The organism is Comamonas thiooxydans, assembly GCF_002157685.2.
GTDB classification, from domain to species: Bacteria; Pseudomonadota; Gammaproteobacteria; order Burkholderiales; family Burkholderiaceae_C; genus Comamonas; species Comamonas testosteroni_H.
Genome location: NZ_AP026738.1, coordinates 4269217 through 4383301, shown reverse-complemented (window position 1 = coordinate 4383301; position 114085 = coordinate 4269217). Strand labels below are relative to the sequence as shown.

General features: G+C 61.8%; 100 protein-coding genes, 1 pseudogene and 1 riboswitch (1 of these 102 cut by a window edge). Of the genes and pseudogenes, 51 read left to right on the top strand and 50 right to left on the bottom strand.

What is annotated here, in order from left to right:
• Positions 1–78: 78 nt before the first annotated feature.
• Complete coding sequence (locus tag CTR2_RS20315; protein WP_254913237.1) at positions 79–474, bottom strand: hypothetical protein; 396 nt, start codon at positions 472–474, stop codon at positions 79–81.
• 83 nt (positions 475–557) lie between these two features.
• Here CTR2_RS20315 and CTR2_RS20310 point away from each other — a divergent pair, with 83 nt between their 5' ends.
• Positions 558–1229, top strand: a complete 672-nt coding sequence (locus CTR2_RS20310) for an ABC transporter ATP-binding protein (RefSeq protein WP_087081491.1) — start codon at positions 558–560, stop codon at positions 1227–1229.
• Here CTR2_RS20310 and CTR2_RS20305 read toward each other — a convergent pair.
• From CTR2_RS20305 to CTR2_RS20290, 4 genes are read right to left on the bottom strand one after another with little or no spacing between them, the layout of a single operon-like run.
• The gene (locus tag CTR2_RS20305; RefSeq protein ID WP_087081494.1) at positions 1216–2031 is read right to left on the bottom strand and encodes a LytR/AlgR family response regulator transcription factor; all 816 of its coding nucleotides are present in this window, start codon (positions 2029–2031) and stop codon (positions 1216–1218) included. The genes CTR2_RS20310 and CTR2_RS20305 overlap by 14 nt on opposite strands.
• Positions 2028–3089, bottom strand: a complete 1062-nt coding sequence (locus CTR2_RS20300) for a sensor histidine kinase (protein WP_087081496.1) — start codon at positions 3087–3089, stop codon at positions 2028–2030. The genes CTR2_RS20305 and CTR2_RS20300 overlap by 4 nt, the downstream gene beginning before the upstream one ends.
• A 24-nt stretch (positions 3090–3113) precedes the next feature.
• Positions 3114–3398 carry a 2TM domain-containing protein gene (locus tag CTR2_RS20295; RefSeq protein WP_087081498.1) on the bottom strand — a complete coding sequence of 95 codons (285 nt, stop codon included), beginning with the start codon at positions 3396–3398 and terminating at the stop codon, positions 3114–3116.
• Positions 3399–3434: 36 nt separating this feature from the next.
• Entirely contained in the window at positions 3435–3839 is a 405-nt protein-coding gene (locus tag CTR2_RS20290; protein ID WP_087084494.1) for a DUF2306 domain-containing protein, read from the bottom strand.
• 281 nt (positions 3840–4120) lie between these two features.
• Here CTR2_RS20290 and CTR2_RS20285 point away from each other — a divergent pair, with 281 nt between their 5' ends.
• Positions 4121–6310 (top strand): TonB-dependent receptor, encoded by a 2190-nt coding sequence (locus CTR2_RS20285; RefSeq protein ID WP_140400991.1) that lies wholly within the window; start codon positions 4121–4123, stop codon positions 6308–6310.
• The gene (locus CTR2_RS20280) at positions 6310–7569 is read left to right on the top strand and encodes a PepSY-associated TM helix domain-containing protein (RefSeq protein WP_087081500.1); all 1260 of its coding nucleotides are present in this window, start codon (positions 6310–6312) and stop codon (positions 7567–7569) included. Before CTR2_RS20285 ends, CTR2_RS20280 begins: the two co-directional genes overlap by 1 nt.
• Positions 7570–7641: 72 nt before the next feature.
• Here CTR2_RS20280 and CTR2_RS20275 read toward each other — a convergent pair whose 3' ends face one another.
• Positions 7642–7920 carry a PsiF family protein gene (locus tag CTR2_RS20275; protein WP_003052901.1) on the bottom strand — a complete coding sequence of 93 codons (279 nt, stop codon included), beginning with the start codon at positions 7918–7920 and terminating at the stop codon, positions 7642–7644.
• Between the two features lie 212 nt (positions 7921–8132).
• On the opposite strand from CTR2_RS20275, the gene CTR2_RS20270 reads away from it, so the two are divergent.
• A complete protein-coding gene (locus CTR2_RS20270; RefSeq protein ID WP_087081502.1) occupies positions 8133–8957 on the top strand; it encodes an undecaprenyl-diphosphate phosphatase in 825 nt (274 codons plus the stop codon).
• A gap of 136 nt (positions 8958–9093) precedes the next feature.
• Here CTR2_RS20270 and CTR2_RS20265 read toward each other — a convergent pair whose 3' ends face one another.
• Positions 9094–9969 carry an alpha/beta hydrolase gene (locus CTR2_RS20265; protein ID WP_087081504.1) on the bottom strand — a complete coding sequence of 292 codons (876 nt, stop codon included), beginning with the start codon at positions 9967–9969 and terminating at the stop codon, positions 9094–9096.
• A 56-nt stretch (positions 9970–10025) separates the two neighbouring features.
• Positions 10026–11009, bottom strand: a complete 984-nt coding sequence (locus CTR2_RS20260) for a proteasome-type protease (RefSeq protein ID WP_087081506.1) — start codon at positions 11007–11009, stop codon at positions 10026–10028.
• A 273-nt stretch (positions 11010–11282) separates the two neighbouring features.
• On the opposite strand from CTR2_RS20260, the gene CTR2_RS20255 reads away from it, so the two are divergent.
• On the top strand, positions 11283–13208 hold the full coding sequence (locus tag CTR2_RS20255; RefSeq protein ID WP_087081508.1) for a methyl-accepting chemotaxis protein: 1926 nt from the start codon (positions 11283–11285) through the stop codon (positions 13206–13208).
• Between the two features lie 62 nt (positions 13209–13270).
• Here CTR2_RS20255 and mutS read toward each other — a convergent pair whose 3' ends face one another.
• The 3 genes from mutS to CTR2_RS20240 all read right to left on the bottom strand — a co-directional run bounded on the left by mutS (position 13271) and on the right by CTR2_RS20240 (position 18221).
• Positions 13271–15889 (bottom strand): DNA mismatch repair protein MutS, encoded by a 2619-nt coding sequence (gene mutS / locus CTR2_RS20250; RefSeq protein WP_217896249.1) that lies wholly within the window; start codon positions 15887–15889, stop codon positions 13271–13273.
• Positions 15890–16043: 154 nt separating this feature from the next.
• Complete coding sequence (locus tag CTR2_RS20245) at positions 16044–17117, bottom strand: sterol desaturase family protein (RefSeq protein WP_087081512.1); 1074 nt, start codon at positions 17115–17117, stop codon at positions 16044–16046.
• A gap of 183 nt (positions 17118–17300) precedes the next feature.
• Positions 17301–18221, bottom strand: a complete 921-nt coding sequence (locus CTR2_RS20240) for an inositol monophosphatase family protein (RefSeq protein ID WP_087081514.1) — start codon at positions 18219–18221, stop codon at positions 17301–17303.
• A gap of 257 nt (positions 18222–18478) precedes the next feature.
• Between CTR2_RS20240 and CTR2_RS20235 the strand changes: the two genes are divergently transcribed.
• From CTR2_RS20235 to CTR2_RS20225, 3 genes are all read left to right on the top strand, one after another.
• Positions 18479–19279: an RNA methyltransferase gene (locus tag CTR2_RS20235; RefSeq protein WP_087081516.1), complete on the top strand. Its 801-nt coding sequence runs from the start codon at positions 18479–18481 to the stop codon at positions 19277–19279.
• Between the two features lie 36 nt (positions 19280–19315).
• Entirely contained in the window at positions 19316–20152 is an 837-nt protein-coding gene (cysE, locus tag CTR2_RS20230) for a serine O-acetyltransferase (RefSeq protein ID WP_087081518.1), read from the top strand.
• A gap of 167 nt (positions 20153–20319) precedes the next feature.
• Positions 20320–20979 carry a nitroreductase gene (locus CTR2_RS20225; RefSeq protein WP_087084496.1) on the top strand — a complete coding sequence of 220 codons (660 nt, stop codon included), beginning with the start codon at positions 20320–20322 and terminating at the stop codon, positions 20977–20979.
• Between the two features lie 137 nt (positions 20980–21116).
• Here the strand turns inward: CTR2_RS20225 and CTR2_RS20220 are convergent, their stop codons facing one another.
• Positions 21117–22337, bottom strand: coding sequence for an ABC transporter substrate-binding protein (locus CTR2_RS20220; protein WP_176391608.1), 1221 nt, complete (start codon positions 22335–22337; stop codon positions 21117–21119).
• Positions 22338–22521: 184 nt separating this feature from the next.
• Here CTR2_RS20220 and CTR2_RS20215 point away from each other — a divergent pair, with 184 nt between their 5' ends.
• Both CTR2_RS20215 and thiC read left to right on the top strand, forming a co-directional pair.
• Positions 22522–23181, top strand: a complete 660-nt coding sequence (locus CTR2_RS20215; RefSeq protein ID WP_087081522.1) for a nitroreductase — start codon at positions 22522–22524, stop codon at positions 23179–23181.
• Positions 23182–23262: 81 nt separating this feature from the next.
• Positions 23263–23380: riboswitch (TPP riboswitch) on the top strand.
• A 258-nt stretch (positions 23381–23638) separates the two neighbouring features.
• Positions 23639–25582: a phosphomethylpyrimidine synthase ThiC gene (thiC, locus tag CTR2_RS20210; protein ID WP_087081524.1), complete on the top strand. Its 1944-nt coding sequence runs from the start codon at positions 23639–23641 to the stop codon at positions 25580–25582.
• Positions 25583–25705: 123 nt separating this feature from the next.
• On the opposite strand, the gene CTR2_RS20205 is transcribed toward thiC, so the two are convergent.
• The 4 genes from CTR2_RS20205 to yjgA all read right to left on the bottom strand — a co-directional run bounded on the left by CTR2_RS20205 (position 25706) and on the right by yjgA (position 31944).
• Complete coding sequence (locus CTR2_RS20205; protein ID WP_254913238.1) at positions 25706–28570, bottom strand: ImpA family metalloprotease; 2865 nt, start codon at positions 28568–28570, stop codon at positions 25706–25708.
• Positions 28571–29085: 515 nt separating this feature from the next.
• Positions 29086–30294, bottom strand: a complete 1209-nt coding sequence (locus CTR2_RS20200; RefSeq protein WP_087081528.1) for an ABC transporter substrate-binding protein — start codon at positions 30292–30294, stop codon at positions 29086–29088.
• A 362-nt stretch (positions 30295–30656) separates the two neighbouring features.
• Positions 30657–31268 carry a molybdopterin adenylyltransferase gene (mog, locus tag CTR2_RS20195; protein WP_087081530.1) on the bottom strand — a complete coding sequence of 204 codons (612 nt, stop codon included), beginning with the start codon at positions 31266–31268 and terminating at the stop codon, positions 30657–30659.
• A complete protein-coding gene (gene yjgA / locus CTR2_RS20190; RefSeq protein ID WP_087081532.1) occupies positions 31261–31944 on the bottom strand; it encodes a ribosome biogenesis factor YjgA in 684 nt (227 codons plus the stop codon). Before yjgA ends, mog begins: the two co-directional genes overlap by 8 nt.
• Before the next feature lie 65 nt (positions 31945–32009).
• Here yjgA and pmbA point away from each other — a divergent pair, with 65 nt between their 5' ends.
• Positions 32010–33431, top strand: a complete 1422-nt coding sequence (pmbA, locus tag CTR2_RS20185) for a metalloprotease PmbA (RefSeq protein WP_087081534.1) — start codon at positions 32010–32012, stop codon at positions 33429–33431.
• A 60-nt stretch (positions 33432–33491) separates the two neighbouring features.
• Here pmbA and CTR2_RS20180 read toward each other — a convergent pair whose 3' ends face one another.
• Positions 33492–33845, bottom strand: a complete 354-nt coding sequence (locus CTR2_RS20180; protein ID WP_003069365.1) for a hypothetical protein — start codon at positions 33843–33845, stop codon at positions 33492–33494.
• 94 nt (positions 33846–33939) lie between these two features.
• On the opposite strand from CTR2_RS20180, the gene CTR2_RS20175 reads away from it, so the two are divergent.
• From CTR2_RS20175 to CTR2_RS20165, 3 genes are all read left to right on the top strand, one after another.
• Positions 33940–34494, top strand: a complete 555-nt coding sequence (locus CTR2_RS20175; protein WP_087081537.1) for a hypothetical protein — start codon at positions 33940–33942, stop codon at positions 34492–34494.
• A gap of 142 nt (positions 34495–34636) precedes the next feature.
• Positions 34637–35521, top strand: coding sequence for an EamA family transporter (locus CTR2_RS20170; RefSeq protein ID WP_445082610.1), 885 nt, complete (start codon positions 34637–34639; stop codon positions 35519–35521).
• A gap of 259 nt (positions 35522–35780) precedes the next feature.
• Positions 35781–38387 (top strand): sensor domain-containing protein, encoded by a 2607-nt coding sequence (locus tag CTR2_RS20165; RefSeq protein WP_087084497.1) that lies wholly within the window; start codon positions 35781–35783, stop codon positions 38385–38387.
• Between the two features lie 170 nt (positions 38388–38557).
• On the opposite strand, the gene hpaI is transcribed toward CTR2_RS20165, so the two are convergent.
• The 4 genes from hpaI to CTR2_RS20145 all read right to left on the bottom strand — a co-directional run bounded on the left by hpaI (position 38558) and on the right by CTR2_RS20145 (position 43599).
• Positions 38558–39361, bottom strand: a complete 804-nt coding sequence (gene hpaI / locus CTR2_RS20160; protein WP_087081540.1) for a 4-hydroxy-2-oxoheptanedioate aldolase — start codon at positions 39359–39361, stop codon at positions 38558–38560.
• Between the two features lie 133 nt (positions 39362–39494).
• Positions 39495–40976 (bottom strand): NAD-dependent succinate-semialdehyde dehydrogenase, encoded by a 1482-nt coding sequence (locus CTR2_RS20155; RefSeq protein WP_087081542.1) that lies wholly within the window; start codon positions 40974–40976, stop codon positions 39495–39497.
• A 62-nt stretch (positions 40977–41038) separates the two neighbouring features.
• Positions 41039–42568: a UxaA family hydrolase gene (locus CTR2_RS20150; protein WP_087081544.1), complete on the bottom strand. Its 1530-nt coding sequence runs from the start codon at positions 42566–42568 to the stop codon at positions 41039–41041.
• Positions 42569–42615: 47 nt separating this feature from the next.
• Entirely contained in the window at positions 42616–43599 is a 984-nt protein-coding gene (locus CTR2_RS20145) for a Bug family tripartite tricarboxylate transporter substrate binding protein (RefSeq protein WP_087081545.1), read from the bottom strand.
• A gap of 111 nt (positions 43600–43710) precedes the next feature.
• Here CTR2_RS20145 and CTR2_RS20140 point away from each other — a divergent pair, with 111 nt between their 5' ends.
• Complete coding sequence (locus CTR2_RS20140) at positions 43711–44646, top strand: LysR substrate-binding domain-containing protein (protein WP_087081547.1); 936 nt, start codon at positions 43711–43713, stop codon at positions 44644–44646.
• 139 nt (positions 44647–44785) lie between these two features.
• Positions 44786–45253 (top strand): DUF1801 domain-containing protein, encoded by a 468-nt coding sequence (locus CTR2_RS20135; protein WP_087081549.1) that lies wholly within the window; start codon positions 44786–44788, stop codon positions 45251–45253.
• Between the two features lie 117 nt (positions 45254–45370).
• Here CTR2_RS20135 and CTR2_RS20130 read toward each other — a convergent pair whose 3' ends face one another.
• Positions 45371–46459 carry a tartrate dehydrogenase gene (locus CTR2_RS20130; RefSeq protein ID WP_087081551.1) on the bottom strand — a complete coding sequence of 363 codons (1089 nt, stop codon included), beginning with the start codon at positions 46457–46459 and terminating at the stop codon, positions 45371–45373.
• A gap of 96 nt (positions 46460–46555) precedes the next feature.
• Between CTR2_RS20130 and CTR2_RS20125 the strand changes: the two genes are divergently transcribed.
• A complete protein-coding gene (locus CTR2_RS20125) occupies positions 46556–47491 on the top strand; it encodes a LysR substrate-binding domain-containing protein (protein WP_087081553.1) in 936 nt (311 codons plus the stop codon).
• Positions 47492–47598: 107 nt separating this feature from the next.
• On the opposite strand, the gene CTR2_RS20120 is transcribed toward CTR2_RS20125, so the two are convergent.
• Both CTR2_RS20120 and rpsU read right to left on the bottom strand, forming a co-directional pair.
• On the bottom strand, positions 47599–48045 hold the full coding sequence (locus CTR2_RS20120) for a GatB/YqeY domain-containing protein (protein ID WP_003079000.1): 447 nt from the start codon (positions 48043–48045) through the stop codon (positions 47599–47601).
• A gap of 183 nt (positions 48046–48228) precedes the next feature.
• Positions 48229–48441 carry a 30S ribosomal protein S21 gene (rpsU, locus tag CTR2_RS20115; RefSeq protein WP_003052999.1) on the bottom strand — a complete coding sequence of 71 codons (213 nt, stop codon included), beginning with the start codon at positions 48439–48441 and terminating at the stop codon, positions 48229–48231.
• A gap of 506 nt (positions 48442–48947) precedes the next feature.
• Here rpsU and CTR2_RS20110 point away from each other — a divergent pair.
• On the top strand, positions 48948–49997 hold the full coding sequence (locus CTR2_RS20110; RefSeq protein WP_254913239.1) for a BMP family protein: 1050 nt from the start codon (positions 48948–48950) through the stop codon (positions 49995–49997).
• Between the two features lie 91 nt (positions 49998–50088).
• Here CTR2_RS20110 and CTR2_RS20105 read toward each other — a convergent pair whose 3' ends face one another.
• Positions 50089–51363, bottom strand: a complete 1275-nt coding sequence (locus CTR2_RS20105) for a BaiN/RdsA family NAD(P)/FAD-dependent oxidoreductase (RefSeq protein WP_087081556.1) — start codon at positions 51361–51363, stop codon at positions 50089–50091.
• A gap of 193 nt (positions 51364–51556) precedes the next feature.
• Between CTR2_RS20105 and CTR2_RS20100 the strand changes: the two genes are divergently transcribed.
• Entirely contained in the window at positions 51557–52036 is a 480-nt protein-coding gene (locus CTR2_RS20100; RefSeq protein WP_034369017.1) for an acyl-CoA thioesterase, read from the top strand.
• 57 nt (positions 52037–52093) lie between these two features.
• Here the strand turns inward: CTR2_RS20100 and cobA are convergent, their stop codons facing one another.
• Genes cobA through CTR2_RS20085 form a run of 3 tightly spaced genes read right to left on the bottom strand, consistent with a single transcriptional unit; the run spans position 52094 to position 54914 of the window.
• Positions 52094–52894, bottom strand: a complete 801-nt coding sequence (gene cobA / locus CTR2_RS20095; RefSeq protein WP_087081558.1) for a uroporphyrinogen-III C-methyltransferase — start codon at positions 52892–52894, stop codon at positions 52094–52096.
• Between the two features lie 9 nt (positions 52895–52903).
• Positions 52904–53908, bottom strand: a complete 1005-nt coding sequence (ybiB, locus tag CTR2_RS20090) for a DNA-binding protein YbiB (protein ID WP_087081560.1) — start codon at positions 53906–53908, stop codon at positions 52904–52906.
• Between the two features lie 58 nt (positions 53909–53966).
• Complete coding sequence (locus CTR2_RS20085) at positions 53967–54914, bottom strand: LysR substrate-binding domain-containing protein (RefSeq protein WP_087081562.1); 948 nt, start codon at positions 54912–54914, stop codon at positions 53967–53969.
• A gap of 131 nt (positions 54915–55045) precedes the next feature.
• Here CTR2_RS20085 and CTR2_RS20080 point away from each other — a divergent pair, with 131 nt between their 5' ends.
• The 7 genes from CTR2_RS20080 (at position 55046) to tsaD (ending at position 61610) form a co-directional block, all read left to right on the top strand.
• On the top strand, positions 55046–56095 hold the full coding sequence (locus CTR2_RS20080) for a zinc-dependent alcohol dehydrogenase (protein WP_254913240.1): 1050 nt from the start codon (positions 55046–55048) through the stop codon (positions 56093–56095).
• Positions 56092–56811, top strand: coding sequence for a hypothetical protein (locus CTR2_RS20075; RefSeq protein WP_087081566.1), 720 nt, complete (start codon positions 56092–56094; stop codon positions 56809–56811). The genes CTR2_RS20080 and CTR2_RS20075 overlap by 4 nt, the downstream gene beginning before the upstream one ends.
• 38 nt (positions 56812–56849) lie before the next feature.
• Positions 56850–57818: a Bug family tripartite tricarboxylate transporter substrate binding protein gene (locus CTR2_RS20070; RefSeq protein ID WP_087081568.1), complete on the top strand. Its 969-nt coding sequence runs from the start codon at positions 56850–56852 to the stop codon at positions 57816–57818.
• Between the two features lie 133 nt (positions 57819–57951).
• The gene (locus CTR2_RS20065; protein ID WP_087081570.1) at positions 57952–58998 is read left to right on the top strand and encodes a porin; all 1047 of its coding nucleotides are present in this window, start codon (positions 57952–57954) and stop codon (positions 58996–58998) included.
• Between the two features lie 165 nt (positions 58999–59163).
• Positions 59164–59874 (top strand): DUF937 domain-containing protein, encoded by a 711-nt coding sequence (locus CTR2_RS20060; RefSeq protein WP_087081572.1) that lies wholly within the window; start codon positions 59164–59166, stop codon positions 59872–59874.
• Between the two features lie 153 nt (positions 59875–60027).
• Entirely contained in the window at positions 60028–60483 is a 456-nt protein-coding gene (locus CTR2_RS20055) for a CBS domain-containing protein (protein ID WP_003079039.1), read from the top strand.
• Positions 60484–60569: 86 nt separating this feature from the next.
• A complete protein-coding gene (tsaD, locus tag CTR2_RS20050; RefSeq protein WP_034352676.1) occupies positions 60570–61610 on the top strand; it encodes a tRNA (adenosine(37)-N6)-threonylcarbamoyltransferase complex transferase subunit TsaD in 1041 nt (346 codons plus the stop codon).
• A 55-nt stretch (positions 61611–61665) separates the two neighbouring features.
• Here tsaD and wrbA read toward each other — a convergent pair whose 3' ends face one another.
• A complete protein-coding gene (wrbA, locus tag CTR2_RS20045) occupies positions 61666–62268 on the bottom strand; it encodes an NAD(P)H:quinone oxidoreductase (protein ID WP_087081574.1) in 603 nt (200 codons plus the stop codon).
• A 277-nt stretch (positions 62269–62545) separates the two neighbouring features.
• Positions 62546–62929, bottom strand: coding sequence for an Hsp20/alpha crystallin family protein (locus CTR2_RS20040; RefSeq protein WP_087081576.1), 384 nt, complete (start codon positions 62927–62929; stop codon positions 62546–62548).
• A 91-nt stretch (positions 62930–63020) separates the two neighbouring features.
• Between CTR2_RS20040 and CTR2_RS20035 the strand changes: the two genes are divergently transcribed.
• On the top strand, positions 63021–64313 hold the full coding sequence (locus tag CTR2_RS20035; RefSeq protein WP_087081578.1) for a branched-chain amino acid ABC transporter substrate-binding protein: 1293 nt from the start codon (positions 63021–63023) through the stop codon (positions 64311–64313).
• A 69-nt stretch (positions 64314–64382) separates the two neighbouring features.
• Here CTR2_RS20035 and mltB read toward each other — a convergent pair whose 3' ends face one another.
• Genes mltB through CTR2_RS20015 form a run of 4 tightly spaced genes read right to left on the bottom strand, consistent with a single transcriptional unit; the run spans position 64383 to position 69643 of the window.
• Complete coding sequence (gene mltB / locus CTR2_RS20030; protein ID WP_087081580.1) at positions 64383–65525, bottom strand: lytic murein transglycosylase B; 1143 nt, start codon at positions 65523–65525, stop codon at positions 64383–64385.
• Positions 65522–67630, bottom strand: a complete 2109-nt coding sequence (locus tag CTR2_RS20025) for a transglutaminase TgpA family protein (protein ID WP_087081582.1) — start codon at positions 67628–67630, stop codon at positions 65522–65524. The genes mltB and CTR2_RS20025 overlap by 4 nt, the downstream gene beginning before the upstream one ends.
• Positions 67627–68688: a DUF58 domain-containing protein gene (locus tag CTR2_RS20020; protein ID WP_087081584.1), complete on the bottom strand. Its 1062-nt coding sequence runs from the start codon at positions 68686–68688 to the stop codon at positions 67627–67629. The genes CTR2_RS20025 and CTR2_RS20020 overlap by 4 nt, the downstream gene beginning before the upstream one ends.
• Before the next feature lie 34 nt (positions 68689–68722).
• The gene (locus CTR2_RS20015) at positions 68723–69643 is read right to left on the bottom strand and encodes an AAA family ATPase (protein ID WP_087081586.1); all 921 of its coding nucleotides are present in this window, start codon (positions 69641–69643) and stop codon (positions 68723–68725) included.
• Between the two features lie 36 nt (positions 69644–69679).
• Here CTR2_RS20015 and CTR2_RS20010 point away from each other — a divergent pair, with 36 nt between their 5' ends.
• The 11 genes from CTR2_RS20010 to cydX all read left to right on the top strand — a co-directional run bounded on the left by CTR2_RS20010 (position 69680) and on the right by cydX (position 82917).
• The gene (locus CTR2_RS20010) at positions 69680–70639 is read left to right on the top strand and encodes a histone deacetylase family protein (RefSeq protein WP_043004825.1); all 960 of its coding nucleotides are present in this window, start codon (positions 69680–69682) and stop codon (positions 70637–70639) included.
• Between the two features lie 21 nt (positions 70640–70660).
• Complete coding sequence (locus CTR2_RS20005) at positions 70661–71437, top strand: enoyl-CoA hydratase (RefSeq protein ID WP_087081588.1); 777 nt, start codon at positions 70661–70663, stop codon at positions 71435–71437.
• A gap of 401 nt (positions 71438–71838) precedes the next feature.
• On the top strand, positions 71839–72588 hold the full coding sequence (locus CTR2_RS20000; protein WP_012839288.1) for an electron transfer flavoprotein subunit beta/FixA family protein: 750 nt from the start codon (positions 71839–71841) through the stop codon (positions 72586–72588).
• A gap of 160 nt (positions 72589–72748) precedes the next feature.
• Positions 72749–73681 carry an electron transfer flavoprotein subunit alpha/FixB family protein gene (locus tag CTR2_RS19995; protein ID WP_310221436.1) on the top strand — a complete coding sequence of 311 codons (933 nt, stop codon included), beginning with the start codon at positions 72749–72751 and terminating at the stop codon, positions 73679–73681.
• 140 nt (positions 73682–73821) lie between these two features.
• The gene (locus CTR2_RS19990; protein WP_087081591.1) at positions 73822–74952 is read left to right on the top strand and encodes an ABC transporter substrate-binding protein; all 1131 of its coding nucleotides are present in this window, start codon (positions 73822–73824) and stop codon (positions 74950–74952) included.
• A gap of 282 nt (positions 74953–75234) precedes the next feature.
• On the top strand, positions 75235–76191 hold the full coding sequence (locus CTR2_RS19985) for an NAD(P)H-dependent flavin oxidoreductase (RefSeq protein WP_087081593.1): 957 nt from the start codon (positions 75235–75237) through the stop codon (positions 76189–76191).
• 240 nt (positions 76192–76431) lie between these two features.
• Positions 76432–78162, top strand: coding sequence for a thiol reductant ABC exporter subunit CydD (cydD, locus tag CTR2_RS19980; protein WP_176391609.1), 1731 nt, complete (start codon positions 76432–76434; stop codon positions 78160–78162).
• The gene (locus tag CTR2_RS19975) at positions 78159–79883 is read left to right on the top strand and encodes an amino acid ABC transporter ATP-binding/permease protein (protein WP_087081595.1); all 1725 of its coding nucleotides are present in this window, start codon (positions 78159–78161) and stop codon (positions 79881–79883) included. The genes cydD and CTR2_RS19975 overlap by 4 nt, the downstream gene beginning before the upstream one ends.
• Before the next feature lie 31 nt (positions 79884–79914).
• Positions 79915–81504: a cytochrome ubiquinol oxidase subunit I gene (locus CTR2_RS19970; RefSeq protein WP_087081597.1), complete on the top strand. Its 1590-nt coding sequence runs from the start codon at positions 79915–79917 to the stop codon at positions 81502–81504.
• A 13-nt stretch (positions 81505–81517) separates the two neighbouring features.
• Positions 81518–82672 carry a cytochrome d ubiquinol oxidase subunit II gene (gene cydB / locus CTR2_RS19965; RefSeq protein ID WP_087081599.1) on the top strand — a complete coding sequence of 385 codons (1155 nt, stop codon included), beginning with the start codon at positions 81518–81520 and terminating at the stop codon, positions 82670–82672.
• 104 nt (positions 82673–82776) lie between these two features.
• Positions 82777–82917 carry a cytochrome bd-I oxidase subunit CydX gene (gene cydX / locus CTR2_RS19960; RefSeq protein ID WP_003053063.1) on the top strand — a complete coding sequence of 47 codons (141 nt, stop codon included), beginning with the start codon at positions 82777–82779 and terminating at the stop codon, positions 82915–82917.
• Between the two features lie 73 nt (positions 82918–82990).
• Here cydX and eda read toward each other — a convergent pair whose 3' ends face one another.
• The 6 genes from eda to CTR2_RS19930 form a co-directional block, all read right to left on the bottom strand.
• A complete protein-coding gene (gene eda, locus CTR2_RS19955; RefSeq protein WP_087081601.1) occupies positions 82991–83638 on the bottom strand; it encodes a bifunctional 4-hydroxy-2-oxoglutarate aldolase/2-dehydro-3-deoxy-phosphogluconate aldolase in 648 nt (215 codons plus the stop codon).
• A complete protein-coding gene (gene edd / locus CTR2_RS19950) occupies positions 83623–85470 on the bottom strand; it encodes a phosphogluconate dehydratase (RefSeq protein WP_087081603.1) in 1848 nt (615 codons plus the stop codon). The genes eda and edd overlap by 16 nt, the downstream gene beginning before the upstream one ends.
• A gap of 99 nt (positions 85471–85569) precedes the next feature.
• Positions 85570–86577, bottom strand: a complete 1008-nt coding sequence (locus CTR2_RS19945) for a TRAP transporter substrate-binding protein (protein WP_087081605.1) — start codon at positions 86575–86577, stop codon at positions 85570–85572.
• Positions 86578–86698: 121 nt separating this feature from the next.
• A complete protein-coding gene (locus CTR2_RS19940) occupies positions 86699–87979 on the bottom strand; it encodes a TRAP transporter large permease (protein WP_087081607.1) in 1281 nt (426 codons plus the stop codon).
• Between the two features lie 6 nt (positions 87980–87985).
• Positions 87986–88492: a TRAP transporter small permease gene (locus CTR2_RS19935; protein WP_087081609.1), complete on the bottom strand. Its 507-nt coding sequence runs from the start codon at positions 88490–88492 to the stop codon at positions 87986–87988.
• Positions 88493–88511: 19 nt separating this feature from the next.
• Complete coding sequence (locus tag CTR2_RS19930) at positions 88512–89048, bottom strand: gluconokinase (RefSeq protein WP_003065728.1); 537 nt, start codon at positions 89046–89048, stop codon at positions 88512–88514.
• A 182-nt stretch (positions 89049–89230) separates the two neighbouring features.
• Between CTR2_RS19930 and gntR the strand changes: the two genes are divergently transcribed.
• Positions 89231–90304 (top strand): HTH-type transcriptional regulator GntR, encoded by a 1074-nt coding sequence (gene gntR, locus CTR2_RS19925; RefSeq protein ID WP_087081611.1) that lies wholly within the window; start codon positions 89231–89233, stop codon positions 90302–90304.
• A gap of 10 nt (positions 90305–90314) precedes the next feature.
• Here gntR and CTR2_RS19920 read toward each other — a convergent pair whose 3' ends face one another.
• Positions 90315–90899 (bottom strand): GbsR/MarR family transcriptional regulator, encoded by a 585-nt coding sequence (locus CTR2_RS19920; protein WP_087081613.1) that lies wholly within the window; start codon positions 90897–90899, stop codon positions 90315–90317.
• Between the two features lie 254 nt (positions 90900–91153).
• Here CTR2_RS19920 and CTR2_RS19915 point away from each other — a divergent pair, with 254 nt between their 5' ends.
• Positions 91154–92326, top strand: a complete 1173-nt coding sequence (locus CTR2_RS19915; RefSeq protein ID WP_087084499.1) for an acyltransferase family protein — start codon at positions 91154–91156, stop codon at positions 92324–92326.
• 61 nt (positions 92327–92387) lie between these two features.
• Here the strand turns inward: CTR2_RS19915 and rnk are convergent, their stop codons facing one another.
• On the bottom strand, positions 92388–92795 hold the full coding sequence (gene rnk / locus CTR2_RS19910; RefSeq protein ID WP_003074792.1) for a nucleoside diphosphate kinase regulator: 408 nt from the start codon (positions 92793–92795) through the stop codon (positions 92388–92390).
• 428 nt (positions 92796–93223) lie between these two features.
• Between rnk and CTR2_RS19905 the strand changes: the two are divergent.
• Positions 93224–94155 (top strand): annotated as a pseudogene (locus CTR2_RS19905) (IS5 family transposase).
• Between the two features lie 93 nt (positions 94156–94248).
• Here CTR2_RS19905 and CTR2_RS19900 read toward each other — a convergent pair.
• The gene (locus CTR2_RS19900; protein ID WP_310221418.1) at positions 94249–95154 is read right to left on the bottom strand and encodes a LysR substrate-binding domain-containing protein; all 906 of its coding nucleotides are present in this window, start codon (positions 95152–95154) and stop codon (positions 94249–94251) included.
• A gap of 235 nt (positions 95155–95389) precedes the next feature.
• Here CTR2_RS19900 and CTR2_RS19895 point away from each other — a divergent pair, with 235 nt between their 5' ends.
• The 10 genes from CTR2_RS19895 to CTR2_RS19850 all read left to right on the top strand — a co-directional run bounded on the left by CTR2_RS19895 (position 95390) and on the right by CTR2_RS19850 (position 107332).
• Complete coding sequence (locus CTR2_RS19895) at positions 95390–96622, top strand: aminotransferase-like domain-containing protein (protein WP_087081618.1); 1233 nt, start codon at positions 95390–95392, stop codon at positions 96620–96622.
• A gap of 50 nt (positions 96623–96672) precedes the next feature.
• Positions 96673–98214, top strand: a complete 1542-nt coding sequence (locus CTR2_RS19890) for an acetolactate synthase large subunit (RefSeq protein ID WP_087081620.1) — start codon at positions 96673–96675, stop codon at positions 98212–98214.
• A gap of 106 nt (positions 98215–98320) precedes the next feature.
• On the top strand, positions 98321–99760 hold the full coding sequence (locus tag CTR2_RS19885; protein WP_087084500.1) for an NAD-dependent succinate-semialdehyde dehydrogenase: 1440 nt from the start codon (positions 98321–98323) through the stop codon (positions 99758–99760).
• Between the two features lie 10 nt (positions 99761–99770).
• Positions 99771–101000 (top strand): M20 aminoacylase family protein, encoded by a 1230-nt coding sequence (locus tag CTR2_RS19880; protein WP_087081622.1) that lies wholly within the window; start codon positions 99771–99773, stop codon positions 100998–101000.
• The gene (locus tag CTR2_RS19875; protein ID WP_087081624.1) at positions 100997–101986 is read left to right on the top strand and encodes a Bug family tripartite tricarboxylate transporter substrate binding protein; all 990 of its coding nucleotides are present in this window, start codon (positions 100997–100999) and stop codon (positions 101984–101986) included. Before CTR2_RS19880 ends, CTR2_RS19875 begins: the two co-directional genes overlap by 4 nt.
• Before the next feature lie 157 nt (positions 101987–102143).
• On the top strand, positions 102144–103172 hold the full coding sequence (locus tag CTR2_RS19870) for a Bug family tripartite tricarboxylate transporter substrate binding protein (protein WP_140400992.1): 1029 nt from the start codon (positions 102144–102146) through the stop codon (positions 103170–103172).
• Positions 103173–103645: 473 nt separating this feature from the next.
• The gene (locus tag CTR2_RS19865; protein WP_254913241.1) at positions 103646–104458 is read left to right on the top strand and encodes a CoA transferase subunit A; all 813 of its coding nucleotides are present in this window, start codon (positions 103646–103648) and stop codon (positions 104456–104458) included.
• Positions 104455–105210: a CoA-transferase gene (locus CTR2_RS19860; protein ID WP_087081630.1), complete on the top strand. Its 756-nt coding sequence runs from the start codon at positions 104455–104457 to the stop codon at positions 105208–105210. Before CTR2_RS19865 ends, CTR2_RS19860 begins: the two co-directional genes overlap by 4 nt.
• A complete protein-coding gene (locus CTR2_RS19855) occupies positions 105200–106390 on the top strand; it encodes a CaiB/BaiF CoA transferase family protein (RefSeq protein WP_254913242.1) in 1191 nt (396 codons plus the stop codon). Before CTR2_RS19860 ends, CTR2_RS19855 begins: the two co-directional genes overlap by 11 nt.
• A gap of 66 nt (positions 106391–106456) precedes the next feature.
• A complete protein-coding gene (locus CTR2_RS19850) occupies positions 106457–107332 on the top strand; it encodes a LysR substrate-binding domain-containing protein (RefSeq protein ID WP_087084501.1) in 876 nt (291 codons plus the stop codon).
• A gap of 52 nt (positions 107333–107384) precedes the next feature.
• Here the strand turns inward: CTR2_RS19850 and gorA are convergent, their stop codons facing one another.
• From gorA to CTR2_RS19815, 7 genes are all read right to left on the bottom strand, one after another.
• Complete coding sequence (gene gorA, locus CTR2_RS19845) at positions 107385–108746, bottom strand: glutathione-disulfide reductase (protein ID WP_087081634.1); 1362 nt, start codon at positions 108744–108746, stop codon at positions 107385–107387.
• The gene (locus tag CTR2_RS19840; protein WP_087081636.1) at positions 108743–109390 is read right to left on the bottom strand and encodes a glutathione S-transferase family protein; all 648 of its coding nucleotides are present in this window, start codon (positions 109388–109390) and stop codon (positions 108743–108745) included. Before CTR2_RS19840 ends, gorA begins: the two co-directional genes overlap by 4 nt.
• 69 nt (positions 109391–109459) lie before the next feature.
• Positions 109460–110437, bottom strand: a complete 978-nt coding sequence (locus CTR2_RS19835) for a Bug family tripartite tricarboxylate transporter substrate binding protein (protein ID WP_176391610.1) — start codon at positions 110435–110437, stop codon at positions 109460–109462.
• 586 nt (positions 110438–111023) lie between these two features.
• Positions 111024–111917: a LysR family transcriptional regulator gene (locus CTR2_RS19830; protein ID WP_254913243.1), complete on the bottom strand. Its 894-nt coding sequence runs from the start codon at positions 111915–111917 to the stop codon at positions 111024–111026.
• A gap of 179 nt (positions 111918–112096) precedes the next feature.
• Positions 112097–112678 carry a cysteine dioxygenase family protein gene (locus tag CTR2_RS19825; RefSeq protein WP_087081642.1) on the bottom strand — a complete coding sequence of 194 codons (582 nt, stop codon included), beginning with the start codon at positions 112676–112678 and terminating at the stop codon, positions 112097–112099.
• Positions 112679–112723: 45 nt separating this feature from the next.
• Complete coding sequence (gene acdA, locus CTR2_RS19820; RefSeq protein WP_087081644.1) at positions 112724–113914, bottom strand: 3-sulfinopropanoyl-CoA desulfinase; 1191 nt, start codon at positions 113912–113914, stop codon at positions 112724–112726.
• 60 nt (positions 113915–113974) lie between these two features.
• Positions 113975–114085: the 3' portion of a CaiB/BaiF CoA transferase family protein gene (locus tag CTR2_RS19815; protein ID WP_087081646.1), read on the bottom strand. 1083 nt of this gene lie beyond the right edge of the window; 111 of the gene's 1194 nt are visible here — the last part of the coding sequence; the start codon falls outside the window, past its right edge; its stop codon occupies positions 113975–113977.

The following is a 114085-nucleotide window of genomic DNA, read 5'->3' as shown; positions in this document are numbered from 1 at the left end:
AGATCGCTTGGAGCCGTCCATTGTGCACAGAGCGCAACCGACTTCAAGCTTCAAGCGCCGCGGCTGCAGGCTTGGATATCAGGCTTCGAGATCAAAGGCCTGGCGCAGTGCATCGCCGAACTGCGTGGAACCCGAAAGACAGAGGCTGACCGTGGTGCGGCCCGTGGCCGAGGCCTGCAGCTCCAGCCTGCCGGCTGCCCTGTCGAAGCGGGCGCTCAAGGGCTCGCCGTCATCGTCCTGCGCCTGCAGGTCATAGTCCCAGTCATTGCCGTCTTCCAGGGCGCCCTGGCGGCCCGCAAACTTCTGGCTGGCCCAGCGCAGCAGGGCTTCGATTTCGCCGGCCAGTTCCGGCACGCGCTCGGCCTTGACGCTGGCCATGGCGTCCCAGGTGCCCGTGCCTTCTTCATCTTCGCTGTAATCGAATTCCAGATAATCCAGAGCCATGGCATATTGCGCGCTGTTGGGGGGAGCCATTGTGCCTGTGCCTTGCTTCGCGCATGGCTGTGGGCCTTTTGGCCACAATCAGCCGTAGATATATATACAAGGCGTTGTCAGCTATGAATTCTGAACTCGATGATGGCTGCGAGTCGCTCTGCATGGTGCAGGCCCTGCAGGTGAGTTTTGGCTACCCGGGCCACGCGGTGGCCCATGAGGCCTCGCATTGCTGGCATGCCGGGCTGTGCCTGCTGCAAGGCGACGAGGGCACGGGCAAGACCAGCTGGCTCAGGGCATTGGCCGGGCAATTGCCGCTGCGCACGGGCTTGCTGCACTATCCGTTTGCCGACAACGGCCGTCTGGCAGCGAGTTCCTGCTTCTGGCAGGACCCGCGCCAGCCGCTCAACGAGGTCTATAGCCAGATGCCGGTCGAGAGCTGGGTGGCTTTGCAGCGCACGCTGTATCCGCATTGGTCGCAGCAGCAGTTCGAGCAGCATGTGCAGGGCTTCGGGCTGGAGCCGCATCTGCACAAGCCGCTGCTGGCCCTGTCTTCGGGCACGCAGCGCAAGCTGTGGATGGCCGCGGGCTGGGCCAGTGCAGCCGAGCTGGTACTGATCGACGAGCCGCTGGCGGCGCTGGACAAGCCGTCCGAGCGCTATGTGCAGCATGCGCTGGCTGCGATGGCCGCCGAGCTCAAGAACCCGGCGCGGCCTCGCTGCGTCATCGTGGCGCATTGGGATGCCATGCAGGGGGTGGACTGGGAGGATGTGATGGAGCTGGCTACATCGCCTTGAAGCGCGTGGCGTAGAGACGGCTGACGGCCAGCTTTTCGGGACGCTCGCGCAGCAGCAGGCTGAGGCGCCCGGACTCGTCACGCTGGGCGCTGGCAATGGCTTGCGCCCGCACCACGGTGCCGCGATGGATTTGCCAGAACTCGCGGGCGTCCAGTTGTGGCAGCAGATCCTTCAGCGGAGTGCGGATCAGATACTCCTGGCCGGCCGTCAGCACGCGCAGGTATTTGTCGGCGGCTTCGAGGTAGATGATGTCCTGCACCCTCACCATATGGATCTGGTTGCCGACGCTGGCCTGAATGATCTGCAGCGCAGCGGGGCCCTGCCCCAGCAGTTGCTGCTGCAGCCCGAGCAACTGTTCGAGCTGACGGTGATTCTGCATGGCAAGGTCCGTGCCCTGCACCGGCTGGCGCTGCTGCCACCACTGCTGCAGGCGCTGCACGGTCTGGCCGAGGCGCGCCGCCTGCACCGGCTTGAGCACATAGTCCATGGCGCAGGCCTCGAAGGCCGCCAGGGCGTACTGGTCATAGGCGGTGACAAAGACAATCGCCGGCAGTGCTTGCTCCTCAGGCCAGGCATCGGCGATTTCGGCGGCGGCTTCCAGCCCCGTCTGGCCGGGCATGCGAATGTCCAGGAACAGCAGATCGGGCAGCCGGGTCAGCGCCTGCTGCACGGCGCTGATGCCGTCGGCCACCCTGGCCTCTATATGCAGCTGGGGCCAGAGCTGACCCAGCAACTGCTGCAATGCCAGGGCCAGCAGCGGTTCGTCTTCGGCAATCAGGGCGCGCGGCGTGCTGGTGTTCATGGCTGGGGCTTCAGGGGTAATACGATGCAGGCCCTGGTTCCGCCTGCGCTGTCTGCCGTCAGGTCGAAGCGGGCAGCGCCGCCGTAGCGGCTGGCCAGACGTTCGCGAATCTGCTGCAGGCCAAACCCGGAGCCCGAAGGCGGCTGCTCAGGCAGCACGGGCAGGCCCAGGCCATTGTCATGCACGCTGAGCAGGAGATGGCTGTCATCCAGCATGCTTGCGTGAACGGCAATGTGGCCGCCGGCCAGCTGGGGCTCCAGTCCATGGCGAATGCTGTTCTCCACCAGCGGCTGCAGCAGCAGGGTTGGCACGGGCAGTTCGGCCAGATCGGCGGGCAGCGTCAAGGAGTAGGTGAGTCTGTCGCCCATGCGGATCTGCATCAGGGCCAGATAGTCGGCCAGCAAGGCAAATTCGCTGGCAAGACTGTGGGTGCCGTTGCGTGAACCGGCCAGCGTGGCACGCAGGTAGGCAATCAGATGGTCGAGCATCTGCTCGGCGCGTGGCGCATCGCTTGCAATCAGCACGCGCAGATTGGCCAGGGTATTGAACAGCATATGCGGCTCCAGCTGGGCCTGCAGCAGGCCGAGCCTGGCTTCGGCGGCCTGGCGCTGGGCCTGCTCTGCCTGCATTTGCAGATGGCGCGACTTGCCCACCACATAAAAACCCCAGGACATGGCAATGCTGGTCGCCAGGGTGATGGCAAACGGCAGCCATAGCGAGGGCCGGGCGGTGGCGGGCAGTTCGGGATGGAGTTGCTGAACATAGAGGCTACCCAGCGGATTGCCCAGAATCAGGCCTGCTGCAATTCCCAGCGGCACCACGGCCATGCCGCGCATGCCGCGCGGCCAGGGGATCTCGTCGGACTCGCGCCAGTGCAGTCGGAGCAGATCGATGCTCAGCCAGCTGATCAGGCCTATGGCCAGCGAGTAGGCGAGATTGATATCCCACAGGCCCTGGCCGAGTGCCGTCAGGGCTGCCGCGATCAGCAGACAGGCCGCTGCGGTGATGCCGGCGTGGCGGAGCAGGGGGGCGGGCGCAAACATGGACATGACAGGCATGTTAGGTGATGGGGGTGCCGGCATCTAGCGCTTTTCGCTGCGCTTCAGCGCTTTCAGCTCGTGCTCCAGCAACTGCTGAAAGAGCGGACTGCCGGGTGCCAGCAACCAGACTACTGCGCCATGCATCAGCAGGCCCAGACCCCAGCCCAGAGCCGGGTAGACGGCCCAGTGCCGTCCCTGGCTCAGAGCCAGGGCCATCAGGCCCAGATTCACCGCAGCATAGGCCGCAGCATGGATATACCAGCCCAGCTTCATGCCGGCGCGGCGGCGTGCCTGGCGGTACAGAGCGTCTTCAGCGATCGGGTTCATGTCTTTTCCTTGTGGTGCTTGAGATGAATGCGGGGATCAGGCCAGTCGCTGCCACAGCAGATTGCCGAGCAGGCGGCCCGGAAGCAGTGTGAACAGCCCTGCGACGACGCAGCTGCCGAAGTACAGCTTGCGCATGATGCTGCGGTGCTGGCCGATGCGTCGATGGGCCAGATGCCAGAAGGACAGCGCCAGGCCGCCCAGCGTCACGGGGATCAACAGATGGATGGGCGTGAAGCCTGCCCAGTTGGGCAGCTTGAAGTCGCGTATGAACAGGGCGGAGATGGCGGTGGTCAGCATGAGCAGCACAAAGCCACGGCCTGCAATTCTGTGCACCCAGGGCAGGGTGCCGGCCTGGCGCCTGGCCCAGAGTGCAACGGCTCCGGTCAGAGTGGCCGCGATGGCGGAACTCATGTGAAAGGCAATCAATGGCGTGAGTTGCATGGCTGGCTCCTGGTGGTTGCACATGACTGTGCAAGCCGGGCCTGCTGCCGACCAGCGCTTTGCGACGAAGTGACCAGACACGGGAGCCAGTTGCACCTCGGCAGGTGTGAGTGGTGTGCTGGTTTTTTTGTGTTTGTTTGTGCGCGCACACATATCACACGGCAGTTTCAGGACTTGCGGCCTGCCTTGGATTCCGTTGAGATTTCAGGGTGTTTGGCATCGGCAAGGAGATTGATTATTAAAATTAACGATTCTGAAAATCATTCTCAATAACATTAATAATGTTCCTGCTCCGACCGATTTCCCTGGCTGCCCTCGCACTGTGCAGCCAGCAGACCGTTTTTGCCCAGACTTCCAGCACTGAATCAGAAGCTGCCCTGCAGACCGTGACCGTGGAGGCCAGCGCCGATGCTTCCGCCCAGGGTCTGGCCAAGCCTTTTGCGGGTGGACAGGTGGCGCGCGGCGCGCGTGTCGGCGTGCTGGGAAACCAGGACATGATGGAGACCCCGTTTTCCGCCACCAGCTACACCAGCGATCTGATTCAGGATCAGCAGGCCAAGAGCGTGGGCGACGTGCTGCTCAACGATGCCGGCGTGCGCTCGGCGCGGGGCTTCGGGAATTTCCAGCAGGCCTACTTCGTGCGCGGCTTTGTGCTGTATTCCGATGACGTGGCCTACAACGGCCTGTACGGGCTGGTGCCGCGCCAGTACATGGCGTCGGAGTTCGTGGAGCGCGTGGAAGTATTCCGCGGAGCGAATGCCTTTCTCAGCGGCTCGGGTGCCGGCAACGTCAGCGGCGGCGGTCTGGGAGGCCTGATCAATGTGGTGCCCAAGCGCGCCGGCAACGAGCCGCTCAATCGTGTGACCCTGGGTGGCGCCAGCGGCGGGCAGGCCTATGCCGCTGCGGATGTGGCGCGCCGTTTCGGCCCCGATGATGCAGCCGGTGTGCGCCTGAATCTTGCGCGTCGCAGCGGCGGCACCGGCGTGAGCGGTGAGAAGGTCCACACCACGGTCGGTTCGCTGGGGCTCGATTGGCGCAGCAGCCGTGCACGCCTGTCGGCCGATCTGGGCTGGCAGGAGCACAAGCTGACGGCGCCGCGTCCCTCGCTGACCCCTTCGGGCAATCTGCCCATTCCGGCTGCTCCGGACAGCAAGACCAACTACGCCCAGCCCTGGACCTACTCCAACAGCCGCGACCTGTTCGGCACCGTGCGCGGAGAATACGATTTCAACGACCAATGGACCGGCTGGGCCGCTGTGGGCATGCGCCGGGGCAGCGAGGACAATGCGCTGTCGGGCCTGACGCTGTCCAGCGCGGCTGGCGATGCCACGGTCAACCGCTTCGACAACACGCGCAAGAACCGCGTCAAGACCGGCGAGCTGGGCCTGCGCGGCAAGTTCGAGACCGGCGCGGTCAAGCATTCGGTGGTGGCTTCGCTGTCGGCCTTCGATTCCAGCGAGCGCAATGCCTGGGGCTACAACTACGCAACCGGCCTGAGCAACAACATCTACAACCCGGTGGCCCTGCCTGCGCCTGGCTACACCGGTCTGGGCGGCATCCTGGGCAGCCCGCGCGAGACCGAGCGCGTCAAGACCAGCAGCCTGGCGCTGGCCGATACCCTGGGCTTCATGGACGAGCGCCTGCTGCTGACGGTGGGCATGCGCTACCAGACCATCAAGGTCGACGGCTTCGATGCCACGACGGGCGCAAGCTCGGGCAGCTACGACAAGAGCCGCGTGACGCCGGTGGCGGGTCTGGTGTTCAAGCTGACCCCCGAGGTGTCGGCTTATGCCAACTACATCGAAGGTCTGGCCAAGGGCGGCAGCGCGCCCATGAGCAATGGCGGTCAGGTCGTCAGCAATGCTGGCCAGGTGTTCGCTCCCTATGTCTCCCGTCAGAAGGAGGTGGGCCTCAAATACGACGGCGGCAATATCGGAGCCAGCGCCTCCTTCTTCACCACCAGCATGCCCAGCGCCTATGTGGAGAACAATGTCTACGGCGTGTTCGGCAAGCAGCGTAACCGCGGTCTGGAGTTCAATGTGTTCGGCGAGCCCGTCAAGGGCCTGCGCGTGCTCGGCGGCCTGACCCTGCTGGACGCCAAATACCTGACCACGGCGAGTGGCGCCAATGATGGCAAGCGCGTGGTGGGCGTGCCCCGCAGCCAGGCCAATATCGGCGCTGACTGGGATGTGCCAGGCGTGCGCGGCCTGGCACTGAATGCACGGCTGATGTATACCGGCGCGCAGTACGCCAATGCAGGCAACACCCAGCGCGTGCCGGCCTGGACCCGCTTTGATCTGGGCGCCCGCTATCTGATGGACGTCGGCGGCAAGCTGGTGACCTTGAATGCACGCGTGGACAACGTGGCCAACCGCAACTACTGGGCCTCGGTCGGCGGTTACGCCACCAACGGCTATCTGGTTCAGGGCGCACCGCGTACCTTCTCCCTGACCGCCAGCGTGGACTTCTGATGCGCGCTCTGTGGACCGTGGTTCATCGCTGGGTCGGCCTGTTTCTCGCGGCTTTCCTGGTCATGACCGGTCTCACGGGAGCGGTGCTCTCGTGGGATCATGAAATCGACGACTGGCTCAACGCCGACATGCTGCACACGCCAGGGCGCGGCCCGCTGCAGACGCCGCTGCAACTGGCCCAGGCCGTGCAGGCGGCCGACCCGCGCGTCGAGATCTCCTATATGAGCCTGGGCCTGCGCGAAGGCGAGGCGGCGTCCTTTCTGGTGCGCCCGCTGGTGGACCAGGGCACGGGCAAGCCCCATGTGCTGGGCTACAACACGGTGTTCGTGGACCCGGTGACGGGGGCCATCACCGGCCACCGCGACTCCAAGAGCCTGGCCCTGAGCTGGCGCAATCTCATGCCCTGGCTGCGCCATCTGCATGAAAGCCTGCTCAGTCCCACGTTCGCGGGCAGCAACCGCTGGGGTTACTGGTTCATGGGCGGTCTCGCGCTGCTGTGGCTGGCCGACAGCTTCTGGGCGCTGGTGCTGACCCTGCCGGTGAAGAAGAAGGCGGCTGCGGCCGTGGCGCAGGACGCGCCCGCCCGGTCCGCCGGCAAGTCCTGGTGGGCGCGCTGGATGCCGTCCTGGCGCATACGCTGGGGCGCCGGTGCCTACAAGCTCAATTTCGATCTGCACCGCGCCGGCGGGCTGTGGATCTGGGGCGTGATCGTCGTCGTGGCCTTTACCTCGTTCTCGATCAATCTCTACCGCGAGGTGTTCTATCCCGTGATGAGCAAGGTCTCGACCACCACGCCCGGCCCCTACGAGACGCTCAAGCCGGCCCCTTTCGGCAGCTTTATCGAGCCGAAGATCGGCTTTGCCACGGCCATCGAGATCGCGCGCAAGGAAGCGGTGCAGCTGGGCATCAAGACCGAGGCCGGAGGCATCTGGTATGGCGGGGATTTCCCGTTCTACAACGTGTCCTTCTTCGATCCCGACGACGAGACCGGAGCCATGGGCATGGGGCTGTCCAATGTCTATGTGAGCTCGGAAAGCGGCGAGGTGCTGGGCAGCTATCGTCCCTGGCATGGCACGGGAGCCGATGTCTTCGTGCAGCTGCAGCTGCCGCTGCACAGTGGCCGCATTCTGGGCACCTTCGGGCGTGTGCTGATATCGGTGGTCGGTGTGATGGTGGCCATGCTGTCCATCACCGGTGTCGTCATCTGGTGGAAAAAGCGCCGTGCCCGGCGAACGGCCCTGGCAGCTGCCTCAGCCTGAAACCACAAAGCCACCTTGCGGTGGCTTTGTGCATTGCGCGCTGCGCGGGAGCGGCAAAGCCGCTCAGGCAGCTCAGTCCTTCTTCAGGCACTCGCTCATGAAGGCCTTGCGCTCGTCGCCCTTTTTGCCGGCGGCATCGGCATTGCAGCTCTTCATGCGTTCCTGCTGACGCTTTTTGCCGTCGGACAGGCAGGACTTCATGAACTCCTTGCGTTCATCGCCCTTCTTGCCCGTGGCTTCGGTGTTGCAGGTGCCCATGAGCTGCTGCTGGGCGGTTTTGGGTTTGTCGCCGGCAGCCATGCTCATGCTGCAGGCCAGGGAGACAACAGCCAGGACCACAAATTTTTTCATGATGGTGTGATTTTTGAAAAACGCCGACAACCGGCGCGCAGCTATTGCAGCACAAGCGCGTGACTTTGCCCAGAAGCGCCGACCGTGTCTTGTAAAAGTTTGCGATTGTCTGTCGATAGGCAGCCGGAAAAGGTCTTGTGAGCGCGAACGGGAAAACGGCGAGCGGATAATGGGCGGCTTTGCTTCAACCCTGCATCCAAAGGACGATTCGCGTGGATACTTTATTGCTGGTCAAGGCCGCCATCATGGGCATTGTGGAAGGGCTGACCGAGTTCTTGCCGATTTCCTCCACCGGTCACCTGATCCTGGCGGGGTCGCTGATGGGCTTCGTCGGCGGCAAGGCCAAGGTGTTTGAGATTGCGATCCAGACCGGGGCCATCTTTGCCGTGATGCTGGTGTACTGGCAGAAGATCCGCGACACGCTGGTGGAGCTGCCCAGCAGCCGCCAGGCGCAGAAGTTCGCGCTCAACGTCTTCATCGGCTTCCTGCCTGCCGTGGTGCTGGCGCTGCTGTTCGGCAAATACGTGCAGGAGCATCTGTTCACGCCGGTCATCGTGGCGACCACCTTCATCCTCGGCGGTTTCGTGATTCTCTGGGCCGAGAACCGGCCCGCCGCTGCCACCCGCGTGCAGTCGGTGGACGATATGACCGCTCTCGATGCGCTCAAGGTCGGGCTGGTGCAGTGCTTTGCCCTGGTGCCCGGCACCAGCCGCAGCGGCTCCACCATCATCGGCGGCATGCTCATGGGCCTGTCGCGCAAGGCGGCCACGGACTTCTCGTTCTTCCTGGCCATGCCCACGCTGATCGGTGCGGGCGTCTACAGCCTCTACAAGGAGCGCGCGCTGCTGTCCATGGCGGATGTGCCGCTGTTTGCCGTGGGCCTGATCTTCTCGTTCATCAGCGCCTGGCTGTGCGTGCGCTGGCTGCTGCGCTTTATCTCCACCAACAGCTTTGTGCCCTTTGCCTGGTACCGTATCGTCTTCGGCATCATCGTGCTGGTGACGGCCTATACCGGCATCGTGGACTGGCACCATTGAGCGGCTTGGCGCTGTTCACAAAAAAGCCGCTTGCGTGATTGCAAGCGGCTTTTTCCATAGCTGCCAGCGCTTGACTCGATTGAACTTCAGATTGTTTTGACGATGAAAATCAGAGACAGCAGGCGGTACAAGCTATCTATTTATGGAGGCCGCCTGCGGATTTCTGCAGAATGCTCTGCTCCATATTGAGCAGCGACGCCTCGATGGCGGCGGCGGTCGCCTCGGGCCGCTCCATGGGGAACAGATGTCCGCCGTCCAGCATGGTGATGCGCCCGCGCGTGATGCGCTGTGTCATCTCCATGCCCACCTGGCGCATCTCCACCGACGAGCGACCGCCGATGAAGGCCACCGGGCAGCGCACGGGGTGACGCCTGAGCTGGTTGTTGAGATTGCTGGGCAGTGTGTTGTAGATGGCGGTCTCCACCTCGCGCCTGAACAGCAGGCTGCGCTTGCCCTGGTCGTCTTCCAAGCCGTGCTGCACATAGTCCTGCAGCACCTGCGGGTGCCACTGGGCAAACGCCTTCTTGCCGCGGAAATACTCCAGCGCCTCTTCGTTGCTGGCCCAGGTGGTGCGTCGGCGCTGGCTGATCTTGCCGGGGGAGACCGAGGCCACGATCTGCGTCTGCTTGGCCAGGCCCACGGCGTTTGCCTTCCAGCCGCCCAGCAGGGGCGAGTCGATGAGCAGCACGCCGCGCGCCAGATCGGGGCGTTTGGAGGCGGCCTGAAAACTCAGAATGCCGCCCAGCGAGTGGCCCACCAGATAGACCGGCTGGCCGTGCCGCTCGACCTGCTGCTCTATGCATTCGATCAGCTCGTCCACCAGATGCGGCCAGTGGTTGGTGACCGGGCGCTTGGGATCATGGCCGAAGCGCTGCACGCCGCCGGCTTCGATGCCGCGCTGGCGCAGCAGGGAAAACAGCAGGCGATAGGTGTCGATGGGAAAGCTGTTGGCGTGCGCGAAGACCACGGGCAGGGTGTTGGGCTTGCCGGTTGTTGCAGTGGGCTGGGACATGAGAGGCGGGCTGGATATGAAAAACGCCCCAAAGGGGCGTCGGAGCGTCGATCAGTTTAGCGCCTTGAAAGGCCTGCCTGTCTTTGCATGCGCGCTTGCTCCTCTGCCGTCTGCAGTCGCTGGTATTCATCGGCCATGCTCAGGCCGGCCTGAGCCGGCACCACGGGCTGGCGCAGAGCGGCGGGCGGGCAGTTGCCTGCACCCAGGCCATGGGCCGAGAGCGATGCAACGGGTGCTCCCACTTTGACCAGTGGATGGGCACGCGGGCTGTGAATGCGAATCGGCGTGTCGGTCTGGCCGCCGTCCCAGGCCGGATCGTCGATGCTGTCGAAGACATGGCGCAGGCGCTCGCCCCAGCTGTCGTGCAGCATGCGCAGATAGGGGTTGTCGGCGTCCAGGCAGACAATGCGGTCCGTGGCGAAGCGGTTGTTTTCGTAGACGATCAGATCCAGCGGCAGGCCTACCGAGAGGTTGGACTTGAGCGTGCTGTCCATGGACACCAGAGCGCACTTGGCGGCCTCGTCCAGCGGGGTCTCGGAGGTGATGACGCGGTCCAGCACGGGCTTGCCGTACTTGGATTCGCCGATCTGGAAGTAGGGCGTCTCGCCCGTGGCCTCGATGAAGTTGCCCGCCGAATAGACCTGGAACAGGCGCATGCGCTCGCCCTGGATCTGGCCGCCAAAAATCATGGAGACATTGAAGTCCACCCCGGCGCGCTGCAGGGCCGTGGCTTCGCGCTCATGCACATGGCGCACGGCCGCGCCCAGCACGCGCGCGGCATCGAACATGCTGCGCACATTCCAGATGGTCAGCATCTCGTCCGTGGTCGTGTCGTGCAGCTGAAAGCTCTCCAGCAGCTCGCGCACCGACTGGGTGATGGACAGATTGCCGGCCGACTGCAGCACCATGAAGCGCTCGCCCGGTTGCTCGTACAGCATGACCTTGCGGAAGGTGCTGATCTGGTCGAGTCCGGCATTGGTGCGGGAGTCGGACAGAAACACCAGGCCGGCGTTGAGCTTGAGGGCGACGCAGTATGTCATGGGTGATAGAGACAATAATGAAAAACGTATGAATGTCAGGCGCAGCAAGCGCTGAGTGCTTCTAAATGTATAGCTTCAAACACAGGCTGCTACGCGATTCTAGAAGGGTTTTAATAATGCCGGTTATGGCTCTGTAACTGCTGCCGGTATCGCGCCCATGCCTGGGTGTGAGAACGGGCTGAGGAAGTCCCTGAGATGCAGCGCCTGTATGCGTGAGAAGATGCCGCCCCTTGATAGAACACTTGCTTACAGCTGGTTAGAAGAGGGCCTCCCATGCACGCATTTCGCAACCTGTCGATACGGACCAAGCTCATGTCCAGCATGCTGGCCTGCCTGCTGCTGTTCGTGGCGATTTCCACGACGCTCGGCTTTGTGCTGACGGGCGCCAGCCTGCGTGAGCGTGTGGTGGGGCAGGAGCTGCCGGCCGTGGTGGGGGAGATCCGCAACGACATCCTGCGCCAGATCGGCACGCCGCTGGCCATGGCCAGGTCGGTGGCCGGCAACAGCTTTGTGCTGGACTGGGAGGCCGCGGGCGAGCCCGAGGACGGCAATGCCGCGTGGGCCAGATACGCCCAGGCGGTCAAGCAGCAGGCCGGGGCCTCATCGGTGTTCTGGGTGTCGGGCACCACGGGCCAGTACTTTGGCGAGCAGGGGCCGGTGCGCAAGCTCGCGCCCAAGGGCCAGGGTGACCAATGGTTCTACGAGCTGCTGGCCGGCGACAAGTCGCAGGTGCTGGAGATCGACAAGGATGTCAGCTCCAATGCCTATATGCTGTTCATCAATGTCCGCTTCGATGCGGGCCAGGGCAGGCAGGGCATTGCGGGCCTGGGCCTGTCGGTGGACGGGCTGGCCCAGGCCGTGCGCGCCTACCAGGTGGGCGAGTCCGGCTCGGTCTCCCTGGTGCGTGGCAACGGCAGCATTCTCGTGCACCGCGACCCGGCGTTGGTGGACGGCAAGCACTGGCTCAAGGACCGGCCCGGCTTCAGCGCCGGGCTCAGCGCTGCGCTGCTGAACCGCGAGCGCTTTGCCCATGCCATGTACGAGGCACCCTCGGGCCGCCAACTGATTGCCTCCTCCTACGTGCCCGAGCTGGACCTGTATGTGATTGCCGAGCTGCCCGAGGCCCAGGTGCTGGGCGGCGTGCGCCGCACCATTGCGCTGACCTCGGCGGTGGCCGGCCTGGTGGGCGGCGGCATAGGCCTGCTGGTGATCTGGCTGGTGAGCCGGGCGATTGCGGCACCCGTGGGACGTGCGGCGCGCATGCTGGAGGAGATTGCCGATGGTCATGGTGACCTGAGCCGTCGCATGCCGGTGGAGAGCAATGACGAGGTGGGGGCGCTGGCCTCGGCCTTCAACCGCTTTGTCTCGTCGCTGGAGCGCATGGTGGGGGCCGTACGCCAGGCAGCCGATTCGATCTCCGTGGCCAGCTCCGAGGTGGCCCAGGGCAACCAGGATCTGAGCCAGCGCACCGAGCAGGCGGCCAGCGCCTTGCAGCAGACGGCGGCATCGCTGTCGGTGCTGACGGACAGCGTGCAGGCCAATACCGAGGCCACGCGCAGCGCGGGTGACCTGGCTCAGTCGGCGCGCGGCGTGGCCGAGCGTGGTGGTGCGGCCTTCCAGCAGGTGGTGGTGACCATGGAGGGCATCAACCACTCGTCGCGCAAGATTGCCGACATCATCGGCGTGATCGACTCCATCGCCTTCCAGACCAATATCCTGGCGCTGAACGCAGCTGTGGAGGCCGCGCGTGCCGGCGAACAGGGCCGGGGCTTTTCCGTGGTGGCGGCCGAGGTGCGCAGCCTGGCCCAGCGCTCGGCCGAAGCTGCAAAGGAAGTGCGCCAGCTCATCACTGACTCCGTGACCCAGGTGGGCAGCGGATCGCAGCAGGTGGCGCATGCGGGGGCCACCATGCAGGAGTTGCTGGACGCCGTGGCCAGGGTGACGCGGATCATCGATGAGATCAGTGATGCTTCGCAGACCCAGGGGCGCGGCATCGCCGAGATCAACCAGTCCGTGGCCGGGCTTGACGATGCCACGCAGCAGAACTCCGCCCTGGTCGAGCAGTCGGCCGCTGCAGCGACCAGCCTGCGCGAGCAGGCCGCACGTCTGATGGGCGAGGTGTCGGCCTTCAAGCTGGGCGAAATACCGCAGCGCAGCCCGTCCGTGCAGGAGCGGCAGCCGCAGCTGCTGGAGGCCTGAACGCAAGCCGGGCCTGAAGAGATCAGGCCCGGGCTTGAGTCCGCAAGGCTTGGAACGTGTTCTTAGGCGGCGCTGGAGCTCAGTTTCTTGAGCTGGTAGAGCACTTCCAGCGCTTCGCGCGGGCTCAGCGCATCGGGGTTGACGTCGGCCATGGCCTGATCCAGCGGGCTGGGGGCGGCGCTTGCGTCCACCAGCTCCGGTGCGTCGAACAGATTGACCTGCAGCTCGTTCTCGCCGGCCTGGGATTCGAGTGCCTCCAGCGCATGGCGCGCATGGTTGAGAACGCCAGCCGGCATGCCGGCCAGCTTGGCGACCTGGATACCGTAGCTGCGACTGGCGGGGCCGGCCTGAATCTCGTGCAGAAACACGATGTCGCTGCCCGACTCCGCTGCGCTGACATGCACGTTGACGGCGGCCTTGGCTTTGGCGGGCAGCTCGGTCAGCTCGAAGTAGTGCGTGGCAAACAGCGTGAACGCCTTGGTCTTGTCGTGCAACTGGCTGGCAATGCCGCTGGCCAGGGCCAGTCCGTCGAAGGTGCTGGTGCCGCGACCGATCTCGTCCATCAGCACCAGGGAGTGGGGCGTGGCCGAATGCAGAATCTGCGCGGCCTCGGTCATCTCCATCATGAAGGTGGACTGGGCATTGGCCAGATCGTCGGCGGCGCCGATACGCGTGTGGATGGCATCGATGGGTCCCAGGCGGCAGGCGCCGGCGGGCACATAGCTGCCCATGCTGGCCAGCAGCACGATCAAGGCCACCTGGCGCATATAGGTCGATTTACCGCCCATGTTCGGGCCGGTAATGATCTGCATGCGCGTGTTGAGATTCATGCGCGTGTGGTTGGCGATGAAGCTGCCGCTGGAGGTCTCGGCCATGCGAGCTTCCACCACGGGGTGGCGGCCGGCCTCGATCTCTATGCAGGGCTGGCTGACGAACTGCGGCTCGGCCCAGTTCAGCGTCAGAGAGCGCTCGGCCAGCGTGCACAGAACGTCCAGTGCGGCAATCGCCTGGGCCACGCGCGTGAGCTGGGGCACATGGGGCTGAAGCTGGTCGAGCAGCTGCTCGAACAGGAACTTCTCGCGCTGCAGCGCTCGCTCCTGGGCCGACAAGGCCTTGTCCTCGAAAGCCTTGAGCTCGGGTGTGATGTAACGCTCGGCGTTCTTGAGCGTCTGGCGGCGGCGAAAGCGCTCGGGTACCGCATCCTTGTAGCTGTTGGTGACCTCGATATAGAAGCCATGCACCTTGTTGAACTGCACGCGCAGGTTGGGAATGCCGGTGAGCAGCTTTTCCTTGGCCTCCAGCTCCAGCAGAAATTCGTCGCAGTTGTTCTGGATGGCGCGCAGCTCGTCGAGCTCGGCGTCAAAGCCCGTGGCGATCACGCCGCCGTCACGCACCAGCGCTGCGGGCTCTTCATGAATAGCGCGCGCCAGCAGCTCGGCACAGCCTTCGGGCGGAATCAGGTCGCTGAAGATCTGCGTCAGATAGGCCGACGGAGCCTGTCCGGACTGCGCCAGCAGCTTCGCTTTTTCCAGCGTTTTGGACAGGCCCACCAGCTCGCGCGGGCGCACCTGGCGCAGGGCGATGCGGGCGGTAATGCGCTCCACATCGCTCACGCCCTTGAGCTCGGCGCGCAGGGCTTGCCAGGGGGCCGTGCCTGCCCCGGTGCCGCGCAGCACGCCAATCGCTTCCAGGCGTTGCATGGCGGACTTGCGATTGCGTTCGGGCTCCAGCAGCCAGGTCTTGAGCAGGCGGCTGCCCATGCCGGTCATGCAGCTGTCCAGCAGCGAAAACAGCGTGGGCGCATCTTCGCCGCGCAGCGTCTTGACCAGCTCCAGATTGCGGCGCGTGGCCAGCGGCAGGGCAATCAGCTCGTCGTCACGCTGCACCTGGATGGCGTGGATGTGGGTCAGGTTGCGACCCTGGGTATGTTCGGCATAGGACAGCAGGGCGGCGCTGGCACCATGGGCCAGCGGCAGACCCTCGGCCTCCCAGGCCTTGAGGCTGGCCGCGCCCAGCAGCTCCAGCAGCTTGCGCTCGCCCAGACCCGAGTCAAACTGCCAGTCAGGGCGGGGTGACAGAGGGCAGCTGATGGCGCCGCTGTGCTTGACGGCAAACAGGGCTTGCTCGAAGCGCTCGGTGACGCCTGCGCTGTAGATCACTTCGCTGGGTGCGATGCGGGACAGCCAGGCGCCCAGTTCATCGGCCGCGCATTCGGCCATGTGAATGCGGCCCTGGGTCATGGCCATCCAGGCCAGTCCCACGCGCTGGCGGCCGGCGGTGTGCAGGGCCAGCAGAATGGCTTCGCTCTTGTCAGAGAGCAGTTCGCTGTCCGTCAGTGTGCCGGGCGTGACCACGCGCACGACCTTGCGCTCCACCGGACCCTTGCCTACGCCGATTTCGCCGACCTGCTCGCAGATCGCCACCGACTCGCCCATCTTGATCAGGCGGCCCAGATAGTTTTCCAGGGCGTGGAAAGGCACGCCGGCCATGGGAATGGGCTGGCCTGCGGTCTGGCCGCGCGTGGTCAGCGTGATGTCCAGCAGGCGCGTGACTTTTTCGGCATCGCCAAAGAACAGCTCGTAAAAGTCACCCATGCGGTAGAAAACCAGCGTGTCGGGGTAGTCGGCTTTGAGCTTGAAGTACTGCTGCATCATCGGCGTATGCGCCGAGAGGTCAGCCATGTCTGGGGAGTAGGGCAGCGACGGGGATTCTGTGCTTTTCTGGGTCATCGCTTCAGCGGTATGCAAAACAGGGGGCGCTGCGCCGGTGCTGGGCGGGCGCCGAATGCTGCATTATCCGTGATGCCCAATAGCAGGGAGCATGGCTGTTTTTTGGCTATTTGGCAGAGACCGTCTGCACGCCTTGCTCGGATTGAGAGCCAGAGCCTTGATCGTCGTCATGAATGGGGCGGTAGCCCGGACCGAAGGACACATCGCCCAGCCTCCAGCCCGCGCGGCAACTGAAGGCTCCCCAGAAGCGCTTCAAGGTGTACCACTGCATGGCGATCAGGCCGCGCTCGTTGTCGGCATCCACTTCCGGGTCGCTCACGCCCGTGGGGCGCAGTTCCTCGTCGTGATAGAGAGCGGTGCCGAACAACTGATCCCACCAGGGAAGGACCTGGCCGAAGTTGCAGTTGTGGCGCTCGGGGCGCTCTGCATCGCGCAGCATATGGTGGTTGCGGTGAAAGCGCGGGCCGACCAGCACGCGTTCGCCCATTTGGCCCAGCCAGCCCAGACGCAGCGCTACATTGGCATGGGAGAAGTTCTGCACCAGCTCGCTGAGCAGGCCCAGCATGGCGAACTCGGACGGCTCCACACCCATGGCCAGACCTACGCTGGCCAGCACAAAGCTTTGCAGCATGCCGTCCAGATAGTTGCTGCGGTCGTTGCTCCAGCAGCTCATCTGGCGCTGGCTGTGGTGCATGCTGTGCATGGCCCACCACCAGGGAATGACGTGCTGGGCGCGGTGCATCCAGTAATACGTGAGGTCGTAGACCACGTAGTACACGCCAAACAAGACATAGGGGTGGTCTTCAAACCAGGGTACCCAGGCCTTGAGGCCGCTGGCTTCCGAGGTGGACGGTCCGCCGCCCAGCATATGGGCGACCGGCATGAGGATCAGAAAGCTGAACAGCGGAAACAGGCCCAGCAGCATGAGCAGGGTGTAGTTGCGATCCACCGTGGTGTGACGGCGGTCGGCCCAGCGCTCGGCGGGAAGCAGGCTCTCCAGCGGCCGCATCACACAGCCGATCAGAAACAGCTGCAGCAGCGCGATCAGAATGCCGGCGGCAATCTCGCGCGGATCGCCCGCTGCCTCGGCAATATGGAGTGCGTTGACCACGGGAGTCACCGCATGCACGGATACCCAGTCAATGGCCAGCGTCCAGTGCTGGCTGAAGAAATCCATCATATTGTTCTGCCCATTTGTCGTCGGGCAGATTCTGGACCGAGAGTTTGTGGATTCTGTGGAGAGAAACAGACTCCACCACCTGCCCCTTGCGTTTGGTCAAGAGGCGTTGGTTGCATTGCGGCAAAAAAAGGGCCCGGTCCACCGGACCAGGCCCTTTCCGCAGTCGTGGGGCGACCGCCTTTTTTATTCTGCGTTCTTGTGGCCTTCTTCGGCCACTGCCTCGGCACCTTCCTCGGCGGGGGCTTCGAATTCGCCAGTCTTGACAGCCTGACGCACAGCCGCTTTTTCGCCAGCGGTGGCGAACTTGCTGAATTTGCCCAGCACGGGAATCAGCGAACCATAGATGCGGGGGTTGGCTGCCAGGATTTCGCGCTGTTCCAGGAAGTCGGCTTCACCCGTGAAGTTGCCCACCAGACCACCGGCTTCGCTGACCAGCAGAGAACCGGCAGCCACGTCCCAGATGGACAGGCCGGACTCAAAGAAACCGTCGGCAAAGCCGGCGGCCACATAGGCCAGGTCCAGGGCGGCGGAGCCGGGGCGACGCACGCCGGCGGTGCGCTGCATGACTTCGCCCAGCATCAGCATGTATTGCTTGAAGTTGTCGCCACGGCGGAAGGGGAAGCCTGTGGAGATCAGGCAATCACGCAGCTGGGTGCGCTTGGAGACGCGGATGCGGCGCTCGTTCAGATAGGCTCCGCGACCCTTGGTGGCCGTGAACAGGTCGTTGCGGCTGGGGTCATAGATCACGGCGTGCTCGATCTTGCCCTTGTAGGCCAGGGCGATGCTCACGCAGTACACGGGGAAGCCGTGGATGAAGTTGGTCGTGCCGTCCAGGGGATCGATGATCCAGACATGGTCGGAGTTCTTGGCACCATGCTCGCTGCCCGATTCTTCGGCCAGGATGGAATGCTGGGGGTAGGCGTTGAGCAGCGTCTCAATGATGATGCGCTCGGCCGCCTGGTCTACCTCGGTCACAAAGTCGTTCACCTGCTTTTGCGCAACGCGCACCGATTCCACATCCAGTGCGGCACGGTTGATGAGGGCGCCAGCGGCGCGAGCAGCCTTGATGGCCACGTTGAGCATGGGGTGCAGGGAGTTCGACATAAATTGTGAGTGCGTTGGCGATGCAGCCCGGAGCAAAACTGGGCTGAACTACGCGGGTAAGAACGTAAAAGCCGCGACCGGCGATGCGGGGCGGCGACAATGGGCGCAATTCTACCCAGGCTGCGCTTTTTTTGCTTGTTCGTCCCGGCGACCCGAGGGTCTTCTCTGCGGCGCTCGCGGATGCCAGAGAGAGCTGGCCGCGTAGTCTGCTGTCTTATCAAGGCCACTAGTGGGGCCTTTTGCATTGTTCTGCGTTGATGAAAACCCGATTCGTACTGATTGAAACCAGCCATGCCGGCAATGTGGGCGCGGCTGCCCGAGCGCTCAAGACCATGGGCTTCGACGACCTGGTGCTGGTGCGCCCGCGCTACAAGAACGTGCTGCGCAAGGAAGAGACCATCCAGCGTGCCAGCGGCGCACTGGATGTGCTGGACAAGGCCCGCGTGGTCGACACCCTGGAGGAAGCCCTGGACGGCATCAGCCATATGTGCGCGACGGCGATGACGCCACGCGACTTCGGCCCGCCTACACGCACTCCGCGCGAGCATTTCGAGTTGCTCCTGAAAGGAGAGCTCGATACGCGCTCTGTGCCTGAAGTGGACGCAGGTCTGACCGATAACCTGCCCACATCCGGGGCGGCCTGCAACCAGAAGGGCGTGGCCTTTCTGTTCGGTTGCGAGCGCTTTGGCATGAGCAACGACGATGTCTACCGCTGTGATGTGGCGCTGTCGATTCCGTCCAATCCGCAGTTCGGTTCGCTCAATCTGGGCTCGGCGATTCAGGTCGTTGCCTATGACTGGCGCGTGGCACTGGGTGGTTTTCCCGTGGTTGAGCACACGCCCGAGGCGCATCGCGCCGACATGGCCCAGGTGCAGGGCATGCTGGGCCATTGGGAACAGGCCCTGGCCCATATCGGCTTTCTGGACCCGGCAGCGCCCAAGAAGCTCATGCCCAGGCTTAACCAGCTTTTCAACCGCGCGCAGCTGACCCAGGAAGAAATCCATATTCTTCGCGGTGTTGCCAAAGCCATGCTGCAGAGCCAGCCACCAACCCGCTAGACTTCACAAGCTAAACATTCCTCACGTTGTTATTTGATGCTTGATCGCCTGCGCTCCGACATCCAGTGCATTCTTGACCGCGACCCCGCGGCCCGCAGCACCTGGGAGGTCATCACCTGTTATCCGGGGCTGCACGCCATCTGGCTGCAGCGCCCTGCGCACTGGTGCTGGACGCATGGCTTCAAATGGCTGGGGCGCTTCATCTCGCACATGGGGCGCTGGTTCACCGGCATTGAAATCCACCCCGGTGCCGTCATCGGTCGCGAGGTCTTCATCGATCACGGCATGGGTGTCGTGATCGGCGAAACCGCCGTGGTGGGCGATGGCTGCACCATCTATCACGGTGTCACCCTGGGCGGTACCTCGCTCTACAAGGGCGCCAAGCGCCACCCTACGCTGGGCAAGAACGTGGTGGTCAGTGCCGGCGCCAAGGTGCTGGGCGGCTTCGAGGTAGGCGACGGTGCCAAGATAGGCAGCAATGCCGTGGTCATCAAGCCCGTGCCGGCAGGTGCCACGGCCGTGGGCATTCCGGCGCGCATCATTCCCAGCAAGACCGGGCATAGCGCCGATGTGACCGAGCATGAGCAGGCACCCAAGGTCGAGGCCAAGGCGCAAACGGCTGCCGTGATTGACGAGGATTGCGGCAAGAGCGGCTTCACCGCCTATGGCGTGACGGCCGAAGTCGACCCCGTGGCCCAGGCCATGCGCTCTCTGTCCGAAGGCGCTGCCGGCCATGAAAAGCAGATTGCACTGCTGTGGGCCGCCATCGAGAAGCTCTCGATCCAGGGCCATGTAAAGGACTGTGTGCCCTGCGAGTCCGAGCGCCCCGAGGCCTTCCAGAAGGACAAGATCGATCAGATTCTGGGCAAGTAAACCCCAGGCGCTTGTCCATGGATCGCTTGAAGCTTCTGCTCTGCCAGTGAAAGCCAACGCCTGTCGTTGGCTTTTTTCATGGTGCTTGCCCGTAGTCGATTTGAGGGGCGAAAGCCCTGCTCGTCCGGCCGAGACTGCTTGTCAACTCAAACCCAAGGCAAGCAATGATGAATGTGGAAGAGGCCATGCAGCAGCGCCATTCGGTGCGTGCTTTTTTGCCAAGGACGGTGAATGCGGCGCTGGTCAGGGATTTGCTGGCGCAGGCCGGATTAGCGGCTTCAGGCGGCAACCTCCAGCCCTGGCGCGTGATAGCGCTGACGGGGGACAGCCTTCAGGCCTTGCGCCAGGCCATGCCTGCGGCGACCCCCAACTCTGATCCGGCCCTGGTCTATCCACCTCAGCTGTGGGAGCCCTATCGCAGCCGCCGCTTCGACAATGGCGAGGATCTCTATCGCTCCATAGGCATGGGGCGTGAGGACAGGTGTGGGCGGCTGCTGCAGCTAGCCCGGAACACCCATATGTTTGGCGCACCTGTAGGCGTATTCGTCGCGGTCGAGAGCCGCATGCAGCATGCGCAGTGGGTGGATCTGGGAATCTATCTGCAATCGCTGATGCTGCTGGCAACCGGAAAGGGGCTGGCCACCTGCGCCCAGGGCTTCTGGCGCAATTACAGCGACTTTGTGAGCCGGCATCTGGCGCTGCCGCAGGGCTACCAGATCGCTTTTGGCATGGCACTGGGCTATGAGGACAGCACGGCACCGATCAACCAGTGGCGTTCCACCAGGGCAGAGCCCGGGGAATGGTGCGAGATGCGCGGATTCGAATGAGCCTTGTCTTGATGCCGGTGCGGGCAGTCGCTTGACGCTTCTTCTTGCGTGGCAAGAAGGCGGGGGCGAGGATGCAGTGCAAGGCATCAAGCCGGGCGCCATGCAGGTCGCCCGGCTGCTTCTTCAATGTCGACCGACTACTTCCACAGAGCGCACTTGCTCTCTTCCTTGGTGGTGAAGACCTGGTCGCCGGGCAGGGTCTTGAGCACCTTGAAGTAATCCCAGGCCTTCTTCGATTCGGTCGGTGTCTTGACCTGCAGCAGATACATATCGTGAGCGTAGCGGCCGTCGGGGCGGATCACGCCCTTGGCATAGAAGTCCGATAGCGGCGTGGCCTTGAAGCCGGCCATGATCTTGTCGGCATCCGTCGTGCCCAGCTTCTCGGCCAGCTTCAGATACTGCATGGCGGCCGAGTAGTTGGCCGCCTGCAGCGAGGTGGGCATCTTCTTGAACTTGGCGAAGAAGCGATCCGAGAACTTGCGGCTTTCGGGATTCAGATCCCAATGCCAACTGTCGGTGAACATCAGGCCTTCCGTGGCTTTGAGGCCCAGGCTGTGGATGTCGGAGCTGAACAGCAGCAGGCCGGCCAGCTTCATGGTCTTGGTCAGGCCGAACTCGCGTGCCGACTTGATGGCATTGATGGTGTCGCCGCCTGCATTGGCCAGGCCCAGGATCTGGGCCTTGGAGTTCTGGGCCTGCAGCAGGAAGGAGGAGAAGTCGGCTGTGTTCAGCGGGTGCCTGACGTTGCCCAGCACCTTGCCGCCAGCGGCATTGACCACGCGGGTGGTGTCGGCTTCCAGCGCCTGGCCAAAGGCATAGTCGGCCGTCAGAAAGAACCAGCTCTTGCCACCCAGCTCCACTACGGCCTTGCCCGTGCCCTTGGCCAGCGCCACGGTGTCATAGGCATAGTGCACAAAATAGGGGCTGCACTGATCGTTGGTCAGGGCCGAAGTGCCCGCGCCGTTGATGATGTAGACCTTTTTCTTCTCGTCGGCCACCTTTCCCATGGCCAGACCTGCACTGGAGGTGGTGCCGCCGATCAGCATGTTCATGCCCTGGGTGTCGAACCACTCGCGTGCCTTGCTGGCGGCGATATCGGCCTTGTTCTGATGGTCGGCCGTCAGTACCTCGATGGGCTTGCCCAGCAGCTTGCCGCCAAAGTCGTCCACGGCCATCTGCACGGCCAGAGCACCACCCTTGCCGTCCACATCGGCATAGAGGCCCGACATATCGGTGATGAAGCCTATGCGAATCTTGTCCTGCGCCTGAGCGCCTGCAGCGGTCAGCAGGCATCCCAGTGCCAGCGTCAATGTTCTTGGGGAAAAAACGGTAGCGGAGCAAACAGAGCGAGGCTTCATCAGAGTCATCTCCTGAGGTGGTGAGTACCCGGTCACTGCGACGGGCAGCCAGCATGGTCGCAGTTGGAGCAGGGCGCGCCATCAGGGCAAGCACCGGGGCGGCTGCGGCAAGGTATCCGGCGCGACTCGGGAAAATGCCGCAAGCTTCTACACTGCAGTGCAGCGATTTTGGAAAGAACAAGAAATGGATATTCGTCAAGCATTGCAGCAGCGCCGCTCGGTACGCGCTTTTCTGCCCCAGAACGTGGCCGCAGCCACGGTGCGGGACTTGCTGGAGACCGCTGCGCAGGCCGCGTCCGGCGGCAATATGCAGCCCTGGCGTGTGACCGCCGTGGGCGGACAGGCGCTCGAGGATCTGTGTGCCAGGGCCAGAGAGACGGAAGCCGTGCCGCGCCCCGGCCTGTCCTATCCCCCCGGGCTGTGGGAGCCCTATCGCAGCCGCCGCTTTGAAAATGGCGAGGATCTTTACCGCTCACTCAATATCGGTCGCGAGGACAAGGCAGCACGTCTGGCCCAGCTGGCCAAGAACGGCCAGATGTTCGGTGCGCCGGTGGGCATTTTCGTGGCCGTGGAGGAGCGCATGGGCTATGCGCAATGGGTGGATCTGGGCATCTATCTGCAGTCCTTCATGCTGCTGGCCGTGGAGAAAGGTCTGGCCACCTGTGCCCAGGGCTTCTGGCGCATGTACAACGACATGCTGATCGAACAGCTGGCATTGCCGGATGGCTACCAGATTGCCTTTGGCATTGCCCTGGGCTACGAAGATGTCAGCGCGCCCATCAACCAGTGGCGCGCAAGCCGTGCTGCCAGCCATGAATGGCTGGTGCTGCAGGGGCTGGATTGAACGGCGGATTAGACGCTTGAGGGTCAGGATAGTTAAACAGCTTCAATGGTGCGCAAATTGTGGCAAAACCAGCCTATACTGCGTGCAGCTCCGGGGTGTGCGAAAGCGCTGAGATGCCAGTCACTGTGAAAACAGTGCAGGCGAACCCGACGAACTTGATCCGGTTCATACCGGCGGAAGAAGAGCGGGACCCTGACGCAGGGCCGATGGATTGACAGGACAACTGGCACGAGTGCCAACCCTGAAAGCCATAGGCACAGCAAACCCCAGGCGCCTCGCGCACTGGGGTTTTGTCTTTTTCGGGCAGCCCGGTGCGTAGACGTCAAGGCTGAAGTTGCAGAACTCAGCGGCATAGGCCGGACACCCATTCGGGACCGGGCCAGTGCAGGGCAAGATCAGAGCAGGGCCGCACTCCACGGAGCGTTGAGAGAACTTCACACGCTTTACGGAGACTGCGATGAACGCCCCTGATTCCATCTTTACGCCAGCCGCTGGCAACGCCCCTGACGCCACCCGCTTTGCCGAACTGCTGGCCCAGTCCCGCCAGCCCTTTCCGGCTTCGACCAAGAGCTATCTGAGCGGCTCCATCTATCCCGAACTGCGTGTGCCGGTGCGCGATATTGCGCTCACCAACGGCGAGCAGGTCAGCGTCTACGACACCTCCGGCCCCTACACCGACCCTGCTGCCAAGATCGATGTGCGCAGCGGTCTGGCCAGCGTGCGCGGTGCCTGGATCGAGGCGCGCGGCGACAGCGAATACTATGTGGGCCGCCAGCGCGTGGCGCTGGACGACGGCGGCAAGCGCGGCGAAGAAGACCTGCGTGTGGAGCAGCTGCGTGCCGAAGCCGCAGCGCTGCAGCGCCAACCGCGCCGAGCCAAATCAGGCCAGAACGTGACCCAGATGCACTATGCCAAGCGCGGCATCATCACGCCCGAGATGGAGTATGTGGCCCTGCGCGAAAACGGTCGCCGTGAATGGATGGCGCAGTACCAGCAGGACGCGGCGCGAGAGCTGCGCCTGGCCGGCAACAGCCTGGGCGCAGCGATCCCGAAGATCATCACACCCGAATTCGTGCGCGACGAAGTGGCGCGCGGCCGCGCCATCATTCCGGCCAATATCAACCACCCTGAAATCGAACCCATGGCCATCGGCCGCAATTTCAAGGTCAAGATCAACGCCAACATCGGCAATTCGGCAGTGACTTCCAGCATCGAGGAAGAGGTGGAAAAGCTGGTCTGGGCCATTCGCTGGGGTGCGGACAATGTCATGGACCTGTCCACCGGCAAGAACATCCACACCACGCGCGACTGGATTGTGCGCAACTCGCCCGTTCCCATCGGCACCGTGCCCATCTATCAGGCGCTGGAAAAGGTCGGCGGCATTGCCGAGGACCTGACCTGGGAGATCTTCCGCGACACGCTGGTCGAGCAGGCCGAGCAGGGCGTGGACTACTTCACCATCCACGCCGGCGTGCGTCTGGCCTACATCCACCTCACAGCCCAGCGCCGCACGGGCATCGTCTCGCGCGGCGGATCCATCATGGCCAAGTGGTGCATGGCCCACCACCGCGAGAGCTTCCTCTACGAGCATTTCGAGGACATCTGCGACATCATGAAGCAGTATGACGTCAGCTTCTCGCTGGGCGATGGCCTGCGTCCCGGCTGCGCCAGCGACGCCAACGACGATGCCCAGTTTGCCGAACTGGCCACGCTGGGCGAGCTGACGCAGATCGCCTGGAAGCACGATGTGCAGACCATGATCGAAGGCCCTGGCCATGTGCCCATGCACATGATCCAGCAGAACATGACCGAGCAGCTCAAGCACTGCCACGAGGCTCCGTTCTACACCCTGGGCCCGCTGACCATAGACATCGCCCCAGGCTACGACCATATCGCTTCGGCCATCGGCGCGGCCATGATCGGCTGGTTCGGTACGGCCATGCTGTGCTATGTCACGCCAAAGGAGCATCTGGGCCTGCCCGACCGCGACGACGTCAAGCAGGGCATCATCGCCTACAAGATCGCGGCCCATGCCGCCGATGTCGCCAAGGGCCACCCGGGCGCGCGCTCGCGTGACGATGCGCTTTCACAGGCGCGTTTCGACTTCCGCTGGCAGGACCAGTTCAACCTGGGTCTGGACCCCGATACGGCCCAGGCCTACCACGACGAAACCCTGCCCAAGGACAGCGCCAAGGTGGCCCATTTCTGCTCCATGTGCGGACCCAAGTTCTGCTCCATGAAGATCACCCAGGAAGTGCGCGACTTTGCCAAGCAGCAAGGAGTGAGCGCCGAGAACAGCATTGCCGTGGGCATGCAGGCCAAGGCTCAGGAGTTCAACAAGGCGGGTGGGGATTTCTACATTCCCATCGTCAATGCCTCGACCGACACCACGGCTCGTTGACGTGAGCTGAAGCCGGGCTGCGGCGCTTGTGCATCAAGCGCTTTTGCCCACCGCCATGAAAAAGGCAGGCCGCAGGGCCTGCCTTTTTTGCTCAGCGATGTCGCAGGGGCTGCAGCGTCTGGCTTAGAAAGGGTAGCTGGGAACGCCCCCCGTCAGATCCACCCAGCGGCCCAGCTCCAGCTGGTTGCCCTTGCCCGGCACCATGGCGTAGAACTCGGGAGCGAGCAGGGGCATGCCATGAGCGGCGATCGAGCTCAGAGCGACCGAGCTCAGCGGAATGCCGTAATGGGCAAAGACCTGCCGCATGTCGCGGCCGATGATGCGGCTGGACAGCACATACAGCAGCTCATGGTTGCCGATGCTCCGGCTGGCATAGTCTTTCATGCCCAGTGCGTTCTTGTTGGCACTCCAGTAGGCGTCGTTGTAGATCAGGCGCTCGCCGCGACCCAGCAGGCCGAGGAAGTCGATCACATCCGCAGGCTGTGGCTGGGCCTGGCCCAGGCGCTCCCGGGTGTAGATGAAGGCCAGCTGGAAGTGCACGGCACGCATGGCGTTGTCGGACTTGTTGGCCTTGGTCCAGAAGCGCTGGAACATGTCGGCTTGCAGAGCGTCGCCGGTCTTGCCAGTGGCGCGTGCCGCCTGGATGTCCAGGTAGAGCTTTTTATGGTCGATGCGCTCGCCGCTGTTGTTCTCGGCCCCGTTGGTGATGGCGTACTGGCGCAGGGCACTGGCATTGGCCAGGATGTTGTTGTCGCATTCCGCGGGGCAGCCGCCGCCGTCGGTGGTCAGCAGCGTCATATGGCGCATCACGGTGTTGTGGCCCAGCTCATGCCACCAGCCCCATCCGGGGGCAAGGCCTGCTGCGCCGTCCGAAGGATTGCCCGAGCACAGAAAGCCGCAGGCCGCCAGCCAGCCGACAAAATGCTGCACGCCGGGGGCGCGCTGGATGCTGCCGCTGCAATCCCAGCCCAACGTGGCGCAGACGTTGTTCACGTTGGCGCTGGCGCTCATATTGTTGTAGCCGTTGGCCAGGTGGTTGCTGTCGAAGATCATGCCCTTGAGGCGCTCCACGACATAGGTGCGCGGATGGTGGCTGCCGATGGCGCTTTGGGCATAGCCAATGGTCTGCTGCACCTCGCCCCCCACCATCTTGGAGGTCTGCCAGCCAAAGTCGCCGCGTTGCAGCGCCTGCACGGCCTCGTCGATCTCCTGTGCGCCGGGATTGCGCGTGAAGTCGAAATGCGCGTATTTGACGCTGCCGCGCACGCGCAGCTTGACCACGCTGCCGGCCTTGGCTCCCGAGTAGTTGAGAAACAGCGGACCGCCCCAGGCCGTGCTGTAGCTCAGCGTCTGGCCCGGGCTCAGGCGGGCCTGGTGCCCATCGGGAAAGCGCGGTCGGGTGTAGTTTTCCTGCGCCAGGGGATTGCCGCGCGTGCGGATATTGCCGACACGCAGCGCCAGCCCCGCATCCGCGGCATCCACGATCTGCACCTGCACGGTCTTGCCCGGCGCGGCGCCGCGGCCTATGGCCGTGCGGCCATCGGCCTGGGCAATGGTGACCTCGATGGTTTCCCAGCTGTCGCTGGTGGCCAGGCCGGTCGAGGCCTTGGGCATCCAGTCGGCAAAATTCAGCGGCGTGCTCTCATGGTCGCGCACCGCATAGCTCAGCGTGTCGGCCGCCATGGTGCGGAAAAAGGCGCTGGCATCGGAGCGTCGCACCTGCGCATAGTCCACCTGCTGGCGTGCCAGATCGGCCCAGAGCACCAGGCGGCGATGCGCCGCCATATAGGGCTTGAGATAGTAGTTGTCGGCAAACAGGTTGATGCCCTGGCCTTCCTGGCCGAGCAGATCGTTGCGGATGCCGTCGAGAGCGCCGATCAGGCTGGTGTCCGCAGAGAAATCGGCACTGCTGCCGTTTTTCAGGGCTGCGAGCGCAGACTCATGCGCCCCCAGCCTGTCGGCCGCCTGGCGCTGCTGGGCGGCGGTCCTGCCGCCGATCTGGTAGCCATCGGCGGGCGCCCAGTAGTTGCCGGCGTAGCCGCCCAGCGCCATGCCCATGGCCTGAAGCACCTGGCGGCCGCCGGCCGAGTCGCCCCAGTTGCTGTGCAGATAGATCACGCCCTTGCCGGCCTGCAGGTAGCGGCTGACCTGGTTGCTCAGCGATGCCGAGAACGGCGTGTCCTGGCCGAAGACAAAGACATCGATGCTTTCCCAGCAGCTGTTGGCGGGATCGGTGATGGCGCAGCTCACCATCTCGGCCTTGCTGCCCAGACGGGCGACCAGATTCGTGACCGAGGCCTGGCTGTAGTTCTGCGCAGCCAAGCGCAGCGTGGCCGGCAGCGGGCCTTGCGCCTTGCCGGTGACAAGCCAGGTGAAGCTGCGCTTGAACAGGGGCAGTTGCGCCTGATTGGCGCCCGAGGCGGTGGCGAGCTGTCCCATCAGATCTTTGCCATAGGCCAGGGCGCGGCCATTCTGGGCTGTTGCCATGCTGGCCAGCACATTGCCGTTGTTGGCCACCAGCAGCGGGCTGGCGCTGGTGGACAGCAAGGGGCTGACGCGCTGGCTGTTGTTACCGAAGTCCAGGGCCGCGGCAGTGCTGTCATCCAGTAGCTGGGCGAGCAGTCTTTGCTGCTGCAGCCGGGTTTGCTGGATTAGCTGCGTTGCCGATTGCAGCAGCTCCGTCTGGTCTTCGGTCTGCAGCAGGCGGCTGTCGCCGGCAAGCAAGGCCTGTTCGATGCGGCTGCTGGTCGGCGGCTCGGTGACCGGGGGCAGTACCGCAGGCGGATCGACTTCAGGAGGCGCAACCTCGGGAGGCGTGACGCCGGGAGTGCCGGGCTGTGCAGGGGTTTCGGTGCCAGGAGGCGTGGCGGGGGAGGAGTCGCCAGAGCCACCGCCGCCGCAGGCGGTCAGGGCAAGGCTTGCCAGGAGAGTCAGAGTCCAGCGTGGAAACATGAGTTTGGAAGTCAGGGCGCCGCAACTCGCAGTCATGCTGCGTTGCTACGGGTCAAGGAAAATACCTGTTTTTAGGTAGTGAGGCTGGCGTAAAGCCGATAAAGCGCGGCGCAGTGTAGCCTTGTCCGTGGGATTTATTGACCACAGCCCAACGAGACTGCCCAATCCCGAACAGGGTGTGGCAGCCAGCTATTGATTCAGCACAAATGCCAATAGCGAATAGGCTGCATCCAGGTGTTTTGTTAATAACCGAAGAGTCCTGAATGATGCAGGATTTTTCTTTAAGAAAAATGAATGAAAGCTTCGTATGAAGAAGGATTGATGCTTTTAATTTGATAGCAAAACAATTCAATGAAAAATCAGAATGTTTTATTTTGTAATTTATGTTTTAAATATGTGAATTATTTATTGATTTGGTATTTGGGGGCGCATTGATTTCAGCTTCGGAGTTTTCAGCTGGCGCAGCCCTGACTTGCTATTCACCCTGCTCAAGGCGGTAAAGAAAATGGGAGCCTGAGCTCCCATGTTTTTTCTGTCCGTGCCAATCCGCTTTATCGCCAGTACTGGCATTTGCTTTCCGCCTTGGTGGTCCAGATCTGCTCGGCAGGCAGCTTCTTGATGATCTTGTAATAGTCCCAGGTGCCCTTGGACTCGGCCGGTGACTTGACCTGCATCAGGTACATATCGTGCACATAGCGGCCGTCTTCACGGATGTAGCCCTGGCCGAAGAAGTCGTCGATCTTGGTGCTTTTCAAGGTGGCCATGACCTTGTCGGCATCGAGCGTGCCGGCTTTTTCCACGGCCTTGAGGTAGTTCATGGTGGCCGAGTAGTCGGCGGCCTGGATCTCGCTGGGGCGGCGCTGGGTCTTGGCCATGAAGGCGTCGGCAAACTTTCGCGAGCCGTCGTTCATGTCCCAGTACCAGGGGGCAGTGAACTGCATGCCTTCGGTGTTCTTCAGGCCCAGGCTGTGGATGTCGCTGAAGAAGACCAGCAGGCCGGCCAGCTTCATGTTCTTGGTGACGCCGAACTCCTTGGCCGCCTTGATGGAGTTGATGGTGTCTCCGCCGGCATTGGCCAGGCCCAGAATCTGCGCCTTGCTGTTCTGTGCCTGCAGCATGAAGCTGGAGAAGTCGCTGGCGTTGAGCGGCGTCTTGACCGAGCCCAGCACCTTGCCGCCGCGCGCTTCGATGATCTTGCTGGTGTCGGCTTCCAGAGCGTGGCCGAAGGCATAGTCGGCCGTCACGAAGAACCAGCTCTTGCCGCCCGTGTCTACCACGGCGCCGCCCGTGCCTTTGGCCAGGGCCACGGTATCGAAGGCGTAGTGGACGGTATAGGGGCTGCACTGTTCATTGGTCAGGGCCGAGCTGCCCGCGCCATTGTCGATAAAGACGCGTTTTTTCTCCTGCGCGACCTTGGCCATGGCCAGGGCCGTGGCGGAGTTGGTGCCGCCGAACACCAGGCTGATGCCTTGCGTGTCTATCCATTCGCGGGCCTTGCTGGCCGCGATATCGGCCTTGTTCTGGTGGTCGGCCGTCAGCAGCTCGATGGGCTTGCCCAGTACTTTGCCGCCAAAGTCGTCAATTGCCATCTGTATGGCAACGGCACCGTTCTTGCCTTCCACATCGGCATAAAGGCTGGACATGTCGGTGATGAAGCCGATCTTGACTTTTTCCTGTGCCATGGCGGGAGCCGCGAAGGCCGCCGTCAGGGCGAGAGCCAGCAGGGAAGCAGAGGGCGCAGACTGGGACAAGCGATGCATGGAGTCTCCTGAAAATTATGAGAAATGTGGAGAGAGCGTGCAGCGTCCGGTCGGCGGGTGGCCGCCGTCGCTGCATCGCAGCAAACATGCTAGGGGCGGCGATTGCGTCTGGCATCGGGGCAAGCACTTGCGGGAAATCCCAAGGGATACACCTGCTTTGATAGCTGCTTGCGCTTGCTGTTAATTGATTTCAGATGGATTGGTTGCTGAAATCCATGAATGAAAGTCGCAAGGTGCTTTTATTCTGATAGCGGTTGCAGCGAGATACCCGCAGCAGCCATGCCACGCCAGGGCCATGAAAAAAGCAGCCCTCAGGCTGCTTTGGTGGATGTTTTGGCAGGGATTGCACCTGGCGCTGCAGGCTATGCCGTGCGGGGAGCGCGAATCGCGGTCTTGGGGCGAAAGGCCTTGCAGATCTCGTCATGGGTCTCGAGGTAGGGGCCGCCGATCAGGTCGATGCAATAGGGCACGGCGGCAAAAATGCCGTTGACCTTTTGCTTGCCGTCCGCGTCCTTGAGACCTTCCAGCGTCTCGGCAATTGCCTTGGGCTGGCCAGGCAGATTGATGATCAGGCTGCTGCCGCGTATCACTGCCACCTGGCGCGAGAGGATGGCGGTGGGCACAAAGGCCAGGCTGATCTGGCGCATCTGCTCGCCAAAGCCCGGCATTTCCTTGTGGGCCACGGCCAGGGTGGCCTCGGGCGTCACATCGCGCAGCGCGGGGCCGGTGCCACCGGTGGTCAGCACCAGGCTGCAGCCTGCATCGACCAGCTCGATCAGCGCCGCGCTGATGCCGGCCTGCTCGTCGGGAATCAGGCGCGGCTCGAACTGGATGGGGTTCTTGAGCGCGCGGCTCAGCCATTCCTGCAGCGCGGGTAGGCCCTTGTCTTCATAGACGCCGCTGCTGGCGCGGTCGCTGATGGAGACAATGCCGATCTTCACGGCATCGTGAAGATATACGGGCGCATCACTCATCGCCGTCGTCCTCGGCAGCCGCACCGGCCTTGCCGGCGCTGGCCAGTTGCTCGCGCACCAGCTGGAACAGGTCGCGGTAGGCGCGGCCCTTGCTGACTTCCTTGGGCTCGGCATCGGGGCCGGAGGCAGCGGCCGCAGCGGCGGCTTGCTCCTTGGCCTTGTCGATGTCCTTGCGCGACTGGCGGATCAGCGAGCGCAGCTGCTGCACATCGGTGCCGGGGAAATGCTCCAGCCAGATGGACAGTGCCGCTTCCTCGACGATCAGGCGGTCGCGCCATTGCTCGGCCACCTGCAGCGACATTTTTTCGCTGGCCGATCCATTGCGCTGCTCGTCCAGTGCCTGCTTGACGGCCGCAACCTGTTCCGGCGTCAGCTTGCGCATGAGCTTGCCCACGTACTGGAGCTGGCGGCGCTTGCCTTCGAAGTTGGTGATGCGCTTGGCCTCGGCCAGCGCGTCGACCAGTTGGTCGGACAGCTGCAGGCGTTTGAAGAGGTCGCTGCGCAGCGTCATCAGCTCCTTGCCCAGATCCTGCAGCGCATCACTTTCGCGCTTGAGGTCGGTCTTGGTGGAGTCGTAGGTGCCTTTGAGTTCGGCCTTCAGCTCAAGGTCCAGCTCGCTGCCTTCGGCAACGAACTTTCCGCGAACAAAATAGCCTTTGGTGGGTTTGCGTGACATGGTAAGGGGGCAATATCGGTGGCAGCGCAGAGGGCGCCGCAGTGGCGGCTATCATATCCGCCGCTATGAAAAAACCTCGCTCCAGCAATACAAGCACTTCCAGTGCACAGGCCCAATCCGCACCGCAAGCCGGTTTCAGCTTCAGCCAAGCCTTTTTCGAGGGGCTGGTGGACCAGGCTCTGCAGCATGCCAAGAAGCTGGGGGCGACGGACGCAGGCGCCGAGGCTTCCGAAGGCTGCGGCCTGTCGGTCAGCGTGCGCAAGGGCCAGCTGGAGACCGTGGAGCGCAACCGCGACAAGTCGCTGGGCGTGACCGTCTATCTGGGCCAGCGCCGGGGCAATGCCAGCACCTCGGACTTCTCTGAAGCCGCCATCAAGCAGACCGTGCAGGCCGCCTATGACATCGCGCGCTTCACGGCCGAAGACCCGTTTGCGCGTCTGCCCGACAGCGCCGATATCGCGCTGCCCGGCACGCACCGTGATCTGGAGCTGTTCCACCCCTGGGACATTACCAGCGAGCAGGCCGCCGAGATGGCACTGCGCTGCGAGGAGGCCGCCTTCAAGACCCACCGCCGCGTGAGCAACAGCGAGGGTGCGGGCGTCTCGGCCCAGCAAAGCCATTTCTTCACGGCCCATACCAACGGTTTTCGTGGCGGCTACGCCAGCTCGCGCCACAGCATGTCGGTGGCGCCCATCGCCAAGCTGCCCGGCAAGAATGGCGAGATGCAGCGCGATTACTGGTACAGCTCCATGCGCAATGCTGCCGATCTGGCCTCGCCAGAGGCCGTGGGCCGCTACGCCGCAGAGCGCACGCTGAGCCGTCTGGGCAGCCGCAAGATCCCGACCACCGAATGCCCGGTGCTGTTCGAGTCTCCGCTGGCCGCCGGCCTGCTGGGCAGCTTTGTGCAGGCCGTCAGCGGCAGCGCGCTCTATCGCAAGAGCACGTTCCTGCTGGACTCCATGGGCAAGCCCATCTTCCCCAAGCACATCGATATCGAGGAAGACCCCTTCGTTCTGGGCGGCAAGGGCAGCTCGCCCTTTGATGAAGAGGGCGTGCGCGTGCAGGCTCGCAAGGTGGTCGATGCCGGCCGCGTGGAAGGCTATTTCCTGTCCAGCTACTCGGCGCGCAAGCTGGGCATGAAGACCACGGGCAATGCCGGCGGCTCGCACAATCTGGTCATGACTTCGCGCCGCACCAAGGCGGGCGACGATCTGGATGCCATGCTCAAGAAGCTGGGCACGGGCCTGTTCGTGGTCGAGCTGATGGGCCAGGGCGTGAACTATGTGACCGGCGATTATTCCCGTGGTGCCAGCGGCTTCTGGGTGGAGAACGGCGAGATCGCTTTCCCCGTGGACGAAATCACGATCGCGGGCAACCTCAAGACCATGTTCAAGGGCATCGAGGCCATCGGAGCCGATGCCTATAACTATGGCGCCAAGACCGTGGGCTCCATGCTGATCAATCGCATGAAGGTGGCCGGCAGCTGATCGCTTCGGATCGCTCCATGAAAAAAGCAGCCCGGTGGCTGCTTTTTTCATTTGACTGCATCAGCTCTCGGCTGCGGCCTGAACTATGCAGTGCGAGAGTTTCTCGAAATGCTTGTGGGCATCGGCACTGAGCTCGATTTGCTTGCGTCTGGCATCCTCGGTATCGGCCAGCAGAATCCAGCCTTTCTGGCGCATGGATTTCAAGCGGGTGTGAATCGTGGCCGGGGACCCGAGTTCACGCTGGGCCATCAGGTCCCGGACGCAAAGACGCTCCTGGCGCGTGCCGGCATTGGCGATTTGCTCCAGCAGGCGTTCCTCCAGTGGATCCAGTGCGGGCAGCACTGGCAGGTTGCGGATGGTCGCTGCCAGGTGCAGAAAGCGTAAATAGATATCGGCAGACAGGGACTTTGGCATGAGGAGGCAAAAACAGACGACGCGCCGCTAACGAAGAGCGAATAAACGGCGCTCATAATACTGTGCAGACAGTGAACAGGCTCGGCGGCAGCGCATGAAGAACATTTGGACGCAATTTTCGGTGGCGGTTATCACGGCTTTGCTGTTCCTGGCGATGCTGGCTCTTAATCAGTGGATTTTCTCCGAACTGGAATTTGTCAGGGGCGTCAACTGGATTTACCTGCCTGCAGGCGCTCGTCTGCTTTGTACCCTGCTTTTCGCGGAGGCGGGCGTGGTTGGGCTTTTCGTCGTGTCATGGCTGGTCTGCAACTTCTACTTTTTCCCGGATGACTGGCTGCGGGCATTTGCGGGCGGCATCATGGCCACGCTTGCCCCTTATGGCACTTATTGCGCAGCTCGCAAATGGATGGGGCTCGGGCGATCTCTCAGTGATCTCACGCCGCATCGCCTGCTGTGGCTCAGTGTCATTTACGGACTGAGCAATGCCTTGCTGCACCAGGCCTGGTCCGTCGTCATAGGGGATGGTTTTCAGCTGGACCAGCTTCTGGTGATGATTCTGGGCGACTTCAGCGGCACTTTGATCGTCCTGTATGTATTCAAGGCCTTGCTCATGCTGCCGATCAAAATGGACCGGTATCTGCTCAAGTAAGACCGTTTGCAGTCCCGGTGTTGGATTTGACCGCTTTTGCAGCCAGCCATGACTGATGGCAAGTCATACTAGGGGGCTCGGTCTAGAAAATCCAATATCAGTTGTTAGTGTCATGAGTTCTGCATCCTCACCCACCTCCGGCATGAGTCGTCCGGACTGGCTCAGCGCCATCATCGTCATCGTGGTCTGGGGTCTTAATTTCGTGGTCATGAAGTGGGGGCTGGCCAAGCTCTCGCCCCTGCTGCTGTGCGCGCTGCGCTTTGCCGCGGCATCTCTGCCATTTCTGCTGTTCGTGCGTCCGCCCAAAAACCTTTCCTGGGGTCTGCTGGCCGCCTACGGTCTGGTGCAAGGGGTCGGGCAGTTCGGCCTGCTGTTCACGGGCATGAAGCTGGGCATGCCTGCCGGCATGGCATCCGTGGTGCTTCAGACCCAGGCTTTCATCACCATGCTGCTGGCGGCTGCGTTCTTGCACGAGAAACCGCAGCGCTGGCAATGGCTGGGCTTGCTCGTCGCTCTTGCAGGGCTGCTGCTGATCGGTGCAGCCCATGGTGAGGGGACATCGGATATGACGCTGATCGGTTTTGTGCTGACCGTGGGCGCCGCTGCCATGTGGGCCGGCTCGAACCTGCTGACGCGGATGGCGGCCAAGCAAGGCTCGTATGAGCCGGTGTCCTTCATCGTCTGGACCAGCGTTTTCCCCATGTTGCCGCTGCTGTTGCTGTCCCTGTGGGTGGATGGTGCGGATTCGGTGGCTTCGCAGCTGCAGTCCATTGGCTGGAGCGAGCTTGGGGTGATCGCCTATCTGGCTTTTTTGTCCACCTTGCTGGGCTATGGTCTGTGGACGCGGTTGCTGCAGCGCTATGCGGCCAGCACCGTGGCCCCTTTGTCGCTGCTGGTGCCGGTGATCGGCCTGCTGTCGGCCATGCTGCTGCTGGGAGAAGCACCCAATGGCCTGCAGTGGCTGGGTACGATGGGCGTTCTGCTGGGCATGGTGGTCAACCAGTTTGGCGGCAAATGGCGGCGCTGAGACCCCGGCTGGCTGATAGCAGGGCACGCCGCTACTCCGCCGGAGCGGTCTGTGACTGCCCGGCAGAGTACTTTGCCAGCGCAGCACAGGCTCGCAAGTCAAGAGCTGTTGTCGATCGAAGTTTTTTTGAACACTTGGCCTGAATCACGAATATTGAATCTCGTTTTCGTCATTATTATTGCCAGCATCCAGATAAAAGCATGACTTTTCCATTCCGGATTTGAGCCGGCCTGGGATGCGAATATGCAAAGGAATGATGATGCGAGAGGGAGATATTGGCGCGATGCCTCCTGAGCTGCAGCTGGCCCAGCTGCAGGCCTTGGACAGGGTCATGGCCATGGCTGAATTTGGCCTGGATGGGTCGTTGCACCGTGCCAATGACAACTATCTGCAGCTCATGGGCTTTACGCGTGAGCAGTCTCTGGGCCGCCCACATCGCAGCTTTTGCTCTGCGCGTCTGGCCGACAGTGCCAGGTATCGGGAAATCTGGACGCATCTGTGCGCAGGCAATGCCTACTCCGGAGTGGTGGAGCGACTACGCAGCGATGGCAGCAGTTGCTGGCTGGAGGCTACCTATTCACCGGTGATGGATGCCCAGGGCCGGGTGATGCATATCCTGAAGATCGCTACCGACGTCACGCAGCGGCGAGCCCGGGAGCAGGCGCAGCAGGAGCACTTGCGTCGCTTGTCCCTGGTGGCCGATGCCTCCGATACGGCAGTGGTCATCAGTGATGGAAGCTCACGCATCGTGCATGTCAACGGCGGCTTTACGCGCATGTTTGGCTGGCGCACCGAGGAGGTTGCGGGGCGCATGCCGATTGCCTTGCTGGCTCCTCAGGCGTCCGAGGACTTTGTGGACCACTATCGCTCGGAATTGCGCGCCGGCAAGCCTGTGGGGCGCGAGGAAATCGTGGTCGGCAAGCATGGGCAGCGCTACTGGGCCAAGGTCATCAGCAACCCCATCCTCGACGCGGACGGGCGCTGGCAATACACGGTTTCGATGCTGACCGATATCACGCGTTCCAAGATGCATGAGGCCTTGCAGCACCGCGTGCTGGAAGCCATGGCGCGCGAGCGGCCGCTGGTGGAGGTGCTGGAGATGGTGTGCCTGGAGGTCGAGAGGATTGCTCCGGAGGTGACGGCATCGATTCTCGAGGTGGATGCCCAGGGTCTGCTCCATCCGCTGGCCGGACCGAGCCTGCCGCATTCTTATTCAGCGCTGCTAGACGGGGTGGCCATAGGACCGAATGTGGGTTCCTGCGGAACGGCGGCCTGGCGCAACGCGCCGGTACTGGTGGACGATATTGCACATGATCCGTTGTGGACGGATTTCAAGCACCTGATCCTGCCGCTGGGGTTCAAAGCCTGCTGGTCCACTCCCATCTGCAACAGCGGCGGCAAGCCGATCGGTACATTCGCGTTCTATTACCGGGAGCAACTGACCGGGGATGCCTCGGCTTTTCACCAGCAACTGGTGGATGCCTGCATCCATCTGTGCGCCCTGGCGCTGGAGCGTGAGCTGTCGCGCGCGCGCATTCGTCAGCTGGCTTTCTACGACGGCCTGACCGGATTGCCCAATCGAAGCCTGCTGCAGGCCAAGGCCGATCAGGCGATTGCGTCAGCTGCCGGCAATGACGAACAGTTGGCGGTGCTGTTCATCGACCTGGACCGGTTCAAGCAGGTCAATGACTCTCTGGGTCATCCTGTGGGGGATGAATTGCTGCGCAATGTCGCGACGCGATTACAGCGTGTGCTGCGCAGCTCCGATATTGCCGGGCGTTTGTCGGGTGACGAGTTTGTTGCCGTGCTTCCGCAATGCGATGCGGAGCATGTGGCCAATACCATCGAACGCCTGCAGGAGTTGCTGGCAGAGCCCCTGAATATTGCCGACACCTCGCTGGCCATATCCGCCAGCGTGGGCATTGCAATGTTTCCCATGGACGGCCGGGATATGGAGACCCTGGTGCACCGTGCCGACATGGCCATGTACCAGGCCAAGAGCAAGGGGCGCGGCCGTTTCTGTTTCTTCAGCAGCGAAATGAACCGCTTGGCACAGGAGCGTCTGGCATTGGAGACTGCGCTGCGCAAGGCGCTCAAAAGCGGCGGCCTGCGCCTGCACTATCAGCCTCAGATCGAAATGGCCACCGGCCGTCTGTATGGCGTGGAGGCCCTGGCGCGCTGGACCCATGCCGAGCTGGGCGAGATCTCGCCTGCCCGCTTTATCCCGCTGGCCGAAGAGTGCGGGCTGATCGCCGATCTGGGAAGCTGGGCACTGGAAGAGGCCTGTCGCCAGCTGTCGCAGTGGCGGGCCAAGGGGATGGAAGTCCCCGCGGTGTCGGTCAATCTGTCGCCATCGAGCTTTCACAATCTGGATTTGCCACGGATGATCGCCGACACGCTGGACCGAAACGATCTGGTGCCGCAGGACCTGACCCTGGAGCTGACGGAAAGCATTTTGCTGGACACCAACCCCAGCACCATGAAGACCATCAACGAGGTGCATGCGCATGGCGTGCGCCTGTCCATGGATGATTTCGGCACCGGCTACTCCAGCCTCAGCTATCTGCGCCGCCTGCCGGTCAGCGAACTCAAGCTGGATCGCAGCTTCGTGGCCGATCTTGAACATGACGAGGCGGCGCGGGCGTTGAGCAGTGCTATTTTGGGCATTGGCAAGAGTCTGCACCTGACCGTGGTGGCGGAAGGCGTGGAGACGCCAACGCAGAGCGTGATGCTGTGCGAGCAGGGCTATCCGGTGGCGCAAGGCTTTCTGTTCGCCCGGCCGCTGGCTCCGAAGGAGTTTGAGCATTGGCTGGCTGCCAACCCGGCTTCCCCGGTGCCGACCGCGCCAGGCGCCGTCGCCGCATGAACGTGCCGTGCAGAGGTTCGGCACAGATCGCTCCGGCAGCGATGAAATGATGTGCAGATGTGGCTGAGAGGCCACGCGCATTGTGATGCTGCCCTGGTTTTGGCGGCTGTGCGGCATCTTCGTCAGGATATGCGAGCGTGGTTGAAGCTTCTGCGTGGTGCGGCAAGGCTTCAGTAGGCGGCTCCTGGCAGTGCCGGGGCCACCACCGTGGAGCCGGCAAACTGGCTACGCAGCTTGCGCGCGGCATTCACGAACATCAACACATCCACGCCCACGGCCACAAAGCTGCAGCCGAGTTGAAGGTAGCGCTGTGCCAGCGCGGGGTCCGAGGTCAGCGTACCTGCAGCCTTGCCGCTGGCAACAATGGTCCGCATCGCTGCCTCGATGGCGGCCTGCACCTCGGGGTGGCCGGGGTTGCCGCGGTGGCCCATGGAGGCGGCCAGGTCGGCAGGGCCTATGAAGACGCCATGCACGCCGTCCACGGCGCAGATGGCTTCGAGATTTTTCAGGGCCGTGGTGGTCTCGGCCTGCACCAGCAGGCAGACCTCGTCGTCGGCCACATTCAGATAGTCGGTGCGGCTGCTCCACTGAGAGGCACGTCCCACGGCACTGCCGACGCCGCGCACGCCCAGGGGCGGGTATTGCGTGGCGGCCACGATGGCGCGCGCTTGGTCTGCCGTGTCCACCATGGGCACGAGCAGCGTCTTGACGCCGATGTCCAGCATCTGCTTGATCAGGGCCGTGCTGCCTTCCACGACTCGCACCACCGGCTGAGCCGGGTGCGGGGCCACGGCCTGCAGTGCGGCCAGGGTGCTGCGCAGATCGTTGGGCGCATGTTCGCCGTCGATCAGCAACCAGTCATAGCCTGTGGTGGCGGCAGCTTCGGCCAGGTAGGGGGCGGCCATGGACAGCCATAGCCCGATCTGGGGCTGGCGTGCGGCGATGGCGGTCTTGAAGGGATTCAGTGCGGGCATGGGGGGCTCGATTCAGTGAAAGGGCGGAGTGCAGGTGAATAGGCGTGGCGCCTGTAACTGGCGCGGCACAAGCCGGAGACGCCAAGCAAGGGCCTGGGCTGGCCGCGCCGCTCCTCAGGGAGGTGTCCTGCATTCAATCCAATCCACCTTGGCAGACGTATTTGATGTGCAGGTAATCGTCGAGCCCGTGGGTCGAGCCTTCGCGGCCGTAGCCTGACTCCTTGACGCCGCCAAAGGGGGCTGCCTCGGCGGCCAGCGCGCCTTCGTTGACGCCCACGATGCCCGATTCCAGGGCATCGGCGACGCGCCAGATGCGGCGTATGTCCTGGCTGTAGAAGTAGGCGGCCAGGCCGAACGGCGTGTCGTTGGCTGCGGCGATGACCTCGGCCTCGTCGTCGAACATGGTCAGCGGTGCCACGGGGCCGAAGGTTTCTTCGCAGGCGCAGGCCATGGAGGCCGTGGCGCCCGAGAGCACGGTGGGGGCGTAGTAGGTGGGGCCCAGATCCGTCAGGCGCTTGCCGCCCGTGAGCACCTTGGCGCCCTTGGCCACCGCGTCCTCCACATGGCGGGCGATCTTCTCGACCGCGCGGTCGTTGATCATGGGGCCGATCTGCGAGGCCGGGTCGCTGGCCGGGCCCACGTGCAGGGCTGCCACACGGGCGCTGAGCTGATGGGCAAAGGCCTCGTGCACCGAGCGGTGCACAAAGACGCGATTGGGGCAGACGCAGGTCTGGCCGCCGTTGCGGAACTTGGCAGCCATGAAGCCGTCCACGGCCGCAGCCACATCGGCGTCCTCGAAGACGATGAAGGGCGCGTTGCCGCCCAGTTCCAGCGAAAGCTTTTTGAGCGTGTCGGCGCTGCGGCGCGCCAGATGCTTGCCCACGGGCGTGGAGCCGGTGAAGGTGATCTTGCGCACGCGGCTGTCGTCCAGCCACTGATCCACCACCTCGGGCGTGCGCTCGCGCGAGGCTGTGACGATGTTGAGCACGCCGGCAGGCACGCCGGCTTCATGTGCCAGCAGCACCAGGGCCAGCGAGGTCAGCGGCGTGTCCTCGGCCGGCTTGCAGACCACGGTGCAGCCCGCAGCCAGGGCCGGCGCGATCTTGCGCGCGATCATGGCGGCCGGGAAGTTCCAGGGCGTGATGGCGGCGACCACGCCCACGGGCTCGCGCAGGGCGAACATGCGCCGGCCCGGCACGGGGGCGGGAATGACTTCGCCATTCATACGCGTGGCGGCTTCGCCGAACCATTCGATATAGCTGGCGGCATAGGCGACTTCTCCCCGGCCTTCGGCCAGGGGCTTGCCCTGCTCCAGCGAGATCAGCGTGCCCAGATCGTCCTGATGGGCCAGCACCAGGTCGTTCCAGCGCTTGATGATGGTTGCGCGCTGCTTGGCCGGCAGCTTGCGCCAGGCAGGCAGCGCAGCCAGGGCGGCATCCACGGCGGCGCGCGCATCGGCCGCACCTGAATCGGGTACGTCGGTGATGGTGTTGCCCGTGGCTGGATCGGTCACGGCAAAGCTGGCGCCGCTGGCAGCAGGCGTCCAGGCGCCGGCGATGAAGTTGGCGCTGCGCTGCAGTTCGGTGCGTTGCAGTCTGAGTGGCGTGGCGTTCATGGTGAAAATCGCAGAAAGTGAAGGTCGGATAAGAGCGGAAAGCTCTGGAAGATGCGTTTTCTTTAGCTCACGATGCCCAGATGCCAGGGCACGAATTCATGGTCGCCCAGTCCCAGGGCTTCGCTCTTGGTCTGCTCGCCGCTGGCGTGGCGCAGGATCTGTTCGAAGATCTGCTGGCCCAGCTCGGGCACGGTCAGCTCTCCGTCCACGACCACCCCGCAGTTGATGTCCATGTCCTCTTCCAGGCGCGTGAACATGGGCGTGTTGCTGGCCAGCTTGATGGTGGGCGCAGGCTTGCTGCCGAACATGGAGCCGCGGCCCGTGGTGAAGCAGATCAGCTGGGCGCCGCTGGCGATCTGGCCCGTGGAGGCCACGGGGTCGTAGCCCGGCGAGTCCATGAAGACAAAGCCGTGTTCGGTGATGGGCTCGGCGTATTCATAGACGGCGCGCAGCGGCGTGGTGCCGCCCTTCATGGCGCTTCCCAGGGATTTTTCAAAGATGTTGGCCAGGCCGCCGGCCTGGTTGCCATGACCGACCACGCCGTTGAATTGGGCGTTCTGGCCGGCTGCGTAGCGTTCCCACCAGGCCAGGCGGTCCAGCAGCTTCTGGCCGACTTCGGGACTGATGGCGCGGCGCGTGAGCATGAACTCCACGCCGTGGATCTCGGGCGTCTCGGACAGGATGGCCGTGCCGCCGTGGCGCACCAGGATGTCCATGGCCGCGCCCAGGCCGGGGTTGGCCGTGATGCCCGAAAAGCCGTCCGAGCCGCCGCATTCCAGGCCGATCTTGAGGTGGCTGGCAGCGACGGTGCTGCGCTGGGCCTGGTTGGCGATGGGCAGCATTTCTTCGATGGCGGCGATGCCTGCCTCAATAGTGGCGCGCGTGCCGCCCACTTCCTGCATCACCAGGGTGCGCAGCAACTGGCCCTCCTTGAGGCCTTGCGAATCCACCAGGGCATCAACCTGGTTGCGTTCGCAGCCCAGGCCCACGATGAGCACGCCCGCCAGGTTGGGGTGGCGGGCGTAGCCTGCCAGGGTACGGCGCAGCACGTCGAAGTGCTCGCTGGGCGAGGACATGCCGCAACCGCTGCTCTGGGCAAAGGCGGCCACGCCGTCCACATTGGGAAAGGCGGCCAGCCGCTCGGGCGTGAAGTGGGCGGCGATGCGCTTGATCACGGTGGCCGAGCAGTTGACCGAGGACAGGATGCCGATGAAGTTGCGCGTGCCCACGCCGCCGCCCGCTCGCACAAATCCCTGAAAAGTGGCGCGCTCGCTCTCGGGAACGTACTCCACGGGCCGCACGTCGGCCCCGAACGACGGGTCTCGGTAGTAGTCGACCAGCTTGAGGTTGTGGCTGTGCACATAGTCGCCGGGCTCCAGGTCGCGTGTGGCGACGCCGATCACCGTGTCGTACTTCTTCACCTGCTCGCCCTCGGCGATGCGGCGTGCCGCGATCTTGTGGCCGGCCGGCACCTGGGCGCGCGTGCGCACTCCCAGCTCGGGAATGTCCTGGCCCAGGGCCAGGGCGGTCTTGGCCACCAGCACATTGTCGTTGGGGTGCAGGTGCAGCAGGGAAGAAGAGGAGGAGAGCATCTTGGAGTCCGGGGATGGCGGGCCTGAGGCGGTGGGGACCCGGCGCGTCAGCGCATCAGGTCGCGCAGTTTGAGTTTGTCGATGAGCACGGTTTCCTTCTGGTAGACCGTGTTCACATACTTGGCGTAGTCGGGGCCGTCCAGGTAGAGCAAGGGTGCGTCCAGCCTGTCGGCTACGGACTTGAACTCGGGACTGGCCACGGCCTGGCGAAAGGCATCGCGCAGCTTGGCTTCGACAGCGGGCGGCAGGCCCTTGGGCGCGCCGATGCCGTTGGGCGCATCGACGACCACGTTGTAGCCCAGGTCCTTGAGCGTGGGCACGTCCTTGAAACGCGGCGTGCGCTGCTCGCCCCAGGTGGCCAGCAGGCGCAGCTTGCCGGCTTCGACATGGGGGGCCCAGGAGCTGGAGTCGGCCAGCGCGTCCACATGGCCGCCCAGCACTCCCTGCAGCGCCTCGGCGCCGCCCTTGTAGGGCACATGGCTGAGCTGGATGCCTGCTGCGGCCGCAAACTCCTCCATGCCCACATGGGTGGCGCCGCCCACGCCGGCGTGGGCGTAAGTGATGCTGCCGGGCTTGGCCTTGGCGGCGGCGACGAAGTCCTGCAGGGTCTTGAAGTGCGAGTTGGCCGGTACGGCGATGCCGAAGGTCTGGCCCGAGGTGCGCGCGATATAGGTGTAGTCCTTGCGCGGATCGGCCTGCAGCGTGCCCAACTGGGAGAAGCGCGTGACCGAGATCGGGATCTGGCCGATGGTGTAGCCGTCGGGCTTGGCCGAGGCCAGAGCCTTGGAGCCGATCATGCCCGAGGCTCCGGCGCGGTTTTCCACGGCAATTGCCTGGCCCAGGATGCGGCTGGCCACGGTGCACAGCGCGCGCATGGACTGATCGGCCGTGCCGCCGGCAGGCCAGGGGCAGATGAAGGTGATGGGGCGCTCGGGCCAGGTCTGGGCCAGCAGGCGGGTGGAACTGCCGAGCGTGGCTGCGCCGATGGCGCCGAGCACAAAGCTGCGTCGGCTGCTGCGTGGGAGGATCATCGCTTGTCTCCTGTCGTTATTTGAACTGCCAACCCCGATTGTTCAAAACTGCTCCATGACAATCCAATGAAAAGATAGACTCTCTTCATAACTATTAGGTAATGAAGCCCCATGAGCAAGATCGATCGTGTGCTGCGATCCAACCTCAAGCTGCGCCATCTGCAGCTGCTGGTGGCGCTGGACCAGTTCCGCCACCTGGGTCGTGCGGCCGAGTTTCTGGCCGTGACCCAGCCCGCCGTCTCCAAGACCCTGGCCGAGGTCGAACGCATGCTGGGCATGGCGCTGTTCGAGCGCTCCACGCGCGGCACCGAACCCACGGCAGCCGGTGTCAGCATGGTGCGTTTTGCGCGCTCGGTGCTGGCCGGTTTCGAACGCACACGCGACGAGATGGCTGCCGAGGCCAGCGGTGCCCGCGGGCGCACCAGCGTGGGCGCCATGGTGGTGGCCACGCCAGTGCTGCTGGCGAGCGCCGTGGAGCGGCTCAAGGCGCGTTCGGACCAGACCACGGTGATGGTGGAGGAGGGGGATCTGACGCGCTTGCTGCCCAAGCTGCGCCTGGGCGAGCTGGATCTGTTTGTCGGACGGCTGGAGCCCGGCTATGCCGCGCCCGACCTGGAGACCGAGGCGCTGTACGACGATCCCATGGTGGCCGTGGTGCGGCCCGGCCATGCGCTGCTGGCGCCGGGCGCGGCCAGCTGGCAGGCCCTGGCGGACCAGCCCTGCGTGCTGCCGCCGCCCTGGGCCTCGCTGCGCGTGAAGCTGGAGCAGCAGTTCTATGCCCACGGCCTGCATCCGCCGGCCGACATCGTGGAGAGCGCGTCCTTTCTCTCGCAGCTGACCTTTGTGCACCAGCGCGGCGCCGTGGCCTTCATGGCGCGTGGCGTGGCCCGCAGCCATGCTGCCCTGGGTACGTTGGCCATGCTGGATCTGGTAGTGCCCATCGATCTGCCGCCCGTGGGGCTGATCACCTTGCGCGGCCAGCCGCTGACGCCGACCACGGGCTTGCTGGTCGAATGCCTGCGCGAGGTGGCGGGCGAGTTGGGCTGAGCCTGGTATGAGCCTGATATGGGGCGGGCTGGCCCTCTGGGGCCGCTCCGCTTTGGCGTGCTACCGTGATGCAATCCTTGTCCCATGTCTTGAGCCTTGTGCCGTACATGGTTCCAGGTCCAACCATGGAGACCCATCTATGAATGCCTTGCCGCCCATGCCTGCACCTCCGGCCGGGCCCGTCAGCGGCCCCGAGGCTTCGGCTCTGATCGACGCCAGGATTGCCAGCCTGGATGACTGGCGCGGCGCCACGCTGGCCCGCGTGCGCGCGCTGATCCGCGAGGCCTTGCCCGCCGTGGTGGAAGAGCTCAAATGGCGCGGCACGCCCGTATGGTCGCAGGACGGCATTCTTTGCACGGGCGAGACCTACAAGGCCGTGGTCAAGCTGACCTTCGCGCATGGTGCGGCTCTGGCCGACCCGGCCGGCCTGTTCAATGCCAGCCTGGAGGGCGGCACGCGCCGGGCCATCGACCTGCATGTCGGCGAAGCGCTCGACGGCGCAGCGTTTCAGGCGCTGGTGCAGGCCGCTGCGCAGCGCAATGCCCAGGCCCGTTTGGCCAGAAAATCGGCTTCGCAAGCCAAAGCCAAACCGCGGCCTGCAGCCTAGCTCGCCGCAGCCGGTGGCCCTGGGCGTGCAGGCGTGCAAAAGCACCCCGGTGCAGGTTCAGCCTGCGCGGGGTGCTTCTTATCTTGAATCGGGCCGGCTGGGGCCAGCCCGGAGTCATCAGGCGTTGGCGATGGCCGCGGCGATGGCTTCGCCCACCTCGGTGGTGTTGGCCTTGCCGCCCAGATCGGGCGTCAGCGGACCGGCCTTGATCGTGTGCTCGATGGCGGCCACGATGGTGTCGTGGGCCTGGCGCCAGACACCTTCGCTGCGACCCAGGAAGTCCAGCATCAGCGCGCCTGACCAGACCATGGCGATGGGGTTGGCGATGTTCTTGCCGTAGATGTCGGGTGCCGAGCCGTGCACGGGCTCGAACAGCGAGGGGAAGTTGCGGTCGGGGTTGAGGTTGGCCGACGGCGCCAGGCCGATGGTGCCCGTGGTGGCAGGGCCCAGGTCGGACAGGATGTCGCCAAACAGATTGGTGGCGGCCACCACGTCGAAACGGCCGGGCTGGAGCACGAAGCGCGCGGTCAGGATGTCGATGTGCTGCTTGTCCAGCGTGACTTCTGGATAGGCCTTGGCCACCTCGTCGGCGCGCTTGTCCCACCAGGGCATGCTGATGGCGATGCCGTTGCTCTTGGTGGCCAGGGTCACATGCTTCTTGGCGCGGCTCTGGGCCAGATCGAAGGCGTACTTGAGCAGGCGGTCGGCACCCTTGCGCGAGTAGACCGATTCCTGGATCACGATCTCGCGGTCCGTGCCTTCGAACATCACACCGCCCAGCGAGGTGTATTCGCCCTCGGTGTTCTCGCGCACCACGTAGTAGTCGATGTCACCGGGCTTGCGGCCGGCCAGGGGGCAGGGCACGCCTTCGAACAGGCGCACCGGACGCAGGTTGATGTACTGGTCGAATTCGCGGCGGAACTTGAGCAGCGAGCCCCACAGCGAGACATGGTCGGGCACGGTGGCGGGCCAGCCCACGGCGCCGAAGAAGATGGCATCCATGTCCGAGAGCTGGGCCTTCCAGTCGTCAGGCATCATCTGGCCGTGTTCGGCGTAGTAGTCGCAGTGGGCCCAGTCGAAATGGTGGAACTCCAGCGGCAGGTCAAAGCGCTTGGCTGCGGCTTCCAGCGCGCGCAGGCCTTCGGGCATGACTTCCTTGCCGATGCCGTCGCCGGCGATGACTGCAATCTTTTTGGGAGTGGACATGGTGCTTCCTCGTGAATGTGTTGCGGTATTCTGCACCTTGCATATCTGAATACAATTGACTGATCGTGGCCTGATTGTTTACAGATCGTGCAGAAAATGCCCTCGCCCGAAGACCTGCGCGTCTTCACCACCGTGGTGCGCAAAGCCAGCTTTGCCGAGGCTGCGGCCGCGCACAATGCTTCGCCGGCCTTTGTCAGCAAGCGCATCCGCCTGCTGGAGCAGGAGCTGGGCGTGAAGCTGCTGCATCGCACTACACGGCGGGTCGCTGTCACGGAGCAGGGCGAGCGCGTCTACCACTGGGCGCAGCGCATTCTGGACGAGGTCGAGCATCTGCTGCAGGAGGTGGATGTGACGCGCCGCCAGCCGCGCGGCCTGCTGCGGGTGTCCACCAGTTTCGGCTTTGGCCGCAATGTGGTGGCGCCCGCGCTGTCGCAGCTGATTGCGCAATATCCGGCGCTGCAGCTGCGCCTGGAGGTGTTTGATCGCATCGTCGATGTCGCGGCCGAGGGCTTCGATCTCGATGTGCGCGTGGGCGACGAGATTGCGCCGCACCTGATTGCGCGGCATCTGGCCGACAACCATCGCGTGCTGTGCGCTGCCCCGGCCTATGTGCAGCGGCGTGGCAGTCCGCGCACGCTCGACGAACTGGCCGCGCATGACTGCCTGGTCATCAAGGAGCGTGACCATCCCTTCGGTGTCTGGAAACTGCGCTCGGGCAATCAGGAGCGCAGCGTGAAAGTGACCGGGCCGCTGTCCACCAATCATGGCGAGATGGCCGTGCAATGGGCCCGTGACGGCCATGGCATCGTGCTGCGCTCGCTCTGGGATGTGGCGGCTGATCTGCAGGCCAGCAGCCTGTTGCAGTTGCTGCCCGAGTGGCAGCAGCAGGCGAATATCTGGGCTGTCTACCCGACGCGGCTGGAGCGCTCGGCCAAGGTGCGGGTCTGCGTCGAGTTCCTGCAGGAGTTCTTCAGCAAGCAGGCTCCCACGGGATTCAGGAATGCTATTAAAAAAGAAGCTGCTATCGCTTGATGTACATGAATTTCAGATTCTTTTTAATCTGAAAGATATGCAAAGCAAGCGCAAGCAGCTTCTGTTTTTGAGCCTGATGCCGCATGGCAGCTCAGGCCGGTGGCCAATTACTTTGTCAGCGCGGCCTTCACGGCAGCGGACACCAGGCCCATATCGGCCTTGCCGGCCAGCTGGGTCTTGACGGCGCCCATCACCTTGCCCATGTCGCCGGGGCCGGAGGCGCCCAGTTCGGCCACGATGGCCTGCACGGCCGCGGTGATCTCGGCTTCGCCCATGCGTTCGGGCAGGTAGACCTTGAGCACTTCCATTTCGGCCTTTTCCACATCGGCCAGATCGCTGCGATTGGCGGCTTCGAAGGCGGCGATGGAGTCCTTGCGCTGCTTGATCAGCTTGTCGACGATGGCGATGACGGCTGCGTCGTCGAGCTCGATGCGCTCGTCCACTTCCTTTTGCTTCATCGCGGCCTGCAGCAGGCGGATGGTGCCCAGGCGTGCGCTGTCCTTGGCACGCATGGCGGTCTTCATGTCTTCGGTAATCTGGGCTTTCAGGCTCATGGCTTTCTCCTTGGGGTTGGCGAATGGTGGTGCGCAGTGTGAACGACGTTGACTATCCATTCGCAGGGAGGTCACTGCGCAGCAAGGCAAGCTGATGCAGTGGCCAGAAAACAAAAAACCCGCGCCTGGCGTCCCGAGCGCGGGTTTGCGGCTGTTTTAAGGCCGACTGGTCCTAATCAACGATTAGTACAGCTTCTTAGGCAGTTGCATGCTGCGAACGCGCTTGTAGTGACGCTTCACGGCAGCAGCCTTCTTGCGCTTGCGCTCGGCTGTGGGCTTTTCGTAGAACTCGCGAGCACGCAGATCGGTCAGCAGACCCAGCTTTTCGATGGTGCGCTTGAAGCGGCGCAGGGCAACTTCATAGGGCTCGTTTTCTTTGACGCGGATGGTAGTCATTTAATTTCCAGATATATCTGTGCTGACAGAGGGTTCTCGGGAAGATCGGGCCTGAGAGCCGTGAACAGCGGTTTCCCCGCCACTTTTTAACTAGTATGGCCGACGGGGTAATGCCAGCAAAGTCGAGCATTATAGACCAAGACTTGCGCTGTGTCCCGAATGGCGTGCGAAGCGATCCGACGCCGGCCAGGCTTGCGCGGTTTTGCGGCTGCAGGCGGAGCGCTGCCCAAGGCCTGATCAGGCACCGTTATTGTGCCTTTGCGCCTCTCGCCGCGCTCAGGTCGCGTGCATTGCGGAGCGCGGCCCGATGCGCGATGTGCAATGCAAGAGCATGGCGCTGCCCAGGCAGCAGGCCAGCCGGGCCGGGCGCTGGGGTTTCTTGGGAGTATTGTGTGCACGAAAATTGCATACAGTTTGGAGGCCTTATTTCGTGACCGAGGTCAAGGAATAAGCGGGTTTCGTGCCTGTGCGCGTCGCTGTCTTTCCGTGTTCAAGGAGCTTCCATCTTGTCCAGCGCTTCTCATTCCTCATTTATTTCGCGTCGCCAATGGATGGCTTCGGCCGTCGCCGTGCCGGGCTTGCTGGCATTGACGGCCTGTGCCGGCAGGGCCGGAGTTTCCGGGCCTGCCGCACCCGGCGGTTCCCTGGTGGTGGGTGGTCTGTTTGCGGGCTCGCGTAGCGACAAGGGTTTTATGGAGGCCGGCTGGCGCGGTCTGGAAAAGGCGCGCCAGGAGCTGGGTGTGCAGACCCGTTTTCTGGACGGCATGGCGCCCAGGAAGGAGTTGCTGGTGCCGGCTCTCGCGCAGCTCGCGGAGCAGGGTGCGCAACTGGTGATTGCCCATGGTGGGCAGAACAACCAGGCCGCCGCCGAGGTCGCGGCGCGCTTCCCCAGGACCCAGTTCGTCGTGACCCAGGGCGCGGTGCAGGGGAGCAATCTCTGCAGTTACGACGTGCTGCAGGAGGAGTCGGCCTATCTGGCCGGCGTGCTGGCGGCGCTGAGCACCAGGACCGGCGTAGTCGGCCATATGTCGGGTATTCGCGTGCCCCCGGGGCTCAAAGGGCGCGCCGCCTATGCGGCCGGCGTGCGCGATACCGACCCCAGGGTCAAGCTGCTGACGAACTTCTCGGGCGATCAGGACGACAACGCCTTGTCGCACCGCATTGCCAGGGCCCAGATGACTGCCGGTGCCGATGTGATCTTCACCATGCTCAACTCCGGCCGCGATGGCGTGACGCAGGCCTGCCGCGAGGCGGGCACGCGCCAGATCGGCAATGTGATCGACTGGACCGCGGTGGACCCGCAGGTGTTTGTCGCCTCGGCCTGGGCCGATGTGGGCATTGGCGCGTTCTTGGCCGTCAAGGACATGCAGGAGCGCGGCGCGCCCGGCCCGGGCATTCGCAAGATCGGTCTGAGCGATCCGGCAGCCGTGCGTCTGACCATGGGTCAGGGCGTGGCAGCCGCCGTGCGCGAGCGCGTGGCCAGGGCGTCGGCAGCGATTGCCTCGGGGCAGCTCAAGGTTCCCGAGCACTATGAAGGCCAGGAGTTTTCTGCCTGACCGGATGGTGTGCTGCGCAGGAGCGCGGCAGCAAAAAAGGATGGTTCAACCATCCTTTTTTCATGGCGGCAGGCGCTTCGGTTCCAGTCGCTCAAGCCATGACTGACTGCTTTTCCGCCATGGCCTGGGCGCAGGCGGCGGCACTGGCCCAGGCCCACTGGAAGTTGTAGCCGCCCAGCCAGCCGGTGATGTCCACCACCTCGCCGATAAAGTACAGGCCCGGCCGGCTCTTGCACTCCATGGTTTGCTGGGACAGCACCTTGGTGTCCACGCCGCCCAGCGTGACCTCGGCTTTTTTGTAGCCTTCGGTGCCCGTGGGGGTGATCTCCCAGCGCGACAGCTGTTCGGCCAGTCTGGCCAGGGCCTTGTCGCCGGCCTCGTTGATGGGGCGCTGCAGCTCGGGCATGCGGCCGACCCAGGCATCGGCCAGGCGGGCGGGCAGGTGGGCGGCCAGCTCGTTGGCCACCAGCTTGCGCGAGTGGAGCTTGGCCTGGGCCAGCACCTCGGCCAGATCCACGCCGGGCAGCAGATTGATCTGCAGCGGGGTGCCGGGCTTCCAGTAGCTGGAGATCTGCAGTACCGCAGGGCCGGAGAGGCCGCGATGGGTGAACAGCAAATCCTCGTGGAAGCTCATGCGCTCCTTCTTGCTGCCGGTGCTGATTTCCACGGGCAGGGCCAGACCGGCCAAGCCCGCGTAGGGCTGCCAGCCTTCGCCGTCGAAGGTCATGGGCACCAGGCCGGGCGTGCGCTCGATCAGCGGCAGATCGAACTGCTGGGCCAGGCGGTAGCCGAAGTCGGTGGCGCCTATCTTGGGAATGCTCAGGCCGCCGGTGGCAATGACCAGATTGGCGGCCTGCACCAGGCCGCGATCGGTTTCAACTTGATAGCTGCAATCGCTTTCTGTGTCAGGGGTTGACGGCGAAAACACTACTTTCTTGACCTGGCAAGGCTGCCAGCGCTGCACGCCGCCCGCCGTGCACTCGGCCAGCAGCATGGCGATGATGTCCTCGGCCGAATGGTCGGCAAACAGCTGGCCCTTGTGCTTTTCGTGGTGGGCAATGCCGTGTCTGTCCATCAGCGTGATGAAGTCGGCGGGTGTGAAGCGCGACAGCGCCGAGCGGCAGAACTGAGGGTTCTGCCCCACAAAATGCTTGTGCGGCGCACGCACGTCCAGATCGCGGTTGGTGAAGTTGCAGCGTCCGCCGCCCGAGATGCGGATCTTCTCGGCCACCTTGGGCGCATGATCGATCAGCAGCACCTTCAGGCCCTGCTGGCCGGCCTGGGCCGCGCAGAACAGGCCGGCGGCACCGGCGCCGATGATGATGGCGTCAAAAATCTGGAAGGGGACCTGTGGGGTGGAGGACACGGCGGGCAGGGCGCTGAAGCACGAACAACAAAGCCGGTCATTGTCCCAGATGGCTGGTCACTGGGGTTTGAGGGGCTGACAAAGTCCCGAAATGCGCGGATCGTGATGCCTGTGCAGCCGCCAGCCCGTTGTCCTGTTGGGATATGCGGCAAGCGTCTGCATGTGCCATGGATCACTTCTAGAATCGCGCCCCATGAATACACCATCCCACCAGCTGAGCATGACCGTGCTCATGTCGCCTGACATGGCCAATTTCTCCGGCAATGTGCACGGCGGCGCCATCTTGAAACTGCTGGATCAGGTTGCCTATGCCTGCGCCAGCCGCTATGCGGGCCGCTATGTCGTGACGCTGAGCGTGGATCAGGTGATGTTTCTGCAGCCCATCCATGTGGGCGAGCTGGTGACTTTTCTGGCCAGCGTGAACCACACCGGCAAGTCGTCCATGGAAATCGGCATCAAGGTGATTGCCGAGGAGATTCGCAGCCAGGTGGTGCGCCACGTGAACAGCTGCTTCTTCACCATGGTGGCCGTGGACGATGACAAAAAGCCTGCCCCCGTGCCCCCGCTGCAGCTTGAAACCGACGAGGAAAAGCGCCGCTGGAACGCCGCCATCGTTCGCAAGGAACTGCGCAAGGAGCTGGCCGAGCGCTTCGCCGAGACTCGTACTCCCTGAGTCGGGACGGCGCTTGCCGCTCTCCCGGGCTGAGCGACAGCCCGGGGCGCTCCTGGATCAGGCCGCCGCAGACTGCGGCAAGGCCTGGGGCTGGTTCTGCCAGGCGGCGATGCCCTGGACCACATCGCCTACGACGATGATGCTGGGGCTGCCCAGCTGATGGTCGGCAATGCTCTGCGGCAAATCCTTCAGGAAGGTCAGCGCATGGCGCTGCTGCGGCAGGCTGGCATGCTGGATCACGGCCACGGGCGTGCTGCCGGGCAGGCCGCTGAGCAGCTGGCTGCTGATGCGCTCGACGCTGCTCACTCCCATATAGATCACCAGCGTCAGCCTGGCTGCATGGGCCGTGGCGGCAATCTGGCGCCAGTCGGGGCCGCTGTCGCCGGGCTTGGCATGGCCGGTCATGAAAAGTACGCCATGTGCGCGGTCGCGGTGGGTCAGCGGGGCGCCCAGGCTGGTCAGGCCCGCGAGACCGGAGGTGATGCCGTTGATGACCTCCACCTCGATGCCGGCCTCACGCAGATGTTCGACCTCTTCGCCGCCACGGCCAAAGATGAAGGGGTCGCCGCCCTTGAGGCGCACCACGCGTTCGCCGTCCTGCACGGCGGCAATCATGAGCTTTTCGATGAAGGCCTGGGGAGTGCTCTTGCAGCCGCCGCGCTTGCCCACATAGACCACGCGGGCAGAGGGCGAGGCATGGCTCATCACACCATCGCTGACCAGATCGTCGACAAACAGCACGCTGGCTGCGGCAATGGCCTTGGCGGCCTTGATGGTCAGCAGCTCGGGGTCGCCGGGGCCGGCACCCACCAGGGTGCAGGAGCCGCGCTGATCGGGGTTGTGAGAAATGGCAGTCATTGTGGGGTCTCAGTCGGGGCTGCGGTTATAGGCTTGCAGTGCGGCGCGGCTGGCGGCAGCGCTGGCATCGGTGACCTGCATGGCCTGGTGCAGGGCTTGTATCTGTTCCAATTGTTGCGCTATCGGCGTCGGTACAGGCAGCTGGCCGTTCAGAATGTCCAGCGTCAGCCGGGCTGTCTGCTCGGCATCCAGATCCTGTTCCGGGGCGCTGCTCTCGGCGCCGGATGCGAGCTGGCTGCTGTGCAGGGAAGAGCGCTCAAAGCAGACTTCTCCGGCAATCACACCCGTGCTCACGGGTTCGCGGTGGGGGGCGGCCACGGCCTCGCCTTCCGTGCCGCGCACCAGCAGCGCACTGGTCGCGCGCATGGCCAGCGTCTGGAGCATGGGCTGGGCATAGGCAGGGTGGGTATAGCTGGCCAGCACCAGCCCGGACTGCGCGGTGCTGCTGCCATGGATAGGGTCCAGCAGTTTGACGATGCTGTGAGAGGGGTTGCGCAGGCCCATCTGGCGGCGAATCTGCAGCAGTCGATCCAGCGGTGCCAGCAGGTGACGGGTCTGTATCCAGACCTTGTCGCCAGGCTCCAGAGCGACGGGGCGCTCGATGGCCGTCCAGCCCAGTTGCCGCCATACCTCGGCCGTGCCCAGGCGCTTGTCCTCGGTATGGCTGCCATGCACCAGCACCGGCAGTCCTTGTTGCGCCAGCAGACCTGCCAGCAGCGGCGTGAGGTTGGCCAGCTTGCGCGAGCCGTTGTAGCTGGGAATGACGACCACGGGCCGGGCCTTGTGAGCCTGCGGCCACGTGGGCAGTCGTTGCTGGGTGGCGTCGAGAAAGCCTGCCAGCTCTTCGGCGCTTTCGCCCTTGAAGCGCATGGCAATGCAAAAGCCGCCCAGCTCCAGATCGCTGACCTTGCCGTCCAGCACCTGCCCCATCAGATCGCAGGCCTGGGCCCGCGAAAGAGAGCGCGCGCCCTTGGTGCCGCGACCGATTTCCTTGATGTAGTGGCTGATGCTCATGATTAACGCAATTGTCGCTATAAAAACCATGAGTTGTCAGACGATTTGGTTATATAAATCAAACCGGCTGTGATCGAGACGCCGTCGCTCCCTGTTGCGCCAGCTGTGCAGCCAGGGCCTGCAGCTGCGATTGCGCGAGCTGGGCGACAAGGTCCAGCATGGGATTGCTCTTGAGCGCTTGGGCAGACGCCAGGACGGCAAGCCGGCTGACCTGGCGCGAAGCCCGAAGTGGCCGGAACACGATCTGCTCGCGGTGGAACATGGCGAAGGACGCCGGTACGATGGCCACGCCCAGACCGCAGGCCACGAGCGCCAGCACATTCACCAACTGACCGGCTTCGTGGCGTATCAGCGGAGTGAAGCCAGCCTCGGCGCACAGTGCGACCGTGCGGTCGAAGTAGTCGGTGTCCTGATAGCGGGTGAAGCCCACAAAGGGCTGATGCACGGCGGCCTGAAGATCCAGCATTCCGCTGCCTCCGGCCAGAGCATGCGAGGCCGGAACAGCCAGGCAATAGGGGTCATCAATGCTGGCCAGCTCAAGCTCGTCGGCCTCCTTGTGGCCGGGTCGGGCAAAGCCGAGTTCCAGCTCGCCCTGGCGCAAGGCCCGTTGTTGCTGGGACGAGATCATTTCGCGGGCTTCGATCTGCACCTCCCAGCCGGCCTCTGTCACTGCCCGCAGCAGGCCGGGCAGCAGGGACTGCATGGCCGAAGGAACCAGCCCCAGGCGCAGTACGGTCTGGCTGCTGCGTTCGCGTTCACGGGCACGCAAGGGCGCTTGCTCGGCACGCGCCAATATGACGCGTGCATCTTCCAGCAGCGACTCGCCTGCAGCAGTGAGCTGCATGCCGCGCGGCAGGCGGGTGAAGAGCTGCGTGCCGACCTCGTCCTCGAGTTGCTTGAGCTGCTGTGACAGCGGCGGCTGGGCGATGAATAGCTTGCGGGCGGCCCTGCTGACGTTGCCCTGCTCGGCAACCGCCACGAAGTAGCGCAGATGTCTCAGTTCCATGCCTGAATCAATCCATATTTTAAAAGTATGATTTTTATATTAAATCAGTGTTGGACATATGAATGAGGGGCGGCAACACTGCCGATCCTGTTCGTTCTGAGATGCATGTCCACGCATGCATTGCCTGTCTCATGCAAGCCTTGCAAAAAACCGAGTCCGCCAAGGGACTGAAGCTCAACGAGGTCGACATGCCGTCGCCTGCCGCAGGCGAGGTGCTGCTGCGGGTTCATTCCACAGGTGTCTGTGGCACGGATCTGCATATCGATGCCTGGACGGCGAGCTATCACTTTTTGCAGGCCGCGCTGCCGGTGACCGTGGGCCACGAGTTCAGTGGCGAGATCGTGGCCAGAGGCGAGGGGGCCGAGCATCTGCCCCTGGGCCAGTTGGTGGCCGTGCGACCTTCGGTCACCTGCGGCAGATGCCCCAGTTGCAGTGCCGGCGACTTCGATGCCTGCACCACCCGCCGCGGCATCGGTGTCATGCGCCATGGCGGCTTTGCCGAGTATGTGGCCGTGCCCCTGCGCAATTGCGTGGCGATTCCACACGGCGTGGACCCCGAGGTTGCCGCATTGGCCGAGCCGCTGTCGGTGAGCTTCGAAGCCGTGCGCACCGGCAATGTGCAGCCCGGCGATCGCGTGCTGATCCTGGGGCCCGGCAATATCGGTCAGGGCATTGCGCTGTTTGCCCGTGCCGCCGGGGCGGCTCAGGTGGTGGTTGCCGGCCATGGCGATGCCGCGCGGCTGGAGGTCCTGCGCTCCATGGGGTTCGAGGATTTGCTGGACTTCGAGGGGCAGGACATCGACGAAGCCCTTGCCGCGTATACGCAGGAAGCTCACTTTGATGTGGTGATCGAAGCCACCGGGGCGGCAGCAGTGCTGGCGCCGGCCTTGCGTGCGCTCAAGACCCACGGTGTGCTGGTGATTGCCGGCATTCATGCCGCTCCCGTGCCGCTGGATCTGACGGCCCTGGTGCGACGTCATCAGCAGCTGCGCGGCTCCTATCGCACGCCGGAGCGCTGCTGGCTGGAGGTCGTTGACTTCATGCGAACCCATCAGGATCAGCTGCGGCTCATGATCACCCATCGCGTGCCCCTTGCGCAGGCCGGGCAGGGGTTTGAGCTGGCGCGGGCACGGCTGGCGAGCAAGGTGCTGATTCAGCCAGGGGCGGGCCTGACATCATGAGCACCGCCTTTCTGGCCTTGTGGAACGATATCGACCGGCCCGAGGCTCGCGCAGAATACGAGGCTTGGCATGCTTTCGAGCATGTTCCCGAGCGCGTGGGCTTGCCCGGCTTTGTCTACGGCCATCGCTATGTCGGCGCTTCCGGATATTTCACGCTCTACGGTCTGGAGTCGCTGGCGGCCCTGGACTCGGCCGAGTATGCGGATGTGATCGCCAATCCCACGCCCTGGTCGACACGCATGAGGCCGCGCCTGAGTGCTTTCATGCGCAGGCCCTGCATATTGCAGGTGCGGGCTGGCGCATCCAGCGGCGCGGCGCTGACGACGCTCAAGGCCGTCACCACCGATGCGCAGGCCTGGGCCGCGCAGGCAGCCCGCTGGGCTGAACAGGCGGTACAGGAGGGGCGTCTGCTGCGGGTCATGGCAGGTGTGGTGCCGGTCGAGCGTTCCTTGCACTACCCCGTTGGCGGGGAGCGCATTGCCGAGCAGGCCCGGGGGGAAGTCACGGTGGTCATGCTGGCTGAGCATCTGAACGGACCGGCATGCACCCAAGGCAGCCAATGGTGGGCCGACCGAATGCAGGCGCATCACCTCGAAGCGCCTGCGCAGCAGGCTTTTGGCCTGCAAACCCGGGTGTGCCGGTCGCAGCTGGCCCTGCCCGCCACCGGACGCCTGCCACCATTGATGGAACTGATGGCTGGATACGCCGATTGTTGATTCGAGATTCTGGAGACATAAAGATGACAAAAAAATCGATGCCCGTGCGCCGGGCGGCCCTGCTGCTGTGCGCCGCCGCCTGTCTGCCCTTGGCGGCTCAGGCCCAGGGCAAGGCTGACTGGCCCACGCGCCCCATACGTCTGATCGTCGGCTATGCCAGCGGCTCTTCGCCCGATGTGCAGGCCCGTTTGCTGGCCGAGCCCCTGACCAAGGCCCTGGGTCAGCCCGTGGTGGTGGAGAACAAAGGGGGGGCCAGCGGCAATATCGGCGCTGACGCCGTGGCCAAAGCCGGCGACGGCCACACCATAGGCGTCATCGGCAACGGCCCGCTGACCAGCTCCAAGTTTCTCTACAGCAAGCTGCCCTACGATCCGATCAAGGATCTCGCACCGCTGGCCATGATCGGATCGGCGCCTCTGGTGCTGGTGGCTCCCAAGTCCATGGCCGCGAATGCAGGGGCTTATTTCAAGGCACTCAAGACCGGAACCCAGGGCAACTACGGCTCGGTGGGCACGGGGTCCGGCGGCCACCTGGGCGTGGAGCTGATCAAGGAAGCCATGGGGCTGAATCTGCAGCATGTGCCCTATAACGGCGGCCCGGCGGTGGTCAACGCCTTGATGGGCGATCAGGTACAGATGGCCTTGCTGCCGGCCTCCACGGTCATGCCGCTGGTCCAGTCCGGCAAGCTGGCCGCCCTGGCCGTGAGCTCCAGCAAGCGCAGCCTCCTGGCGCCCGGTGTGCCGGCCATGCCCGAGATCGGTGCCGGCAATGTGGACATCGAAGTCTGGAATGCGGTCATGGCGCCGGCTTCCATGCCCGCCGAGCATCGTGCCAAGCTGGCTGCGGCCCTGGAAAAGATTCTTCATGCTCCCGATATCCGCAGCAAGCTGCTGGCTCAGGGCTGGCGCATCGACGACACCAGCGCAGCCTCGCTGGCCAGGCGCATCGAAAACGATGCACGCATCTACGGCAGCCTGATCACGCAAAAGAACATCCGCCTCGAATGAGTGCGGCCGGCGCCATCTGAGGCGCCGGACTCCCATACGGCATCCCCGCAACTGCGGCGGATGCTGCTGTCAGCGGCTCGACAGCGGCAGGACTCTGCCGCGAGCCCCATCCATTATTAAAAAGAGAGACTTCATGACATCCTTGCAATCGGGAGGCTTGGCCGTGGCCGCTGCCTTCATCTCCACATGCTCGCTGGCCCAGGCTCAGACCGCTGCGCCCGCCACCTCCCAGGTCACGCTGTACGGCGTGGTGGACATGGCCGCCGAGTCGGTGTCCACCGGCGCGGGGCGCACACTGCGCGCAGAAAGCGGTGTCCTGGCGGGCTCGCGCTGGGGCGTTCGCGGAACCGAGGATCTGGGCGGTGGCCTGCGTGCGCTGTATGTGATGGAGGCCGGGCTGAATGCCGATACCGGTGAGCGAGCTCAGGGAGGGCTGGCCTTCGGTCGACAGATCTTCGTCGGCATGGGCGGCGACTGGGGTCAGCTGACGGTGGGCCGCCACTACACCACGTTTCATACCTCGCTGGCTTCCTATGCCCTGACGGGCCTGATCTGGGGCAACGCCGCCAACTATTTCCGTGACGGCACGGTGCTGCGCGCCGACAACTCGCTGCGCTTTCAGTCGGCTTCCATGGCAGGGCTGGTGGTGCGGGGCATGTACTCGTTCGGGGAGAATGCCGGCAGCAATATGGGGCGCCAGTTCGGCGGCTCGCTGGACTACACGCGCGGCCCCTGGAGCTTGGGAGCCTCGCTGTGGGAGCGTCGCACCACGGCCCAGAACACCGACCGCTATCGCTTGCTGGGCGGCTCCTATGATTTCAAGGTGGCCCGGGCGGCCTTGCTGCTGTCCACCCGGGAGGATGATCTGCCGGATGCCGCCAGCAAGCGCGGGCGCTTCTTTGAAGCCAGCATGACCATACCGGTCAGCACGGCAGGGCAGGTGTTGCTGTCCTATGGGCAGTTCCAGGGGCGTGCGCGCGCCAACAGCGATGCCCGCGCCCTGAGCGTGCGCTACGACCATGCGCTGTCCAGGCGCACCAAGCTGTATGCGGGCGTCTCCGCGATCCGCAACGAGGCCGATGCAGCATTCACCATCAACAGCGCCAGCAATGCCGGGCCTTCGGTTCCCAAGGGCAGCAAGCCGCGATCGCTGCTGGTCGGCATCTCGCACTCCTTCTGAGCCAGGCCGTCGCCAGACGCTGCGGCCTGCTGCAAGCCCTGCCCAGGACACCGGCCGCCTCAATGGTCTATAGCCCGGGAGGGGCTTGCGTAGTGAATGAACATTGATCACATTTCGGGACACAGAGCGCGCGTACCATGTGCGCTGTTTTTGAGGAGTGTTGAAATGACCGCTAACGCATCTTTGACCGACGAACTCATGGGCCAGCTGCAGGGCGCTCCCATGCAGGGCCTGGCCCAGCAACTGGGCATCGACTCCGTGCAGGCCGAGCAGGCCGTGGGCGTGGCGCTGCCCATGCTGTTTGGTGCGCTGGGCCAGAACACGGCCCAGCCTCAGGGCGCCGCCGATCTGTTCGGTGCGCTGCAGCGCGATCACAGCAGTGCCAATGGAGCGATGGATATGGGCGGTCTGCTGGGTGGACTCGGCGGCCTGCTGGGCGGTGCGGGCAGTGGTGCCGGTGCGGCTGGCGGCCTGGGTGGGCTGGGCAGCATTCTGGGCTCGGTGCTGGGAGGCGGCTCCGGTGCCGGCAACTCGCAACTGGATGCTGGCGCCATCCTGGGTAATATCTTTGGCGGTCAGCAGCAGCAGGCCGAGTCCCGGCTGGGCCAGGCCACGGGCCTGGGGGGCAATGCAGGTCAGTTGCTGGCGCTGCTGGCTCCGCTGGTGATGTCCTTCCTGGCCAATCGAGTCCAGTCGCAGGGCATGGGGGCCGGCGACCTGGGCAATGCTCTGGATCAGGAGCGTGGCCAGATCCAGTCGCAAGGCGGTGCGGCAGGGGGTATTCTCGGCAGCCTGCTCGACCAGAATGGCGACGGCAAGCTCGATGCCGGAGATCTGTTCAAGCTGGGCGCGGGGCTGCTGGGCGGTCGGCGCTGAGCCCGGATTGAGTGACAGTATCAAGGCAGCTTTGGCTGCCTTTTTTGTTTTTGTATACGGGCATAGCCTGATTGCCGCAATGCAGCAGGATTCTCACACTGGTCATGTCGTCATGCGTTTTGCATGACAGGCCGATCCAGAAAGGAGAACCAGATGACGACCGTCGCCGAAATTCTGCGCGCCAAGGGCAACAGCACTATCTACAGCGTTTCTCCCTCCGACACCATGCTGGCTGCGCTGCAGCTCATGGCGGAAAAAAGCATTGGCGCGCTGCTGGTGCTGGAAGGTGGCGAGATCGCCGGTATCGTGACCGAGCGCGACTACGCGCGCAAGATCGCGCTGCAGGGCCGAAGCTCGGCCAGCACGCGCGTGGACGAGGTCATGACGCGCAAGGTGCATTGCGTGCTGCCGCGCCAGACCAGCGAGGAGTGCATGTCGCTGATGACCAGCAATCGCATGCGCCATCTGCCCGTGATCAGCGAGACCCGCGAACTGCAGGGGCTGATTTCGATTGGCGACATCGTCAAGGAAATCATCTCGGCCCAGCAGTTCACGATCCATCAGCTGGAACACTATATTTCCGGGACACCCAATGTGAATCAACCGTAGGTTGCTATGAATTGAATAGTGAAGGCGGGCAGGGCTAATGTCCGCCTTTTCTGCATCTGGAAGGCGCAAGTCCTACACTTGCGGCCATGAGTTTGCTGATCCTGGGAATCGAATCCTCTTGTGATGAAACCGGTGTGGCCCTGGTGCGCACGCCGGACGGCCAAGGTGTGCCTACCTTGCTGAGCCATGCGCTGCACAGCCAGATTGAAATGCACCGCGCCTATGGCGGTGTGGTGCCCGAGCTGGCCAGCCGTGACCATATTCGCCGTGTGCTGCCGCTGACCGAGAAGGTGCTGGCCGAATCCGGGGAGCAGCTCGAAAACGTCGATGTGATTGCCTTTACGCGCGGACCGGGTCTTGCCGGGGCTTTGCTGGTCGGCTCCGGTGCAGCCTGCGCCATGGCAGCCGCGCTGGACAAGCCCGTGCTGGGCGTGCACCACCTCGAAGGCCATCTGCTCTCGCCTTTCCTGAGTGCCGACCCGCCGGAGTTCCCGTTCGTGGCCCTGCTGGTCTCGGGGGGGCACACCCAGCTCATGCGTGTGGACGGCGTGGGCGAATACGAAATCCTCGGTGAAACCATCGATGATGCGGCGGGCGAGGCTTTCGACAAATCGGCCAAGCTCATGGGCTTGCCCTATCCGGGCGGTCCCGTGCTCTCGAAGCTGGCAGAGGGCGGCGATCCTCAGGCCTTCAAGCTGCCTCGCCCCTTGCTGCATTCGGGTGACCTGGACTTTTCGTTTGCCGGCCTCAAGACGGCCGTGTTGACCCAGGCCAAGAAGCTGGGTGAAGAGCTGGAAGCGCGCAAGGCCGATCTGGCCGCCAGCACGCAGGCCGCAATTGTGGACGTGCTGGTCAAGAAAACCATGGCCGCACTCAAGCAGACCGGCATGAAGCGCGTGGTGGTGGCGGGAGGTGTGGGGGCCAACAAGCAGCTGCGCGAGCAGCTCAATGAAGCCTGCGCCAAGCACAAGATCCGCGTGCACTACCCCGAGCTGCATCTGTGTACCGACAACGGCGCCATGATTGCCATGGCTGCCGCCATGCGCATACAGGCGGGACGCGAACAGGCACTGCATGAATACGCGTTTGATGTGAAGCCGCGCTGGCCGCTGGATTCGCTCAGGTGAGTCCGTACAGCAAAAAAGCAGCCCGGGCGGCTGCTTTTTTCATGGCTGCCTGCGCTTATCCGGCCAGCTTTACGGCGAGTTTCGCCACGTTCTGGCCCTGGTAGCGGGCAATGCTCAGTTCGTCGGGATGAGGCTGGCGCGAACCATCGGCACCCGCAATCGTCGAAGCACCATAAGGCGAGTTGCCGCCCTTGACCGCGCTCAGATTGGTCTGCTCTGGCAGCGGATAGCCCAGCGGCACGATGATCATGCCGTGATGAGCCAGTGTCGCCCAGGTGGTCGTGGCCGTCATTTCCTGGCCGCCGCCGGTGCCGGTCGAGGTGAAGACACTGCCGATCTTGTTGATCAGGGCCCCCTTGACCCAGAGACCGCCGGTCTGGTCGAGAAAACTGCGCATCTGACCCGGCATATTGCCAAAGCGCGTGGGCACGCCAAACAGGATGGCGTCGTAGCCGGCCAGCTCGGAGGGGCTGGCGACTTCTGCGGCCTGATTGGCCTTGCCGCCTGCGTTCTTGAAGACATCCTCGGGCATGGTTTCGGGCACGCGCTTGACGGTGACCTCGGCACCGCTGACGCTGCGGGCGCCTTCGGCCACGGCCTGAGCCATGGTTTCGATATGTCCGTACATGGAGTAGTAGAGAACCAGCACTTTCGCCATGGGTGAATTCCTCAAACGGGGTTGGAAAGCGGTGCAGCAATGGCGCACCCGACTGAACCCACAGTGTAGGAATTCAAGATGGCAGCGCGACACGTACTGGCAGTCTGCGCCTGTAGGCCAAGGCGCCGAATCAGCTCAACTCCCGGAATCGGCCATGGCATTGGCATGAAAAAAGCCCGCAACGCAAAGGCAGTGCGGGCTTTGTGCTTTCCGGCCGACCTCTTGCTAAGAGGAGATGGAAGAAAGGATGAGGCTGGCCGGTCGGCGTAAACAGCGCTTACTCGATGCTGAGTGTCACGGATTTGCTCTGAGGCTCGAGCTTGGCCAGGGTCAGCGTCAGCACTCCATGCTCGAGCTTGGCCTTGCTGTTGGCAGCATCGATTTCATGACCCAGGTCCCAGGTGTATCTGACTTGGCGGGCTGCGCCTTCCACGCTTTCGAGCTTGGCGACAGAGCCTTCCAGCGAGAGTTTGAGTTGCTCGCGTGCCAGGCCTGGCACATCCAGGGTCAGAGTGGTGAATTTTTCATCGCGGCTGACTTGAACCTGGCGTTGTACGGGGCTTGCAGCGCCCAGGGTTTCCTGCAGAAAGCGTTGCAGGGCCAAGTCGGCGGCGCGAGGGGATACAAAGGTATTACGGCTCATCACAGGGGCGAAGAACATGGTGTTTAACTCCTTTAAACTGCGCGGCTTGCGTTGTTGCCGCTTGATTCATAGGTAGGTGGCGGCAAGCGCATTTCAAGAGGTATTTTTGATGAATAAATTGCGCCGTGATGCCTTGAAATACCTGCAGTTGCCACTACTATGCGCGCCGTTCAGCATTGCTGGCGCTGCTGTGGCTGCAGCCAAGGCCAAGCTTGCGCAACCCATCAAGCTGGCACTGGTGGAGAGTCTTTCGGGCCCGTTTGCAAACACGGGCGAGGCAGTGTTTCGCAATTTGCTGTGGGCGACGGAGCGGGTGAACGCGCGCGGCGGCGTGCGCCTGGCCGACGGTCTGCATGAGCTGGTGATAGAGCGCTATGACAGCAAGGGCCAGAACGAAGAGGCACTGTCGGCGCTGCGTGCGGCCATAGACAGCGGTGCTCGCATCATCATGCAGGGCAACTCGTCGGCCACGGCGGCGGCGCTTCTCGACGCCATCGACAAGCACAACAGCCGGGACCCTTCGCGCCGTGTGCTGTATCTGAACTATTCGGCCGTGGATCCGGCGCTGACCAACGAGCGCTGCAGTTTCTGGCATTTCCGCTTCGATGCCCATGCCGATATGCGCATGGCTGCGCTGATGGAGGTGATCAAGGACGACAAGGCCGTATACAGTGCCTATCTGATCGGGCAGGACTACAGCTTTGGCCAGGCCGTGCTGCGCGAAGCAAGGCGTCAGCTTGGCATGCAACGGCCCGATGTGCGCATTGTGGGCGACGAGTTGCACCCCGTGGGCCGCGTCAAGGACTTTGCGCCCTATGCGGTCAAGATCAAGCAAAGCGGTGCCCAGGCCGTGATCACCGGCAACTGGGGCAATGATCTGATGCTGCTCGTCAAGGCTGCGCGCGAGGCAGGCTACGAGGGGCGCTTCTACACCTTCTACGGCAATGCCCTGGGAGCCCCGGCGGCCTTGGGCGATGCCGGCGTGGGCAAGGTGCTGGCCGTGGCCGACTGGCTGCCCAATGTGTCCACGGCCGAGAGCCGTGCCTTCTACCAGTCCTTCCGTCAGCGCTTTCCCAGGCCGCAGGACGACTATGTGCATATGCGCATGCAGCTCATGATCGAGGCTCTTGCACAGAGCCTCGAAAAAGCCGGAAGCACGGACACCGTCGCCGTGGCCCATGCCTTGGAGCATGCCAGGGTCCAGCTGGCGGGCCGCTCGGGCAGCATGCGCGCGGCGGACCACCAGTTTCAGCAAGCACTGGTGGTGGGCATGATGGAAAAGCGCGGCAGCCCCGGCGTGGACTTTGACGTCGAAGGCTCGGGCTACGGCTTCAAGGTCGTGCGCGAGATTGCGGCCGCCAGGGCCGAGATGCCCAGCCAATGTCCGATGAAGCGCTTTTGAAGCGCTTGGGTGGCTACTGAATCCATAGCTGCCAGCGCTTTTTGATAAAGTGCTGCAGCCGGATTTGACTTAGTTTTTAGTGGCGGAGGCCGTCTGGTTGCCCAGATAGGCTTCGTGTACCTCGCGCCCCAGCTCTATGACCGATAGCGCATAGAACGCCGACCAGTTGTAGCGCGTGATGGCGTAGAAGTTCTCGGTACCCGCGATGTACTCCGTGGGGCCGGAGCTGCCGTTTTTCAGCTCGATCAGTGCCAGCGGACGCTCATAGCTGTCGGCGCCCAGCACACGTACTTCGCGTTCTGCCATCTGCGCGGCAGTGAATGTGGGGTTGATATCGGGTGCAAGCAGGGTTGCCAGATTCTCACCCTGGGCGCGCATGTCCACGGTAAAGGCCGTGGGCAGGCCAGGCTTCCAGCCATGGCCGACGAAGTAGTTGGCGACCGAGCCGATGGCGTCGGTAGCGCTGTTGAACAGGTCTATGCGACCGTCACCGTCAAAGTCGACGGCGTACTTGTCCCAGCTGGTGGGCATGAACTGACCCAGCCCCATGGCGCCGGCATAGCTACCGCGTAGCGCAAACGGGTCACTGCCCGTGCGGCTGGCCGTGACCAGCACCTGCTCGAGCTCGCCACGGAAGTAGTCGCTGCGGGCCTGGGCGCGGGGGTGGGATTGCGGAAAGTCCAGTGCCAGCGTGGCCAGAGCATCCATCACGCGAAAGTTGCCCATGTTGCGGCCGTAGATGGTTTCCACGCCGATGATGCCGACGATGATCTCTGCGGGCACGCCGAACTGCTGCTCGGCACGCGCGAGCGCCTGGTGGTTGGCCTGCCAGAACTTCACGCCGGCGCGTATGCGCACGGGGTCGATAAAGCGGCTGCGGTATACCGTCCAGTTCTTCACAAAGGTCTTGCCGGCTGGCGTCATCAGGCGTGTGACCACGGGCAGGTTGCGCGCTTCGCTCAGCTGCGCACGCACCCAGTCGACAGGCAGATCGCGGCGGACTGCGATTTCTTCGGCCAGTTGCATGGCGTCGCCCCGACCGGCATAGGCCACGGCCGTGGCGGCGGCAGCCGTGGCTACGGCTGCCGGTGCTGCCTTGCGGACGGCTTTTTTGGCCGGTGCGGCGATGGCGCTGGCAGTCAGCAGGCACAGGGCCAGAGTACTCAGTGTTTTAGCTTTGAGGTGCTTGCTGTTATTGAGGGTGATGCTCATGTTTTATTTTTTGAGGGATAGGGCCAGCGTTGCTTCCGGATGGACAGCCAGCGTCGGCGCAAGGTCTTCAGTTCGGTGGCTTCGGTATTGGAGGATGGCGCATAGCGTAGCCTTTCCATGTCCAGCAGCCAGTCGGATAAGGCCGCAGCCAGGGGCGCGGATGCAGATTCCCTGGCCCAGCTCTCTTGCACGCGGTGCGACAGGCTGCGTGCGGAGTCGCTGGCACCGCTTGCTATGCCTGCGCGCTGCAGCCGCAGCCTGGCAGCGTGCATGAGCTGGCTCCAGCCGTCGCGCTGCGGACGTGTGGCGCAGGCCCAGATCAGCCACAGCAGCGCCAGAGCGCTCAAGCAGCCCGCCAGCAGGCGCAGCAGATCCATCCAGTTTGGCGACTCGAAGCCCAGGCTCTGCAGCAGGTTGAGCTGACGGCTTTGCGTGTAGTTGATCACCCACTGGTTCCAGCGGTTGTTGACGGCCTCCCAGACGGCGCGCAGCTTCTCCAGCGTACCGGTATCGACGAAGTTGCCAACAGCGCTGGCAAAGGCACCGGGGGGAGCACTCAGGCGCTGGAACAGGCCGACCCGGCTGGGTGCAACAGCGCCCGTGGGGTCCACACGGACCCAGCCCCGGCCGGCAATCCAGACCTCGGTCCAGGCATGGGCATCGCTGTTGCGCACGGTCCAGTAATTGTCCACGCTGTTGCGGTCTCCGCCCTGATAGCCGGTCACGATGCGCGCGGGCACTCCCATGCTGCGCATGAGCACGGCAAAGGCCGAGGCGATGTGCTCGCAAAAGCCTTGCTTGCTGTCAAACCAGAAGTCATCGGCGGTGTGGACGCTGTCGACCACGCCGGGCTCCAGTGTGTAGGTGTAGCCGCCGGTTTTCAGGCGCTGCAGGGCGGAGGCGATCAGCCTGTCCGTATCCGCGTCGGCGCCCGGCCGGGTACGCAATTCGGCCTGCAAATGCTCACCCAAAGCCTGTGTGCGCGGGTTGCTGCCGGCTGGCAGTTGAAGATAACGTTTGAGCTCTGGAGTGAGCTGCAGCGGTCCATGACTGAAGTCGAGATGGCTTTGGGCATCGACACGCAGCACATCGGTAATCGGGCGCCAGCTCAGCCACTGGAGGCTGGAGCTCATGCGCAGCCTGCCTACCGAGGCACCCGGCGGAATCTGCGGTTCGGTTTTGGCGGCATCCAGCAGGGTCAGCCAGCGGCGCTTGCTGGGTTCGATCAGCATCTGGTAGTGAATGGGTTCACCGCTCACGCGCAACTGAGGCATGGCCATGGCGTCGAGCACAGGGTCGGCCTGCCAGCTGCGGCCATCGAACTGGCTGAGCACCGGGCCGCGAAAGTACAAGGTGTTGGCTGGCGGCTCCTTGCCCTCGGGGGTATCGAAACGGATGCGCAGGGCCACGCTGTCGTCCATGGCCAGCGAGGCGATTTCGCCCACGCGCATGCTTTCGGACAGGCCCGAACGCCCGGCCATATCGTCGGATGGCTCGCCCCATAGCGGCGCCATGCGCGGAAAGAACAGAAACAGCGACACCATCACGGGAGCGCCCCAGAGTGCGAGCCAGCCCGCAGTGCGCAGAGCCTGTGTCAATGGAGGCTTGCCGGCCGTCATATGGGCGTTGACCAGGGCCGTGAGCAAGCCCATCAGCCCGAGCACCATGGCCATGGCTGTAGGCAGGGACTGTGAATAGAAAAAGTTGCTGAGCAGTACAAAAAAACCCAGAAAGAACACCACCATGGCATCGCGCCGCGCGCGCAACTCCAGTGTCTTGAGCGCCAGCAGCATGACGACCAGGGTCACGCCGGCATCGCGGCCCACAATCGTTTTGTGCGTGGCCCAGGTAGCGCCAATGGCGATGACTAGGGCACCCGCCAGCGCCCAGCGGCTGGGCAGGGGGGCGCTGGTCAGTGCCAGGCGTGCGCGCCACAGCAACAGGGCTGCGGCGAAGGCGCTGGTCCACCAAGGTGTGTGCTGAACCTGAGGCAGCATGATCCAGGCGATGACGGCGAGCAGAAACAGCGTGTCCCGTGCATCGCGCGGCAGGGCAGTCAGGCGCTGTCGCCAGTTGCCGGCGGGGGAAGAGACGGTTGCTTTCATGGACAGGCGGCCAATGCTTCGAGGCAGCGCGTGGTGTGCTGCATACCGCTGGCCGGTGCGATTTCCTGGCCTCCGGGCAGGCGCAGGCCCCAGGTTCGGCCCTGCTGCTGAGCCATCAGCACCCAGGCAGCAAGGCGCGACAGCCGCGCCTCATGGTCGGCCAGGCCGGTATGGCGCGCATCGAGCCAGAGACGGTGATGGTGGGCCATGGGCCGGTCGCGGCTGACCAGTTGGTGGCTGCCTGCGGCAAAGGACTGAGCCGCTTTCTTCCACACCACTAGCTTGAGCGGGTCGCCAGTCTGATAACTGCGCACGCCATCGAATTCATCACCGCTGCGTATTTGGGCGCTGCTGCGGCCGCCGGCTTCGGGGCTGGCGGCTGGCAGCGGTGGGGCATGGGTTTCAGGTGCGGGATAGACCCAGACCAGGGTTTGGGGTCGCCACAGAGCCCAGACGCGAAATGCGCCCAGCGGGTAGCGTGTGAGTATGGATATGGCGGGCAGTTCCTGCCGACCGCGGCGCGTGGGCATGAAGTTCAGCTGCACGGTGGTGCTGCCCTGTTCGGGGATATCGACCCAGGTCCAGGCATCAGAGTGATCGGTGTTGCGCCGGGACTTGTGCAATGCGAGGCCTATGCCCCAGCGGCGCGAGCGGCGGGCATTGTGCAGGCTGATATGCATGGGGCAGGGCGCATGGGCAAAGCAGCCGCCCGACGCATTGCCTTGAGTACCTGCGCCGCTGAGGCTCAGTTGCAGACCGCGCAGATTGCCATGGCCCACAACCATGCTGGCAGCCGCGCTGCCTGCCAGCAGGAACGTGAGCAGGTAGCCCAGGTTGAGCTGGTAGTTGATGGCTGCAATCAACAGCACGATCAGCGTGGCCAGCATGGCCCAGCCCGCGCGCGAGGGCAGGATGTAGACATTGCCCTGGGTCAGTGTGAGTTGGTCGCTGCGCGGTAGACGTGCAAACATCCACTCGCGCACTCTGGCGCGGGGTGAGAGTCGCTGGAAGATATTGGATGTCTCTGGCTGCTCGCCCTTTGATGCCGAGCGCTTCATGCTATGAAATTCATGACGACATACATCGGCAGCATCAAGATAGCGGCACAGCTTGCATCATGGCGCGCACCTGCTCCACGGCACCGCGGCCTGCCTGGCCCACGGGAACCAGACGGTGGGCAATCACCTGGGGAAGTATGGCTTGCACATCGTCGGGCGCCACATAGTCGCGGCCTTCCATCAGCGCTATGGTCTTGGCCGCACGCAGCAGCGCGATGCCTGCGCGTGGTGACAGGCCCTGGGCAAACCACTGGCCGTTGCGTGTGGCGGCAATCAGGTCCTGCACATAGTCGAGCAGGGCGTCGCTGGCATGCACGGCCAGAGCAGCAGCCTGCAGTTGCTGCAGCTGTTGTTGGGAGATGACGGGCAGCAGTGCATCGGCAGCGGCGCGGCGGCCATTGCCCGCGAGCAGCTTGCGCTCGGCATCGCGCGAAGGATAGCCCAGACTGATGCGCATGAGAAAACGGTCCAGCTGGCTTTCGGGCAACGGGAAGGTTCCCAGCTGCTCCAGAGGATTCTGGGTGGCAATCACAAAGAAGGGGGCGGGCAGGCTGTGGGTCTTGCCTTCGGTCGTGACCTGGCGCTCCTCCATGGCTTCGAGCAGCGCACTCTGGGTCTTGGGGCTGGCACGGTTGATTTCGTCGGCCAGCAATACCTGGGCAAACACCGGCCCGGGATGGAACACAAAAGCCTCTTGTCCGCGATCATAGATGGAGACCCCCGTGAGGTCGCTGGGCATGAGGTCGGCAGTGAACTGCACACGAGAGAACTGCAGGCCGAAACTGCGTGCCAGCGCATGGGCCAGGGTGGTCTTGCCTACACCGGGAACGTCTTCGATCAGCAGGTGACCGCCTGCCAGCAAACAGGCGACACCGTCTCTGACCTGATCCGGCTTGCCCTCCATCACCGTGTTAAGCTGACTCAAAAGCGCATTAATTGTGTTCTGTGCATGCATGGCAGAAACATATCCTAAATAAGCGATAGCGGAGACATGACTGTGGGCAAGACAGGTTATTTCACCCACCGGGATTGCTGGTTGCACGAGATGGGGCCGGGCCACCCTGAATGCCCGGCGCGGCTGGACGCGATAGAGGACAGGCTGCTGGTCAGCGGCGTGGGCGATGCGCTGGAGCGCTGCAATGTGCCGCTGGCATCATTGGCCGAGATTGAGCTGGCGCATGACCCCATGCATATTGCCGCCCTGCAGGGCCTGACCGACCGGCTGGAGCAGGAGCTGGCAGCTGGCGGGCCCGAGTACAGGCAGCTCGACACCGATACCTCCATCAACCGTCACACCTTCAAGGCCGCATTGCGCGCTGCAGGCGCCACGCTGGCGGCTACCGATGCCGTGCTGGCCGGTGAACTGGAAAACGCTTTTTGCAGCGTGCGTCCGCCGGGACACCATGCCACGCGCAATCAGGCCATGGGCTTTTGCTTTTTCAACAATGTGGCCGTGGGCGTCAAGTATGCGCTGGAGCGCCACCACCTCAAGCGCGTGGCCGTGATCGACTTTGATGTACATCACGGCAACGGCACGGAAGATATCCTGGCTGGTGATCCGCGCGTGCTGATGTGCGGCATCTTTCAGCATCCCTTCTACCCGTTCAGCGGCGACAAGGACCCGGCCTCCAATATGCTCAACGTGCCCGTGGCTGCTTACACAAAGGGCATGGACATTCGAGAGATCATCGAGATGATGTGGATTCCGCGCCTCGAAGCATTCAAGCCCGAGATGATCTTCATCAGTGCTGGCTTTGATGCGCACCGCGAAGACGATATGGGCCAGCTGGGCATGACGGAAAACGACTTTGCCTGGATCACCACTCGCATCAAGGACATCGCACGGCGTTTTTCCAAGGGCCGCATTGTTTCCTGTCTCGAAGGCGGTTATGTAATGGACCCGCTGGCGCGCAGCGTGGAAGCACATCTGCGCGTATTGGCCGATATCTAGTCCGAAAGCAGGGTGACAGCAATGAGCGATTCCTTGGTGCAACTGAGTCAGGACGAGCGCGGTGTGGCACGCATCACGTTGAGCGACGCGCAGCGTTTCAACGCCTTGAGCAGTGAAATGCTCATGGCCCTGCAGTCGGCGCTGGATGTCGTGGCCAAGAGTGAGCAGGCGCGTGTGGTGGTGCTGGCCGCCCAAGGCAAGGCCTTTTGCGCCGGGCATAACCTCAAGGACATGGCGGCCCATACGGAGCTGGCTTACTACCAGCAGCTGTTTGCCCAGTGCAGCCGCATGATGCTCTCGATTCAGAAGCTGCCCGTTCCTGTCATTGCAAGAGTACAGGGCATCGCAACGGCAGCAGGTTGCCAGTTGGTGGCGCAGTGTGATCTGGCCGTGGCCAGCAGCGAGGCTCGCTTTGCCACCAGCGGCATTCAATACGGCTTGTTCTGCTCCACGCCCAGCGTGCCTCTGGTGCGCAACATGCCGATCAAACAGTCCATGGAGATGCTGCTGACGGGCGAGTTCATCGATGCGCAGACGGCTCTGCACTATGGTCTGCTCAATCGCGTGGTCGAGCCGGAGCGGCTCGATGCTGCCGTGGAAGAGCTGGTGTCTGCCATCTTGAGCAAGCCCCGTGTGGCCATCAGAATGGGCAAGGAGCTGGTCTATCGCCAGCGTGAAATGGGCCTGGAGTCGGCTTATCAGCTGGCGGGCCAGACCATGGCTACCAATATGCTGGATACCGACGCGCAGGAAGGCGCTCAGGCTTTCGCACAAAAGCGCAAGCCTCGTTGGCGCTAAACCCTGGATTTGCGCTCCCCAGCCTTCGTTGTTGGGCAGGCTGAGCTGCGTGGATGGCGTCGTTCGCCGCGCGGATTCTTGTGTTTTCGGCCCGTCCATTTGAACGACGAGGCTGCTTTCCGGCAGTGTTACCGTGAGGCCTATCTGGATGCAGGCATGGCACTGATGGACTCAATTCCTAGGTTTTACCCTGATTTGACCCATCTGAGACCCATGATTTCGCGAGGCTTGTGCATAAAATTGAACGGTCGTTCTTTTTTATGCCATTCCACCTGCGAAGGCTGCTGCACATATCTCCGGGCAGATTGTCTGGAAAATTGTGCAGAGAGTGTTGCGGTGCCGCATAAAATGAATCCAGTTTACGTAAACGTCAATGCAGTAATCATTAAGGAGCCGCAGCAATGAAGGTATTGGTCCCTGTCAAGCGCGTGGTGGACTACAACGTCAAGGTCCGCGTGAAGTCGGACGGCACGGGTGTGGACATCGCCAACGTCAAGATGAGCATGAACCCCTTTGACGAAATCGCCGTCGAAGAAGCCGTGCGCCTGAAGGAAAAAGGCGTGGTGACCGAAGTCATCGCCGTCTCCTGTGGTGTGGCCCAGTGCCAGGAAACCCTGCGCACGGCCATGGCCATCGGTGCCGATCGCGGCATTCTGGTCGAGACCGATGTTGAGCTGCAGCCCCTGGCTGTGGCCAAGCTGCTCAAGGCCCTGGTGGACAAGGAGCAACCCGGTCTGGTCATCTGCGGCAAGCAGGCCATCGACGACGACGCCAACCAGACCGGCCAGATGCTGGCGGCCCTGGCCGACCTGCCCCAGGCCACTTTTGCCTCCAAGGTCGAAGTCGCTGGCGACAAGGTCAACGTGACCCGCGAAGTGGACGGCGGCCTGGAAACCGTGGCCCTGTCCACGCCCGCCGTCATCACCACCGACCTGCGCCTGAACGAGCCCCGCTACGTCACCTTGCCCAACATCATGAAGGCCAAGAAAAAGCAGCTGGACACCTTCAAGCCCGAAGACCTGGGCGTGGACGTGACGCCTCGCCTGAAGACCGTGAAGGTCTCCGAGCCTGCCAAGCGCGGTGCTGGCGTCAAGGTGGCCGATGTGGCCGCCCTGGTCGACAAGCTGAAAAATGAAGCGAAGGTCATCTGACTCCCCCTGAGTCGCCTGCGGCGCCTTCCCCCAAAGGGGGACGACGGCCTTGGCTGCGGGGCGGCCCTTGCTGGCCGTCCCTCGCTAGGCTGCGCTGCTGCCAAGGGCTGATGTCCTCTCTCGGACTTCGCCAGAACGTAAAGAAATTTAGAGGTTGAATATGACTTCTCTCGTTATTGCAGAACACGACAACGCTTCGATCAAGACCGCGACCCTGAACACCGTGACGGCCGCCAAGGCCTGCGGTGGTGATGTGCATGTGCTGGTGGTTGGCGAAGGTGCAGCCGCTGCAGCAGCCGCTGCCGCCCAGATCGCCGGAGTCTCCAAGGTCATCCATGCCGACGGCGCCAGCCTCAAGGACGGCCTGGCCGAGAACGTGGCGGCCCAGGTGCTGGCCATCGCCGGCAACTACAGCCACATCCTGTTCCCCTCGACCGCCTCGGGCAAGAACGTGGCGCCTCGCGTGGCCGCCAAGCTGGACGTGGCCCAGATCAGCGACATCACCAAGGTCGACTCCGCCGACACCTTCGAGCGCCCCATCTACGCGGGCAACGCCATTGCCACCGTGCAGTCCGCCGATGCCGTCAAGGTCATCACCGTGCGTACCACGGGCTTTGACGCAGCGGCAGCCAGCGGCGGCTCGGCGGCCGTGGAAACGGCGGCAGCCGTGGCTGACAGCGGCAAGAGCGCCTTTGTGGGCCGCGAAGTGACCAAGAGCGAGCGTCCCGAACTGACGGCAGCCAAGATCATCGTCTCCGGCGGTCGCGCGCTGGGCTCGGCCGAGAAGTTCCAGGAAGTCATGTCGCCGCTGGCCGACAAGCTGGGCGCGGCCATCGGCGCGTCGCGCGCTGCGGTGGATGCGGGCTATGCGCCCAACGACCTGCAAGTGGGCCAGACGGGCAAGATCGTGGCGCCGCAGCTGTACATTGCCTGCGGCATCTCGGGAGCGATCCAGCATCTGGCGGGCATGAAGGACTCGAAGGTGATCGTGGCGATCAACAAGGACCCCGAGGCCCCGATCTTCTCGGTGGCTGATTACGGTCTGGAAGCCGATCTGTTCACAGCCGTTCCCGAGCTGGTCAACGCGCTGTAATTTGGCGCACATCAAAAGAGGGGCTTCAAGCCCCTCTTTTTCCATGGGCGCCTGGCTAGTACAGGTCAGGTCATCAACAATAATTCGGCAGCTGCATGGGCGCTTCAGACCCACTGCATTGATGGAGAGGGAGACTCTGAATGAATCGCAAGCATTGGGTGTTGGCGCGAGCCGGTTTGGTCGCCATGTATGCAGGTGCTGCTTTGGTGGCGCAGGCCTGGACGGTAGGTCAGGTGGCCCCGATGTCGGGGGCTGAAGCCAGTCAGGGGCGGGCCTATGCGCAGGGCATGCGTCTGTACTTTGACCAGGTCAACAAGGCAGGTGGTGTGCAGGGCCAACCTGTGGAGCTGGCCGTGCTTGATGATGTGGGCCATCCCGAAGAGACCGTGACCAAGACGCGCAAGCTGCTGAGCGAATCCAAGCCCGTGGTGCTGGCAGGCTATTTCGGCAATCGCAATCTCTCGGCCTTGCTGGAGAGCAAGGCTCTGGATAGCTCGCAGATTCCGCTGGTGGGTTATCAGAGCACGGACACCCGTGTGCTGGCATCACCCCAGATGTTCTCCACGCGTGCAGGGCTTGTCGAGCAGATCGCAAAGATTTCCACCCATCTGGCCACCGTAGGCATCACGCGGCTGGCGTTGGTGTTCGAGGAGCGTCCCGATGCGCAGGAGCTGACGGCCTTGGTGACCAAGGCCGTGAACCCAAGCGGGGCCAAGCTGGTGGGATCGGCCATGCTCAAGAGCCGAGGTGGCTCGGACAAGGCTGTGCAGGAGCTGCAGGCTGCGAAGACTTCGCCTCAAGCCATTTTGCTGGTGGCTTCCAGCCCTGCCACGGCGGCATTTGTCGAGGCATATCGCATGGAGGGCGGTACCGCCCAAGTCTATGCCACGGCGGAGGCCGATATCGAGCAGTTGGCCAAGCGTCTTCCTGTTGAGTACATGAGCGGTCTGTCGATTGCCCAGGTAGTGCCCAGTCCCTACAAGGTATCGGGCAAGCTCAACAAGGAGTTTCGCGACGCGACGATTGCAGCAGGCAAGTCCCTGGACGTTCCGGTGAGCTTTGCCATGATGGAAGGCTTTGTGAATGCCAAGGTCATCGTGGAGGCCATGCGTCGCAGCCAGCCGCTGACGCCGGAAAAAATGAGTGCCGCCTTGCGCGGACTGGAGTCTTATGACCTGGGCGGCTACTGGGTGAACTTCAAGCCCGGGCAAGTGGGATCCAAATATGTGGACCTGTCCATCGTCAACGCCGCCGGGCGTGTGACGCAGTAAGAAAGCAAGGCCTGAAACGCATCGCGTTCAGGCCTTTTTTGCAGCCACTTCCATCACGATGATCCGCCGTGCAAAACAGATGCAGAAACTGTTGCCCAGGGGACAGGAAGTGGTGTCATGGCAGGCGAAACTGGCCACCGGCCAGTCGGACGGCCTCATCGTCGGCACAGGGGTGCAAACAGTGAGCCGGCCTTCGAACTGCTTCTGAAATAAGAGCTGCCTGCGTATTTGGAATAAACGCTACAGCCTTTTTTATTTATAAAACGAAGAAGGAGACAACATATGTCCAAGCTGCCACCCGCCCTCAAAAAGCTGGCTTTGCCTGTCATCGGCTCGCCGCTTTTCATCATCAGCAATCCAAAGCTTGTCATCGAGCAGTGCAAGGCCGGCATTGTCGGCTCCATGCCTTCTCTCAATGCCCGTCCGGCCGAGCAGCTGGAGGACTGGCTGGCGGAGATCACCGAGACTCTGGCTGCCTGGGACAAGGCCCACCCCGATCGCCCTTCGGCTCCATTCGCCATCAACCAGATCGTGCACAAGAGCAATGACCGTCTCGAGCACGACATGCAGGTCTGCGCCAAGTACAAGGTGCCCATCATCATCACCAGCCTGGGCGCGCGTGAAGATGTGAACCAGGCCGTGCACAGCTGGGGTGGTGTGGTGCTGCACGACATCATCAACAACAAGTTTGCGCGCAAGGCCATTGAAAAAGGTGCCGACGGCCTGATCGCCGTGGCAGCCGGTGCTGGCGGCCATGCGGGTGTGAAGAGCCCGTTTGCCCTGGTGCAGGAAATTCGCCAATGGTTTGACGGCCCGCTGGCGCTGTCCGGATCGATTGCCACGGGGGGAGCGGTTCTCGCGGCCCAGGCGATGGGTGCGGACTTTGCCTATATCGGCTCGGCCTTCATCGCCACTGACGAGGCGCGTGCCGTGGAAGCCTACAAGCAGGCGATTGTCGAGGGCAACTCCGACGACGTGGTCTACAGCAATCTGTTCACCGGCGTGCATGGCAACTATCTGGCACCGTCGATTCGTGCGGCAGGTCTGGATCCGGAGAACCTGCCCGAGTCCGACCCCAGCAAGATGAATTTTGGCGGCGGCGCGCAAAAGGCCTGGAAGGACATCTGGGGCTGCGGCCAGGGCATCGGTGCCGTCGACAAGGTGCAGCCCACGGCCGAGCTGGTGGCTCGCCTCAAGCGTGAATATGCCGAAGCCAAGGCCAGCCTGCTGGTTGCCTGAGGCAGTTCACTATCTTCTGTGCCAACGGCGTCTTCGGACGCCGTTTTTTATGGGCGGCTTGCTCGCTTGATGTTGCTCAAGCACGACTTTAACAAGGGTTAACCCTTGTTAAATCGCTTCGGAGTTGATGCGTATCAATGTAGGCCTGGTCCTGCAATTGGCTTTTGCATATCAAGTCATGATGATTGTCAAAAGAAGAGTAGTATTCCGTTAATTTCAGTAAATACTGAAAATTGAGAAATGCAGCACACCCCTTCTTCCTCCACCGACAATCAGGTCGATACAGCACATGCCGAGTTGGCGAGCGTCATCCGTCGCCCCAGCGCGGGAGCTGTGTGGCAGGTGTTTGCCGCTCTGATATGGTTGCCGCAGGCAGCCTTGCTGGCCTGGGCTGTGCAACTCATGGCCAACGGTCAGGGCATGGCGGCCGTCTGGCCCATGGCGGCTGGCGTGTTGTTGCTGGGCTTGCTGCGAGCCTGGACAGAAGGCCATGGCGGCATGCTGGCCAACCGTGCAGCGCGCGCGCAGCTCAGCAGCTTGCGCGCCCGGGTGGCGCAGTCGCTGGCTCAGGCATCGCCGCTGGACAAGAGCCGCCCTGCCTCCGGCCAGGCCGCCAGCGCCATGGCCGAGCAGGCAGAGGCCATTGTTCCGTGGCTGGCGCGTTACCAGAGCGCGATGTGGCGTGTGCGTCTGCTGCCCCTGGTGATTTTGGCTGCCGTGGCCTTGCAGTCATGGGTGGCGGCTCTGATTCTGATGGTTGCCGCGCCGCTGATTCCGCTTTTCATGGCGATCGTGGGCTGGCGTGCCAAGGCGGCCAGCGAAGAGCAGATGCTGCAGCTGGGCCATATGAACGCTTTCCTGCTGGACCGCCTGCGCGGTCTGAGCACGTTGCGTGCTCTGCATGCCGTGGAACTGACAGGTCAGCGGCTGCGTGACCATGCCGAAGGTCTGCGCGCCCGCACCATGCGCGTGCTGCGCATTGCCTTTCTGTCTTCTGCGGTGCTGGAGCTTTTCTCGGCACTGGGCGTGGCCATGGTGGCCGTCTATATAGGTTTTCACCTGCTGGGCACGCTGAACTTCGGAGCCTGGGGCGACAAGCTCGGTCTGGGCCAGGCCATGTTCGTGCTGCTGCTGGCGCCGGCATTTTTCGAGCCTTTGCGCGATCTCTCGGCCGTCTGGCATGACAGAGCCGCAGGCGAGGCAGCGCTGCAGACCTTGGAGAGCATGCGGGCGCAGTCCATGCAGATTGTCGGTGCACAGCATGCCGCTGAAGCATCTCCGGTCGATGAGCAATCATGGCTTGGCCAGCCTGTGTCCGTAAGCGTTTCGGAACTCAAGGTCCAGGCGCCAGGCAGTGACTCCAGCCTCGCGCCGCTGTCTTTGCACATACAGGCCGGCGAGCATGTGGCGCTGTGGAGTCCCAGCGGCAGCGGCAAGTCCGTGCTGCTGGCGCAGATTGCCGGCCTTTTGCCGGTACAGCAAGGCCGTATCGAAGTCGACCGGCAAACGCTTGAGGCCGGCAGTGCTACCCAGTTGCGCCGGCGCATGGCCTGGCTGGGTCAGTTGCCCCATGTCTTTGCCGGCTCGGCCGCGCGCAATATTGCGCTGGGGCGCCACTCTGTAGGACCCGAACAGATTGCCCAAGCCACGCAGCTGGCGGCACTGGACGAGGCCCTGGCGCATCGCCCCGGCGCAAGCCTGGGTGAGGGGGGCGCAGGCCTTTCCGGTGGCGAGGTGGTGAGACTGGCCCTTGCGCGCATGGCCGCGCAGACACAGGCCGGACTGCTGCTGGTCGATGAACCTACTGCCCATCTGGATCCCGAGACAGCGGCCCAGATCACGCAGTCTCTGCGCCATCTGGCCAGGGGGCGCACCATGCTGGTCGCGACCCACGATGCGCATCTGGCCGCAGCCATGGATCGCGTGATCGAGCTGCCACTGTTGCGACGGGAGCAGGAGTCGCAGGTATGAAGACACGGGACATTTCAATGCGCGAAATGCTGAAGCTGCTGGGCCAGATGGCGCCGCGCAAGCTCTGGCTGGGCGGTGCCGCCCTGGCAGCGCTCACGGTGCTGATGGGCATGGCATTGCTGGGCTTGTCGGGCTGGTTCATCACGGCCACGGCCCTGGCCGGGCTGGTGCCTGCCACGGCTCTGGTGTTCGATGTGTTCATGCCGTCGGCCGGCATTCGCCTGCTGGCCGTGGGCCGCACCGGTGCCCGCTATGCCGAGCGCCTGGTGACCCACGATGCCACGCTGGCCGTGCTGGCCGCTTTGCGCCAGAGACTGTTTCTGAGCTGGGCTCGCCCGCAGGCCGCCCGCCTGCTGTTGCAGCGCCCGGCAAGGCTGTTGCAGCGCCTGACCTCCGACGTGGACGCCCTGGACAATCTTTATCTGCGCCTGCTGGTGCCGGCCGTCGCGGCGCTGGGCGCGGCCTTGCTGGCAGCTCTGGCCTACGGATTCATGCGCTGGTGGCTGGGCCTGTTGACCCTGGCGTGGCTGCTGCTGGCTGGTTGGGGCATTGCCCTGTGGCATGGTTTGCGCAGCCGCAAGGCCGCCGTGCGCCGTGCCATGGCTCTGGAAGCCATGCGTGCCCAGACCGTAGATCTGGTTGCAGGCCAGACCGAGCTGCTGATGGCAGGCCAGTTGCCTGCCCAGGTGCAACAGGTGCTGCACAGCGATGCGCGCTGTGCACAGGCCGATGAGCGGCTTTATCAATCCGAAGCGGCTGCCGCCCAGGCTTATGGGGCGGTGTCTGCCATGACCTTGAGTGCATCCGTGCTGCTGATGGCCTGGTTGATAGAGCAGGAGCGCATCAACGCGCCGGTTGCTGCGCTGGGTATTTTGCTGGCACTGTCGGCAATGGAGCCGTTTGCAGCCCTGCGCAGAGGGGCAGAACAGGCCGGACGTACCTGGCTGGCGCTGCGCAGGCTGGCTCCCCCGCTGGCGGCCAAGGCCGAAGTGGCAGAGAGTCCACAGCAGCCTGTGCAGAAGCTGGCCGTCAGCCTACAGGCTGTCCGACTTCGTCAATTGGGCCCGATAGACCTGAACGTGCGCCAGGGCGAGCGCGTGGCGCTGATCGGCAGCAGCGGCGCAGGCAAGACCAGCTTGCTGCATTTGATGGCGGGCGAGCAGCAGCCGGACGAGGGCGTGGTTCAGGCCCGCAGTTGCAGCTGGATGACACAGAGAACCGAGCTTTTTCAGGACAGCCTGCGCAACAACCTGAGGCTGGCCGATGCCAGGGCCGGCGATGAGCAATTGTGGGCCGCCCTGCAGGCTGCAGGTCTCAGAAGCGACGTCATGGCCCTGCCACAGGGGCTGGACACCATGCTGGGTGAGGGAGGCCTCGGCCTGTCCGGAGGCCAGTCGCGCCGGCTGGCACTGGCCAGACTGCTGCTGAGCCCAGACCGCTGCTGGCTGCTTGATGAGGTGACCGAGGGACTGGATGCCGTCACTGCTGCTGACGTTTTGCAGTGCCTGGCACAGGCAGCCGAGAGCGGCGCGCGAACGCTGATTTTTGCCACGCATTGGCAGCGTGAGGCGAGTCTCGCCGATCGCATTGTGTATCTGCAGGCAGGGCAAGTAAGAGCGCAAGCCCTGCACGGCACCCCAGAGTTTGAGCAGCTGATGACAAGGCTGCGACCCGATGCGCTGGGTGCTGTTGCACCGCAGTCCATATGTTTTTCCGATTGATTTTTAAAGTACCGAGAGAAAGGACCTGACCATGGACCTCGATATCGTCGATTTATCGCGACTGCAGTTTGCGATAACGGCGCTCTACCACTTTCTGTTTGTGCCGCTGACATTGGGCCTGTCCATACTCGTTGCCATCATGGAGACGGTGTATGTGATGACCGGACGAGCCATCTGGCGCGACATGACCAAGTTCTGGGGCGTGCTGTTCGGCATCAACTTCGCCATGGGTGTGGCCACCGGCGTGGTGATGGAGTTCCAGTTCGGCATGAACTGGAGCTACTACAGCCACTATGTGGGCGACATCTTTGGTGCGCCGCTGGCGATCGAGGGTTTGATGGCCTTCTTCATGGAAGCGACCTTTGTTGGCCTGTTCTTCTTTGGCTGGGATCGCCTCTCCAAGGTCAAGCACCTGATCGTCACCTGCTTGATGGCCATAGGCACCAACTTTTCGGCCCTATGGATTCTGGTCGCCAATGGCTGGATGCAGAACCCCGTGGGGGCGAGCTTCAACCCTCAGACCATGCGCATGGAAGTGAATGACTTCTTTGCCGTGCTCACCAATCCCGTGGCGCAGGCCAAGTTCGTGCACACGGTGTCGGCGGGCTACGTCATGGCCTCGCTGTTCGTGCTGGGCATTTCGGCCTGGTATCTGCTCAAGGGCCGTCACATCCATCTGGCCAAGCGCTCGATGACGGTGGCCGCATCCTTTGGTCTGGCCGCTTCGCTGTCGGTGGTGGTGCTGGGTGACGAATCCGGCTATCTGTCCTCGGAACACCAGAAGATGAAGCTGGCATCGATCGAAGCCATGTGGGAGACCGAGCCCGCACCGGCTTCTTTCACGGCCTTTGGTTTCCCCGACCGCGAGGCGCGCGAGACCCACTTTGCCGTGCACATTCCATGGGTCATGGGCCTGATCGGTACACGTTCTCTGGACACCCCGATTCCCGGCATCAACGAACTGGTCAAGAGTGCCGAGGGCAATATCCGCAATGGTATCGACGCCTACGATGCGTTGCAGACCATTCGCAAGGCCAAGACCGATGCCGAGATTCCTGCCGAGGCACGCCTGCGCTTTGAAAACAATGGTGCCAATCTGGGCTACGCCCTGCTGCTGATGCGCTATGTGGATGATCCCCGCAAGGCAACCGAAGCGCAGATCCACCAGGCGGCAATGGATACCGTGCCACCGGTGGGGCCGCTGTTCTGGACCTTCCGCGTCATGGTGGCCCTGGGCATGTTCTTCATCGTGCTGACCGGCACCTTCTTCTGGCTGGCTGCCCGCCACAGGCTTGACGCCTACCCCTGGCTGCTCAAGGTCGCCGTGTTCTCGATTCCGCTGCCCTGGATTGCCGCCGAATGCGGCTGGGTGGTGGCCGAGCTGGGTCGCCAGCCCTGGATCATCGAAGGTGTGCTGCCCACGGCCATGGCCGTGTCCAACCTGGGTGCCTCCACCTTGCTGTTGACCATTGCCGGCTTTGTGCTGATTTACACCGTGCTGCTGGTGATCGAGCTCAAGCTGATGGTCAAGGCCATCAAGAAGGGCCCCGAGCATGAGAGCGAACCTCACCTCAGCCTCTACGAACCCATGATCAAGAAGCTGGCACGCGGCCAAAGCTGAGAGGAGCAACCAAATGATCTTGCATGAACTGATTTCATATGACGTGCTGCGCCTCATCTGGTGGCTGCTGCTCGGCGTGCTGTTGGTGGGCTTTGCCGTCACCGATGGCTTTGACCTCGGCGCCATGGGCCTGCTGCGCGCCACGGCCAAGACCGATGTCGAGCGCCGCACGGCCATCAACTCCGTCGGCCCCGTGTGGGAAGGCAATCAGGTGTGGCTGATTCTGGGCGGCGGCGCCATCTTCGCGGCCTGGCCCCAGCTTTACGCCGTGTCCTTTTCGGGCTTTTACCTGGCCATGTTTGCCGTGCTGGTGCCGCTGATCCTGCGCCCCGTGGCGTTCAAGTTCCGCAGCAAACATGAAGATGAGGCCTGGCGCAACCGTTGGGACTGGGTGCTGTGCATCACGGGTCTGGTGCCTGCACTGCTGTTCGGCGTGGCCGTGGGCAATGTGATTCTCGGCGTGCCGTTTCGTCTGGGTGACGATATGCGCATTTACTACGACGGCAGCTTCTTCGGTCTGCTCACGCCTTTTGCACTGCTGTGCGGTCTGGTCTCGCTGTCCATGCTGCTCATGCATGGTGCGGCCTGGCTGATGTTCAAGACCGATGGAGAAGTCGCCAGCCGCGCGGCCAGGTACGGCACATGGTTTGCCGTATTGACCACCGTGCTGTTTGCGGCCGCCGGCCTGTGGCTGGCCACGGGCATCAACGGCTATGTGATTACCAGCGAGATCAACCCCGTCGGTCCCTCCAACCCCTTGAACAAGACCGCAGCCGTGGCTGCCGGTGCATGGATGGCCAACTTCAAGTCCTATCCCTGGCTCTGGCTGGTGCCCGGTATCGGTCTGCTCATGCCGCTGATCGTGGCCATCGGCCTGCGCAGCCGTCGCGAGTGGCTGGCGCTGCTGGCAAGCGGCCTGGCTATCGCGGGCATCATCCTGACCGTGGGCGCTGCCATGTTCCCCATGATCCTGCCCTCCAGCATCGATCCACGCTTCAGCCTGACGGTCTGGGACTCGTCTTCCAGTCATGTCGTGCTCTTCATCATGCTGGTGTGCGTGCTGATCTTCCTGCCCTTGATCCTGGCCTACACCAGCTGGGTGTACTCGGTGCTGCGAGGCAAGGTGGACGTGAAAGCCATCGTGACCGGCCAGGGTCACTCGTATTGAGATGGGACGCCCCTCAGACGCCATGCTGCGTTCTTCCTTCTGTGTGAGGGGCGGTTCGAATATTGTTGGCCCATGCATTGGATGGGCCGAATGAAAGGAAACTTATGTGGTATTTCGCCTGGTTGCTGGGTCTGCCGCTGGCAGCAGCCTTTGCCGTGCTCAATGCGATCTGGTTCGAGCTGATGGATGACGAGGCAACGCGTCGCAAGCTGCTGGAGCGAACCAAGTCGCTGCCGGATGCCTGAGTCGTCAAGATATGGAAAAGCCCGGTCGGCTTGAGCTGACCGGGCTTTTTTTATGGATAAGGCCTTGTCTTGCTCAGGCCGTGCGATAGCTTCTCAACGCCTGTGTGGCCTGAGCCAGCTCGGTGATGAGCGACCAGTTGCCACTCTCCACGGCACTGGCGGGGACCAGCCAGGACCCGCCCACGCAGACCACATTGGACAGTGCCAGAAACTCCGCCGCGTTGCCGGGCGAGATGCCGCCCGTGGGGCAGAAACGCAGCTCTCCGAATGGACCTTGCCAGGCCTTCAGCATCTGGATGCCGCCCGACTGCACAGCGGGGAAGAACTTGAGCTCGGTAAAGCCATCTTCCTGAGTCATCATGATTTCGCTGCTGGTTGCGACACCGGGCAGCAGCGGCAGGTTCAGATCGCGGCAGGCCTGGCCCAGCTTGCTGGTGTAGCCGGGACTGACGGCAAACCTTGCGCCAGCCCGAGCAGCCGCAGCGGCATCGGCCGCATTGCGCACGGTGCCCGCACCGACGATGGCCTCGGGCAGCTGCTTGGCGATGGCCTCTATGCAGGCCAGACCCTGAGGCGTGCGCAGCGTGACCTCCAGAACCCTGATGCCGCCCGCCAGCAGTGCTTTGGCCATGGGCACCGCATGCTCTGCGTTGTGCAGCACGATGACCGGAATCACCGGTGCATCCTGCATGATGGACAAGGCGGTCATTTGAGCAGCCATGTGCAAGCTCCTTCTTCTGCGCTCAGCGCATTGCGCCGGAATCCGGCAAACAGTTCACGGCCCAGGCCGCGGTGATTGGCCTGCTGCAGCTCGGCGGGCATGATGGCCAGCGGCCTGGCTTCCCATTCGGCATCCGTCAGCTCGGCCTGCAGCAGGCCGGTGGGGGCATCGAGCACGATGACGTCGCCGCTTTGCACCTTGGCCAGCGGGCCGCCTGCCAGTGCTTCGGGACTGACATGGATGGCGGCAGGAACCTTGCCCGATGCGCCGCTCATGCGGCCATCGGTGACCAGGGCCACGACATAGCCCTTGCCTTGCAGAACGGCCAGCGGAGGGGTGAGCTTGTGCAGCTCGGGCATGCCATTGGCCTGCGGACCCTGCCAGCGCACCACACAGACGACGCCATTGAAGCCATTGGTCTGGCAGGCCTGCTCCAGCGCACCGGATTTGAAGGCCGCCTGCAGCTCATCCTGAGAATCAAAGACCCATGCCGGTGCCCGCAGTGCGTGGCGATCTTCAGGTACGGCGCTGATCTTGATGACACTGCGGCCCAGATTGCCTTTGAGCAGTTTCAAGCCGCCCGTAGGGCTGAATGGACGGCTGGCAGGGCGCAGCACGGTGTCATCGCCGGAGCTGCCCGCATCCCGCCATTGCAGCTGATGGTTTTCGACACGGGGGATGCGCCCGAAGGCGGCCAGCCCTTCGGGCCTCACCGTGAGCACGTCGCCATGCATGAGGTCGGCCTGCAGCAACTGGGCGATCACATAGCCGGGGCCGCCTGCAGCCTGGAACTGATTCACATCGGCGCTGCCATTGGGGTAGACGCGGGCCAGCAGCGGAACCACCGCAGACAGCTGCTCGAAATCATCCCAGTCGATGATGATGCCGGCGGCACGGGCCACGGCGACCCAGTGGATCAGGTGATTGGTGGAGCCGCCGGTGGCCAGCAGGGCCACCATGGCGTTGACGATGCAGCGCTCGTCCACGACATGGCCGATGGGGGCAAAGCGGCGGCCCCGGGTGATGGACAGCACGGTACGCATGGCTTCGCGTGTAAGCAGTTCGCGCTCCGCGTCGGCGGGGTTGATGAAGGCTGTGCCGGGAACATGCAGGCCCATGGCTTCCAGCAGCATCTGATTGCTGTTGGCCGTGCCGTAGAAGGTGCAGGTGCCCTGGTCATGGTAGGCCGCGTTTTCTGCGGCCAGCAGTTCCTGCCGGCCCACCAGGCCCTGCGCCGCCTGCTCGCGTATCTTGGCCTTGTCGCTGTTGGACAGGCCCGAAGTCATGGGGCCGGCAGGCACGAACACCATGGGCAGGTGGCCGAAGTGCAGGGCACCGATGAGCAGGCCGGGAACGATCTTGTCGCAGACGCCCAGCATCAGGGCCGCATCGAAAGTGTCATGCGTGAGAGCCACGGCGGTGGACATGGCAATCGTGTCGCGGCTGAACAGGCTCAGCTCCATGCCCGGCATGCCCTGGGTCACGCCATCGCACATGGCGGGCACACCGCCGGCGACCTGGGCCGTGGCGCCGTTGCGTCTGGCCTCGTCTTTCAGAATCTCGGGGTAGTGCGCAAACGGCGCATGGGCGGAGAGCACATCGTTGTAGGCCGTGACGATGCCGACATTGGGGCCTTTTTCCTCAACGATGCGAATCTTGTCCGTGCCGGGCAGAGCCGCAAAGGCGTGGGCCACATTGGCGCAGCCCATGGTGCGTACTTGCGGAGGGCGCGCGGCCATGGCATCGACCTGTGCCAGATAGTCGGAGCGGCTGGCGCGGCTGCGCTCCTGGATGCGCCGCGTCACCTGGTCCAGAACGGGGTGAAGTGCCATGATGAAAGTCCTTGGGCAGCAATGCCTGTGCTTGGGGCGCAGGCATTGTCTTGGAATGAGTGAGAGCCATGCCCGGGGCATGGCTCCATGGTTGCGCGCTTATTTGGCGCGAGCTTGCTTGACGGCGTTCTGCACAGAATCCCAGGTGCCTTGACCCACGGACTTGGCAATGCCGGCATTGACGGTGCCGAGCTTGTCGCGCATGCGGCCTGCTTCGGCGGCTGGCAGTTCGTTGACCTGCATGCCCTTGGTCTTGATCTCGGCCAGAGCCTTGGCGGCTTCTTCGCGCGTATCCTTGCGCTCGAATTCACGGCTCTTGATTGCAGCATCCTGCAGCACCTTCTTCTCGGCAGGGCTCAGGGTGTCCCACCACTTCTTGCTGACCGTCACGATCCAGGGGCTGTAGACATGGTTGGAGACGGTCAGGTACTTCTGCACTTCATAGAACTTGCTCGACAGCACCGTGTTGAAGGGGTTTTCCTGACCGTCCACGGCCTTGGTTTCCAGCGCCGTGAACAGCTCGGAGAAGGGCAGGGGAACGGCATTGGCGCCCAGGGTCTTGAAGCTGTCCAGGAAGACGTTGTTCTGCATCACGCGCAGCTTCACGTCCTGCAGATCTTCCAGCTTGGTGATGGGGCGCTTGTTGTTGGTCAGATTGCGAAAGCCGTTTTCCCAATAGACCAGACCGACCATGCCCTTGGGCTCCAGAGTGGCCTTGACCTTCTCTCCCACGGGGCCGTCCAGCACGGCGTCGGCCTCCTTGGTGTTGGCAAACAGAAATGGAGTGTCCCAGATCGCCATCTCGGGCGACAGGCCCACCAGCGTGGCGGTGGAGCCGACCATCATTTCCTGGGCGCCGCCGATCAGGGCCTGCTGCATCTGCGTGTCCGAGCCCAGGGAGGCGTTGCCGATGGCGCGGACCTTCATCTTGCCGCCGCTGGCCTTTTCCACTTCCTTGGCGAACATGCGCACGGCACGACCCTGGTTGGAGTCTTCCACCAGGCCGTAGCCGAACCGCACCAGGCGGGGCTTGAAGTCCTGCGCCTGAACGGCACCTGCGGCCAGCAGCATTGCCGTGAGTCCTGCGACTGCAAATTTGATACGCATACCCGTCTCCTTGCTTGTTTGGGCCTGGGCCCTTTGATGAAATTGGAACTGTCGTGGTGCGCTTGATTCCAGTGCGCACCATGCTATGAACTTAAAAGCTTTCATGAATGAAATGCCGTTCTCAGTGCATCCATTTGAGCGGACCCGTGACCAGCTGAGGGAAGATCACGAAGAGCACTGCCAGCAGCACATAGACCATCAGGAAGGGATTGGTGCCCTTGATCACGGTTTCCATGCGCAGCCTGCCAACCCCGGCCACCACGTTCTGCACCGTGCCCACTGGAGGGGTGATCAGGCCGATACAGCCCACATAGATGAACATGAAGCCGAAGTACACCGGATCGATGCCGGCCTTGACGGCCAGCGGCGCGCAGACCGGACCGAAGATCAGAATGGTCGGGGTCAGATCCATGGCGGTACCGACCACAAGCAGGAAGAGCATCATCACGGCCATGAAGAGCATGGGCTGATCCAGCAGGCCCGAGAAGCTGTCGGCCAGCATATTGGGCAGGTCGGCGAGCGTGATCATGTAGGCGGTCACGGTGGCCGCACCGCAGAGGAACATCACCACGGCGGTGGTCTTGGATGCGCCCAGAAAGACTTCGTAGAGCCTGCTCCAGCTCATCTCCCTGTAGACCACCATGGACACGAACAGCGCGTAGACCGCGGCCACCACGGCGGCTTCGGTCGGCGTGAACACGCCGCCCTTGAGTCCGCCCAGAATGATGACCGGCATCATCATGGCCCAGAAGCTCTTGGCCAGTGCCTTCAGGCGCAGGCCCCAGCTCACGCGCTCACCCGAGGTCAGCTGGTATTTGCGCGCGATGAACCACCAGGCCCCGATCAGAAATGCACCCATGAACAGGCCGGGCACGACGCCTGAGAGAAACAGCTTGCTGATCGAGGTATTGGTGGTGACGCCGTAGATCACGAACGGCATCGAGGGCGGAATGATGGGGGCTATGATGCCGCCCGACGCCAGCAGGCCGGCGCTGTAGCTGTCGGGATACTTCTGATCGCGCATCATCGGCAGCAAAATGGTGGCCAGCGCGGCGGTGTCGGCAATGGCCGATCCGCTCATCGAGGCCAGCAGCACGGCTGCGCCGATGGCCACATAACCGAGGCCGCCCGGAATATGACCGACAAAGGCGCGGGCCAGATCGATGATGCGGCGCGACAGGCCGCCGGCATTCATCAGCTCACCCGCGAGTATGAAGAAGGGCACGGCCAGCAGCGGGAAATTGTCGAACCCGGCCTGCAGGTTCTGCGCGAGCAGCTGGGTGTCGAAAAAGTCCAGGTGCCACATCAGGGCGACGCCGGTGAGTATCAGTGCATGGGCAATCGGCATGCCGATCACCATGCCGCCGATCAGCACGGCGAGAAAAATCAGGGTGACGATCATGGCGCCTTACTCCACGCTGGTTTCGGAAGACTCGGTCGGGGTGCCGCGCAACATGTCGCGCACCACAACCAGCAACATGCCTATGGCCAGCACCAGCGTTGCCGCTGCGCCCAGAGCCAGGGGATAGCCCAGCACGGTGCTGTAGCTGCTCCAGCCGGCAATAACCTGCTCCCAGGAGCCCCACAGCAGCAGGGCCATGCAGGTGCCGATCAGCAGCTGCGAGACCCAGAACAGGACTTTGCGGGTGGCCGGGCCGACCCGCGATGTCACCATGTCGAAGCCCAGGTGGGCGCCTTCAAAAGCCGCCACGATGGCACCGATGGCCACCAGCCACACAAACAGCAGGCGCGAGATCTCCTCATAGGAGACGATGCTGGTGTGGAAAACGTAGCGCAGCACCACGTTGACGAAAACGGCAACCACCATGCCGGCCAGGGCCAGCACCATCAGGCCTTCGGCCAGGCGCTTGAGCCATGGCTTGCGGCCCTGTGCCTCTTTGCGATCTTCAGACATTGGCTGTCTCCTGCTGTCTTTATGCTTGGGATTCGCGCCTTGCCCATTGCCGGGCCGCGAGCGCGATGTCGTTGAGATTCATGGTGGCGCTGACGGTCAGAACATCAGGCTCCTGACGCGGGTCTTCCAGCGTCGTGAACTGATTGGCCACCAGGTCGGGCGAGAAGAAATGCCCGGGTCGGGTCTGGACGCGTTCCAGGGCCGTGGCATAGTCGAGATCGAGAAACACAAAACCCAGTTGCTGGGCGCTGCGCAACTGGTCGCGGTACTTGCGCTTGAGCGCCGAGCAGGTCAGCACGAGGCCGTGTTCGGCATCTGCCTGGGCCAGTCGCTGCGCCAGGCGCTCCAGCCAGCCTTCGCGGTCGGCATCCGTCAGGGCAATGCCGGCCTGCATCTTGGCCACGCTCTGGGGGGAGTGGTAGCTGTCGCCTTCCACCAAGGTCCACCCCAGTTGACGGGCGATGGCTTCTCCTGCGCTCGATTTGCCGCAGCCAGAAACTCCCATGACGACCAGTGCCGACATGGTGCCCTGAGGCTGGATCTTGCTTTGAATCATTTTTGGATAGCGCTATCCGATATGGTTAAAAAATGAGCAGCCTGCTGCTTTCTGAGATGGGCTTCAGACCTCGGTCGAAGGCAAGTCAGTGCTTTCATCAAGCTGCTTCCACAGACTTCATTTCAAGTCTGGATAGCGCTATCATAATCAAAAAACCTCAGGCATCTGATTAGGAGATTCCCTTGCCTCCCGAGACCCGTACCAAGAGTGAAACCCCGGCAGACAGTGCTTCTTCAAGGCGATCTCGCGCCAGCGGGCGTGTCACCCTCAGCGATGTGGCGCAGGCTGCGGGCGTGAGTCCGATGACGGTCTCCAGAGCCTTGCGCGGAGAGCGCAGAGTGGCTGCTGCCCTGGTCGACAAAGTGCGCGAGGTTGCGGCTTCTCTGGGTTATGTGCCCGATCTGGCAGCGCGTGCACTGGCCTCGCAAAAAAGCACCCAGGTGTTGGTACTGGTACCCATGCTCTCCAACACCTTGTTTGTGGAGGTCCTGGAGGCTGTGCACAAGGTGCTGTTTGCCCAGGGCTATCACATGCTGATCGGCGTGACCCACTACGACCCAGCGGAGGAAGAGCAGTTGCTGCGGGCCTATCTGCCCATGCGGCCTGCCGGACTGTTGCTGACCGGGTTTGACCACAGCGAAGAGTCGCGGAAATTATTGGCTGCCAATCCCGTGCCGCGCGTGCATCTCATGGAGTTGCGCGAGCCCGGTAGCGCTCCCGATTGCTATAGCGTGGGTTTCTCGCAGATTGCAGCGGGCGCTGAAATGACCCGCCATCTGCTGGACAAGGGATACAGACGCATCGCATTTTGCGGAGCCCAGCTCGACGCGCGTGTCATGCAGCGCCTGGAAGGTTATCGGCAGGTGCTCAAACAGGCCGGCCTGTATGACCAGAGCCTGGAGATTCTCAATCCCGAGCGCTCATCGCTGGCGCTGGGGGCAAGGCAGTTTGAGACGCTTCTCAAGGCCCAGACCACGGTGGATGCCATCTTTTTCTGCAATGACGACATTGCGCAAGGCGCATTGCTGGAGGCCAATCGCATGGGGGTCAAGGTGCCGCAGCAGGTGGCGGTCGCCGGGTTCAACGACCTGCCTGGCAGTGATCAGATGGTGCCGCCTCTGACCACCATCCATACACCCAGGGATGAAGTGGGCAGAAAAGCTGCCAGCATGCTGCTGCAATTGCTGGCAGGGGACACCGTCAGAGAGGCCAGTGTGGATCTGGGCTTCAGGCTGGTGCCCAGGGCCAGCACCTGAGTTGCCGGCGTCAGGCTTCCGAGCCTGACTTGCTTCGCCCGGTAATCTTGTCTTTCAGGTCCAGCAGTCGCGTCACGGCGGAGCCCATGCCCATAAGCTGCATGGCTGTCTCTGGCGACAGACGCTGAACATCGTCAAACCAGCTCATCAGCTTGTCGATGAGTTCGTGCATATCGCGCATGCGTTGCTGGGCGTAGCGTTCTTCGTCGGTGCTGGCTTCTTCCATCATGGCGGCACGCAGCATGGACTGCGTGGGCTCGATCTCGCGGCGGCGGCGCTCTTCGGCCAGTCGCTTGAAGATTTCCCAGACATCCTCGGGTGCCTGGAAGTATTCGCGCCGGTCGCCGGGCTGGTGACGCAGCTGAACCAGCCGCCAGGCCTGCAACTCCTTGAGCCCCATGCTCACATTGGAGCGCGAGAATTCCAGCGTGTCGGCAATCTGGTCTGCGTTCAGCGGCTCGGGCGAAATGAACAGCAGGGCATAGATCTGCCCCACGGTGCGATTGATGCCCCAGCGGCTGCCCATCTCGCCGAAATGCGAAACAAATTGTCGGCTCAGCTCCGACAGTGGTTTGGCTTGCGTCATAGCCTCCATTGTGCCTTTGCCCGAGGTTCTCAGTGGGGCAGGGAAATCAAGCCGGAGTGCAATCGCCCTGGTTTTTTTCATGCTTGGTGCATGAAGCCCGCGCAGATATGTTTCGTAAAACTTGCAACGCTGTCAGCAAATTGTTGGGAATCGGCGCAAAATCGCCATCCTGTTTTAGGTCGGCTTTTTTACGTTGCCTGTTGCCGGGCAAACTCACCCTGCCGTCGGGCTGCCCATGGGGGCTGCCCGGCGGCCGTGATCTGATGGTTCAAAGTTCTATTTCCTCTCATTCCCGCAGTGCCCTGATCGACTGTACCAAGGGGCTGGCTTGTGTTGCCATCGTCTGGCATCACCTGGCTTTCTACGGCCCCATGTCCGATGTGGCTCACCCTGTCATGCCCGACCTGCTGGACTGGCTCTATGAGTACGCCCGTATGGCCGTGCAGATCTTTCTGGTGATCGGCGGTTTTCTGGCTGCAGCCAGCCTGGCTCCCATGGGGCTTGCGCGGTTTGATTCACCCTGGTCCAAGATCGGCAAGCGCTTTGTGCGTCTGGTCGTGCCTTATGCCGTGGCACTGGTGGTGACGATTGTGGTGTCTGCGGCGATTCGTCCCTGGTTCGATCACGAGTCCGTGTCTGCCGACCCCGATCTATGGCAGCTCATGGCCCATGCTCTGCTGCTGCAGGGCATTGTGGGCGAGGAGTCACTGTCGGCTGGTGTCTGGTATGTGTCCATAGACTTTCAGCTGTTCGCCGCGACCGTGCTGTTGCTGGCCGGAGTGCGCTGGCTGCAGCAATGGGTGCTGAAGCGCTGGGGCGCTACGGCCATGAAGCGCTGGTGGCCCTGGGCCGTGACTGGGATGCAGGGGCTGGTGGTCGCGGGGGCGGCTGCATCGCTGCTGAGTTTCAATCTCGATGCAGACCTGGATGTATGGGCGATTTATTTCATGGGTGCCTATGGCATCGGCATGATGGCCTTCTGGGCGGTGGCAGCAGACAGGCGCCTGACGGCCTGGAGCTGGGGCATGCTGATTGCTGCTCTGATCATCGGCGCTCTGGTCTATGAATGGCGCGACCGCATTTTTCTCGCCGGCGTGACCGCGATGCTGCTGATCGTCTGCATGCGTACCGAGGTCATTGCCCGCTGGCAGGGTTTTGCGCCGCTGCGTCGCCTGGGAGAGATTTCCTACTCGGTATTCCTGATTCACTTTTCCATCTGCCTGCTGGTCAACGCAGTGGTCAACCATTTCTGGCACGGTTCGGTCACAGCCGCCGTGGTGGGCATCCCGTTAGCCTTTGTGCTTTCACTGACAGCCGGCTACGCGCTGTATCAATTGGTGGAGCGCCATGTTTCGTCATGGAGTCAGGCCCTGCGCTGGCAGGCAGGCCTGATCGGCGCGGGTCTGCTGACCACCATGGTGGCCGGCTTGCGCTGAGTCTGATCCAGGCAGCAAAAAAGCAGCTCCGGTGAGCTGCTTTTTCGTTGGGTGAGCTGGTTCAGCGATGGAGCTCGCCCGCGCTTTCGGGCTGGAACTCGATGGCATCCACGCGCACGGTTACCTGGCCGGTAGGGCTAGGCATCTTGAATTCATCGCCCACTGACAGGCCCAGCAGGGCGATGCCTACCGGCGCAAAGATGGAAACCTTGTCGGTGCTGCCATCCATATCCTTGGGGTAGACCAGTGTCAGCGTATTGGTCTTGGCGATCTCGAGAATGGTGAAGCGCACGGTGGAGTTCATCGTCACCACGTTGGCGGGTATTTCTGCGGGGTCGAGTACATCCGCACGGTCCAGCTCCGCCTCCAGTGCATCACGGCCGGGGAACTGGCTGTTGTTCTTTTCCAGCAGCGATTCAATGCGATCCAGGTCCAAGGAGGACAGAGTGATATTGGGCTTGCGCTCCATGTAGTAACTCCTTTGCGAGATGGTGTGGTTGGCGCTTTGGCGTTGCGCAAACGGACAAAAGCCCGGGCAACGGTGTTGTCCGGGCCAAGGCATTCAGTGAAAGGCACCAATTTGGTGCATTGGAGAGATTGTCGGCGCTGAATCGCAAACTGCCAAGCCATCTCGCACTCACTGAGTGCGGATTGACTTTGAACTTGCTCTAGTTAATGGAGCGTGCTATGCGTATAGAGCAACGGATGCGGTCATTTTTCATCCAGATCTGACTCAATCAACTCTCACCGTATTGACCGGGATGCAACCATGGTCAGTACCGATTTCTTGCAATGAACAACTGTATTTATGTGCAGTTATTTTATGAAGAAACTTTCCCCATCCTTTGGACGGCGTTGTTGCATAAATCGCTCTCTACAGTCGGGTAGCCTCGAGCGATGAGTCAGTCTCTGCATTCCAAGTCCCGCTGTCGCACAAACAACTGGAAGCAATACAACGCTGCGCTCAAAGCGCGAGGCTCCCTGACTTTCTGTTGGACAAGGCCATGTCATGGTTTGCCGCTATCAGCGGCAAACGCGGGCGCAGCTCGCAGTTCTCGGATGCAGCTATCCAGTTCTGCCTGAGCATCAAGAACCTGTTTGGCTTGGCCTTGCGACAGACCACCGGCTTTGTGCAATCGCTGTTGGCTTTGTCTGGACTGCCTGCCATGGCCTGTTCCGGACTTCAGTGCGCTATGTTGCAGACAACGCAGTCTGGATGTGCAAGTAGCGTATCGCCCCAGTTCGGGTTGACTGAATTTGCTGCTCGACTCCACGGGCATCAAGTTCCTTGGCGAAGGCGAATGGAAGTGCAAAAAGCATGGCACGGAACGTCGACGTCAGTGGCGCAAGCTGCACAGCGGCATTGATGCCCAGACGCTGCAGGCGCGAGCTATCTGCGTGACCTCCAACAACGTCAGCGATGCGGTGGTGGTGCTGCACTTGTTGGCACAACTGCCGGCAGATGAGTCATTGCTGAGCGTTACCGGTGATGGAGCCCATGACACACAGCCTGTGTATGCCGCAGTGATGGAGCGCAATGCCATGCCCATCATCCCTGCGCGAAAGAATGCCCGGATGCGCAAAGGCGTTGCCTTTGCGCACCGCAATGCGGCGATTGCCGCATGCAGGCGCTTTGGACGCAAGTTATGGAAGAGTTGGAGTATCACCAGCACAGCCTGGTGGAGACCAAGATGCACTGCACTAAACGCCTGGGCGAGCGGGTCATGTCTAGAACCTTCGAGCGCCAGGTCAACGAACTGCACATCCGAGCCGCCATTCTCAATCGGTTCACTGAACTAGGCTGTCCGCAAACGGTGGCGGTGGCATAGCCACGTCTGGGGTCAGGGGAGGTTTGGCCCGGCACTGATTTAGGCAACAGCGCCGTTCTAGATTCTATTTATTCTGCGTAGGTGTCTGACCGCTCAGACCGTGGGGCGCGAACGCGTTGGAAGCGTTTGCGCAAATGTGCGTGCCTCATCAAGAATCCACAAGCGAAACGCCTCCAAAGTTGCACTGTGGCGCATGTTGTTCGGATAGACGAGGTAATACGAGTCATCCGCCGGAATGGATAGTGAATGTGCGCGGACTACGCCGTTGTCCCAGACGGTCTTAGGTACGAAAAACTCTGGCACCAGTGCAATCCCCAGCCCCGACTCTGCAGCGCGGATCATCATGGAGTGCTGCTCGAATCCGACGCTGCGTTCGGGAACTGTGTCAGGTGGTAGTTGAGCTGCGGCGAACCATTTCTTCCATGACTCTTGGCGTGTAGTTGAGAACAACAAGGGAAATTTCAGCAGGTCGGCTGCTTGCTTGATGCTGTCGCCGATCAGATCCTTGCGCGCAATCACGACCATTTCTTCGCCGAACAGAACCTCGGAAGTTGCCCATGGCCAGATCGGCTTGCCGTGATGAATGGCCGCCTCAAAATGCTCCTCATTGAAGGAAAACGGATTGGAGCGGACGCCCATATTCACGCGAATATGGGGGTGCTTTTCATAAAAACTGGGCAGTCGTGGAATCAGCCACTCCAATGAAAAAGTGGGTAGCACGGCCAGCTCCAGGCTGCCTTCTCCGCTGCCATGTGCAGAAATGGAGCGCGTATCGCGCTCGATTGCGCGCAGCGATTCCCTGATCTGCTCGCTGTAAAGGCGGCCGGCCTTGGTCAGCACCACCCGCTGTTTGACGCGCACGAACAAACGAATGTTGAGATTGGATTCGAGACCGTTGATTTGACGTGAAACAGCGCTTTCCGTCAGAAATAGCTCTCGTGCTGCAAGTGTGAAGCTTTCATGCCTGGCCGCAGCCTCAAATGCAATCAATGCGGCCATAGGAGGGATGCGGTTGCGTAGCATGGTAATTCATAAAAGTCATTACATCGCAATTTTAAATTGCTTTACGCGTAGGGTTGCAAGGACAAAAATCCATTAAAACCAGATGCTCATGTCAAGTCATTGCATTTTCTGTGAAGGCTGATGAATGAGTTTTTGGAAAGACCTACGTAATCAATACATCGGGTTTTCCCGGTATTGAGAGCAAAACCACCTTCCAAACAGCGCTGTTGCCATGTACCGTTTCTCGTCCGTATACCTCGATCCCAAAGGCTCTCCCATACGTGCGCTTTACAAGCACCTCAGTGAGCCAGGAATGATCTCTTTTGCGGGGGGGTATCCAGACCCGCAACTGTTTGACGTGACTGGGCTCAGTGCCGCCTCGGACAGAGCCTTTGAGAACAGCAGTGCTTGCCTGGAGTACGGCCCCACGGAGGGAACCTCTGGTTTGAAGAATGCCTTGGTGCAACTGATGCATGAAAGAGGCGTACTCACGACCCCAGAGAACATCATCGTGACGACAGGCTCTCAGCAGGCCTTCGATCTGGTGCTGCGCGTTCTAGTGGAGCAGGGCGATAGTGTGTTCGTCGAGCAGCCCACTTATTCCACCAATATCCAGGCAGTACAGGCACACCAAGCGCAGATCAGCGCAGTGCCCGTGACCGCCGAAGGCATGGATGTGCAGGCCCTTGAGCGCATGCTCGTCGCAGCAAGCGCGCAAGGTCAAACGCCCAAGCTGCTTTACACCATTCCGAACTTCAGCAACCCATCGGGTGCAACGCTGCCCGTAGATCGACGCATCCGTTTGCTACAACTAGCGGTGCAATACCAGTTTGTACTGGCCGAGGACGATCCCTATGGCGGGCTGCGTTTTTCGGGAGAGACTGTCCCCTCATTGATGGCGCTTGCAAGCCAGATCCCAGGTGCCAAGGATTGGGTGGTGCACATGTCCACGCTTTCGAAGATTGTCGCCCCTGGCTTGCGTGTTGGCTGGGCGGCTGCGCCGGTTGAAATCCTGAGACGTTGTTCGGTCGCAAAACAGACTGCGGATGTGGGTAGCTCACCTTGGGTGCAGCGCATTGCTGCGGAGTATCTGGCCAGTGGGCGTCTGAACGCCCACCTGGAGCACATCTGTGCAGCCTACGGCGCTAAATGTCGAGCGCTTGTCCATGGCCTGCGCCATGAGTTGGGCGAGGCCATCAGCTTTCATGAACCTTCGGGCGGGATGTTCGTGTGGGCTCGCCTGACAGGCGATATCACGGCTGCCGAGTTGCTGACGCAGGGCATTGCACGCGGTGTGATGTTTGTGCCAGGTGAGGGGTTTCAGGCTGATGGTGTGGACCGTTTCACATTGCGACTTTCTTTTGCCTCCCCATCCCTGGAGGAGGTGGCGCAAGGCTGCCGTCGGTTGGGGGAGGCCCTGGTTGCAGCGCGTGCCGCAAGGAGCAAGCAAGCGCTGCCGGCCTGATTGCCTGCATTTATCAGACATACGACAAATAGAACCAAGGAAACAGCGATATGAACGGAGCCAAGAGCCTAGTACAGACATTGTTGGCCACAGGTATTGATACCTGCTTTGCCAACCCTGGAACGAGTGAAATGCACTTTGTTGCGGCACTGGATCAAGTCCCCGGCATGAAGTGTGTGCTGGGCCTGCAGGAGAACGTTGTAACCGGGATGGCCGACGGTTATTACCGCCTAGCAGGCAAGCCCGCCTGCACATTGCTGCACTGCGCGCCCGGTTTGGCCAACGGCATGGGCAACTTGCACAACGCGCGACGTGCGCGCAGCGGCATCGTCAACATTGTGGGTGACCAAGCGGTGTACCACCGCCCTTTCGATGCGCCCTTAACAGGCGACACCGCAGGCATGGCACAGACGGTCTCTGCCTGGGTACACACGAGTACCAGTACTGAAGACCTCGGCCGTGATGCGGCGGCTGCGGTTCGTGCTGCGAGCACTTTCCCTGGACAGGTCGCCACCTTGATATTGCCGGCCGATGTGTCGTGGCAGGAAGGTGGAGTGGTGGGGCAGGCTATGAAGGCACCACAGCCGCCGGCCATTGATGGTGGCGCGGTGGAGCGTGCAGCCCGTACTCTGAGAGACAACGCTGATGTGCTGATTTTGTTGGCTGGCCCAGCCGTGCTGGCGAAGGGGCAGGCGCTGGCCTGGCGAATCGCGCAGGCAACAGGTGCAAAAGTGATGGCCAGCTATGTCACATCCCATGTGGCACGGGGTCGAGGTCATCTGCAATTGGAGCGGGTTCCCTACAACATGGAGGCCGCCATCAAAGCTCTGGAGAGCTTTCGCCACATCATCTTGGTAAACGCAACTCCGCCTGTGGGCTTCTTCGGCTACCCCGGTATGCCATCGATCCAACACCGTAGCGATGCTGTTTTTCAGACGCTTTCACGGCCCGACCAAGACCCGGTAGAAGCACTGCAGGCGCTGGTCAAAGTGCTGGGGGCAGCAGAGGTACCCATGCCCGACCCGGGGCCAAGGCCTGAGCCCGTGCGTGGCACTCCCTCGCCCGAAGGACTGGCTCAGACGCTGGCGGCAGTGATGCCAGAGAACGCAATTGTTTCCGATGAAAGCATCTCCTATGGAAGAGGCTTCTATAAGTTCACGCATGGTGCACCTGCGCATGACTGGCTGCACTTGGCTGGAGGAGCCATTGGGGACGGCATGCCCGTGGCCACTGGCGCAGCACTGGGCGCAAAAAAGCAGCGCCGCGTCATCAATCTGCAAGCAGATGGGTCGGCCATGTATTCACTGCAGTCACTTTGGACACAGGCGCGTGAGCAACTGCCTGTGACGACCATCATTCTCAATAACAGCAAATACAACATTCTTATTGGCGAATATGCCAATGTCGGCGCCACGCCGGGCGAAACGGCAATGAGTATGCTCGACTTGGGGAATCCTGCACTGGACTGGGTGAGGATGGCGAACGGAATGGGCGTGGAGGCGGCCCGAGCGACCACGCTGGAGGCCTGCGCAGACCTGATGCAACGCAGCTTTGACAAAGAGGGGCCGTTTCTCATTGAACTAATGATCTGAGCGCGTGGCGGGGTGGCCCGTCATCACCTTCAGCGGCAATTCTCGCTCCCACTTCCGTAGCTCAGCTTTCCGGCGCATCCGTTCGCTCGAGGGCAAGGGTGGACCCATGATTTATCCAGATACCAAACTCTTTATTGATGGCCGATGGCGGCCTGCTTCCGGCGGTGCGACGCTGCCTGTTTTCAATCCCGCAACTGGTGTGGAGATCGGTCGAGTGGCTTGCGCCAGCCGGGAGGATCTTGACGCTGCACTGGCGGCGGCGCAGCGTGGCTTTGAGATCTGGCGCGATATGCTGCCCATAGTACGCGGCAAGATCATGCGCCAAGTAGCTGTGCTGCTCCGCGAGCGGGCCGCTGATATTGCCCGTCTGCTTACTCAGGAGCAGGGCAAGCCATTGGCAGAAGCCAAAGCCGAGATTATGGCGGCGGCCGACATCATCGAGTGGTTTGCGGACGAAGGCTCCCGAGTGTACGGCCGCCTCGTTCCATCGCGGCGCGACCATTCCATAAGGCAAATGGTGGTTCGTGATCCGCTGGGACCGGTGGCTGCTTTTACGCCATGGAACTTTCCCATCAATCAGCTGGTGTTGAAGCTAGGCCCCGCATTGGCGGCGGGCTGTTCAGTGATCGCAAAGGCGGCAGAAGAAACGCCGGCAGCACCTGCGGCATTGATTGCGGCATTTGCTGATGCTGGATTGCCGGCGGGCGTACTGGGATTGGTCTATGGAAACCCTGGGGAGATATCGAGCTATCTCATCGTCCATCCCGTGATCCGTAAGGTTACGTTTACCGGCTCTACCGGAGTCGGCAAACAACTGGCAGCGCTCGCGGGTGCGCATATGAAGCGTGTGACGATGGAGCTGGGAGGTCATGCCCCTGTGATCGTTTGCGAGGATGCCGATCTGGACCTTGCGGTGAAGTCCACGGGTTTTGCCAAGTTCCGCAATGCAGGACAAGTCTGCATCGCACCGACGCGCTTCCTGGTGCATGACAGTGTTGTCCAACCATTTTCGGAAGCGCTTTCTCGATACGCGAGTGGCTTGATAGTGGGCAATGGTCTTGAGCCTCAGTCAGAGATGGGGCCACTTGCGAATCCACGACGGCTAGAGGCGATGGCCGAGTTTGTTGACGATGCCCAGAGGCAAGGAGGGCAACTGTTGGCGGGCGGAGAGCGCTTGGGGACCACGGGCAACTTCTGGGCACCAACGGTGCTCGCGGAAGTGCCGCTGTCAGCAAAGGTCTTTAATGAAGAGCCCTTCGGACCTATCGCGTCCATCCGCTCTTTCAAAAATCTGAATGATGCGATCGCTGAAGCGAACCGTTTGCCATTCGGGCTGGCTGGATACGGGTTCACTGAGTCGCTGAAGAATGCGGATCTGCTGTCGCGAAAGGTGGAAGTGGGAATGATGTGGCTGAACATGCCGGCCTCTACTAGCCCGGAGTTGCCATTTGGTGGGATCAAGGACTCAGGCTACGGTTCGGAAGGGGGGGCCGAAGCCCTAGAAGCTTATTTGAACGTGCGATCCATCGTCGTTCGTAATCATTAATGAGGCTTTCATGCTGAACACTTTTTCTTGTGCTCCTCAGCCCGAAAGCCCCGATATTTCACCCTATTTAGGAGAGCTGCTTGAACTGCGTCGCGATCTGCATTCGCATCCCGAGCTTAAGTTTCAGGAGCATCGCACGGCTGACAGGATCGCTACCTATTTAGGCGCTCTGGGTGTACCAGTGCACCGAGGGCTGGCACGGACCGGCATCGTGGCAACTATTCAGGGGCGAAAGTCCAATGCTGATGGGGCGATACGCGCTATAGGCATTCGCGCAGATATGGATGCCTTGCCCATCCAGGAACTGAACACATTCCTGCACAAGAGTACGAGTGACGGCTGCATGCATGCCTGTGGCCATGATGGGCACACGGCCATGCTGTTGGGGGCTGCCACGTTACTGGCCAAGCGAGCGGACTTTGAAGGTACGGTGCATTTGATCTTTCAGCCCGGCGAAGAGGGCGGCGCAGGAGCACGGGTGATGATGGAGGAGGGGCTTTTCACTCTGTTCCCCTGCGACGCCGTGTTTGCTCTGCATAACTGGCCTACGCTGCCGGCAGGTGCAATGGGCGTAAGGGCGGGGGCCATTATGGCATCTGCAAATCGCTTCGAGATTCGTGTTCGTGGGCGCGGTGGGCATGCGGCGCTTCCGCATACCACCATCGACCCTATCCCTGTAGCCTGTGCCATCGTCGGCCAACTGCAGTCGCTGGTGTCACGTGCAACTGATCCGCTCGATAGCGTGGCGCTCACTGTGGGGAAAATCGAGTCGGGCACAGTAGAGAACATCATTCCGGACGATGCCGCCATTTATGGAACCTGTCGCACGCTTTCATCGCAGACGCTGCAGCGCATGCTGGACGGGGTTGAGCGTATAGCGACTCATGTGGCAGCAGCACACGGTGCCATGGCCACCGTGTTGTGGAAGCCAGGCTATCCCAGCACCTGCAATACATCGGATGAAGCACGCTTTATGGGCGATGTAATGCGTGAACTAGTGGGAGATGCCAATGCAAATACGGATGTGCAGCCCGCTATGACGGCCGAAGACTTCGGCTTCATGCTTGAGCAAGTTCCAGGCGCCTACGGCTTCATAGGAAATGGAACCAACGGCCAGCCAGGCATCAACTTGCACAGCCCCTCCTATGACTTCAACGACGACAACATTGCATTGGGTGCCCGTTTCTGGGATCGCCTAGTGCGTCGCTGGTTTGCCGATAGCCACAAGGAAGTTCAATGAAAAATCAATTCAACAAAGAGCGACGTCTGGCGTTGAGATTTCTCGCATCGACTGCCGTCTGGGGCATCGCAGAGAAAGCACTTGCGTCGGGCAGCTGGCCTCAAAAGCCACTGCGCCTGATCGTTCCTTATTCTGCTGGCGGCGTCTCTGACATTATCGCGCGCTTGATAGCTCAACGACTGGCTGTAGCTGTTGGGCAATCCATAGTGGTGGACAATCGTCCTGGAGCTGCAGGGACCATGGGCATCGATGCCATGGTCAAAGGGGGCGGCGACGGTCACACCTTCGCGTTTACGCCTATCAGTCCGATCACGCTGAGTCCGCATCTCATGAAGGTCGGGTTCGATCCCATGAAGGACATCATTCCAGTGGCACCGGTCATGTATTCGCCGGTGTATGTCTGTGCTACGGAAGCATTCAAAGGGAAAACACTTGCAGATGCCTTTGTGCAAGCCAAGTCGGGTAGTGTGACTATGGCCTGCCTGGGATTTGGCTCGGTTGGTCATATCATCATCGAGCAACTGCGCCGCCAGACCGGAGCCAACCTAGTTCCCATCCCATACAAAGGCGATTCACAACTGCTCCCTGATGCAGTGGGCGCGCAGTATGACATTCTGTTGATCAACCCCTCGGAGCCGGTAAACGCTCTGATTCAACGAAAAAAGCTGCGGATCATTGCGGTGGGTTCTCCGGCGCGTCTGCCTGCGGTATCCGACGTGCCAACTCTAGCCGAGCTCGGTCATGCTGATGCCAATATGACTTCGCTTTTCGGTTTTGTTGCTCCGGCCGGTATGCCTCATGAAGTCGTGCAGCGCTTGAATATCGAAATCAACCTATTGTTGCAGCAGCCCGATTTGCGTGACCGGGTACAGAAGCTGGACAACATTGCACTTAGTCAAACCGCAGCTCAGTTTGCGGCAGCCATGCAATCTGCCTATGAGAAGAATGGGAAAATCATAAGGCAGGCCAATATTAAGGCTGAATGATATTTTTTAGAGAAAATAGGTGATTTTGATATTCGCTTAATTGAATTGGAATCAATTAATGTTCTGATTTGAAAAATTCGAATTTTTATTGAATGAAATGAACAGAGTAATCTGTTAAGGAGATGATGGGTCTGACTTATTCAAATTTTACGAATGAGTGAAATTCAATGCACAAGAAAATCCTTCTCTTTCAAGAAAGAGTACGGATAAAAGGAGACAGATAGTGAAAAATCGTAGGTACTACATCGCACTTTCACTTGCCGCACTTTGCACAAGCGCACCCTTAGCATCCCATGCGCAAAGCATGCCTTTACGCGTGATTGTTCCTTATTCTGCTGGAGGCACTGCTGATGTCATTGCACGTATGCTGACGGATGGTCTCAAGGAACACACGGGGCGCTTGGCTATCGTAGAAAACAAGCCAGGAGCTGGAGGCCGCATCGCGTTGTCGGCATTGAAAAATTCCCAGGGAGACGGTGCCGCGGTGGTGTTCGCCTTCAACGGTGTGCTGGTGAATTCCATCGTTTTTCAGAATGCGAAGGAATTTCGGTTCAAAGAGGATTTCGTAGGTCTGGCACAAGTCGGCACAATGCCTGCGGCTTTGGCTGTGTCCTATGGGCACAAGGCACATAACGTCAAGGAGTTCATACTTACGCGTAAGCAAGAAGGTGATCTCGTTTACGGAAACATGGGACCGGGTTCGTTGACTCATTTGGCTGGTTTGCGATTCGCTACAGCGACCAGGCTCAAGCCTAATCCAATCGGCTACCAGGGAGGGGCTCCTATGGCGAACGACTTGATGGGCGGGCAGTTGGATGCAGGGATCGATACAGCAAGCGACTTTGTGGAGCGTCACAAAGGCAAGAAGCTAAAGGTCCTCGGTGTCTTCGGTCACAAGCGATTTCCGCTACTTTCCGATGTTCCGACAATGGCAGAGCAAGGTATCTCGAATGTAGAGGCTGAGCTTTGGCTAGGGTTCCTTGGCTCCAGCAGGGCCAGTGCCGCATTCAATGCGCGTTTTCAAGATGCTATCCAGAAGACGCTAGCAAATCCTTCAGTCAGAGAAAAGATCTCAAAAATCATAGAGGTGGAATATAAGGGCGCAACCGACTTCTCCAATGTCATGGCATCAGATTTTGCAACTTGGACACCTCTCATTATCAATTCTGGTTTGGTTCAGAACTAATCGAGCTCGCACCTAAATAAACGGTGCCCGCCTAATCCAAAGCCGGGAGCCTTAGCGACATTCGGAATACCGAGGTGTCGGAGGCCTTCAGCAAAGCAATCCGTTGTAGTAGGTATTACACATTAATAGGCACGTGAGTCGAAGCTCTCTCAGAATGCTCTGAGCAGGGTTGATCTTAACGCGTCGGGATTGAGCCTAAATATTTTCCATGGACTGAGTATGTATTCATGGCCGGTTGAGAGTAATTTCAACTATGGATGACTAACGTTATAGCTAATAGTTCAAGAGTGAGGCTGTGATGCATCGGTTGGCTCTTTTAACAGGAAGGCATCATCCCTGATTGACTTTAGCATCGGTTTTTCCGATGCTGAGTGGTTTAAATATTCGTTTTCATCAAAAAACTTAGATATTTATGATGAGAAAAGCTCTCGGGTGAAGAGGGCTTGAAAATCTAGAGAAAGTAAGGAGACAACATGCCACAGACAATGGCAGAGATGAGCGTGGAAGATATTGCCGCGCAAATCAGCGATGGTTGCCGGCTTGCCATGCCGGTTGATTATGCCGGCGTGCCCATGGCCATCGTTCCTGCATTGCTACGCCAAGCGCCGCACAATCTGGATCTGGTGGGAGTACCAACGGCAGGTCTATCGTTCGATATTCTGATCGGCGCCGGGTTGGTTCGCAGCTTAGAAACTAGCGCTGTAAGCCTCGGGGAAGCTGGAGGGGCACCATGTTTTATGCGTGCCATCATCAACCGCTCGATTCAGATGAAAGACAGCACCTGTCCGGCCATTCATGCTGGTTTGATGGCTGCTCAGAAAGGCTCGCCGTTTACCACGCTGCGTGGCCTGATCGGTACGGACGTACTGATGCACCGCTCGGACTGGCGCGTCATGCAGAACTTGTTTGCTATTGAGCCGGATCCGGTTGTTGCGATTCCTGCGCTGCATCCCGATATATCGGTCTTTCATGCTCCTATGGCGGATCGAGAGGGTAATGTCTGGATCGGTCGTAGGCGCGAGCTTGCGGCAATGGCATATGCCAGTCGCAAGACCTTTGTGACGGTGGAACGTATCGTCGATCATCGATTGTTGGACGATGAGGTCATGGCTGCTGGTGTGCTGCCGGCCATCTATGTCGACGGCATTGCGTTGGCCGAGAAAGGCGCCTGGCCCTATGGTCTCTGGGGTGAGTACGCGCCCGACACGGCCGCGCTGCAGCGCTATGCGCAAGAAGCAAGAACCGAAGAGGGATTTCAGCAATGGATTGCGGAGGTGTACGCATGAGCGCAGTGACTTTGCGGGAGCGGTTGATCGTCACGATCGCTTCGTTGCTGGAGGGGGCACGCCATGTGGCTGTTGGTGCTTCCTCGCCAATTCCTGCCGCGGCTGCCATGTTGCTGCGTGCGCAGAAGGAAGTGGCCAAAGCGCCTGCAGTGCGCTTGTCCATTCTCGGGTCGGTGAAGCACAATCTTTTCACTAATGGCTCGACGGAGCTGTTCGATTGCGCAGGCCAGGGGCGTATTGATGCATTTTTTCTGGGCGGCGGGCAGATCGATGGCCAGGGCAACATCAACCTCGTCGGCATCGGTGAGTACCCCAACACCCGCGTGCGCTGGCCAGGCTCATTTGGCTCTGCTTACTTGTACTTCACCGTGCCCAAGGTGATTCTGTTTCGTGAAGAGCATTCGCCACGAGTGTTCGTGGACAAGGTTGACTTCATCAGTGCACCTGGAACTAGTGACCCTGGCGTCTACCGCAAAGGTGGTCCGTACGCCTTGCTCACTAGTCTTGGGTTATTTATGTTTGACCCGAAGAAGGCACGATTCCGTCTTGTGCATATGCACCCCGGCCACACATTGGACGAGATCCAAGCCGCAACGGGTTTTTCTTTCGACGTAGATCCACAACTGAGCGTGACCCCGTCTCCTGATGCAGCCACTCTTTCGTTGCTCAGAGGCCGGGTACTTAATGAGCTCCAGGAAACTTACCCCGATTTTGCCAAGCAGCTGACCCAGGAGATTGCTCATGCTGAATAAACCAATGAGTACAGGTGCGCTGGCAGGCGTGCGTGTGATTGATGCCAGCCGTGTGCTGGGTGGCCCGTTCTGTGGCCAGATCTTGGGAGATCACGGCGCCGACGTGATCAAGGTTGAGCCCCCGATGGGGGATGAGACACGTGCTTGGGGGCCTCCCTTTGTGGGCGATGCTGCGAGCTATTTCATTGGTGTGAACCGCAACAAGAGAGATGTGCCTATCGATATGACGCAGCCACTTGGGCAGGAGCTACTGCTGCGACTGCTGGAGGATGCCGACGTCTTCGTTGAGAACTTTAAGATTGGCACGCTAGAGAAGTGGGGGCTCGGAGGGGACGCGCTGCGTAAGCGCTTTCCGAGGCTCGTGCACTGCCGTATCTCCGGTTTTGGTGCTGATGGCCCTTATGGCGGCCAACCTGGTTACGACGCTGCAGTGCAGGCTATGACCGGTCTGATGAGCGTAAATGGTGAGCCAAAGGGTGAGCCTTTGCGAATGGGCGTGCCTATCATTGATATGGTCACAGGCATGAATGGTGTGATCGGCATTTTGCTCGCATTGCAGGAGCGGAATCGTAGCGGTGAGGGGCAGTTTGTCGAAGCCACGCTCTACGACTCCGGCGTGTCCATGCTGCATCCGCATTTGCCCAACTTCTATCTCAATGGGAAAGTACCTCAGCGCTCGGGCAATCGTCACCCGAACATCTGCCCCTATGACGCGTTCGAGACCAGCACAGTACCGCTGTTTCTAGCAGTGGGCAATAACCGACAGTTTGTGACGCTGTGCAAAGTGCTAGGCAGAGCTGGGCTTAGTTCGGACGAGCGTTTTGTGACGAATGCGTCGCGTAATCTCCATCGGGAAGCTCTGCGTGAGGAGTTGGTGGGGCTGTTGTCTCAGCGCGATGGTCTGCAAGTTTCGCAAGAACTGGTGGCGGCAGGTGTGCCGTGCGGGCCGGTGCGCACCATAGACCAAGTTGTGGACGACCCTCATACCCATCATCGGGGAATGATTGTGGACATCGATGACTACCGTGGAACAGGGGCTCCAGTGAAGCTCTCGCGTACACCGGCGACGTATCGTAGCCGTCCACCGGCTTTTGCGCAGCATACTGATGAAGTGCTCAAAGAACAGGGCATTGACCCAACTGCTTACGAAAGCGTACTGCCTCGAAAGCCTTCCGTATAGTCCACTTGGTATTCATCTCCGGCTCCCATGGAGTCCGGGGATGGCAACAAAGTTCGGAGCTATGCCATGTTGATCAGATCGCTACAGTCGTTTTTGGCACTGCACCGCTATGGGACCATAGTCGCTGCAGCGGAGAAGGTGCATCTTTCTCAAGCTGCAGTCAGTGTGCAACTTAAGAACATGGAGGACGAGCTGGGTGTTGCTCTGTTTCTGCGCACCAAGCGCTCTTTGGAGTTCACCTCTGCAGGGCGTCAGTTGGTTCCGCTAGCAGAAAAAATCGTGTCCATCTATGAAGAGATGAAGGCGCTCAAGGGGGGCGGTCCTATTGGTGGCTTTCTTTCCCTGGGGGTGATTAACAGTGCCTTGGGCGGCGTGCTGCCGCAGTTGCTCAAAGAGATGACACTGAAGAATCCTGGGCTGGAGCTGAAAATCATTGCCGGCATCTCCGGCGAACTGATGACACAGGTAAATCGTGGCACGCTCGACATGGCCATCGTTACCGAGCCCCCACAACGCTTTCCAACTAACCTGAATGTGCACTATCTGTACAGCGAGCCTTTTGCGCTGCTCATGCCAGCGGAAGTGCCTCTTCAGGACTTGGTGCAGGCGTTTAAGTCTTTGACACCCTACATTGCATTTGATCGCAGCACTTGGGCTGGGCAGCTCATCGATGAGTTTTTGCTAAAGCGTGGTGTCATGACCAAGCCGTCGATGGAACTGAACTCGCTAGATGCAATCGCAGCCCTAGTCAGTCAAGGGCTGGGCATTTCTATCGTTCCGTTGATTCGCGGCGCAACCTGGCATGAGAGTCCCAATCTACATGTGGTACGGCTGCCGAATTTCGAGCGGCCGGTGTCGTTGATCACGCGCGCCTCCAATGAACACGATGCGCTTACGGCGCTGCTGCTATCAGCATTCAGCACAGTGGACTGGACTTCCTGATACATGCTCTGCGTATAGCGGGGTATCGTTATAACGCAGAGCATGGCTCTGGTTATTCGTGCTTGCGAGCCGGTTCACGCATCAGTACAAATTCTTCTGCAGAGGTCGGGTGCATCGCCATGGTGCGGTCAAAGTCACGCTTGGTAGCCCCCGCGCTGATGGCAATGGCGAGGCCTTGAATGATTTCGGGGGCATCGGTCCCCAGCATGTGTGCGCCAACCACACGATCAGACGCACTGTCCACTATGAGTTTCATGTAGGTCCGTTCTTGGCTGCCCACGAATGCTTTTTTCATGGGGCGAAATTGGCTGACGTATACAGCGGTCGGACCTGCTCTCATGGCCTGTAGTTCGGTAAGGCCGATGGTGGCAATCGGTGGTGAGCAGAACACTGCACTAGCTACGTTGGCATAGCTGATGTGCATCGGATTTTTGCCGAATTCCGTATCCGCAAATGCACGGCCTTCCGCAATGGCCACTGGTGTGAGGTTGATGCGATTAGTGACGTCACCAATGGCCCAGATACCTGATGCTGTGGTGCGGCTATTCTCATCCACAGGGATTGCTCCCGCCGCATCGGTGTGGATACCGACATTTTCCAGGCCCAGTTTGTGCACGTTGGGTCGTCGGCCTGTTGCATTCAGCACGGCATCAGCCCGTAGCGAAGGTCCATCGGTCAACTCGAGCTCGAACCCGAATGCATTTTTTACTAGTGTCTTTATGCGCACACCGGGGTGTAGCTGCACACCGTTGGTTTTAAGCGCATGAACTGACTGCAACCTCAGGTCTTCGTCGAATCCACGCAGTGGCAGGTCGGCACGGTAGGCCATGGACACCTTCACTCCCAGCTTTGCGAAAATGGAGGCAAACTCAACCGCAATGTAGCCGGCACCGATAACCAGCAATGACTTGGGAAGTGTCTCCAGGCGCAGTACGTCGTCCGAAGTCCAAGCTTGTTCGAGACCTGCAATCCCGCTGGCGGATGGAGCACCACCGGTAGCGATCAGAATTCTATCGGCCCGATAGTGCTGGCCATTGACTTCGACGAGGCGCTCATTGACGAGTCGTGCATGTCCTGACAATGTCTGTACACCGGAGTTGGCAAGCATTTGGCAGTAAACGCCCTCCAGTCTGTCCAGTTCGCGGTCCTTGGCCTGTGTCCAGTTGCCTGCGTCGAACTCCGTGGCCACCTCGCTCCAGCCGAAAGTGCTGGCCTCTGAGAAAACGCTGCGCATCTCTGATGCATACATCATTAGTTTCTTGGGAATGCAACCGCGCAGCACGCAGGTGCCTCCCACGCGCGTGCCTTCAATCAGTAGGACCTTGGCACCATAGCTGGCGGCTCGGCGCGAGGCAGCGATACCACCTGAACCTGCTCCGATGACAATGAGATCAAATGGGGAAGGGAGAGTCATACCTTGGCTGTTGCGGTGAGATGGGGAATATGAAGCGCGCGTTGTACGGCAGGGCGAGTGAGAATCCGCTCATACCAGCGGTGTAGTTGTGGATGCGCGGACCATGGTTGGCCCAGTTTTTCCGACAACCGTAGCCAAGGAAAAATGGCCATGTCGGCAATAGAGTACTCCGCCCCCGCAAACCATTCATGGCCTTGTGACAGATGCTGCTCCATCACGCCGTGGATGCGGCGTACCTCGGTGCCGAAGCGCTCAAGCACATAGGCATTGTCGTGTGCATCGGTACGGCTCCGGAAGTGGTTGAGCTGCCCCATCATCGGTCCTACTGAGCTCATCTGGAACATCAGCCATTGCATGGCTGCATAGCGCCCTGTTACATCGGCTGGGAGAAAGCTGCCATGCTTTTCCGCGAGATAGATCAGGATCGCACCTGACTCGGAGATCGTGAGGCCGCGGCCGTCATTGGCCTCGGTGTCGATGAGCAGGGGGATCTTGCGATTGACTGCAAGTGGAGAGATCTGCGCCGCGAAGGCCTCCTTGTCGTTGATGTTCGCGGGATGGATGCGATACGCTGTACCGCATTCCTCCAGCAGGATATGCACCTTGTGTCCGTTGGGTGTGCCCCAGGTGAAAAGTTCCAACATTTGAGATAACTTACGATAGAAAGTGCGTGGGACGTGAGCAAGCAAGAGGGCCTTAAGGGCCCTCCGTAGTTAGTTGCCGAAACTCAGGTTAGCCGTCTTGGTTGCCTGCACATAGAACCGGTAGTCGGCCGCAACACGCTCTGACATCTTCTCGGGCGTGCTCGGGGTAACTTCAATGTCGAAGCTTTCGATCTTGGCTTTCACGTCGGGCATGGCCAGAATTTTGTTGAGTGTGGCATTGGCTTTCTGAACGATGCTTGCTGGCGTACCTGCCGGGAAAGTAAAGCCATACCAGACACTTACATCGAAGTCGCCGGGTACACCCGCTTCAGTCATGCTGGGAACATCGGGGAACGAGGGGGCTCGCTTGCGGCTCGTCACCATCAGCGGGCGCAGCTTGCCAGCGGTGATAAATGGTTTAGTTGCTGTCGTGGTGTCGATGATGAACTCGACCTCCTTCGAGAGGATTGCATTGAGCGCTGGAGTACTGCCCTTGTAGGGAACATGCACGCTATCAAGTTTGGTGACGTTCTTAATCATCTCGCCTGCGAAGTAGGTACCAAAGCAGCAGGACGCATAGCTGAAGTTGTTTTTCTTCTCTCGCGTGGCGGCTTCTAATGCTTTGAAGCTCTGGATTTTCGAGTCAGCATTCACGGACAGTAGGTAAGGTGATTGGCCGATGATGCCGATGTATGCAAAATCACTCATCGGATCCAACGGGAAATCTTTCTTCACTACCTTGTTGAGTGAAAAGCTACTGGTGACTAGGCCAATCGTGTATCCATCTTTGTCAGAGCGAGCAACGGATTGCATCGCAATCACCATGTCGCCACCGGGCTTGTTCTGGACGACAACCGGTGTGTCCCACTGCTCGTTGAGTTTCTGGCCGATGAGACGCGAGAGAATGTCCGATGCACCTCCTGGAGCGAACGGCACGATCAGGTTAATGGGCTTGCCCTTCTTGGGGTAGTCATTTGCGAAGGCGCTACCGCTGCTAGAGAGAAGGGGGGCTACCGCGATAGCAATGCTCAGAAAAGTACGCTTCACCAATGTCTCCTTTAGTTTTGAATGCATGTCGATGCCGGTGTCTTGCAAGCCCCAAATAAGATTAGGTTTACAGAGTCAGACCGTGATCAAAATGTATGGAAGAAGGCTTTGGTAATGGGTAGGTTTTATTGAGGCTGAAACAGCATATTTTTAACGTTTGAGAGCTGACACTGAAGCAAATTACTGGCGCTGCTCTTCCTTGAACAAATTTCTGCGATGTGACGACCGATTGAATCCACTATCGCAAGCTTCCGTTCGTGCGAAATGACAGCGGACATCCAGCAACTTATCTGACTGAGCGTGCTTAATCGGCCGTTCAGGACAGACCGCGTTCAGCGGCAGGTGTTGGCCGTTTTTGCCGCTCAGACACTGGACCGTAAATGCCTCAGATCGGCCTGGAGCAATCGCTGGCAGGGGGAATGTTCGAAGACTGCTTCTGGCTGAAATTAGTCGGTTATGACCCGTAGGCTTGTGGGCCGTAGTTGGCACAACGCGTCAATTCGACTGGCATTCTTAGCAAAATGCACGAGAACCGACTGTTTGCGATCAAGCGACGATGCGTGGAGGATACGCTTGATGCTTACCATCAGACTCTGTGCGCTGCTGCCTCGTCCCAGAAGGCGCGCGCCACGGGAGAGAGTCGATTGGAGTTTTGGCACGCCAACGCAATGTACCGCTGGGTGGTGGGAGTGAGCTGCCTATAGACCACGCCAGACATGGCCTCGGGCAGAGCGAGGCGTGCAAGAATAGAGACGCCATACCCCTCCGCCACGTACTGCTGGATTGATGTGATCTGGTGCAGCTCGTGTGCGATGCGCGGCTTGATGTCGTGCTTTAGCAAAAGGCGGTAGATTAGTGGTTTGGAGCCCGCGCGAGTGAGTAGGAACGGGTATTCCATCAGCTCGGTGAGCTGCACCACGTCGTTCTGTGCAAGCACGTGGCCCTCAGGAAGAATTGCAACGAGCTCGTCCATCGCGAGGGTCTGGGTTTCGAGTTCGAGCTTGGGCAGCGGTACGACGGCGAGCTCAATACGGTGCTCCATCAGGTCAAGGCTGGTCTGCTCTTCAGGCTTCTCGATGACGTGCACGTCAACACCGGGGTGTTTGTTGTGAAAGGCCTTGAGTAGTGGTGGCAGTGCTTTGAGCGTACCACTGGCGCCGAATGAGCCGATGAGCAGTTGTCCGGTCTTTAGCTGTGCATCCGAACGCGCTATCGATTTCATCAGCTGTAGCGAAGAGAACACCTCTTTGACTAGTGGGAGAATCTGCTCGCCTGAGTAGGTGAGAGGGGCGCCGGGAGCGCTGCGATCGATAAGCGATGCACCGAGTGCCGATTCAAGCGCACGTAGTGCGTGGCTAGTTGCAGACGGCGAGAGGCCGAGCTTGGCACCCGCACTAGAAATTCCATCTGATTGCACGAGAGCGAGCAAGAGCTCGAGCTGTTTGAGTGTGGGAAAGTCATGCTTTGCGCCCAGTTTCACCGCACATTTCCTTTTTTGTCTCTGTTGATGCCTCGCTGAGCTGCACTGCGTGTAAATCGCTCGATCGGACCGGTGTGTGCCATTGGTCCGATCGGATCGTACACGATGGACTCTCGTGCGAGAGCATTTAGCGCACCTCATTGACTAGGGCGCTGAGAGCATGAAACGGCGTGTGGAGATCAACCTCCGCCTAGCTCTTTTTCGTTGGAGTAGCCCGAGATAAATGGCTTGCGCTCGCCGGTCTCGACCACAAAAACATGACGCGAAATGCGGCCAATGTTGCCTCCGTAAACGTGGATACTGATCGATACACGGTCGTCATACAAGTTGGACACGCGATGGATATCACCGATGGTTGGCGATACACAGTCCACGTCGCCGGGGTTGAGTTGTTCACTGCCTAGCGATCGCATGCGCTTACCGTCTTCCGTGTACTCAAACAGCTCGCCCACTTCGGAGCCACGCATCATGCCTATCAACGCCCAGACAGTATGGTTATGCACGGGCGTCTTCTGGCCTGGTCCCCATACAAAGCTCACGACCGAGAAGCGGTCCTCGGGGTCTACGTGTAGCAGGTACTGCTGGTAATACTGCGGATCAGGCTTGGCATAACGTTCTGGCAGCCAGTCATCCTGCGAGATTAGTTGCTTGAGCGCTGCGCCGCCGTGCTCAAGGATCGCGGGTTCGTTGCCCCGGTGCGTGTCGATCACCTTCGTAAAATCGTCGATGAACTTCTGGAATCTTTCTGGCATGTTGCTCATGGAGTGCCTCTTATAGTGGGGGGCGGGGGCTGCGTGTGCTCAGGATTAGCTTTGTGAAGCATAGCCATCGCGGGTCTGCGGCAGCTTCATATTGAGCAGCTTCGATGCTACCTGCGTGCGAAGGATTTGCGCTGTTCCGCCCGCGATGGTGAACATACGCGCATCGCGAACATGGCGTTCCATTGGATTGTGGCGGCCATAACCGGACGATCCGTAAAACTGCAGTGCATCATTGGCGACCTTGTTGGCCGTCTCCGCGGCCATGATTTTGGCCCGTGCGGCCTTGTCCATGTCAGGGAAGTATTCGCCGCTTGCTGCAGCATGGCGGAGCATGAGCCGTGCTGCCTCCAGTTGCGTCGACATGTCAGCTAGCATCCACTGTAGGCCCTGGAACTCGGCGATGGGGCGACCGAACTGTTCGCGGGTCTTGAGGTAGGCAAGACCTTGCTCAAACGCGCCTTGTGCGATGCCAAGCGCCACAGTGCCGGCGCCGACGCGCTGTGCATTGTAGGCATTCATTAGAGATGCAAAACCTCGCTTGAGCCCACCTGGTGGAACCACGAGCATGGACTTGTGGACCTTAAGGTTGCGGAACTCCAGATGCGTTTCTGGAATTCCACGCACGCCCATGGCGTAGAGCCGGCGACCGATGATGAACTGCTCGGAAGGCGTGCGATCACGCACACAGATGAAGGCGCCGATGCCCTGGTCCACGCCATCGTCGAATACTCGCGCAAAGATTAGGTGCAAATTGGAGACACCGCCGCCCGTGATCCAATATTTCTCGCCGCTTAGGATGTACTCGTCGCCCTTGCGGTCAGCGCGCGTGGCCATCTCGCTTGCTGCGCTACCCGCGTTGGGTTCGGAGATGCAGATCGCAGGCTTGTCGCCGCTCAGAACCAAATCGGCAGCTAGACTGAGCTGCTCGGGCGTACCATAGGTAGCGATAGCGCCAATCGCCCCCATGTTGGCTTCCACCGTGATGCGGCCCATGGTGGCGCAAGCCTTAGCCATTTCCTCAACAACAATGACGGCGTCCAGATAGCTCAGACCTTGGCCACCAGCGCGCTTAGGCAGGGTCATTCCCATGAAGCCCGCATCGCGCAGTTTGGCGATGTTGTCCCAGGGGTATTGCTCGGTGAGGTCGGTCTCTGCGGCCGTGGGTGCGAATGTGCTCTGCGCGAGTTCACGTGCACGTGCCTGCAGGTCGAATTGTTCTTTGGTAAGTTCGTACATGGGGAGTCTCCGGGATGGGGGATGGGGGATGGGTCTTGTCATTCAATAGGTATGTGCTGCTCAGTGCTCCACAAGCCATTCAGAAAGCACACTTTCTGCATGTTCATTCAGGCGCGGAGGAGGGCGGCGGTAGCTTGGCGGAGTGGCTGACATCTTCAGCGGATTGGCCAG

Bases quoted from the DNA above. Each gene is read 5' to 3' on its own strand.
- CTR2_RS20315 (WP_254913237.1), bottom strand. From the start codon at position 474: ATGGCTCCCCCCAACAGCGCGCAATATGCCATGGCTCTGGATTATCTG.
- CTR2_RS20310 (WP_087081491.1), top strand. From the start codon at position 558: ATGAATTCTGAACTCGATGATGGCTGCGAGTCGCTCTGCATGGTGCAG.
- CTR2_RS20305 (WP_087081494.1), bottom strand. From the start codon at position 2,031: ATGAACACCAGCACGCCGCGCGCCCTGATTGCCGAAGACGAACCGCTG.
- CTR2_RS20300 (WP_087081496.1), bottom strand. From the start codon at position 3,089: ATGCCTGTCATGTCCATGTTTGCGCCCGCCCCCCTGCTCCGCCACGCC.
- CTR2_RS20295 (WP_087081498.1), bottom strand. From the start codon at position 3,398: ATGAACCCGATCGCTGAAGACGCTCTGTACCGCCAGGCACGCCGCCGC.
- CTR2_RS20290 (WP_087084494.1), bottom strand. From the start codon at position 3,839: ATGCAACTCACGCCATTGATTGCCTTTCACATGAGTTCCGCCATCGCG.
- CTR2_RS20285 (WP_140400991.1), top strand. From the start codon at position 4,121: ATGTTCCTGCTCCGACCGATTTCCCTGGCTGCCCTCGCACTGTGCAGC.
- CTR2_RS20280 (WP_087081500.1), top strand. From the start codon at position 6,310: ATGCGCGCTCTGTGGACCGTGGTTCATCGCTGGGTCGGCCTGTTTCTC.
- CTR2_RS20275 (WP_003052901.1), bottom strand. From the start codon at position 7,920: ATGAAAAAATTTGTGGTCCTGGCTGTTGTCTCCCTGGCCTGCAGCATG.
- CTR2_RS20265 (WP_087081504.1), bottom strand. From the start codon at position 9,969: ATGTCCCAGCCCACTGCAACAACCGGCAAGCCCAACACCCTGCCCGTG.
- CTR2_RS20260 (WP_087081506.1), bottom strand. From the start codon at position 11,009: ATGACATACTGCGTCGCCCTCAAGCTCAACGCCGGCCTGGTGTTTCTG.
- CTR2_RS20255 (WP_087081508.1), top strand. From the start codon at position 11,283: ATGCACGCATTTCGCAACCTGTCGATACGGACCAAGCTCATGTCCAGC.
- mutS (WP_217896249.1), bottom strand. From the start codon at position 15,889: ATGGCTGACCTCTCGGCGCATACGCCGATGATGCAGCAGTACTTCAAG.
- CTR2_RS20245 (WP_087081512.1), bottom strand. From the start codon at position 17,117: ATGATGGATTTCTTCAGCCAGCACTGGACGCTGGCCATTGACTGGGTA.
- CTR2_RS20240 (WP_087081514.1), bottom strand. From the start codon at position 18,221: ATGTCGAACTCCCTGCACCCCATGCTCAACGTGGCCATCAAGGCTGCT.
- CTR2_RS20235 (WP_087081516.1), top strand. From the start codon at position 18,479: ATGAAAACCCGATTCGTACTGATTGAAACCAGCCATGCCGGCAATGTG.
- cysE (WP_087081518.1), top strand. From the start codon at position 19,316: ATGCTTGATCGCCTGCGCTCCGACATCCAGTGCATTCTTGACCGCGAC.
- CTR2_RS20225 (WP_087084496.1), top strand. From the start codon at position 20,320: ATGAATGTGGAAGAGGCCATGCAGCAGCGCCATTCGGTGCGTGCTTTT.
- CTR2_RS20220 (WP_176391608.1), bottom strand. From the start codon at position 22,337: ATGAAGCCTCGCTCTGTTTGCTCCGCTACCGTTTTTTCCCCAAGAACA.
- CTR2_RS20215 (WP_087081522.1), top strand. From the start codon at position 22,522: ATGGATATTCGTCAAGCATTGCAGCAGCGCCGCTCGGTACGCGCTTTT.
- thiC (WP_087081524.1), top strand. From the start codon at position 23,639: ATGAACGCCCCTGATTCCATCTTTACGCCAGCCGCTGGCAACGCCCCT.
- CTR2_RS20205 (WP_254913238.1), bottom strand. From the start codon at position 28,570: ATGACTGCGAGTTGCGGCGCCCTGACTTCCAAACTCATGTTTCCACGC.
- CTR2_RS20200 (WP_087081528.1), bottom strand. From the start codon at position 30,294: ATGCATCGCTTGTCCCAGTCTGCGCCCTCTGCTTCCCTGCTGGCTCTC.
- mog (WP_087081530.1), bottom strand. From the start codon at position 31,268: ATGAGTGATGCGCCCGTATATCTTCACGATGCCGTGAAGATCGGCATT.
- yjgA (WP_087081532.1), bottom strand. From the start codon at position 31,944: ATGTCACGCAAACCCACCAAAGGCTATTTTGTTCGCGGAAAGTTCGTT.
- pmbA (WP_087081534.1), top strand. From the start codon at position 32,010: ATGAAAAAACCTCGCTCCAGCAATACAAGCACTTCCAGTGCACAGGCC.
- CTR2_RS20180 (WP_003069365.1), bottom strand. From the start codon at position 33,845: ATGCCAAAGTCCCTGTCTGCCGATATCTATTTACGCTTTCTGCACCTG.
- CTR2_RS20175 (WP_087081537.1), top strand. From the start codon at position 33,940: ATGAAGAACATTTGGACGCAATTTTCGGTGGCGGTTATCACGGCTTTG.
- CTR2_RS20170 (WP_445082610.1), top strand. From the start codon at position 34,637: ATGAGTCGTCCGGACTGGCTCAGCGCCATCATCGTCATCGTGGTCTGG.
- CTR2_RS20165 (WP_087084497.1), top strand. From the start codon at position 35,781: ATGCGAGAGGGAGATATTGGCGCGATGCCTCCTGAGCTGCAGCTGGCC.
- hpaI (WP_087081540.1), bottom strand. From the start codon at position 39,361: ATGCCCGCACTGAATCCCTTCAAGACCGCCATCGCCGCACGCCAGCCC.
- CTR2_RS20155 (WP_087081542.1), bottom strand. From the start codon at position 40,976: ATGAACGCCACGCCACTCAGACTGCAACGCACCGAACTGCAGCGCAGC.
- CTR2_RS20150 (WP_087081544.1), bottom strand. From the start codon at position 42,568: ATGCTCTCCTCCTCTTCTTCCCTGCTGCACCTGCACCCCAACGACAAT.
- CTR2_RS20145 (WP_087081545.1), bottom strand. From the start codon at position 43,599: ATGATCCTCCCACGCAGCAGCCGACGCAGCTTTGTGCTCGGCGCCATC.
- CTR2_RS20140 (WP_087081547.1), top strand. From the start codon at position 43,711: ATGAGCAAGATCGATCGTGTGCTGCGATCCAACCTCAAGCTGCGCCAT.
- CTR2_RS20135 (WP_087081549.1), top strand. From the start codon at position 44,786: ATGAATGCCTTGCCGCCCATGCCTGCACCTCCGGCCGGGCCCGTCAGC.
- CTR2_RS20130 (WP_087081551.1), bottom strand. From the start codon at position 46,459: ATGTCCACTCCCAAAAAGATTGCAGTCATCGCCGGCGACGGCATCGGC.
- CTR2_RS20125 (WP_087081553.1), top strand. From the start codon at position 46,556: ATGCCCTCGCCCGAAGACCTGCGCGTCTTCACCACCGTGGTGCGCAAA.
- CTR2_RS20120 (WP_003079000.1), bottom strand. From the start codon at position 48,045: ATGAGCCTGAAAGCCCAGATTACCGAAGACATGAAGACCGCCATGCGT.
- rpsU (WP_003052999.1), bottom strand. From the start codon at position 48,441: ATGACTACCATCCGCGTCAAAGAAAACGAGCCCTATGAAGTTGCCCTG.
- CTR2_RS20100 (WP_034369017.1), top strand. From the start codon at position 51,557: ATGAATACACCATCCCACCAGCTGAGCATGACCGTGCTCATGTCGCCT.
- cobA (WP_087081558.1), bottom strand. From the start codon at position 52,894: ATGACTGCCATTTCTCACAACCCCGATCAGCGCGGCTCCTGCACCCTG.
- ybiB (WP_087081560.1), bottom strand. From the start codon at position 53,908: ATGAGCATCAGCCACTACATCAAGGAAATCGGTCGCGGCACCAAGGGC.
- CTR2_RS20085 (WP_087081562.1), bottom strand. From the start codon at position 54,914: ATGGAACTGAGACATCTGCGCTACTTCGTGGCGGTTGCCGAGCAGGGC.
- CTR2_RS20080 (WP_254913240.1), top strand. From the start codon at position 55,046: ATGCAAGCCTTGCAAAAAACCGAGTCCGCCAAGGGACTGAAGCTCAAC.
- CTR2_RS20075 (WP_087081566.1), top strand. From the start codon at position 56,092: ATGAGCACCGCCTTTCTGGCCTTGTGGAACGATATCGACCGGCCCGAG.
- CTR2_RS20070 (WP_087081568.1), top strand. From the start codon at position 56,850: ATGCCCGTGCGCCGGGCGGCCCTGCTGCTGTGCGCCGCCGCCTGTCTG.
- CTR2_RS20065 (WP_087081570.1), top strand. From the start codon at position 57,952: ATGACATCCTTGCAATCGGGAGGCTTGGCCGTGGCCGCTGCCTTCATC.
- CTR2_RS20060 (WP_087081572.1), top strand. From the start codon at position 59,164: ATGACCGCTAACGCATCTTTGACCGACGAACTCATGGGCCAGCTGCAG.
- CTR2_RS20055 (WP_003079039.1), top strand. From the start codon at position 60,028: ATGACGACCGTCGCCGAAATTCTGCGCGCCAAGGGCAACAGCACTATC.
- tsaD (WP_034352676.1), top strand. From the start codon at position 60,570: ATGAGTTTGCTGATCCTGGGAATCGAATCCTCTTGTGATGAAACCGGT.
- wrbA (WP_087081574.1), bottom strand. From the start codon at position 62,268: ATGGCGAAAGTGCTGGTTCTCTACTACTCCATGTACGGACATATCGAA.
- CTR2_RS20040 (WP_087081576.1), bottom strand. From the start codon at position 62,929: ATGTTCTTCGCCCCTGTGATGAGCCGTAATACCTTTGTATCCCCTCGC.
- CTR2_RS20035 (WP_087081578.1), top strand. From the start codon at position 63,021: ATGAATAAATTGCGCCGTGATGCCTTGAAATACCTGCAGTTGCCACTA.
- mltB (WP_087081580.1), bottom strand. From the start codon at position 65,525: ATGAGCATCACCCTCAATAACAGCAAGCACCTCAAAGCTAAAACACTG.
- CTR2_RS20025 (WP_087081582.1), bottom strand. From the start codon at position 67,630: ATGAAAGCAACCGTCTCTTCCCCCGCCGGCAACTGGCGACAGCGCCTG.
- CTR2_RS20020 (WP_087081584.1), bottom strand. From the start codon at position 68,688: ATGAAGCGCTCGGCATCAAAGGGCGAGCAGCCAGAGACATCCAATATC.
- CTR2_RS20015 (WP_087081586.1), bottom strand. From the start codon at position 69,643: ATGCATGCACAGAACACAATTAATGCGCTTTTGAGTCAGCTTAACACG.
- CTR2_RS20010 (WP_043004825.1), top strand. From the start codon at position 69,680: ATGACTGTGGGCAAGACAGGTTATTTCACCCACCGGGATTGCTGGTTG.
- CTR2_RS20005 (WP_087081588.1), top strand. From the start codon at position 70,661: ATGAGCGATTCCTTGGTGCAACTGAGTCAGGACGAGCGCGGTGTGGCA.
- CTR2_RS20000 (WP_012839288.1), top strand. From the start codon at position 71,839: ATGAAGGTATTGGTCCCTGTCAAGCGCGTGGTGGACTACAACGTCAAG.
- CTR2_RS19995 (WP_310221436.1), top strand. From the start codon at position 72,749: ATGACTTCTCTCGTTATTGCAGAACACGACAACGCTTCGATCAAGACC.
- CTR2_RS19990 (WP_087081591.1), top strand. From the start codon at position 73,822: ATGAATCGCAAGCATTGGGTGTTGGCGCGAGCCGGTTTGGTCGCCATG.
- CTR2_RS19985 (WP_087081593.1), top strand. From the start codon at position 75,235: ATGTCCAAGCTGCCACCCGCCCTCAAAAAGCTGGCTTTGCCTGTCATC.
- cydD (WP_176391609.1), top strand. From the start codon at position 76,432: ATGCAGCACACCCCTTCTTCCTCCACCGACAATCAGGTCGATACAGCA.
- CTR2_RS19975 (WP_087081595.1), top strand. From the start codon at position 78,159: ATGAAGACACGGGACATTTCAATGCGCGAAATGCTGAAGCTGCTGGGC.
- CTR2_RS19970 (WP_087081597.1), top strand. From the start codon at position 79,915: ATGGACCTCGATATCGTCGATTTATCGCGACTGCAGTTTGCGATAACG.
- cydB (WP_087081599.1), top strand. From the start codon at position 81,518: ATGATCTTGCATGAACTGATTTCATATGACGTGCTGCGCCTCATCTGG.
- cydX (WP_003053063.1), top strand. From the start codon at position 82,777: ATGTGGTATTTCGCCTGGTTGCTGGGTCTGCCGCTGGCAGCAGCCTTT.
- eda (WP_087081601.1), bottom strand. From the start codon at position 83,638: ATGGCTGCTCAAATGACCGCCTTGTCCATCATGCAGGATGCACCGGTG.
- edd (WP_087081603.1), bottom strand. From the start codon at position 85,470: ATGGCACTTCACCCCGTTCTGGACCAGGTGACGCGGCGCATCCAGGAG.
- CTR2_RS19945 (WP_087081605.1), bottom strand. From the start codon at position 86,577: ATGCGTATCAAATTTGCAGTCGCAGGACTCACGGCAATGCTGCTGGCC.
- CTR2_RS19940 (WP_087081607.1), bottom strand. From the start codon at position 87,979: ATGATCGTCACCCTGATTTTTCTCGCCGTGCTGATCGGCGGCATGGTG.
- CTR2_RS19935 (WP_087081609.1), bottom strand. From the start codon at position 88,492: ATGTCTGAAGATCGCAAAGAGGCACAGGGCCGCAAGCCATGGCTCAAG.
- CTR2_RS19930 (WP_003065728.1), bottom strand. From the start codon at position 89,048: ATGATTCAAAGCAAGATCCAGCCTCAGGGCACCATGTCGGCACTGGTC.
- CTR2_RS19920 (WP_087081613.1), bottom strand. From the start codon at position 90,899: ATGGAGGCTATGACGCAAGCCAAACCACTGTCGGAGCTGAGCCGACAA.
- CTR2_RS19915 (WP_087084499.1), top strand. From the start codon at position 91,154: ATGGTTCAAAGTTCTATTTCCTCTCATTCCCGCAGTGCCCTGATCGAC.
- rnk (WP_003074792.1), bottom strand. From the start codon at position 92,795: ATGGAGCGCAAGCCCAATATCACTCTGTCCTCCTTGGACCTGGATCGC.
- CTR2_RS19900 (WP_310221418.1), bottom strand. From the start codon at position 95,154: ATGGCCGCATTGATTGCATTTGAGGCTGCGGCCAGGCATGAAAGCTTC.
- CTR2_RS19895 (WP_087081618.1), top strand. From the start codon at position 95,390: ATGTACCGTTTCTCGTCCGTATACCTCGATCCCAAAGGCTCTCCCATA.
- CTR2_RS19890 (WP_087081620.1), top strand. From the start codon at position 96,673: ATGAACGGAGCCAAGAGCCTAGTACAGACATTGTTGGCCACAGGTATT.
- CTR2_RS19885 (WP_087084500.1), top strand. From the start codon at position 98,321: ATGATTTATCCAGATACCAAACTCTTTATTGATGGCCGATGGCGGCCT.
- CTR2_RS19880 (WP_087081622.1), top strand. From the start codon at position 99,771: ATGCTGAACACTTTTTCTTGTGCTCCTCAGCCCGAAAGCCCCGATATT.
- CTR2_RS19875 (WP_087081624.1), top strand. From the start codon at position 100,997: ATGAAAAATCAATTCAACAAAGAGCGACGTCTGGCGTTGAGATTTCTC.
- CTR2_RS19865 (WP_254913241.1), top strand. From the start codon at position 103,646: ATGCCACAGACAATGGCAGAGATGAGCGTGGAAGATATTGCCGCGCAA.
- CTR2_RS19860 (WP_087081630.1), top strand. From the start codon at position 104,455: ATGAGCGCAGTGACTTTGCGGGAGCGGTTGATCGTCACGATCGCTTCG.
- CTR2_RS19855 (WP_254913242.1), top strand. From the start codon at position 105,200: ATGCTGAATAAACCAATGAGTACAGGTGCGCTGGCAGGCGTGCGTGTG.
- CTR2_RS19850 (WP_087084501.1), top strand. From the start codon at position 106,457: ATGTTGATCAGATCGCTACAGTCGTTTTTGGCACTGCACCGCTATGGG.
- gorA (WP_087081634.1), bottom strand. From the start codon at position 108,746: ATGACTCTCCCTTCCCCATTTGATCTCATTGTCATCGGAGCAGGTTCA.
- CTR2_RS19840 (WP_087081636.1), bottom strand. From the start codon at position 109,390: ATGTTGGAACTTTTCACCTGGGGCACACCCAACGGACACAAGGTGCAT.
- CTR2_RS19825 (WP_087081642.1), bottom strand. From the start codon at position 112,678: ATGAGCAACATGCCAGAAAGATTCCAGAAGTTCATCGACGATTTTACG.
- acdA (WP_087081644.1), bottom strand. From the start codon at position 113,914: ATGTACGAACTTACCAAAGAACAATTCGACCTGCAGGCACGTGCACGT.